The sequence below is a fragment of the Thalassospira sp. A40-3 genome (genome assembly GCF_015871485.1).
Lineage (GTDB): Bacteria > Pseudomonadota > Alphaproteobacteria > Rhodospirillales > Thalassospiraceae > Thalassospira > Thalassospira tepidiphila.
Genome location: NZ_CP065428.1, coordinates 3,677,228 through 3,792,570 on the forward strand (window position 1 = coordinate 3,677,228; position 115,343 = coordinate 3,792,570).

Sequence of the window (115,343 nt, forward strand, 5' to 3'; positions counted from 1 at the left end):
GATATCGGCAATCGGCGTTCCGGCACGCGCAGAGATCACCAGTTCTTCGGGCTGATAAAACAAGATCCCCGACAGTTTGGAGCAATCAAGCACTGCATTGGTCCGAACAGAATGGCCAAAGGCGCGCTTGCTGCCCGATCCGATGATTTCAAGCGGGGTTTCTGATCCAAGCGCCCAACCAACCGCGTCACGCAGCTGATCTGGCGTGGTGGGGGAAAGTACGTCCACCATAACTCTCTCTTTTCCTCTCCTGAGCCTAATCAATCGGATTTGCGGGAGCCGATTGACCGACCTTTGTTTTATCGTGTTTGTTTGTTGTTTCGTTTGATCACGCCTTAAGGGGCAGGACCCTAGAAGCGCGGGATGTCCGGGAACTTGTCGGCCACCGCCTTGGCATGCAGGGTTTTGAGCTCCCCACAGCCATGCAAGGTCGGGAATACCTTGCCGGGGTTGAGCAACTGGTCCTCGTCAAAGGCCATCTTGATGCGTTCCTGATGCTTCATGTCATCGATTGAGAACATCTCGCCCATCAGGTCGCGCTTTTCGACACCGATGCCATGTTCACCCGACAGCACCCCGCCAACCGCGACACAAAGTCTAAGGATGTCAGCCCCGAATGCCTCGGCCTTTTCAAGGTCGCCCGCCTTGTTGGCATCAAACATGATCAGCGGATGCAAATTGCCATCGCCAGCATGGAAGACGTTGGCAACGCCCAGCCCGTGCTTTTTCGACAGGTCCTGCATGCCGGTCAGGACCTCGGACAGGCGACCGCGCGGGATGGTGCCATCCATGCACATATAATCGGGTGAAATACGGCCAATCGCCGGGAAGGCGTTTTTGCGACCCGACCAGAACAGCAGGCGTTCTTCCTCGTTTTCAGAAATGCGGGAATAGACCGCACCGCAATCCTTGGCGATTTTGCCAACCCGGTCGATCAGGTAATCGACTTCGACCTGCGGGCCATCAAGTTCGACCAGAAGAAGGGCTTCGACATCGAGCGGATAGCCGGCCTGAACAAATTCCTCGGTCGCCTTGATCGCCGGGGCATCCATCATTTCAAGACCGCCCGGAATGATCCCGGCGGCAATGATGGCGGCAACGCAATTGCCGCCTTCTTCGGATGAATTAAAGCCCAGCAATAGCGCGCGTGCGGTTTCGGGTTTGCGCAGGATACGCACCGTTACCTCGGTCACGATGCCAAGAAGGCCTTCCGACCCGGTGATGATGCCAAGCAAATCATAGCCCGCCTGATCAAGGCCCTTACCACCGACGCGCAGGATTTCACCTTCGATGGTGACCATTTCAACCCCCAACACATTGTTGGTGGTAAGCCCGTATTTCAGGCAATGCACCCCGCCGGAATTTTCGGCGATGTTGCCACCGATTGAGCACGCAATCTGGCTGCTTGGGTCCGGGGCGTAATAGAATCCCTTGTGTTCGACCGCGCGCGTGATGCCAAGGTTGGTGACACCGGGCTGCACGACGGCGGCCCGGTTGTCCCAGTCAATCTCAAGCACGCGATTGAATTTCATCATACTAATGGTAATCGCATCGGCCATCGGAAGTGCGCCACCGGACAAGCCGGTACCGGCACCGCGCGGAACGACACGGATTTTATTGGTATGACAATATTTCAGGATGGCTGCGACCTGGGCGGTATTTTCCGGCAGGACCACGATCATCGGCAATTGCCGATAGGCCATCAACCCATCGCATTCATAGGGCCTGAGCTGATCATCATCGACAATAACCCCGCCCGGTGACGGGATGATATCGCGCATGGCGGCGATAATGTCCTTGCGACGTGCAAGTGTGTGTTGATCAGGCTCAGGCATCCTAAGCATCGGTGGGTTACTCCGTTAATTCGACCAGCAGGTCCTTGGCTTCGACCTGTGTCCCGGCCGGGGCGTGGATTTTGGCCACGGTTCCATCCTTTTCGGCGTGAACCGCGGTTTCCATTTTCATGGCTTCGAGCGAGCACATCACATCACCCGACTTGATCTTCTGGCCTTCGGACACGTGGACTTCGACCACCAGACCCGGCATCGGTGCTGCGACATGCAGCTTGTTGCCATCTTCGGCCTTTGGTTTTGTCTTGCCCGTGCCCGCCAGTGTCTTGTCGGCGACCTTGACGGTGCGGGGCTGACCGTTGAGTTCAAAGAACACAGTACGGTTGCCCTCCTCGTCACCGGCCTCGGACGTGGTCAGATAGCGGATGACAAGGGTTTTGCCCTTTTCAAGATCGACCGAGATTTCATCGTTCTGGTTCATCCCGTAGAAGAAGACCGGGGTGGGCAGAACCGAAACATCGGCGTTGTGGCTGCGGTGTTCGGCGTAATCAAGGAACACCTTGGGATACATCACATAAGATGCAACCTCTGCGTCGGTGATATTGCTGCGATGGGTTTTCTTTTCGATTTCCTTGCGGGTCGCTTCGAAATCAATCGGCGGCAATGATTTGCCCGGACGATCCGTTAGCGCCTCGGCCCCCTTAAGCACCTTGCGTTGCAGGGCGGGCGGGAAGCCACCGACCGGCTGACCGATTTCGCCGCGGAAGAAGGAAATGACGCTGTCGGGGAAGGTAATGTCCTTTTTAGGATCAAGAACGTCTTCCTCAGACAAACCGGATGTCACCATCATGAGCGCCATATCGCCGACAACCTTGGAGCTTGGCGTTACCTTGACGACATCGCCAAACATCTTGTTGACCGCGGCATAGGCCTTGGACACTTCGGGCCAGCGATCCTCGATCCCGAGTGCGCGGGCCTGCTGGCGCAGGTTGGTGTACTGGCCACCCGGCATTTCGTGGACATAGACGTCCGAGGTGCCACTGCGGATATCGCTTTCGAAACCAGCGTAATAGCGACGGATTTGTTCCCAATAGGTCGAGATTTCCTTGAGCGCCTCGGTCTTGAGGCCCGGATCGCGCGGCTGGCCGATATAGTTATTGGCGATTGAGCCGAGGTTCGGCTGGGACGTCAGGCCCGACATCGAATCCATAGCCGCATCGACCGCATCAACACCGGCATCAATGGCGGCAATCACGGTGGCGGCCGAAATACCGCTGGTGTCGTGGGTATGGAAGTGGATCGGGATATTGACGGTGTCCTTCAACGCCGTGATCAGCTCGGTCGCAGCGGCCGGACGCAGGACACCCGCCATATCCTTGAGACCGAGAATATGGGCACCGGCGGATTCAAGTTCGCGGGCCATATTCACATAGTAATCAAGGTTATATTTCGGGCGGTCCTTGTCATAGATATCGCCGGTGTAACAGATGGTCGCTTCGCAAAGCTTATCGGTTTTAAGAACCGATTCCATCGCGACCTTCATGTTTTCAACCCAGTTGAGGCTATCAAACACCCGGAAGACATCCATGCCGTGTTCGGCCGCCTGCTTGACGAAGTAATCGACCGCATTATCGGGATAGTTGGTATAGCCAACCGCGTTTGAGGCCCGCAGCAACATCTGGGTCAGGATATTTGGCACGCGTTCGCGCAGTTTGACCAGACGATCCCACGGGTCTTCTTTCAAAAAGCGCATGGCAACGTCAAACGTCGCCCCGCCCCAGCATTCGATTGAAAACAGTTCCGGCAGGCCGTGCGCGTAATAAGGCGCAATTTCGAGCATGTCATAGGTGCGCATGCGGGTCGCCAGAAGCGATTGATGGGCATCACGCATGGTGGTGTCTGTCATCAGGACGCGTTCCTGATCCTTCATCCAGCGCGAGAAACCTTCCGGCCCCAACTGATCAAGCTTTTGCTTGGTCCCGGGGCGGATTTCGCCAAGATCAATTGATTTTGGCATCACCGGATCATGCAGATTGGTCGGGACAACACGGCCTTCGACTTCGGGGTTGCCATTGACCGCAACCTCGCCGATGAAGCGCAGCAGACGGGTGGCACGGTCGCGCCGGCGCACGAACTTGAACAGATCGGGCGTTTCATCAATAAACCGCGTGGTGTATTCCCCGGCGCGGAATTTCGGGTGATTGATCAGGTTTTCAAGGAAGGCCAGGTTGGTGGCAACCCCGCGAATACGGAATTCGCGAAGTGCGCGGTCCATGCGGTCCACCGCTTCACGCGGGGTGCTGCCCCATGCGGTGACCTTTTCAAGCATACTGTCATAAAACGGCGTGATCACCGCCCCGGAATAGGCCGTACCGCCATCCAGACGAATGCCAAAGCCGTTGGCCCCGCGATACACCTTGATGATCCCGTAATCGGGGACAAAGTTGTTTTCCGGGTTTTCGGTGGTGATGCGGCACTGAAGCGCATGATCGCGCAGCTTGATCTTGTCCTGCCAGGGGATACCGGTTTCGGACGGGAAACCGATGCGGCCACCCTGGGCGATCAGGATCTGTGCCTTGACCAGATCAAAGCCGGTGACACATTCGGTGACGGTGTGTTCGACCTGAATGCGCGGGTTGACCTCGATGAAATAGAACTTGGAGGTGTCGACATCCATGAGGAATTCGACCGTACCGGCATTGACGTAATTAGCCGCCTTGCCAAGGCGGATCGCCGCATCACAAATCTCGGCACGCTGATCATCATCGAGATAGGGTGCAGGTGCGCGTTCAACCACCTTCTGGTTGCGGCGCTGAACCGAACAGTCACGTTCATAAAGATGCACAAGGGTGCCGTGATTATCGCCAAGCAGCTGCACCTCGACATGGCGGGCGCGACGGATCAGTTTTTCAAAATAAACCTCGCCATTGCCAAAGGCGGCCTCGGCTTCGCGGCGTGCGGCCAGCACCTGACCCGACAGGTCCTTGCCATTTTCGATGACGCGCATGCCACGGCCACCGCCGCCCCAGCTGGCTTTGAGCATCAGCGGATAGCCGATTTTCTCGGCGATGCGGGTGACTTCTGCCATGTCTTCGGGAAGCGCGCTTGAGGCGGGCATGACCGGCACACCAGCACTTTCGGCCAGATTACGCGCAGAAACCTTGTTGCCCAAGGTGCGCATGACTTCTGAATCCGGGCCGATGAACTGAATGCCGGCCTCGGCACAGGCATCGGCGAATTCGGGATTTTCCGACAGGAAGCCATAACCGGGATGGATCGCATCGACATCGGCATCACGTGCCACACGCAGGATGTCTTCGATATCAAGATAGGCGCGAATGGGCTTGTTGCCCTTCCCCACCGTGTAGCTTTCATCCGCCTTGAAACGGTGAAGGGCGAAGCGGTCCTCGTCAGAGAAGATCGCAACTGTGCGAATGCCAAGTTCGTTGGCGGCTCGCAGAACACGAATCGCAATCTCGCCACGGTTGGCGACCAGAAGTTTACGGATACGCTTTGGTGCTGAACGCGTCATGGACACCGGGCTCCTACCACAATTTCCTGGCAGGAACGTGCCTGTGCGCGCCTGCCAAAACCAAGTGAAACGCCACGATATGGTCCCGGAATGCGTTGCGGTGCGGGATGCCTGCAACGCCATATCCATTGTGGCGATACGGGATGCCAGCACGCTGAGATCTTGTGCAATGCATCCAGAGCTTTTGGCGCCCGGTGGGCAGGCGACGGTTCTGGTATATGCGCATTGCCCTCTCCCTGTCAAAGCATGATCTCGTAAATTGGTATTACCAATTATTGGAAATCCCGACCAGTTTCTTTTCACCATGCGGAACAGCTCAGCCTGGCTTTCTCAATCAGGGCGATGGGAAAACCGCGATCTTTCAGCGACTTTTGGCGCGGATATGCTATTGTCCGCGATCAGAAAAACGGAAATTCCCGAAACGGTTACGCCCATGCCGAAGCTCAATCTTCGACTAAAGTTTTTGCTGCTCTCGATCCTGCCGCTGGTTCTGGCGGCGTCTGCGATCTCCTGGCTGGTGTTTGCCCAGGCCGAACGCCTTGCCGAGGCCGAGATCAGAACCTTTGAACGCAACATCCTTCAGGCCAGAAAGGACGAGCTGAAAAGCTATCTTGAACTGGCGATGAAATCGATCGACCACATCTATTCGGTGGCAAGCCCGCTGGATGCGGTGTCAAAAGAACGCGTCAAGGCCATCATCGAAGATCTGTCTTATGGCGAGGATGGATACTTCTTTATCTATGACCGCGATGGCACCGCCCTTGTCGATCCGCCGCAACCCTGGCGCCTTGGTCGGACCTATTGGAACCTGCGCGATATCAATGGCAACACAGTCATTCAGGGCCTGATTTTCAATGCGGAAAAGGGTGGCGATTTCATGCGCCACGTCTGGGAAAAGCCATCGACCGGGGAGCCGACCGAAAAGATCACCTATTCCCTGATGCTGGATAAATGGGACTGGATGATCGGTACGGGCATTTATATCGACGATATCGCCGAACAGGTCACCGAGATCGAGGCCGAGGTTTCCACCCATATCCGCGAAACCACGATGTCGATCATCGGGGTGACGATCCTTGCGGTGTTGCTGGTGGGCATATCGGGAACGGTTGTCACATTGTCCGAACGCAAACTTGCCGACTCAAAGCTTAAGGAACTGACACATAGGGTGGTTGATGTGCAGGAACAGGAACGCCTGCGCGTGTCGCGCGAACTGCATGACGGGATCAGTCAGATACTGGTTTCGGTCAAATATGCGGTTGAAACCGCGATTGCGCGCATCACCCAGAAACGCGACAACGCAATCGAACCCATGGAAAAGGCGGCCAATCGATTGCAGGACGCCATCCATGAAGTGCGGCGGATTTCGCGCGATTTGCGCCCGGCCGTGCTTGATGACCTTGGCCTGAAACCGGCCATCGAAAGCATGTGTGCCGAACTTCAGGACCGATCCGGTATCCTGATTGAGGTGAAATGCGACAATGTCGACGGGCAGCTTGATATCGACAAGAAGACAACGCTTTATCGCGTTTTGCAGGAGACGCTGACTAATATCGAACGCCATGCCGATGCGACGGTGGTGAAAATTTCGATCAAACGCGAAGGCAACAGCATCATCATGCGCATTGCCGATAACGGGGTCGGGTTTGAAACCAACCGCTATATCCGCAACCGCGATCCGCGGGCGGGCATTGGTTTGCGCAACATGCGCGAACGCATGGAATTCCATGGCGGCGGGCTTTCGGTGCGCTCCGAACCGGACGACGGGACAAAAATCACTGCATTTATTCCCGCCAACAGCCAGAATGCCCTACCCCATGACGCTATCAGCGGTTAATCTGATGACGCACAACCCGACAGTCACGCGACAGGAACTCGTTTGATCCATGACCAATGCCACCATTGCCAACGAAGTTTATTCCACCCATCGGCCATTGCGGATTTTGCTTTGCGACGATCACGCACTTGTCATGGATGGCATCCGATCGCGACTGGAATGCTTTGAACATATCAATATCGTTGGCGAGGCCGGCAACGGGGCCGAGGCATTGACCATGGCCGGTGACCTGCATCCTGATATCGTCCTGATGGACATTTCGATGCCGGTGATGAACGGGTTGGAAGCAGCCGAGAAATTCCGTGAAACCCTGCCCGATACCAAGGTTGTCATCCTGTCGATGCATGAAAACCCGGAATATCTGCGCACCGCCCAGCAGGCGGGTGCAAAGGGCTTTATCCTGAAAGATGTGTCATCCAATGACATGGTGCGTGCGATTGAAACCATTGCCAATGGCGGTGAGGCGTATAGTTCCACATTCGATCGCATCAGTGATGGCGAAGATAACAACAGCGATGGCGTGCCGCTGACATCGCGTGAACGCACGGTCTTGCGCCTGTTGGCCAAGGGGGCGAGCAACAAGCATGTTGCCCGTGAACTGGATATCAGTGTCCGCACCGTTGAAACCCACCGCCGCAACATCAAGCGCAAACTTGGTATCGACAGTTCGGCCGGTCTGGTGCGCTATGCCATTGAAAAGGGTCTGGTCACCCTTGATTCCAATAGCTGAAATCACGATCTGGATCACAGTTGTGCGCCGACCAGCATGACTTTGCTTTGATTTCACATTCTGGTACGGTACATTAGGTTCAGGATTGGATTGATTAAACTTTTCAATTCCGGCCGTATCCGGGTTTGATCGACCACCCTGATCAGCCCGACGTCATGGGTAGAGAGCGTGAACCATACAGCAAGCTACACATTCCGACCCGAACTTGCGCGGTGCCGCGAATGCGGTGTGCGGAAATTTGCCCTGTTCAACAACCTGACGGACGAGGATTTCAAACTTGTCCATATGCCGGTTGAAGACATCACCCTGCCCAAACGCAATACGCTTTATAATGCCGGTGATCAGGCGCAATCGATCTATACCCTCCGCTCTGGCCTGATCAAACTTGTCCATTACCTGCCAGATGGCAATCAGCGGGTGGTGCGCCTTGTCAAACCCGGCGGCACCATCGGGCTTGAGTCGCTGGTCAGCGAGTGTTTCACCCATCATGCCGAGGCCCTTCAGGACAGCAAGCTGTGCCGCATTCCGATTGCGGTGATTGAAAGGCTTGATAATGAAAGCCCGCGCTTGCACAAGCAGGTGCTTAATCGCTGGCATCAGGCGGTGATGGAATCCGATAACTGGCTGACCCAGATGTCGACCGGTACGGCGCGCGAACGGGTTGCCCGGCTTTGCCTGTTTTTACATGATGACGTGACCGAGACCTGCACCGTTCCGGGCCGCGAAGATATTGGCGCGATGCTTGGCATTACCACCGAAACGGCCAGCCGGATCATCGCCGATTTCAGACGTCACGACCTGCTGGAATTCAAATCACGCAATGTCTTCAAACTTGATCTTGTGGGACTGCGCGACGTTGCGGGAATGGACGCCGCGGATGACGGCAATTACGCCGACTGATCCCCGATAACCCTATCTGGCGGCATCCTGCAAGACAGTCTGAAAGGCCGAGTTTGGCCCACAGGCCAGTGACAGCTTTTCATATTCCTGCGGCGTATCGATCCGTTTGTGTTTTTCCGCACTCCGCCTGCGAATATCGTTCAGCCGTCTTTTGAAATCCCGGCCATATTCCGAAATCAGCCGCCGCATGGCGCGTTGTGCATTGTCCGCTGGCATCGGAAACATGGCACCAACCTGTCTGACCACATCATTGACCAGATCATCGAGGGCGGCACGAATGTCGGCCTCCATGCCCTGATTGATCTTCACATGTTCGCCTTCGTGGGCATAAACCACATCATATTCGCAAGTGCCGCGTTCAAGCTCGGACGCGATATAGACCAAGTGTTTGACGACATCGACCTTGGGATTGACCCGCACCGGATCAAGGCAATAACGGCCAAAGCCGACTTGGCGCGGTTCAAAACGCATATCGAACGATGCCTGAACTTCATATTCAGTCAATCCGGTTACCAGAAAACGCGGACTGCCGCCGGCACGGCTGTTAAGCCAGCGCACCGAGCGGTGCCGATCAAGCATCGGGTCCATGTGATTAAATTCAAGGAAGGCTTCGGGCGCGCTGATTGGCGCGCAGGTGCCTTGGGCACGGGCCAAATTGGGAAGAAACACCAGCGCAGCCAGAACGATCAAAAGCGCGCACAAGATGCGGCCTTTTCCGATCTGATCATTGCGTTGCCCGAAAGCTGGCAAACCGTTTCTCCTGAATTTAAAGAAAACGCTGCGCACAGAAACACCCGCACGCAGCGTTTGCGATATTCCCTTTACGCGCAACGATCAGACATGGCTCACATGATCAGCGCAATCGACGCAAAGCGGTGTGGTCGGATCGAATTCGAGGCGCTTGGCGGCAATCGGTTCACCGCAATTGTGGCAGTGACCGTATTGGTCGTCATCCATGCGCTTGAGGGTTTTTTCGATCTGCTCCAGCTCGACCACGCGGCGGCGTTCCTGTTCAAGATGCATTTCCTGATTTTGCAGGGCATCCATCCGCGACAGACGACCGACCGCCTGCTGATCCAGTTCGACCGGCTTGCGGTAGTCTTCCGAGTGGGTTGAATGTGCCAGAATCTCGGCGCGTCTTTCCTCCAGCCGGGAGCGCAATTTCGCAAGATCAATGTCTGTTCGATCCGTCATCCGAAACCTCATTATACGTTGTTGTTCTTAGCTATTAATATGGGTGCAGTGATCCCTCTTTCGCCAATGCATAGATCAAATTATTCAAAGATTTTGCCGATCACGTGCAATTGCCGCAGGCATCGACGAGTTTTTCAAGCGCTGCCTTGGCTTCATCATCATCGAGGCCTTCGGATTTGATCTTTTTCTGGATTTTGCAGCAAAGGGCGGGCCCATTTGCGAACGGCTTGTCGGTCCAGAAGGGCGCGGTTGTGCCGAAATATCCCGCCTGATCCAGGAACGAGACGCCGTAATAATAGGCGGCCCCGACCGAGTTATAGAAGGTCGGGTCATCGATAAAACCACCATCGGGCGTCATGGATTTGGTCAGGCACCAATCAAGCACCAAGGCGATGTCTTTGGATGCCGCATCTTGTGTCGCACCATCAACCTTTGACCAGCCAAGATCGAAAATCTTGGTGACGTCATAATTGTTGTGATTGTTGAAATCACCATTGTGCTTCCAGCCGAACGGATAGGCATCATCGCGGATCGCAAGGGTGGTGTTGAAAATCTGCGTCCACAAATCGACCTTGCCATGCTGGTAGGAGATATTATGGAACGTCAGGCTGAGATCGCAGCTTTTAAGAACGCCCTGATCGGTGGTGTCAAACCAACCGCCCCAATAGCCACTTTCACCATCCTGCCAGTCATCAAGCCATGATTTGTAGGCCGTGATGTAATCATCGGTCAGATCAAAGCCCTTTACGTTGGTTTTGAAATAATCGCGGATTTCGCTTTTAAAGCACATCTGTGAAAGTGCCGCCGTTACGGCCCCAAGGGCATCACGGCGGTCAAGACCATCGGCAAAAATCCGCGATGTCTTTTGATCATCAAGCCAGGCCGTCATCTTGTCTGGTGTTGAAATCGGTTCCAGAAAACTGAGCGGGTATTCCGGCGCCTTGCCTTCATCGGCCAGCGTATTGACCGCATCAATCATCGCATCGACTTTGAGGAACCATTGATCGTAACACGGCCCCCAGGAACCGTCGCTTGCGACCTGCTTTTCGGCCCAGGCCTGATCGGGATTGTTCAGCGAACTGGCAAAGCCAGCCAGCTTTTGATCAAGCGTTTTCCAGTCGGCGGTGTATTGCAGCAGCCATTTGCATTCGATCATCTGCTGATCGGAGGCCGCCATGCTGTTGCCGGTTTTCTGGGCGGCGATCAGTTTATCCTGAAGCGGGGCCAGCTTTGCGGCATATGTTTTTTGCTGCGCGACATAGTCGGGATCAAAAACGCAGAACTGCGCCGTGATCAGTTTACTAAAATCCGTCAAACCCCTGCCCCCGATGTTTCAAAAGATATCTATCATGTAAAACCATGACAAATACCCTTGCAGATCCAAAGCATTATCGACAAACGGCGTCAAACAGCCGAAGGGATGGCACGGGATGTTGTGGTGGAAACTAGTTGCCCAGCAGCCAGTTGCGGATCACGCGCAATGCCTGTTCGGGGTCGGTATCGACGATCCTGGCGGCCACATTGGCCTTTTTGCGATCAATCATGCCGTCAATGCCGGCCAGATTGAACCGGTCCTGATCGTCGGATCCGGAAACATGCGATACGCCCGCCGTTGTTGCACGCAATCTTTCACGCAACCGCGAATCCGAACCCGATTCGTAACGGGGGATCGGTGCCGCAGGCTTTGGACCGGGTAAAAATGACGGTCCATCCCCTGTTTTATCGCTGTTATCTGATTGCGTCATTGGCACAACTTTCGGTTCGCATTGTGACACAGTCATCATATTGGGCTGCCCCGACAGAGTGCAAATCCAATCGCAGCTTGCAAGGCGGTCTCAGCCACTTCAGATCGTTATATTAGTTTAAAAGAAACTTTGATTTCCGGGCGTTTCGGATGCTAGGGTCGAATTAAAATAAGAAGAAAAAAGATGGGTGCGACGCTGAATTTTTCCCAATCGAGCGGACGGTTTGATCATTTGATCACCGATGAAAATGCGTTTGAAAACCGAAACGCATTTCACATATAGCAATTTCGCCGCGCAATGAATCGATACAAAAAAACGCGCGATTGCAAATTTTGTACTTCCACAACTCGATCACTCTATCTAGTTTGGGAGGATCAACATACCACCACTTTAGGGTAGTTGTCGCAATACTTTAGACCAGAGCACACAAATCCAAAAGGGGGGCCAGGTTTTTGTGAGGCACCATACTCTTATCCTGATTGTTGCACTGACCACAATGCTGACTGGCGTTGCCAAAACGCATGCCGTTGAATTTGGTGAAGCGCCCGAACTTGCCAAACTGGTTGAGGACGGAAATCTGCCGCCGATCAAGGATCGCCTGCCGACCGCACCGATGATCGTCACCCCCAATGAACGGGTCGGAACCTATGGCGGCACCTGGAAAATGGCGCAGCGTAACAGCCGCGACCATGCCCTGCTGATCAGGACGATTGGATATGAGCCCCTTCTGCGCTGGACCCCGCAATGGTCTTCGACCATCCCCAATGTCGCGTTGTCATTCCAGCCCAGCAGCGATGCAACCGAGTTCTTTTTCCGTCTGCGACAAGGCATGCGTTGGTCGGATGGCGCCCCGTTTACCGCCGATGACATCGTTTTCTGGTACGAAGATATCCTGAACAATCCGGCCTTTGCCGATGCGGTGCCGGAATGGCTGACATCGGGCGGTAATACCGTGCAAGTCGACGAGATCGATCCCTATACCGTCGCGTTTCGTTTCAGCAAGCCATACGGACTTTTCCCGACCGCCCTCGCCCGCCCCGAAGGTGTTGAACCGGTGAGCTATCCGGCGCATTTTCTGAAGCCGCTTTTGCCGAAATATAATGCCAATGCCGATGCCGACGCCCAGAAGATGGGTTATTCCGGCTGGAAAGAGCGTTTTATCGACGTATTTGGGCAGCCCGGTACGATTGATGACCCGACGCGCTGGAACAATCCCGATGTGCCGACCCTGAATGCCTGGGTGCTTACCGGGGTATATGGCAAGGACGATCCGCTGATCGCCAAGCGCAATCCCTATTACTGGAAAATTGATCCGACAGGTCGTCAACTTCCCTATATCGACACGGTATCCATGACACTGGTGCCGTCAAAAAGTGCGGCTGGTGATGCGGCCATTGCCGGCAAGGTCAATATGCAGGAACGCCATATCGGCACGCGCGCCAACGAAGTTCTGGCCCAAAACAAGGATCTTCAGGCCTTCACGCTGATTGAGAGCGATATGAATATCATGACCTTGTCGCTTAATCTCAATGACAAGGACCCGGTGCTGCGCGACATCTTCCAGAACAAGGATTTTCGCGTTGCCCTGTCATATGCGATTGATCGTGAAACCATCATTGATCGCTTTGTTCCCGGTGCCTTGCCCCATCAGGCGGCACCAAGACCGGAAAGCCCGCAATATCACACGGTGCTGGCGCGACAGTTCATGGCATATAATGTCGAACTGGCGCGGAGCTATATTGCCAAGGCGGGACTGACCACCATCAATGATGACGGCATCCTGTTGCGTCCGGATGGCAAGCCGCTTTCATTCACGATTGATACCGAGGGTGCGGAACGCTTTCAGATGCTGGATGCGGTCATGGGGTATTGGCGTGAACTTGGCATCGATGTCAGGGCCCGGAACCTTGCGCGCGACGAATTTGTCGCTTTGCGCGAACGCAATGAACACAATGCCAGTGCGTGGGGCGGCGATGGCGGCCTTGATGCAATGCTTATCCCGATCAATTACCTGCCGATGTCTTCTGAATCGTCCTGGTTTGCAACCGGATGGGCCAACTGGTACCTGAACCCCGAAAGCCCCGATGCCATCACCCCACCCAAAGATGTTCAGGATCAGCTTGCGCTTTATGACCAGCTCAAAGCGACAGCAAATGCGGAAAAACAAAATCAACTGATGCGCGATATTCTCGACATCAGTGCAAATCAGTTTTACCTTATGGGAATTGCATTACCGCCAAACAGAAAAGGCGTGGTGGCACGGGACTTCCACAACGTTCCCAAGGTCATGCCTGCCGCCTGGAGTTATGCGACACCTGCACCGACCAATCCAAGTCAGTATTTTATTCAGCCCGAGTAAAATCCACGACAAACACGCATCATTCTGAATGGGGGCAGAATTAACTTGAGGACGCTGTTTGACCGACTGATCGGCAGTCTGGTTTTCAAGATCGCATTTGCGATCATTGTCGTGGAAACCATCCTTTTTGGTCTGTTTGGCGGTTATTATGTGAACTATTTCGGGGCCGAAATTGACCGCAGGATTGCGGAACAGATCAGCACACCCGGACGGCTTATTCAGCAGGAACAACTCAAGGTCTCTATTCTGAGCGACCCCGAGCAGATGGAACTTCTGCTTGGACGGCATTTGCAGCAAGCACTCGCTGTCGGTTTTGACGGCACCATCTATCATTCAACCGACCCGTTGATGATCGGTGCGTCGATCAGCTCGTTACCGGACTTCCCGACCGAACAGCTTCGCGCCGACATGAGAGAGCAGACCCTGTTCACGGTTGATGACGATAGCGGGTCAAGCATGGTCAGCATCACGCCGATCTTTGCCCTGAATGCCAATCAGCCCTTCATGTATGTCTATCTCAAGGTGTCGACCAAGGGCCTTGAAGAAAGCCAACGCCAGATGCAGTCGGTGCTTGTGATCGGCTCCATCCTTTGTGTGTTGCTGACTTCCGCACTGATTTTCCTGTTTACCCAGCACACGGTGCTTAAGCGCCTGATCACAGCCGCACAGTTTGTTAACAAGATCCAGGTCGGCAAGCTGAGTTCGCGGCTGACACCGATGGGACGTGACGAAATCGGCATTCTGGAGCGTGGCCTGAACGCCATGGCCGAAAGTCTGGAACGCCGCACCCAGCAACATCAGGCTGCCCAGAATGCCTTGCGCGACAGTGAAGAACGTTTCCGCGACTTTACCCTGTCTTCCGCCGACTGGTACTGGGAGATGGGCAGCGATTTCAAAATCGCCTTTGCATCCTATAAGTTTTATCAGCTGATCGAGGAAATCAATGGCTCCCCGCAGGGGCAGTCGTTTGACAAACTTGGGCTGCACCCGGAACACCCGGAGGGGTGGCAATATCTGCAACGCCATCTTGATGAACATACCGCGTTCTATAACGTCGAATTTTCCTGGACATCGCGGGATGGTGAAAAGCAGTTCGGGCGGATCAATGGCGTTCCGGTCTTTGCGCTGGATGGCAGTTTCAACGGCTATCGCGGGACGGGCAGCAACATTACCGAACAGCATCGCGCCGCCGAGGAACAACAAGCCTTGCAGCGCCAGCTTGCCACATCGCAAAAGCTTGAGGCGGTAGGCCAGATGGCCGGTGGCGTTGCGCATGAATTCAACAATTGCCTTGCCGGTATCCTGAGTTTCGCCGAAGTGGCACGTGCCAAGATTGATGATCCCGAACGGGTCAAGGAATATATCGATCACGTCATCTCGCTTGGCGAACGCGCGACCGGTGTTGCCGATCAGCTTTTGATGTTCTCGCGCCGCAGGATCGATCAGCCGAAAAATGTCCGGGTTGAAAGCATCTTTGCGGAGATGGAAAAACTGCTGGTGACCTTGCTGGAGCACCGGATTGATCTGCAAATCTGGGCCGACGAGGCCGACCTTCATACAAGGGTGGATCCGACGCAATTGTCGGCCTGTATCCTCAACCTTGCGATCAATGCGCGCGATGCGATGCCCGATGGCGGTACGCTTCAGATTTCTTGCAGCAGTGCCGATATTCCGCCGCTGGCACAGCGCGATGCCGATGAAGACGAGGATATCTATCCGCCAGAGGTCGAAGGCCAGTTTGTTGTCATCACCGTGCAGGATACCGGCACCGGGATTCCCGAAGATGTGATCGATCACATTTTCGAGCCCTTCTTCTCGACCAAGGAGCCGGGCAAGGGGACCGGTCTTGGGCTTTCGATTGTTCATAGCTGGGTCGAAGAGGCCCACGGTTTTATCAATCTTGAAAGTGTCGAGGGCGAAGGCACGACGTTTTCGATCTATCTGCCGCGTTCGGAACCCGGCGCAGAGCCGGAGGACGAAGTTGACGAGATCGGCGTCTTCCCCGGCAATGGCGAACGTGTTCTGATTGTCGATGATGAACAGGCCCTGCGCACCACCGCCCAAATCATCCTCGAAGATGCCGGTTATCGCACCGAGATCGCGAAAAGCACCGAAGAAGCGTTGGTGATCCTGCAAACGAGCACGGGTGATGCGGCATTTGATGTAATTGTGACCGATGTCGTCTTGCCCGGTCGAAGCGGCCCGCAACTGATCATCGAGGCATTGCGCCAAAACCCGCGCTATGGCGTGGTGTTCATGTCGGGTTACCCTGCACGATCGCGCAAGGAACTGGATAATCTTTTGGGCAATTACGTGTTTGTCAAAAAGCCGTTCCGCCCCGGCAAGTTGCAGAAAGCGGTTCATGATGCGCTCAAACTCGCATCCGAGCGGGCGCAGTCGAACTGACATCGCTGCTCAACTGGTCGAGTCCCCAACCCTGACCATCGCGAAATCGCGGAAATTTCGCCGAATGGTTAAAAAAATCTTACCCGCCTATATTAGTTAAAATGCTTGCAAACCAAGCAATTGGCGGGGTTTGGATTGCGACAGCACTGGATAGTGTGACAACCATCACTTATATGAACCTAACAAGCCCATACCGTGAACTTCAGACAGATTTGAAGAACCCGGTAAAGAGTGATGGGCATCGCCCACCCGGACAGATAAAGAGGTCAGGATGATCGGCTCAGTTCAAGGTTCAGGACTTGGTTCAGCGGCACAGGCCGTGAATGATGCAATTACGCCCAAAGGTGGTGCAGACCCGTCTTTGCCTTTCGCAGCCGCAGAAGGCGCGATCAATAAGGCAACCGGTCTTGCCAAGGTGATCGGCTCTATCGTCACCGAACACCAGCCGCTTGAAACCAGCGGCAATCGTGGCACCAAGGTTAATATCCTAACGTGATTTTTCCCTCTCGTTAGCTTCCTCCGGGGTGGTCTTGTATGGCCACCCTTCTTTCTGTCTGGATCACGGATTGCGCTTTGATGCGGCCCGTCACGCGATCATGACAAACGTCTGACCACGTGCTAGGGTAAGCCCAACATCAATCGTGGACGATCAGATGACCACCAACAGAATTGGCACAGGCTCCTCCCAGACAGGCCTTCAGGATGCGCGCGCGCGTCCGCAGGGCGGTATGGTTTCGCGGGGTCGGGTTGGTGCCAATTCCGATCAGCCGTCATCGGACAGTTTCATCGCATCCCAGCTTGCCCGCCTGCGCAACCTGATCGCAACCGATCAGATTGACCATAATGCCCGGCGCGGGACTTATCTGAACATCGTGCTTTAACCAGCAATACCGCGCATCATTGCGTCGAGACGTTCCCGTCAGGAACGCACGCATTTGACGTGCCTTTGCCGGTTCAAGCAAGGCAACTCCCCCAAAAGAAAAAAGCCCCGTACCGAAGTACGGGGCGAGTTCGTTTGTCCAGGTGTGTTGGACAAGGGAGCTTGCGCAAAAGCGTGAGGGATCACGCAGTTGCCTGGTTTTCGCTCTCGGAGCGAATGGGGTGTTCCAGCTTGTCGACGATTTCCTTTGGCACGATCTGCCAGAAGTTGCCGCGTTCACGGTCCCAGTTATCGAGGATGGTGCGGGCGAAACCACTTTCGGTTTCGGCCACATGCTCTTCGATCAGAGAACGGCAATGTTCGTCCCAATGCTGGGTTTCAATGCGTTGATACAGGATGGAGCCATCATTAACGACATCGGCAAAGGTATTGTCGCGGTCATAGATGAAGGCCATGCCACCGGTCATGCCGGCACCGAAGTTTTCACCAACGGAGCCAAGAATGACAGCCGTGCCACCGGTCATATATTCACAACCGTTCGAACCACAGCCTTCGACCACAACGGTCGCGCCGGAGTTACGCACACAGAAACGTTCACCGGCCTGACCGGCGGCAAACAGCTTGCCGGCGGTCGCACCATACAAAATGGTGTTGCCGATGATGGTGTTTTCGTTGGTTTTCAGCGAGCTGCTTGGGCGCGGACGCAGAACAATCGTTCCACCCGAAAGGCCCTTGCCGACATAGTCGTTGGCATCGCCCTGGACTTCGATCTTAAGCCCCTGCACGGCAAAGGCACCAAGCGACTGACCAGCCGAGCCACGCAGACGAACATGGAGATGGCCCGGTTTCAGGCCGGTCATGCCGTATTTCTGCGTGATCAGTGACGACATCCGGGTCCCAATCGCACGCTGGGTGTTCTGGATGTTGTACTGAAGCTGCATCTTTTCGCCGTCTTCCAGAAGCGGACGGGCATCCTTGATCATCTGGGCATCAAGGGTGTCTGGCACTTCGTTACGGCCTTCGATGGTGCAGAAGCGGGCATGATCGCCAGCATCTGCCTGTGCCAGAAGCGGGTTAAGGTCAAGGTCAACAAGGTCCTTGGCACCACGGTGAACCTGCTGAAGCAGGTCTGATCGGCCAATAACTTCTTCGAGACGGGTGTAGCCAAGTTCGGCCAGAACGTCTTTGACTTCCTCGGCCATGAAGGTGAACAGGTTGACCAGCTTGTCTGCCGTACCGACGAACTTGGCACGCAGTGCCGGATCCTGGGTACAGACACCCACCGGGCAGGTGTTCGAATGGCACTGACGGACCATGATGCACCCAAGTGCGATCAGGGATGCGGTGCCGATACCGAATTCCTCGGCACCGAGCATGGCACCGATCACCACGTCGCGGCCGGTTTTGAAACCACCGTCAACGCGCAGCTTGACCTTGTCACGCAGGTTGTTGAGCGTGAGCACCTGGTTCACTTCCGACAGGCCCATTTCCCACGGAACGCCGGCATATTTGATTGAGGTCTGCGGGCTTGCACCCGTACCACCGTCATAACCGGAAATCAGGATCACGTCGGCTTTTGCCTTGGCAACGCCGGCAGCAATCGTCCCGACCCCCGAACGCGACACCAGCTTGACGCAGACGCGGCAGCGCGGGTTGATCTGTTTGAGGTCATAGATCAGCTGTGCCAGATCTTCGATCGAGTAGATGTCATGGTGCGGCGGCGGCGAAATCAGGGTTACACCCGGCGTTGCATGACGCAACTGGGCGATTTCCACCGTGACCTTGAAGCCCGGCAGCTGACCACCTTCGCCCGGTTTTGCACCCTGGGCGACCTTGATCTGGATTTCTTCGCAGTTGTTGAGGTATTCGGCCGTGACACCGAAGCGACCCGATGCGACCTGCTTGATCGAGGAACGCGCATTGTCACCGTTCGCACGCGGACGGAAACGTTCACGCGATTCACCACCTTCACCGGAGTTCGATTTCGCACCGATGCGGTTCATGGCAATCGCCAGAGCTTCGTGCGCCTCGGTCGAGAGTGCGCCGTGGGACATGCCCGGGGTTACGAAACGCTTGCGGATTTCGGTGATGCTTTCGACCTTGTCCTGATGAACAGGGCTATGGTCACTGCGGAAATCAAGAAGATCGCGCAGATGAAGCGGTTCACGCGACCGCAGGCCTTCGGAGAATTTGCGGAAGGTGTTGTAGCTGCCAGACGTCACAGCAGACTGCAAGGTATGGATCAGCGGACCGGTCCAGACGTGACGTTCGCCACTGCGACGGTATTTATACAGACCACCCACCGGAAGCGTCACGACATTGCCGTTAAAGGCTTCCTTGTGCTGGGCGATGGTGCGGCGCTGGATCCCCTGAAGGCCGATCCCCGAAATGCGCGACGGCATGCCCGGGAAGAATTCAGCCACCAGTGAACGCGAGAGACCGATGCTTTCGAAGTTGTAGCCACCACGATAGGAGCTGATGATCGAGATGCCCATTTTCGACATGATCTTGAGCAGACCGGCATCAATTGCGGCCTTGAAGCGCTGCATGACTTCGGCGGTGCTGTTCACATTCGGGAACAGGCCGCGCGCATAACGATCCAGCAGACCTTCCTGTGCGAGATAGGCGTTGACCGTTGTTGCACCGACACCGATCAGAACGGCGAAGTAATGCACGTCCATGCATTCGGCCGAGCGAACGTTGAGCGAGATATAGGTGCGCAGCGACGTCTTAACCAAGTAACTGTGCACGCCACCGGTCGCAAGGATCATCGGGATCGCGGCACGGGTTTCGGAAATGCCTTCGTCGGTCAGGATGATGTGCAGGGCACCGCCACGCACAGCTTCCTCGGCTTCGCGCTGGATGCGGGTGATCGCATCACGCAGGGCCGTCTGCCCACCACTGATGTCAAAGGTGGTGTCGATTTCAACAGCACTTTCGCCCATATAGCCACGCATGGCGTCATATTCGGCGTTGGTCAGAACCGGGCTTTCGAGCTGCAGCAAGTCACACTGGCTTTCATCCTCGTCCAGGATGTTGCCAAGGTTGCCCAGACGGGTTTTCAGGCTCATGACGCGCGCTTCACGAAGACTGTCGATCGGCGGGTTGGTGACCTGAGAGAAGTTCTGACGGAAGAAGTGATGCAAGCCGCGATAACGATCCGACAGGATCGCAAGCGGGGTGTCATCCCCCATCGAGCCGATAGCTTCCTTGCCGTCCTCACCCATCGGATGAAGGATCAGTTCAAGGTCTTCGTGGGACAGGCCCATCGCCTTTTGCATACGCAGCAGGCGTTCTTTTTCGAAATGTGCCGGTTCGGCATGTTCCGGTGAAATCAGATCGTCGAGCACCTTGGTGCGGCCAACCCATTTCGACCAGTCGCGACGTGCGGCCAGCTGATCTTTAAGCTCGGCATCGTGCAGCAGTTTGCCTTCTGCGAGGTTGACGGCAATCATCTGGCCCGGGCCGAGGCGGCCTTTTTCAACGCAGGCTTCCTCGTCGATATGAACCATACCGGCCTCGGAACCAGCGATCAGAAGACCGTTGCCGGTTACTGCATAACGCAGCGGACGCAGACCGTTACGGTCAGTGCCACCCATCAGCCATTTGCCGCCATAGGCCGCAAGGGCGGCCGGGCCGTCCCACGGTTCCATCACAGCGTTGCAATAGGCATAGAGGTTTTTATAGCTGTCTGGCGTAGAGGCCTTTTTCGACCAGGCTTCTGGCACCATCATGGTTTTGACCATCGGAAGGTCACGACCCGAACGCACCATCAGTTCGAACACGGCATCAAGGGCGGCCGAGTCAGATGAGCCCGGCTGGATCACCGGTTTGAGGTCATCGATGCTGTCGGCATAGGCATCATGTGCCATGCGTGCTTCGTGGCTTTTCATCCAGTTGACGTTGCCGCGCAGCGTGTTGATTTCGCCGTTATGGGCGAGAACACGGAACGGCTGTGCCAACGGCCAGCTCGGGAAGGTGTTGGTCGAGTAGCGCTGGTGATAGACGCAGAAGTTCGAAATGAAGCGATCATCGCGCAGGTCCGGATAGAAGGTATCGACGTCTTCGGCCAGGAACATGCCCTTGTAGATCACCGAACGGCACGACATCGAGCAGATGTAGAAATCCTTGATCGCCTCGGAAAGCACGGCCTTCTCGATACGGCGACGGATGGCATAAAGGTCGATCTCGAACTTTTCTTCGTCGACGTCATCACGGACACCGATCAGAACCTGTTCGATTTCCGGGCGGGTCTGGTTGGCTTTTTCACCGATGACCGATACATCAACCGGGACCTGACGCCAGCCGAGAATGCCGTAACCCTGTTTGAGGATTTCGGTTTCAACAATCGCACGGCAACGTTCCTGTGCGGCCATGTCGATACGCGGCAGGAAGACCTGACCAACAGCGATCAGGCTGTCCGGGGCTTCCTGGTTGATGACTTTCAAGTAAGCCTTGAAGAAATCCTGCGGGATCTGAAGGTGGATACCCGCGCCATCACCGGTCTTGCCGTCGGCATCAACAGCACCACGGTGCCAGATGGCTTTCAGCGCCTCGATACCGGCTTCGACAACTTCGCGACGCGGTTTGCCGTCAATGGCACCGACCAGACCCACACCACAGTTGGCGTGTTCTTCGGCCGGGTCATACATGCCACTGGCTTCAAGATGTGCTGCGTTCTTTTCAAAACGGGCGATGTCAGCAGCGCCACGGTTCTGATCCATTTTATCCTGAACGATCTTGTTCATATCGTCTCTCTCCTAATGCGGCAGCGGGCTTAAGCAGCAGCTTCTTTGCGCGCCAGCAAATACTCATCAATCCGGTCAGCCGCATCACGGCCATCGCGAATTGCCCAGACCACAAGCGAGGCACCGCGGGCAATATCACCCGCAGCAAACACGCCATCGAGATTGGTCATCATGGTGCGGAAGTCGATCTTGACCGTGCCCCAGCGCGACACACCCAGTTCCGGTGCATCAAACAGGGTCGGCAGGTCTTCGGGTTCGAAACCAAGCGCCAGGATGACCATGTCGGCATCCATGGTGTAGCTTGAACCTTCGATAATTTCCGGGCTCTGACGGCCACCGGCATCCGGGGCACCAAGTCGCATCTTGACCGCACGCACACCGGTTACCTTGTCATCGCCGACAAAGGCTTCGGGGTTGGTCAGCCAGACAAACTCGACACCTTCTTCCTCGGCATTGGCCACTTCGCGCTGCGAGCCCGGCATGTTTGCACGGTCACGGCGATAGAGACACTTGACCGATTTGGCACCCTGACGGATCGCGGTACGGACACAGTCCATGGCGGTATCACCACCACCGATCACGACAACATTCTTGTCCTTGGCATTCAGCGTTCCGTCTTCGTAAGCAGGAACCGTGTCACCCAGGCCGTGGCGGTTGGACGTGGTCAGATATTCAAGTGCCGGATAGACGTTGCCAAGACCGGCACCGGGCAGCTTCAGTTCGCGGGCCTTGTAAACGCCGGTCGCGATCAGAACGCTGTCATGTTTCTTGCGCAGGTCATCAAGGGTCGCATCACGGCCAACCTCGAATTCGGTGTGCATGACAACACCACCTTCTTCGAGAAGCTTCACACGACGTTCGACGACATCCTTTTCAAGCTTGAAGCCCGGAATACCATAAACCAGCAGCCCGCCCATGCGGTCATAACGGTCATAGATATGGACTTCATATCCTTTGAGGCGCAGCTGTTCGGCCGCGGCCATACCACCCGGACCACCGCCGATGATGCCAACCGACATGCCATTTTCCTTGGCCGGTTTCGGCGGCTTCACCCAGCCATTCGCAAAGGCGGTGTCGGTGATGTATTTTTCAACAGAACCGATGGTAACAGCGCCGTGGGTCGACTGTTCGATCACACAATTGCCTTCACACAGGCGATCCTGCGGGCAGATGCGACCGGTGACTTCGGGCATGTTGTTGGTTGCAGCCGAGATGGCATAAGCCTCTTCAAGGCGACCTTCGGTGGTCAGGCGCAGCCAATCGGGGATGTTATTATAAAGCGGGCAATGCGCCTGGCAGAATGGCACACCACACTGCGAGCAGCGCGATGACTGATCGGCGGCACTATTGTCATCAAACGGTGCATAAATTTCGTTGAAATCCGTGCGGCGCTCGGACGCTTCTCTTTTGTGCGGATATTTTTGTTCAAGATGAACAAATGTCAGCATCTTTTCTGTCATGACGGCCCTCTGGAAGGGTTTTATGTTGCGGGTTTTGCTCTGTATACGTGTCGAACAGGCAAGAATCCAGCACAAAATATCATTTAGGTCAATATTGCTGACTTAAATATCCGGACAAATTTTCCGGTTTTTCAGAGAGGGCCTCGGAAAATGACCGCAACATTGTTTCAATAGTACCATGATGGTACTATTTATGCGTTTCGCCAAAATGGGCTAAACTGCTATAAGCGATCAGTTTTTGCAGCGAACAGCCACAGAGGCGGGCGTGACCCTACAGCACATTATTCTTCTGGCGATCGTTCAAGGGATCACCGAATTTCTCCCGATCAGTTCATCTGGCCACCTTGTCCTGGCCCCTGCCCTCACCGGCAGCGCGGATCAGGGTTTGTTGGTAGACGTTGCGGTGCATGTCGGTACTTTGGCTGCTGTTTTGATCTATTTCTGGCGTGATGTGTTTGCCATGCTTGGCGGATTTGTCCGGCTGTTTACCGGGCGAATCAACCCCGGTGCCCGTCTTGCCCTTCATATCGTGCTTGCCACCATCCCGGTGATTGCCGTCGGATTCTATTTCAAGGTTTCCGGGATCGAGGAACAGCTGCGCTCTATTGAAATCATTGCCTGGACCACGCTTGGCTTTGGCATTTTGCTTTGGCTTGCCGACAAGGTCGGCATGACGATCAACCGTCTTGAACATATGCGCTGGGGCGGTGCCCTGTTTATCGGGCTTGCACAGGTTCTGGCCCTTGTGCCGGGCACAAGCCGGTCGGGCATCACCATGACGGCTGCGCGCTTCATGGGGTATGAACGATCGGACGCAGCACAGTTTTCGATGCTGATGTCGATCCCGGTCATTCTCGGTGCCGGGTTGCTGGCAGGGATCGATTTGCATCAGGCAGGCGACATCAACCTGACCGAAGACGTTCTTCTTGCAGCAGGCCTGTCGTTTATCACCGCCCTGATCGCCATCGCCCTTCTGATGAGCTGGCTGAAACGATCCAGCTTCACGCCGTTTGCCATCTATCGCATTTTGCTGGGCGGCGGACTTCTGGTGTGGATTTACGTCTATGGCGGTGCGCCCCTTCCGTTCCTGAGCTGACCAACCACCACCGTCCAACGCACACCCAAGAGCCCCACATGTTTTTACGTCCCCTTGACCCGGCGGCAGATGGCGCAGCATTGCACCGCATTTTTGGTGATCCGGATTGTTGTACCTGGCTTCCTGACCCGGCCTTTGCCGATCTTGATGCGACGATTACCAAGTTGCGCGAATGGACAACCGGGTTCGAGGCGACATCATGGGTGATCTGCGAGACACCCGATGGACCGGCCCTTGGACGTATTGCGCTTTATAATGTCGGACGCGACGAGGATGTTTGGGAAGCGGCCTGCATGGTGACCCCGCCCGCGCGGGGACGGAATTACGCCGCACGTGGTCTTTATGCCGCGATCCGGTATCTGTTTGAAAATACCACTGCGCGCCGGGTGTTTGCCGATATCGATCCGGACAATCACGCGTCAATCAGAACATTTGAAAAGCTGGGCTTCACCCGCGAGGGTGTTCTGCGCGGCGAGTGGCAAACCCATATCGGCATTCGTGATTCGGTGATTTTCGGGCTACTGCGCACCGACAGCCTGAGCGATATTGCCAACCCGCCTGAATTAATCACCGTCTAGGCTGGTGTTTTGCCGGGCCGGGGTCAGTCCTGCCAGATCGGGCCGCCGGACAAAACGATCTGGGCGCGCGCCGGATCTTCGGGGACGTAATCCGACTCCTCGACAAAGCGCATCAGAAACGGTTCGTGTGACAGCAGGAATTCAAGCGCACCACACTGCACCTCGTTCGAGGCGATCCCGGCTTTGAGATCATCAAGCCCCATGCCGGTTTGCGCGATCAAGCCCTGAAGCAATTCGTCGTCGCCGGCGATATGGGCGATGGCGCGAATGGCAAGAGTTTCGGCTGCTTCCTTGTTCATATGTGCGAATGCCTGCGTGATAGAACCGTTATTTGAACCATTTTGCCTTGGACAAGGCGCGCCAGACAACAAGACCGGCAATCACAATGACGCCTGCGGCAATTGCGCCCAAGCCATTGCCCGCCACCAGCACCAGCCCCCAGAAGCCGACCGTACCAAAGCCAATTGCCAGACTGAGGAAGGCGGATTTGGTCAGGGTGTCCTGATTTTTCTGGGCCATTTCGGCGCGCTTGATTTCATCGACGATCTCATACCAGGCCAGTTGCTGCCAACGGGAATATTTCAGCCCCTTGCTCGGCCCCTTGCGGAGGAATTCATCAAGCTGTTTGACGATATTGGCTGCGCGCTCTTCGGGGGCGACATATTTGCCAATCCGCTCCTTCTTGCGCGGGCCTTCGTCTTCTTGGTCTGGTAACGGCATAGGGCAGCCTGACACGTGATTGCGGCGATGCGTTATGGATAGGCGGCATCTGCTTTACATCCGGTAAACATTACCCTGTCTTGCGTTTCTGCCAGTGTCGCAGGCAAGCCTTTTCAATCTCGACCAGCACAAAGACGCTGAACCCGACACCAACGGCCATCGCCCAGCCAAGTGGCGTGATGGCGACACTTTCAAACAGATACTGCATCGGCGGGGCATAGGTGTAGATCAGCTGGAAAAGCACGACCAGTGCGATCGCGATCAACACCGCCCGACTGCCCAAAAGCCCTTGTCTGGTGAATGCCGATGCGGTCAGGAAGCGGGCGTTAAACAGATAGAACAGTTCAAACATCACAAGCGTGTTGACCGCGACCGTGCGCGACACTTCAAGGTCCGCCCCGCGGTTCTGGGACCAGACAAACACGCCGTACACACCGGCCACGAGAATGAGCGAAACAAAAATTGTCCGCCAGATCAGAAAGCCCGATAGCAACGGCGCATCGCGCCTGCGCGGTTGGCGTTTCATGACGTTATCTTCAGCCGGCTCAAAGGCAAGCGCGAGGGCGAGCGTCACCGCGGTGATCATATTGACCCACAGGATTTGTGGCGCGGTGATCGGTAACAACTGGCCCAGGGCCAGCGCCATGACAATGGTCAGGGCCTCCCCGCCGCTGCTGGGCAGGATGAACAGGATCGATTTGACCAGATTGTCGTAAACCGTTCGGCCTTCTTCGACCGCGGCGGCGATCGAGGCAAAATTGTCATCGACCAGAACCATTTCGGCGGCTTCCTTGGCGGCCTCGTTGCCCTTTTGGCCCATGGCAACGCCGACATCGGCGCGCTTGAGCGCCGGGGCGTCATTCACCCCGTCGCCGGTCATGGCAACGACATGGCCCTCTGCCTGAAGGGCCTTGACCAGACGCAGCTTATGTTCGGGACTGGTGCGGGCAAAAACGTGGGATTTCCGGGCGACGGCGCGCAATGCGTCGTCATCAAGCCCGTCAAGCTCATGGCCGCTGACAACAGGTTCCCCATCGCCAAGGCCGAGTTGGCGGGCTATGGCACCGGCCGTGATCGCATGGTCGCCCGTGATCATTTTAACCGCAATCCCGGCTGCACGGCATTTGGCAACGGCGGCGATGGCTTCGTCGCGCGGCGGATCGACCAGCCCGTAAAGGCCGATCAACACCAGATCCTGTTTGACGTCATCAAAGACCAGCTGGTGGTGGCCGTTATGGGTCGGGCGGAAGGCGAGTGCGAGTACCCGTTGACCATTTTCGGCCATTTCCTGCATGCGGGCTTCCCAATAGGGACGATCAAGGACTTCCTGATAATCTGGTCCGCCCTGAGAGTTGCACATGGCAAGAATACGTTCCGGCGCGCCTTTGACATAGATGAAGCCATGGCCTTCGGCATGGTGATGCAGGGTCGCCATGAAACGATGTTCGGATTCAAACGGGATGACGTCATGACGCGGCAGTTGACGGTTTTCGGCACCGGGTTCCAGTTCCGCCTTCATGGCAAGGGCCACCAGTGCGCCTTCGGTCGGATCGCCATCGACCGACCATTGACCATCACTTTCATGCAGACCGGCGTCACTGCACAAAAGTGCCCCGCGCGCCATTCCGGTCAGGCCGGGATGGTCATCCGGTTTGACCGGCTTGCCGTCCAGTTCAAAGCCACCCACCGGCCTATAGCCGGTGCCTGTCACGGCATAAAGATGCTTGCCGGTGGCGAGCGACTGCACCGTCATTTCGTTGCGTGTCAGCGTGCCGGTCTTGTCCGAGCAGATGACGCTGACCGATCCCAATGCCTCCACCACAGGCAGGCGACGAATGATCGCGCGCCGTGCGGCCATGCGTTGCACGCCGGTGGCAAGGGCGATGGTCATGATCGCAGGCAGACCTTCGGGGATGGCGGCGACGGCGAGCGCGACCGCACCGACAAACATGTCAGCCGCCCCGCGCCCATGCACCCAGACACCAATGGCAAAGGTAACAAAGGCGACCGCCATGATGGCTGCACTGAGCTTCCGCCCGAAGGTCGACATTTGCCGCAGAAGCGGCGTGGTAAGGGTGGTGACTTCGGACAGAAGCGCGCTGATACGGCCGATTTCGGTTTTTGACCCGGTGGCAACAACCACGCCGCAGCCCTGCCCGTGGGTGACCATGGTACCGGAATAGGCCATGGAAAAACGATCACCAAGCGCCGCGTCCGCGGCCACGGGGGACACGGCCTTATCGACGGGGATAGATTCGCCCGTCAGGATGGCTTCCTGAATTTGCAGGCCCTTGACCCGGATCAGACGCACATCAGCCGGGACCTTGTCACCCGATTGCAGATGGATGATATCGCCGGGCACGACGTCTTCGGCGGGGATTTCGATTTTACGCCCGGCCCGCTCGACGATGGCGGCAAGCGACAGCATATTTCGGATTGCCTCAAGCGCGCTTTCGGCCCGGCCTTCCTGAACAAAGCCGATGATGGCATTGATCACCACCACCGCCAGAATGACCGACGTGTCGACCCAATGCGCCAGTGCCGCCGTGACGACAGCCGCCAGCAGCAGGACATAAATCAGCACATTGTTGAATTGGGCCAGAAACCGGATCAGCGGCCCACGCCGACGCGGCGGATCAAGCCGGTTGGGACCATATTGCGCCAGACGTTCTGATGCTTGGTCTGCATCAAGGCCTTGCGGGCTTGTTTGGAAAGCCTCAAGGGCCTGATCGGCGGGTAGTGCGTGCCATGCGCCGTCCTGCTGGATCGGTACGCCCGAAAGTTCTGTGGATTTGGCAGCGACTTTGTTCATGGCGATGCTGGCCTGTTGATGGCGTGAATACGCACATCACAGATCCTATCGCACTGCAGCATCTCATACAAGAAGTCACCGGTTGATCATCACGTTACGACCAGTGCGGCGGCGGCAATGACACCAATGGCAATCAAGTGAACCATCTTCATTCTCCTGCATTGGGGATAAAACAACATCCACAGCAAACCTGTGCCGGGATGCTCACAGGATGAAATACAAAGCAGAGGATTTGATGACAGGAATTCGGCAATTTGATGCCGGGACCTTAAACAGGGTCCGTTTGCCGATGCGCTGGTGCGGGCGGCCGGACTTGAACCGGCAAAGCCTTAGGGCTGACGGATTTTAAGTCCGCTGCGTTTACCAATTTCGCCACGCCCGCGACGCGCGTTGGAACCGGCCAAAGCCGGTGCAAAGCGTTCTAGCGCGGCTTGGTTTTTGACGCAACATTCTATTGGCGCTAATCGGCACCTTTGCGCAGCTAAACAGCAATGGGGCAGAACTGCCCGTGTTTCTCCATATTCCGTGCATTTTCGTCTGTCATGCTGGACCACTGACCCAAACAGTCACGTTTAAAGTCAGATGCACAGGCGTTTTCAAGCTGCCGTGATTGCCACGGTCTGTCTGGCGGCCGTTACCTATATCCTTCGACGGGAGATAAGCCAGCCGCCCATAATACCGCAGGCCTTTGCCCGCGATGATGCCGCACGGCCTGATGCACCGGTATTGCGCAACAAGACAACCACCCGGACCGCAAATCAGCAGCGCCACATGAACCGCCTGTATGACAAGATGGACGAAGATCTTTATGACAGTCGGGTCGCACCGTTGTTGTTTGATGGCTTCCTATCCCCGCCGCAACAGGCCACCGAACATCTGCAATTTGGCATGGGCACCCCAACGCCCAGCGAAATTCTGGCCGGGCGCAATGCGCTTTCATCGCTTGCGCGCAAGCTTGACCTTGATAGTGCGGCGGGGACGTTCCCGACCCAATCGCGCAGCGTGCATGCACCGATCAGTATCTGGCTTGCGGGCAACCATTCAGAACTTGAAAACCGTATCACCGGGTCGGGATATGATCCGGGCCTCAGTGGCGACACCATCTCGATTGATAGCGGTGTGGATTATCTGATTGATGACGGGCTTGTGCTTGGCATCGGGGTTGGCTGGGGCAGCACGGTTGGCGAATCCGGTACTCGGCAATTGGGCTATCGCGAGAACAATCTGGCCCTGTCGCCATACTTTGTGTCGCGGGTGACAGACTGGTTTAACTTGCGCGGCAGCATCAGCCTTGGCCAAAGCACCATCCGCCAATCCCCGATTGGCCCGGTGCCCGATAATCTGCGCTACGCGGAACGGCTTGATAGTACCAGCATTTCAAACAGCATCGGTTTTGGCACCGACTATGAGTTTGGCGCGGTGCCGCTGCGCATCCAGCTTGATGGCGACATCACCACCGCGCGCGAATATGTCGATGCGGCGCGCGCCACCAGTGGCGGACTTGTGCCCGGGAGCATCGCAACCACACAGCTTTTTGATGCCTCGGTCGAGGCGCGCTATCGCCTTGGCTTTGGCAATCATGAAATCATTCCGTTTGCCGGGCAGGACGAAACCATATCGCTTCTGAACCAGAATTACGGGCGCAGTGGATCGACGCGCTATTATGCCGGGGCGGATTATGCCTATGACCCGCTGAGTTTTGATCTCAGCATTCAGGGGTTTCGCGACATCGCCACCGGGTCTGAGGACATTACCGGCATTCGATCGGAGTTTTCCCTGATCCATGATGTGGCACAGTCCTCCATGACGCTTGAGCCGTTTGTCAGCATTGAAAGCACCAATCTTTATCTTGATACCGGGGGTGGTATTACCCAGCAATGGGGCAGTTTCCCGGCCAGTGTCAGTTTCGAGTTGCGGCGAAAACTGAGTTATGAAGTGTCGCACGGCAACTATACCGGTTTTCTGACCATAGATGTGCCGTTCTAGGTTTACCTCAGCGCATGGTGCGCAAAAATGGGCTGTGATGGATCGATGAGATCATCTTGCTATTGGCGACAGCGACGCTGACAGGTAGGGTGCAAAACAATTGAAATTTACCTCGCATTTCATCAGGCCCGCGCCATGACCAAACCAGATCAGATTGCCACAAATAGCGCCCCGGAAACGGACCTGACGCCGCCGGTTTTTGACCAGGCCTTTCAGAAGCAGTTCATCAATCTTTTGCTCTGGCGGCGCGATGTCCGGCGTTTTCGCACCGACCCGATCCCGCAAGAGGACATTGATGATCTGATCAAGGAAGCTTGTCTGGCGCCGTCTGTCGGCAATTGCCAGCCATGGCGTTTTGTGAAGGTCAATGACCCGAAACGTCGCAAATCAATCCGCGACAGTTTCGAGCGCGCCAATAACGAAGCCCTTAATGACTATCACGGTGAACGCGCCAAGCTTTATGCGTCACTGAAGCTTCAGGGTATGGATCAGGCCCCGGTACAGTTGGCCGTGTTTGCCGATGAAGAAACCGAAGCCGGCATGGGCCTTGGGCGCAAGACCATGCCAGAGATGCTTGATTATTCTGCGGTCGCCGCCGTTCAGTTGCTGTGGCTGGCCGCGCGTGTGAAGGGCATCGGGGTTGGCTGGGTTTCGATCCTTGAGCCCGATGTGGTTGGCAAAACGCTTGATGTGCCAGACCACTGGCGGCTGATTGCCTATCTGTGCATCGGATATCCGGAAGAAGATCACGTCGTGCCCGAACTTGTGCGCGAAGGCTGGCAGGATCGCATTGATCCCGATGCGCTGACACTTGAACGCTGATTGCCAAAACATATTTCAGAACGCAAGGAATACTGAATGTCTGGCGAACCAAGCCAACCAAACAATCCCGAACAGCCGACGCAAAAAAAGGGGCTGTCGAACGGGGTCTATTTCAAGATCATGGGTTATCTTCTGACCGCGGGTTGGGTCGGGATCATTCTGGCGGCGTCGGGTGGGGATTCAAGCCACCCGTTGTTTGACTACATTTTCATCGTGCCGCTGGCGGGCTGGATCATCGGGATGCTGGTTGCCCGCGTAATCGCCAAGAAGTCCGGTGCGGACCGGCCATAAGACAGGTTTTCATAATCCCAGAAAGGCGCCCTTGATCGGCGCCTTTTTTATTTTCTGTCATCTGAATTGCGGTTACGCGTCCGTTCATCGCGATAGCGGTCATCATCGGAAAAGCCGCCAAGCGTCATGATCCCGATGCCCAGACTGATGCTGCCAAAGGTCACAAACAGGCCGAAAAACAGCAGGAATATAAAGATCGGCGCGTCACGCGATGACGTCGCAAGGCTGTAAATCCCGCCAATATCGAAATACAGAACCAATGCCCCGAACACCAGCGCGCCAAACCCGCCGTAAGCTGTGTGTTCGATCATGAATTTCACAATCGACCGGGCTTCGCGCGCGGCCTGACTGTTGCGCGCGTCATTATGCGGGTCGCGATGCAAGTCTGGGTTCTGATCGGTCATGTTGTCTTCCCGTAAAAGGTCAGAACAATTCTAGACACAGCCCGAAGACATTACCTTGATCAAACGCAATTCAAGGCCACTGGCCAAGGCAATCAAACAGCACCGGTATCCTCGATCACATCCTTGCCGCCTTCGATGATGGCAAGGCGAATGCGATCAGATGCCTGATTGACGTCATCGGCACTCTCGCCGCGCACCACCAATGTAGTGCCAAGCTTGCCTTCACGCAGGAAGGGGTAGGACCCGATATCGGTTTCGGGGAAATCAGCCTGAATTTCGCCAAGCACCTTGGCGATCGTGCCTTCGGCGATATAGCCGCCGACAGAACGCGATACCATCGGCTTGCCGCCGATCAACTGATGTTTGATGCCCTGGAACATGGCCTGCATGATCATCGGCACCCCGGCCATGACGTAGACATTTTCCATGCGGAAACCCGGCGCCTTGGAAATCGGGTTCTGGATCAGCTCCGCCCCGACCGGAATGCGTGCCATACGCAGGCGCGCTTCGTTGAGGTCTTCGGGGTTTTCATAATGGCTCTTAAGCAAGTCATGCGCGTCTGCATTTAGTTCGATCGCCACCCCGAATGCCTTGGCGACGCATTCCGATGTGATGTCATCGTGGGTCGGGCCAATGCCACCGGTGGTGAAGACATAATCGAATTTAGCCCGGCATTCATTAACCGTATCGATGATGGTGGCTTCGATATCGGGAATGACGCGGGTCTCGGCCAGGCGGACACCAAGCGCATTCAGTTCCTCTGCCAGATAAGGCAGGTTCTTGTCATGGGTGCGGCCAGACAGGATTTCATTGCCGATAATAATCAGACAGGCACGGACCGGATCAGACATCATATCCCCACAACATCATTCAAACTTCAATGCGCGATCTCATACGCCACAAACGCGCAGATGGCTCACAGAAAATCGCGCAGCATCGCCACAAGCGGCACATCGGCCGGCGGCATCGGATAATCCCCCAGACGGACCGGGCGCACCCATTTCACCTGCTGACCTTCCATCGGGGTGATTTCACCCTTCCAGACGCGACAGAGATAAAGCGGCATCATCAGATGGAAATCATCATAGGTGAAAGATGCAAAGGTAAAGGGTGCCAGACAGCTTTCAGTGATATCAATGCCAAGCTCTTCCTTGAGCTCACGCACCAGCGCCATTTCGGGGGTTTCACCCGCCTCGACCTTGCCGCCCGGGAACTCCCACAGGCCAGCCATGGATTTGCCTTCCGGGCGCTGAGCGATCAGTACACGATGATCGATATCGACCAGCGCGACCGCACTGACGAACACGGTTTTTTCCGGGATTTTGCCCTGGCGCAGGTCAACCGACATGCAGCCTTTATCTGGTTGTTGTATTGTCATGGCACTGTTTTATCGCGCCATCAAACCTTCGCCAAGTGCAGAAAGCATAGATGATTACTTTGATCGGGTCAGATCAATGTCATCCGGTGCAAGGCCCTTCAGGTATCGGTTATATGCGGCTTCGAATGCAGCTTCGATGTCTCGTGTGTAGGTAACCGTGTCAAACAGCGGACAGGTCTTGATCTGTTCCTGTAATTTCTGCTTCAAGGCTGCGGTCTTTTCGGGATGAAGCGCCAGATCCAGTGCAATGGCTTCATAGTCCGCTTCATCCTTGGCAATCAGCTCAGACAGATTGGCTGCCGTCAAAATGCTGGCCGCCACACGAGCGGCAAATTGCTCTCCGGGCAAGGTCACAAGTGGCAAGCCTGCCCAAAGCGCATCACTCGCCGTCGTGTGCGCGTTGACATTAAAGGTATCAAGCAACAGGTCTGCATGCTTGTGCCGTGCGAGATGTTCCGGTTCCGGCATCTTGTCGGCAAAGACCAAACGATCGGGATCAATGCCGCGCTTTTGCGCTTCCTTGCGCAGGTTTTCGGCGGCGTAATCGTTGCCCTTGAACAACCAAAGAACCGAGCCCTCAACCTTACTCAGAAGCCGCATCCAGATATCAAATTCCCGCGGGGTTATCTTGTAGGTGTTGTTGAAACTACAGAATACAAAGCCGGTTTCTGGAAGGCCGAAATCCTTGCGCGTTGTGTTCGTCTCCGGGATGCGGCGTTGGTCATCATTGGGCTGATAGCAATTTGGCAGATAGATCGGCTTTTCAGACAAATACTTTTTGTGCGTTTCAGGCACTGTGACCTTATCAATAATCATATATTCGATGAAGTCAGCCCCGATGGAGCCCGGATTGCCAAGATAATTGATCTGAACCGGGGCGATGCGCCGGGCAAAGATACCAATCCGCCCCATCCGCGTGTGGCCCTTAAGGTCGATGGCAATATCGATATTCTTTTCACGCGCGAGCTGCACAATCGCCTCGTCCGAGGAACCCGAGACATCTGAGAAACTATCAAAATAGTTTATCGCCTCATCAAGGCTCCGGCTTTCCTTCACCACCCCATATGAGAAGCCATGAATTTCGAATTTGTCGTGATCATGATTTCGGAGAAGCCCCATCATCAGCGATAGTGTCGCATGGTCATGGAAGTCGGCTGAAAAATAGCCGATACGCAACTTCGCCGGGCGCGCTGATGGAACGCCGCCTTGCCACGTCGCCCCTTGCCCGAATTTGGCCGAGACAAATTTTTGACATCGGGCCAATTGCCTTTCCGGCGCGTCTTCAAGGGGTAGCAGCGAAAATGGTGTTACTTCTTCGCCCTCGATTCCCAGTGTCTTGGCGACACGCGAAAAGGCATCAAGCCAGGACCAATCGCACATCATCGCCAAACTATAGAACCGGTTTGCCACGGCACTTTTCAGATCCGGGTTCAGAGCATTGGCCTTGGCGTAGCTTTGGGCTGCTGCGGGTAATTGTCCCTTGCTAAAAAACACATTGGCCAAGTTGCTATAGGCGTCGGCGAATTGCGGGTCGAGCTGAAGCGCCTTGGCAAAATACTGCTGGGCAGTATCAAGCTGCCCAACTGTCATCAGGACAATGCCGGCTCCATTATAGGCCGGGGCATAGTTGGCGTCGCAACTTGCCGCGCGCTGATAGCATTGAAGTGCTTCGTTGAACTTGCCGATGCTTTGATAAAACACGCCAAGATTTTGATGAGACTTGGGGTTTTGCGGCGCAAGTTCGACAACCTTCTCGAAACATATTGCTGCCTGCCCATTATCCTTTTTGAGGAAATGGGCGTTTGCCAAAACATCCCAGAGCACAACTGCGTCGGGTTCGGTTTGCAGATGTTCTGTGCACATGGAAATGGCCAGATCCGACTGATTATTCGCCATCGCCTTTTTTGCAAGTGACACCACCTGTTCCACCGCAATGCTCAAAGCTTCTTCCTCATTCCCGGTGCAAAATTTGCCATCACGTTATTGGCTAACAAGCTCAATGTCCCCCGGCGCCTGTTGGCAGAGATAGCGCTCATAAGCTGCGTCATAGCCTCGTTCCAGATCACGGGTATATGACTTGGTATCAAACAGCGGACAGGCTTTGACGTTATCTTTGACCTTTGCCTTCATTGAAGCGGTCTTTTCCGGGTGCAAAGCCAGGTCAAGGGCAATTGCTTCATACTCTTCTTCGGATTTGGCAATCAGTTCGGGCAGATTTGCCGCCTTTAGAACACTTGCGGCGACCCGGGCGGCAAATTGTTTTCCGGGAAGAGTTACAAGCGGCAACCCGGTCCAAAGCGCGTCACTTGCCGTGGTATGAGCATTCACATTAAAGGTATCCAGGAACAGGTCGGCATGTTTGTGACGGGCGAGGTGTTGTTCCTCGGGCAGATAGCCTGCAAAGACAAGGCGGGCTGGGTCTACGCCGCGATTTCCGGCTTCCTTGCGAAGGTTGAGCATCGCGTCCTCGCTGCCTTCGAACAGCCACAGGACAGAACCATCTACCTTCTTAAGCAAGCGCATCCAGATATCGAACTCACGCGGCGAAATCTTGTAATTGGCATTGAACGAACAGAACACGAAGCCATTTTCCGGCAAGCCCAACTGCGTGCGTGCTTGGGTGTTTTCCGGGAACTCTCGACCGCCGTCATTGGGCTGATAGCAATGCGGCATGTAGATGATTTTTTCGCTATAGGCATTCTTGTATTCGTCGGGGATGATGGTGTGATCTGCGATCAGATAGTCGATGTAGTCGGCCCCCAAAGTCCCCGGATAACCAACATAGTTGATCTGGATCGGCGCCATCCGATAGGCAAATAGCTGCGGCCGCCCTGATTGGGTGTAGCCCTTTAGATCAATCGCAATATCGATCCCTTGGTCACGCGCATGCTGAACGATTTCCCGGTCCGAAAAACTACGGACATCCCAGTTTTTATCGACCAGTTTTTGCAGCTGAGCGCGACGCCAGCCATCTGTGACGCCGCCATAACTGTAGGTGTGGATTTCAAAGCGGCTTTTATCGTGGTCCCCGAAAAGCCCCATCATCAGGGAAAGCGTCGCATGATTGTGAAAGTCCGCCGAAAAATAACCGATTTTCAGTTTCTGCGGACGGGACCCCGGTCGCCGGAATTGCGGGAAACTATCGCGTACGGCCAGCTCCCCAGCTCTGTTCTCTGAACGCTTTTTCTGCGCGTATGGGTCGTCTTCAAAATGCAATAAGGAAAACGGCGAAACACAGTTCCCCGGATTGCCGATCGCCTTTACGTTTTGAAATTCGGGCGCAAGAAGAGACCAGTCACAAATTTGCGCACGTGCATACAAAAAGTCAGACAGTGCCGACATACTATTTGGATGAAGTTTAGCAACTTTTTCAAATGCTTGTTTAGCAGCAGCACGTTTTTTGTTTCGATATAGAATGACGGCAAGATTATGGTATGCATCCGCTAAATTTGGGTCGTTGGTAATCGCCTGCACGCAGAATCTTTCGGCTTCGTCAAAACGCTGCATTTCCATCAGAACGGTCGCGCAGCTGTTCAAGATGTTGGCGTTTTTGGCCTGAAGATAGCTGGCGTTTTGATAGGCTTGCAGTGCTAGGCCTAATTTCTTCTGGGATGAAAACAGGTTTCCAATATTAACCCAAGCGGTCGCAAAGTTTTTGTCGAGCTCAATTGCCTTACGCAGGCATTTTTCTGCTTCTACCGGCTTTTGATCCCGAGCGTAGGCAAACCCCAGCAGGTTCCACACCTGAGCATTTTCCGGAGCACTTTCGACAAGTTGCTTTGCCAGTTCAATCGCCCTTGCAAACGCGCCCTGCTCAATCAGCTGCGAGGCTTTCATGAAAGCCTGTTGCGCGGAAATACCATTTCCGGATGCGGAATCACGCAACTTCTCAAGAGCGGCTTTCGCGCGTGTGTTTTTCGGGTAGTCCTGAAGAAACTGTTCGTACAGCTTGATCGCTTCGTCAATCTGGCCCTGATTTTCGAGCTTTTTTGCGCGTTTGGACAGTTGATCGAATGAGGACACTTTGACGGGATCTCCGAATTTGAACTTTGCCCGGAAAGTCTAGGGAGCAGGCAATTAAGGACTCATAAATACATCCCAACAATACACATGCGACGTGCTGCTTTACAGGTCTGGATTGTCAAAATCCGAGGACATAACGGGTGTGGTCAGCGCAAACATCCATTTGATTGTTTTAAACGGAATTCAGTGCGCTAACGTATTGACTATATAAACGATAATTTTTGCATAGATCGGCACCCCGAATGTTTCCCAAAAAGTTTCTGAGCATGACGACCAATTCCATTGTCGCAATGGTGCTTCTGGCCGGATGTGACAAGCTTGGTGCTTATAATCACTGGCAGGCTGGCGATTTAGAACCTGATATCGCGGCACTTTCCTATGGCCCGGATGAGCGGCAGGTTCTGGATCTTTATTTGCCCGATCCCTCCCTTCAGCCGGCCCCACTTGTGATCTGGTTTTATGGTGGTTCCTGGGATTCTGGTGATCGCGGCAAGTACGCCTTTATTGCCAAACGTTTTACCGAATTTGGCTATGCGGTTGCCATTCATGATTACCGATTGGTGCCCGATGTTCGTTTTCCGGACTTTATCGAGGACGGGGCGTCTGCGATCGCCTTTATGAAAAACTATGCCGGGCAAAACCCAGGTCAGATCAAGGATGTCCCGATTATGTTGGCCGGTCATTCCGCCGGGGCCTATAACGCCGTTCAGCTGGTTGCAGACCAGCAATATCTGCAAGCTGTCGGGCTTGATGCCGATGACATTGCCGGCATCATCGGGCTTTCGGGCCCGTATGATTTTTACCCCTATGATGTTGCGGCCACCCGAAATGCGTTTGGCGAGACACCGGCCGATCAGAGCCAGCCGGTCGCGATGGATCTTACGCATATGCCGCCGCTTTTGTTGATTACGGGCACCCGTGATCACACAGTCTTTCCGCGCAATTCGCGCAAACTCGCCGAACTGGCCCCGAGCGCGGAACTTGTCGAAGTCCCCGAAACGGGCCATGCCGGAACCCTGATTGCGCTGGGGTTCTATCTGACAACCGATGATGCAGTGCTGAATCCGGTCAAACAGTTCCTGCAAAGCCACCTGCCAACCAAGGCCCTGGCAGCAAGCAACTGACAAAGAAAAAGCGCGCATCCCGAAGGAGCGCGCTTTTTCTTTAATTCATGGCCAAAGTGATCAGTTCAACTGACCGTGGCAATGCTTGTATTTCTTGCCAGATCCGCAAGGGCAGGCCTGGTTGCGGGCAACGCGGCCCCAAGTAGAGGGATCGTTGGGATCGAAATTGCCCGGCTGACGCGACTGAACGGTTGCGGTATCGACACCCTGCTCGGTTGCTTCGAGTTCGTCGCGGTTTTCGCGCATTTCCTGTTGCGGACGGCGCGGTGCTTCGAGGTCTTCGGGGCGCGGGGTCGATTGCAGTTCGACATGCGACAGCATCTGGGTCACGCGTTCGCGCAAGGATACCAGCATGGCTTCAAACATGTTGAAGGCTTCGCGCTTGAACTCATTGAGCGGGTCGCGCTGGCCATAGGCGCGCAGGCCAATGCCCTGACGCAGGTGATCAAGGGCAAGAAGATGCTCTTTCCATGACTGGTCAAGGAGCTGCAGCACGAGGCTTTTTTCAACCTGGCGCATGATGTCAGCACCATAGTTGGCAACCTTGGCCGCCATTTTCGCATCCGCTGCCTTTTCAATGCGTTCGCGCATGACTTCCTGATCGATGCCTTCTTCCTTGACCCAATCAGAAATCGGCAGATCAAGACCCAGAAGACGGGTAACTTCTTCGTGCAGGCTGGCGGCTTCCCACTGCTCGGGATAGACCTTGGCCGGGCAGTATTTGTCGACCATGTCTTCGATGACTTCGGCGCGCATGTCAGCAACGTCTTCGGCAACGTTCTTGGCCTGCATCAGATCGCGGCGCTGTTCATAGACGACCTTACGCTGGTCATTCATGACATCGTCAAATTTCAGAACGTTCTTACGAATGTCGAAGTTGCGTGCCTCGACCTTCTGCTGGGCTTTCTCAAGCGCCTTGTTGATCCACGGATGGTAAATTGCTTCACCTTCCTGCAGACCCAGTTTCTGCAGCATGCCGTCCATGCGCTCTGACCCGAAAATACGCATCAGGTCATCTTCAAGCGACAGATAGAATTTCGATCCACCCGGGTCACCCTGACGGCCGGAACGACCACGCAGCTGGTTATCCACACGCCGTGATTCATGGCGTTCGGTACCGATCACAAACAGGCCACCAGCGGCGAGAACCTTTTCCTGATCAGCCTTGACCTCGGCTTTGATCTTTTCAATCGCGGCCGCACGTTTGGCTTCGTCGGTGACATTAGCCAGCTCGTGTTCAACGCGCATTTCAACGTTGCCACCAAGTTTGATGTCGGTACCACGACCGGCCATATTGGTGGCAATCGTGATCGCACCCGGCGCACCGGCCTGGGCCACGATCAAGGCTTCGCGTTCATGCTGCTTGGCGTTGAGAACTTCGTGCGGGATTTTCTTCTTTTTCAGAAGATCGGACAGAATTTCCGATTTCTCGATCGAGACCGTCCCGACAAGGGCCGGCTGGCCGCGCTTGTGGCAATCTTCGAGCTGTTCGGAGATCGCAATCCACTTTTCATTGGCGGTGCGATAGATCTCGTCATCGGCATCTTTACGGGCAATCGGTCGATGGGTCGGTATTTCGACAACCTGAAGGTTGTAGATTTCCTCGAATTCTTCAGCCTCGGTCATTGCCGTACCGGTCATCCCGGCAAGGGTCGGATAGAGACGGAAATAGTTCTGGAAGGTTATCGATGCCAGAGTCTGGTTTTCGTTCTGGATCTTGACCTTTTCCTTGGCTTCGAGTGCCTGATGCAGGCCATCGGAATAACGGCGGCCTTCCATCATACGACCGGTAAATTCGTCAATGATGACGACCTTGTCGTCCTTGACGATATAGTCGGTGTCTTTCTGGAACAGCTTGTGCGCACGCAGCGCCTGATTGACGTGATGGACCAGATGAACGTTGGCAACGTCGTAAAGCGTGCCTTCGGTCAGGATGCCCATTTCCATCAGAAGCTGTTCGGCGTGTTCGGTGCCTTCTTCGGTCAGGGTAACCGCACGCGCCTTTTCGTCCTTTTCGAAGTCTTCTTCGATCAGTTTCGGGATCAGCGCATCAATCGAGCGGTAAAGTTCGGAGCTGTCTTCGGCAGGGCCCGAAATGATCAGCGGGGTACGGGCTTCGTCAATCAGGATCGAGTCGACTTCATCGACGATCGCAAAGTTGAACGGGCGCTGCACCATGTCTTCGAGACGGAACTTCATGTTATCGCGCAGATAATCAAAGCCGAGCTCGTTATTGGTCGCATAGGTGATGTCACAGGCATAAGCCGCACGGCGCTGATCATCGGTCATGCCATGCATGATCACGCCCACGGTCAGGCCAAGGAAGCCATAGACCTCGCCCATCCATTCCGCGTCACGACTTGCCAGATAATCGTTGACCGTCACCACATGAACGCCCTTGCCCTCAAGCGCGTTCAAATAAACCGGCAGGGTCGAAACCAGGGTTTTACCTTCACCGGTTTTCATCTCGGCGATTTTGCCAGATGTCAGAACCATGCCACCCAGAAGCTGCACATCATAATGACGTTCGCCACGGACGCGTTTGGATGCCTCGCGGATGGTGGCAAAGGTATCAGGAAGGATGTCGGTCAGAGTCTCGCCGTTCTTGAGACGTTCGCGCAGCCAATCGGTCCTGGCGCGCAGTTCGTCATCAGTAAGCTTTTCGACTTCGGGTTCCAGGGCATTGATTTGCTCGACCGTGGCCCGCAGGGCTTTGACTTCACGATCGTTAGCTGAACCGAAAATTTTCCGGGCAATAGCGCCGAGCATTAATACGTTCCTGAACAAATAAATTAAGACACAATGAGGCCCGACAGAAAGCGGAGCCCGATCACAGATAGAACCCTGCCTGCCATCTGTCAACGGAACGAGCCAATATCGCTAATGTTGGGCTGAAAATTACCGGTTTTCGCCGCGGTCCCCGGACACATCCGGACGGTTTCACGTTTTCGTTTTTGGCGGTTGATCCCTTCTTGCTTGAGAAATGCGAGAAATCGGCGTACCATTCGCCTAATAGTTTTAAACCCTAACAGAGCATGTAGCTCGTTTTGGCACGCAGGGTTGCCCCGAAAGCGCTGCCAAATCACGTCCTCAGGAGGAGGATTATGGTCGATTTCTCAGCGCTTAATCCATTTCGTCAGGGCCAATCCGCCCTTCAGGATGCGCGTCAGCCCATTTCAAAAAGTAATCCCGATGCCGGTAACAGTGCTGCACAGGCGCGAACTGATGCGCGCGATCAGGTTGATCCGGTTGCGTTGTCAGACGATGCGCTTGCCGCACATAATGACAGCCAAAAGCTTGCCCCGGCGGCTGGAAAATCGCTGTCGAACAAGTCCCTGACAACCGAAGAACTGTTTGAACGCGCACTTGATGCGTCGCTTGAGATGATTCGCGGCAGTGTGCAGGAAATGTTCGCGCTTTCGGGCATGTCCGAAGAAGATGCGATTGCTGCAACGGATGCCATGTTCAATGGTATTCGCGATGCTGCCAGCGGGCAGGACCAATTCGAGTTTTCCTTTGATCAGGCGATCGCCAGCCACAGCAAAACCGCCATTTCATATGCCGGGGCCAATGGTGCCGCGGTTGGCGTATCGGAATCCGCCATGATGGCGGTCCAGTCGCTTGATATCAGCATCAACAACGAAACCGGCGAGTTCTCGTTTAATTACGAGGCTGCCAAGATCGAAGTTGTAAAGACCCAAGCCATCGCAATTGGCAACAGTGCCGGTGCCGCCCTTGGCGCACTTGGCGCGGTTATGGATGGACTGGGTGGCGGGTCGCTTGTGGATATGCTGGGCAACCCGGCCAGTGCCGAGAATGGCGGACTTCTGTTTGATATCAATGACAACGGAGTCGCTGAATTTATTCGTGAACTGATGAACGCAACAGTCGGTTCTGATGATACGTCCGAAGAGGGCGACTCAGCCGGTGCTGCGCAGACCAATGGTCAGGCGCTTGCGGCTGAACGGATGGCGGCCCTGAATGCCCAGATCACTGAACAGTTCATGGAACAGGCAACCCTGATCGTACGCAGCATCAATCAGCCGGTTGACGGTACTGGCGAGGGTGCCGGTCCGCTTCAGCTGACCGTTGATATGATGATGCCGATGGGCCTCTTTGGTCAGGATGATGGCAAGGCCACCTTCACGTTCCCGAATGGTGAAACCGTGCCCGTCACTGACCCGACACAGGAACAGGATGTTCTGATTTAACTGCGACGGGATGTCGTGACCGGCATCCCGCAGCCCTTCAGGAAGGAGGTGCTGTATGTTTGATTCCTCAACACTATCCAATCCGACCGCCGCCCAGAATGCCGCGGCCCTTGCCGCGTCACGTGCCGCGGCAAATGGTGCCGTCAATTCGGATGCCGATGGAAATCAAGATGGCGAACTGTCCCAGCAACGCGCCATCATCGACCAGATTGATCTCAGCATCGAGGCCAACCAGCGCATCGAACAAGCAATGGGGTCGTTCCAGCATCCCGTTCTGGAATTCGAGACCAATGTGCTTGAAATCTATAAGGGGCTAAAACCCGCATTAGATGATGCACAGACGCGCCTGAACCGCGAGGCTTTCATCGTTCTTGCCATGATGGGCATTCCGCCAGCCAAGGCGCGCGCGATGGCCAATGCCATGACGGGTGGTGATCCGGGTGATCTGAAACTTGCCAATACCAGTGGCAACGGCGGCGCTGACTCCGTTCATGATCTGGCGGTCAGCATGTCGCACGGCAAGGCCAAGGTTAATCTTGGGCAGGTGTCGGTTAGTTCCCGCCAGGTACAGATCGATTTCTCATCGATTGAAACCCGGTTTGCCAAGACCGCCGGGAAAATCGATATTTCCGTCTCCGAGTTCAAGGCCCATATCGAAATGATCCGGGTTGAAATCGCCCAAGCGTTTCAGAAGGATCCACTGATCCTTGATCTGGATGGCAATGGCATCGACATCACCAGTCTTGAAGATGGCGCAAAGTTTGACATTGATGGTGATGGATCGCTTGATCAAACCGCCTGGGTCAGCGGCGGGGATGCGCTGTTGGCACTTGATCGCAATGGTGATGGTGAAATCAACGATGGCACCGAACTGTTTGGCGATCAAAACGGTGCCAAAGACGGCTTTGCCGAACTGGCCAAATATGACGACAACCAGGATGGCGTGATTGACGAAAGTGATGCGGTGTTCAGCTCGCTCGTTTTGCTACGTGCCGATGGAAGCCAGAGCAGCTTGGCAAGCGAGGGGATCAAATCGATCTCGCTGACCCTGATCACACCATTGGATGAACGGCTGATCGGCGGGGATCTGGTGGCCAAATCGGGTTTCACCCGCACAGACGGGTCACAAGGCATGGTCGGTGAAGTGCTGTTTGACGTTCGGGCCTGAACAGTCCCAACCGTGTCAAAATTTCACATAATTGTCGTCCGAGCATTGCCCGCCTTGCGGGTGATGCGCGCGTCAGCGCAAAGATACACATCACAACATGCTGACACGCAAATTTAGCTTCTTCACATTTTAGACAGAAAGCTTTGCCAAAAGGTGCGACATCCACGGCGAAGCCTTGTGCAGGCACAACTTATGTGTTTTACCCGTGGGCAGAGGCATTGGGCATAAGCCCATCTGAAATCAAAGTCTGGAGAAACTATGCTGCGCAAATCCCTTCTTGCTGCTTCCCTGGCAACCGTCATTTTCGCATCCCCTGCCATGGCACAGGACGCTGCACCGGCAGAAGACCCGGTGCTGGCGACGGTCAATGGTGAGGACATTCTTGAATCAGAAGTCCGCGCAACCCAGCAGGGCCTGCCGCAACAGTATCGCCAGCTCCCGTTTGACATGCTTAAGGCCGACCTTCTGACCCGCGAAATCAATCAGCGCCTGCTGATGGATGCCGGTAGCGAAGCCGGTCTGGCTGATGACGAGGAAGTCAAAGCACAGATCGCAGCCCTTGAGCGCCGCCTGATCGCGGAAACCTATCTGGATCGTGCGCTCAGTGATGCGATCACCGATGATGCGATCGAAGCAAAATACGAAGAATTCATTAAAACCAACGAGCCGGAGCCGCAGGTCCACGCCCGCCACATCCTGCTTGAAAGCGAAGAAGACGCAAAAGCCATCATCGCAGAACTTGACGATGGTGCCGACTTCGTCGAACTCGCCAAAGAAAAATCGACCGGCCCGTCCGGCCCGAACGGTGGTGATCTTGGCTTCTTTAACCGTGGCGACATGGTTGCACCGTTTGCCGAGGCAGCCTTTGCCATGGAACCGGGCACCTATTCGAGCGAGCCGGTTCAGACCCAGTTCGGCTGGCACGTGATCAAGGTTGAAGAGAAAAAAGAAGGCACCCAGCCGTCACTTGACGAAGTCCGTCAGCAGCTGGTGGCCGAAATCAGCCGCGATGCGTTTAACGCACTTGTCGAAGACCTGCGTTCTGATGCCGAAATCGTCAACTATGTCGAAATCGAAGCCGCGAAGGCAGCAGAAGATGCCGCCAAGGAAAAGCCGGCGGAATAATCCCGCAGACTTCGCGGTCAGTATCAATTGATCGCGTCTGGCCTTAGAGAATTCGAAAACGGGGTGCAGCCATTGGCTTCGCCCCGTTTTTTACACATCATTTGATCGCGTAAATTCATTCTGCCGCTTGCTTTTCGTCGCCATTGCGGCAGGATGGACCGACTTATCCAATAAAGGAAACTGCACTGATGGTTGCGACTGCCATTTCACCGCTTGCCCCCGCGGCATTCCCAGACCTTCCGGCGATTGCTGGCGTTAAACTGCATACCGCAACCCTTGGCATTCGCTATAAGGGGCGCCCGGATGTGCTGTTGGCCGAACTCGAGCCAGGCACGCAGGTTGCCGGTGTCTTCACCACGTCGACCACTGCATCAGCGGCGGTCCGCTGGGGACGTGAGGCACTTAAGGGTGGTACGGCACGTGCCTTTTTTGTCAATGCGGGCAACTCGGTCGCCTTTACCGGCAAGGCGGGCGAAAAGTTCGTTGCTGACAAGGTCGAAGCCGCGTCCAAGGCACTTGGCTGTGCAAAGACCGAAATCTTTACCGCATCGACCGGCGTGATTGGCGAGCCAACCACCGCCAACCGTATCACTGATGCACTGGGTGATCTTCTGGCCAATGAAGCGGGCTGGCTTGATGCCGCCAAGGCCATCATGACCACCGATACCTTCCCCAAGGGCGCGTCAGCCACCGCGACCATCAATGGCAAGACCGTGACCATTGCCGGTATCGCCAAGGGATCGGGCATGATCGAGCCAAACATGGCAACCATGTTAAGCTTTGTGTTTACCGATGCCGCCCTGCCGCACAATGTGCTGCAGGCCATTCTGGCCGATTGCAACAATCGCAGCTTCAACGCGATCACGGTTGATAGCGATACGTCGACCTCGGACACGCTCCTTGTCGCTGCCACCGGCAAGGCGGGCAATGATGCGATTAGTGACGTCAACGATCCGGAACTTGCCGCGTTCAAGGCGGCATTTGAAGACGTACTGCGTGATCTTGCCCATCAGATCGTTCGCGATGGCGAAGGTGCTTCGAAATTCATCACCGTCAAGGTCACCGGTGCCGTGAACGAAAAAGAAGCCAAGACTGCCGCCAAGGCCATTGCCAACTCCCCGCTTGTCAAAACCGCGATTGCCGGTGAAGACGCCAACTGGGGCCGTATCGTCATGGCGGTTGGCAAATGCGGTGTGACGGCCGATCCAAACAAGCTGAGCGTTGCAATCGGTGGCATTACGTTGGCCAAGAACGGTGAACGTGTTGCCGATTATGACGAAGGCCCGGTCGAAGCCCACATCAAGGGTCAGTATATCGACATTGATGCCGATCTTGGCTTTGGCGATGGTGCGGCCACGGTTTGGACCTGTGACCTGACGCATGGCTATATCTCGATCAATGCGGATTACCGCAGCTAAGCGATCATAGTCCTGCGCACTAAAAAACGCCGCCTTCACTGAGGGCGGCGTTTTGCGTTTTCGGGCCGTGATCGGCAGAGGTTATCTCTTGCCGGGAATATAGCCATTTAGGATCAGGCCGACATTGGCACCTTCAAGCTCGGTTTCGCTCAGATCCGTGGCGCCAAAGGCGACGCCGGCAACGTTTGCCTTGGTCAGATTGGCGCCCTTCATCTTGGCTTCGTCAAATACCGAGTTGCGCAAATCGGCCTGTTCGAAATTGACATCCGAAAGATCCGCATTCCAGACGACGCCGGTCTTCTCGCCCTTCTTGTCGCGCTGATCTACACCGCCAAAGTGAACGCCCTGAAACACACCCTCGCTACAGTCTGATCCCGCCATGCGCACACCATCCAGCACCGCACCATTCATGCGGATTTTATGCATGTCGGCTTCGCGCATCGAACACATGGCAAGAATGGTATCGACAAAAAGCGTGCCGCGCAGGATGCATTTGTCAAAGACGGCCCCCGACAGGTCCATGCCCGAAAAGTCCATGCCCGACAAATCGCGACCGGCAGCAATCATTGGCATGCCGGTTTTGCCGCCGGTTGCCAGCCAGGTGCTATGGCCGTTTACAAGTTCGCGAATATCATCAACCAGCGGGGCCGTCGGCGTACCGCCACCGATTGAGTAGGATGTATTGGCCTGTGACAAATCGACATCCTGCAAGTCGACATTGCGCAGGTTCGCACCGCTCAGATCCGCCCCGACAAGTTCCGTCCCGGCAAGCTTCGCCCCCTTGAGGTTGGCATTGCGAAGCTTTGCGCCGTTCATCTTGCACCCGGTCAGATCAGCACCTTCGAGGTTGACGGCAAACATGTTGGCGTCACTCATATCGGTATGCGCAAGGCGCGATCCGGACATGTTGGCACCGGCCATATTGGCCCCCCACATCATCGCACCTTCGAGGTCGGTATTTGACATGTCGGTTTCGCGTTTGACCGTGCGTTCACGAGCCCCTTCAAGGACCACCATGATGCCTGCGCGCAGATCAATGCCGTTCAGGTTGGCATTGCGCAAACTGGACCGTGCCATATTGGCCCCACGCAGATCGGCGCGTTCAAAGGTCGAATTTTCGAGGTCGGCCTCAACAAAGTTTGCGCCAAACAGGTCACAGAAATCGAAACAAACGTCGCGCGCCGATGCCTGAATGAAGTTTGCACCGGGTAATACCGCCTCTTTAAGGCTGATCTTGCTCATTTTGATGCGGGAAAGATTGCAGTTGCGCTTTTGCATGCGCACGCCGCCCGGCTTTTGATTGAGATAAAGTTGATGCTTCTTGATTGAATCAATCAATTCCGAACGCGATGACATTCAGTAGAAAACCCCCAGAAATTCTAAATTAGATTCTTATTATTCTGGATTATAGAATGACGCAGTTTCCCCGCAACGCAATTTGTTTAAGACATTGCGCGGCATTGGAACGGTTTAAGTCTTTAAAAAGTGGGAAAAACTATCCGAACGCTTAGTTAACCTGCACCCTGACAGGGTTGGATCTTAAACCTTACCGGGGATGATTCCGGTCAGAATCGAGCCGGTGTTGGTACCGTCAAGATCGACGTCGCTTAGGTCCGTTTCACCAAAGGCAACACCGGAAATATTGGCCTTGCAAAGCTTGGCCCCCTTCATGTGGGGCTCATCGAAAACCGAGTTTCGAAGGTCAGCGTGTGAAAAGTCCGTTGCATGAAGGTCTGCGCGCCAGACCTCGCCCGTTTTTTGTCCCTTGGCATCACGTTGTTCGACGCCACCGAACTTGACGCCCTGAAGCACGGCCTTGGTGCAGTTGGCATAGGACATCCGTACACCGTTCATGATCGACCCGCTCAGTCGGGCGCGGGACAAATCGGCATTGCGCATCGATGCCATGACCAGAATGGTATCGACCAGCAAAACACCGCGCAGGATGCAATCATCAAAACATGCCGCCGAAAGATCAAACCCGGTGAAATCAAGTTCGGTCAGATCACGACCGGTCACATCAAGGCGTGCGCCCGATATGCCGCCACTTGTCAGCCACTCGGTATGGGCATTGAGCAAGATGCGAATATCATCGGGCAACAGCGTTGCCGCCTTGCTGCCAATCGAGTTTGACGTATTGGCCTGCGACAGATCAACATTCGCCAGATCAACATTGCGCAGATTGGCACCCGACAAGTCCGTGCCAAGCAAAAGCGTATCCTTGAGCTTTGCACCCTTGAGGTTCGCGTTCTTGAGCTTTGCGCCCGACAGGTTGCAGCCCGAAAGATCCGCGCCGGCAAGGTTAACGGCAAACATGTTGGCGTCGCTCAGATCCGCATCGGCAAGCCTGGCACCCGACATGTTGCTTTCGGCCAGGTTGGCTCCGGACATCACCGATCCCTGAAGGTCTGCGTTGGTCAGATCTGTTTGTCGTTTGACCTTTTTTTCGCGTCCGGCATCGACAATCACCATCACACCGGATCGAAGATCGGCCCCCGTCAGGTTGGCATTGCGCAGTTTGGCACGCGCCATGTTGGCGCCGCGCAAGTCGGCGCGCATGAAGCTTGAACCTTCGAGATTGGCCTCGACAAAGTTGGTTCCGAACAGATCACAGAAATCAAATTTGACATCCTGAATCTGGGCCTGGATGAAATTGGCACCGGGAAGCACCGCATCTTCAAGACTGATCTTGCTCATCTTGATGCGCGACAGGTTGCCATTGCGGAGCTGCAATCGCCGACCGCCGGGCTGCTTCATGACAAAGAGCTGATGCTTTTTGATTGCATCAACCAGTTCGGTGCGTGTTGTCATCTGGTGGGTGGTACCCCCGATCAATCGGAAACAGCGCATGGACGCCGCGGTTCCAAGAATTCTTATAAAGTATACCCGTCAATGACAGTGAACATTCTGACAAAACATGACAATTCAGCCCCTGGTTCACTGGCATAAATATATGATTACACAATACTTATCGCGTTGCATGGTTTTCTTGCGCCCTGTTGCGGATCTGACAATCGTGCGATCAATATTGCGGGGCAATGTGTTTGCAACGGCAGCGCCATATATGGGCCGGACCACGCAGGGAACCGGCCTGTGATATTGCGATCTTGTATGGGGTTCCGCCCACCCCCATCTGCAAAATGTATTTAAGAAGAAGCGGGTAAAATGCACCACATTCTGTTTGTTGATGATGATGCCAACATCCTGAACGGATTGCGCCGACGTCTGCGCAGCACCCGTCCCGAGTGGAACCTTTATTTCGCCAATAGCGGATCTGAGGCCATCGAACTTGCCGAAAACAAGGATCTCGACGTCATCGTTTCAGACATCCAGATGCCTGGCATGGACGGTGTGACCTTGCTTGAAACCTTGCAGAAAACCCATCCCGATGCCGTACGTATCATTCTGACCGGTCATGCCGACAACGCATCTTATCTGCGCACCATCGGCCCGGCACACCAGTTTCTGAGCAAACCCTGCGATCATGAAACCCTGGTCGACAGTATTGAAAACGCACTGGGTCTGCGTCAGTTATTGCGAAGCCCCGAACTTAGAACCCTTGTCGCTGGTTCCAAGAGCCTCGCCTCGCCACCCGACACCTATATGCGTCTGGAAACGGCCTTTTCGAACCCGAATTACGCGCTTGATACCATCAGCAAAATTGTTGAGTCCGATATCGCGCTGACCACCGAAGTTTTGAAACTGACCAACTCGTCCTATTTCGCAGTGACGCAGAATGTTTCGTCGGTCGCGCATGCGGTCAGGATGCTGGGGATGGAAACGCTTAAGGCGCTTGCCCTTTTTGTCGGGCTGTATCGCGGCTTTGACGGCCCGGCCAGTCAGGCAGCCAATCTTAAACGCCTGTGCCACCGCTCCCAGCAGATTGGCGTTACCGCGGCCCTGATTGCCGAATATGAACGGCTTCCGCGTGAAATTTGCCATGCTGTGCCATCCATCGGGATGCTTAGTCACATTGGGACGTTGATCCTTTATACCAAGCGCCCTGATGAGATGCAGGCGGTCATTGACCGTGTTGAAAAAGAAGGGATTTCAATTGATCAGGCGGAGGCCGAACAATTCGGGGCCGGACATGCCGAAATCGGTGCCTATTTGTTGGGACTGTGGGGTTTCCCGGCACCTGTCATTCAGGCGGTTGCCTATCATCATCGGCCAATGGATTTACCGCACCGGGAAATGACCGCCTTGACCGCGATCTATGTTGCGCAACATCTGACACGTGAAATTGCCGATCGTGATGCCGGAAGGACGGTCGAAAGCACGATCGATCAGGAATATCTCGCCCAGATCGGCAAGCAGAGCCACATCGAAGAATGGACCAATATTGCGGCTGTTGTGTCCGGCAAATACCGCGAACTGACCAACAACTAGATCACGTGTCCTGATGTGCTCCGTCTTCAGGAAAAAGGGGCAAAAAGGACACGACCCTCCACATATGCGGACTATCAAAGATCCTTTGCAGGCCCCATGTATAGACCATGGAGCACACGCATGAGGTGAAAATGAGCGTCATCCTTTTTGTCGATGATGACAAAAATATTCTGGATGGTTTGCGTCGCCGGTTACGCTCGGTCCGGTCCGGCTGGGAGCTGCATTTCGCGCATGACGCGGAAAGCGCCTTGGCGAAGGCTGCCGAAATGGAACCGGATGTCGTCGTTTCCGACATGCGCATGCCCGGAACCGATGGCGCAGAACTTTTGACCATGATGCAGGAAAAACACCCGCATAGCGCGCGTATCATTCTGTCGGGTTTTGCCGAGGAAGAGGCAATCCTGCGCACGGTTGGCCCGGCGCATCAGTATCTGGCCAAACCGTGTGATGATCAGATGCTGGTCGAAACCATCGAGAATGCGCTTGATCTCCGTAACCTTCTGACCAATCCGGACCTGCGTGCACTTGTTGGCGGGATTGATGCACTTGCCTCCCCGCCGATAACCTATACCAACCTTGTCAAGGCACTGGAAAATCCGCTGACCAGCAACGAGCAGCTTACGGCCATCGTGGCCTCGGACATTGCGTTAACCGCCGAGATCCTGAAGCTGACCAACTCGGCCTATTTTGCGGTTAGCCAGAAAATCACATCTGTCTCGCAAGCCATCCGCATGATTGGCGTCGATACACTTAAGGCGCTTGCCCTGTTTATCGGTCTGTTTCGCAGTTTTGACGGCCCCAAGCCGGCGGTCACGCGGATGATGCAACTGTGCAAACGCAGCCAGCAACTTGGCGTTGTCGCCACCTTGATCGCCGAGCAGGAAAAGCTTTCGAAGGAAGTGATCAGTGTCATGGCCGCTGTAGGCATGCTGAGCCATACGGGTAGTTTGATCCTTTATGCCTATCGCGCCAATGAAATGGCCGAGGTCATCAAGCGTGTCGAAACCGAAGATATTCCGATTAACGTTGCCGAACGTGATCAGTTTGGCGCAGCCCACCCGGAAATTGGTGCGTACCTTTTGGGTCTGTGGGGTTTTCCAAGCGCCATGGTGCAAACGGTTGCCTATCACCATCGCCCGCAAGACACGCGGCATACCGAAATGAACGCGCTTAGCGCAATCTATATCGCCCAGCACCTGGCACGCGAAGTCGCCATTGAAAGCCGCACCGGCCAGGCCTCCGAAAGCCGCATTGACCTTGAATACCTTGAACGTCTGGGAAAAGCCGACCGGTTGCCGGTCTGGCGCGAAATTGCCCGCGTGGTCGAAGAAAAATACCGCGAAATGGACATGTAAGGGAGAGAGATGATGACACAGAATCCCCCTGTACTCTTCGTTGATGACGATGAAAACCTGTTGATGGGACTTAAGCGCAAGCTGCGCGGCAAGTTCGATTTCGACACGGCGGTCGGCCCGCTTCAGGCGCTTGAGAAAATCAAGGCGGGCAACAAATATGCGGTTTGTGTTGCCGACATGCGCATGCCCGACATGGACGGTGTGAAGCTACTGGCCGAGGTTGCCACACTCAGCCCCGACACGGTCAACATGATGCTGACCGGCAATGCCGACCAGCATACCGCGGTCGAAGCAATCAACCGGGGGCATATTTTCCGCTTTTTCAACAAGCCGTGCGAGGACGAGGACCTGATTGCCGGTGTTAAGGCGGGCTTGCGCCAATATCAGTTGATCACTGCAGAAAAGGCGCTGATCGAACAGACCCTGGCAGGCAGTGTGAAGGTCCTGACCGAAGTGCTGGCACAGCTAAATCCAGCGATTTTTGGCAAGGCCATGCGCGCCAAGCTTTGGTGCGATACCATTGCCAAACAGATCGGCTACCCGCATCCGTGGGAGTTGGGGTTGGCCGCGTTGCTGGCGCCCATTGGCTATGTCTCCCTGCCGCCGGAAATCCTTGCCCGTCTTGGCGATGAAAAGCCGCTTCAGCCGCTTGAACGAGATGTGGTCCGTCGCACGCCCGAGGTGGCACGCAAACTGATTTCCAATATCCCGCGGCTGGAACAAGTTGCCGGTATTGTCTATCTGCAAAACCGCAATTTTGACGGATCGGGCTTCCCGGCCGAAGGCCCGCTTGGCACGGAAATTCCGTTGGGTGCGCGGGTCCTTCGAATTTTCAACGACCTTGGCAAAATTGTCGAAAGTGATCTTGTCGTCAAACAGCACTTTGACGAGTTGCGCCACAAGCCTGAACGCTATGACCCGGAACTGCTAAACCAGATCGAGGCGATCCTTGCCCAGGAAGACCCGTCCTACGACAAAGTTGCCTATCCGACCGGCACGGAGCATGACATTTACCTCAAGAACCTGCGGATCGGGGATTTCCTGCTGACCGATATCGAAACGCGCGACGGGCATATCTTGCTGACCCATGGCAATTACGTTTCCGAAATTCAGATCCAGCGGCTGCGCGTTTTTCAGGAACTTCACCAGTTTCATGAACCCATTCGTGTCCGGCGCGGCGGGCATGACCAGGTTGCCGGGGGCGGAGGGGCCTGATGTCTGAAAAGATTGAAAACCTGCACGACACCAAGATCCTGAGTGGCACATCCGATCTGACATCTGGGGCGGATCTGCTTGAGGCAGCCAAGGAAATTGATGCGCCAGAAGACGTTCGCGCCCACTTCCTGGCACTGATGGGGGAACAGAAGCGCCGCAAGCTCGAAACCATGCAGCGGCTCAAGACCATTCTTGATAGCGTTGTCGAGGGGATCCTGATCATTGATGCCACCGGCATGATCCAGGACTTCAACAAATCAGCCGCCGAAATCCTGCGCGCAACCGGCGATGAGCTGTTGGGCACTTCGGTCGATGTGATGTTCATTGATCGCAAGGCAACCGTGCGCCACAAGCTTTTGAACCGCTGCATCAATATCAGCAGTGGTGTGCTGAAATATGACTATACCGAAACCATGGCGCAGCGCCTTGATGGCGACAGCTTTCCGATGGAAATCATCGTAAGTCCGGCCAATTTCGCCTCCGAGATGAGTTATCTTTACATTTTCCGCGACATCACCCGACGCAAGAACGCGGAAGTCGCGCAAAAGAAGCTTGAAGAAGACCTGCGCGAGGCCCTTAAGCTTGAGGCGATTGGCCATCTTGCTGGCGGCATTGCCCATGAAATTAATACGCCCAGCCAGTATATCCGCGATAACCTGAAGTTCCTTAATGACAGTTACGGGGCGCTGTCACGCATGCTTGGTCTCGCCTTGCAGACCCTGTGGAAAAACCGCGCAAATTTGCCGCCCAATACGTTTGAGGATTTCGCCCGACAAATGCGTGATTCCGATCTTGAATTCCTGCTTGAGGAAATCCCGCATGCCACCCAACAATCCCTTGATGGCATTAATCAGGTGGCGCGAATTGTCCTGTCGATGAAGGAATTCTCCCACCCCGGCGGGACGGAAAAAACCACCACCGACATCAACCGGGTCCTGTCGAACGTGATTGTGATTTCACGCAATGAATGGAAACACAATGCCGACATCACCGAAGAATTCGATCCGGAAATCCCGCATATTCCCTGCCACATCAACGAGGTCAATCAGGTCTTCCTCAACCTGATCGTCAACGCGGCACAGGCCATTCAGGCGGCCGGGCGCAAACCCGATGAAGGTCACATCACGGTCAAGACCACGTCGCTTGATGACAGCATCCTGATTTCGATTTCCGACAACGGAACTGGCATTGCCAAGGAAAACAGGTCAAAGGTGTTCAACCCGTTCTTTACCACCAAGGAAGTTGGCAAGGGCACAGGACAGGGACTTTCGATCACCCATGACATCGTCACGGTGCGTCACGGCGGGCGCATCTGGTTTGAAACCGACATGGGAAAGGGAACGACTTTCCGCGTACTTCTGCCCGCCGAAGACCGCACCGGCAAAAAGTCCGACGCAAAATCCGAAAAAACCAAGACCTAACGCGGGGCAAACAGGATGATCCCGGCCCCCAAAAGGCAAACCAGCAATCCGGTTACATCCCAGCGGTCGGGGGTGGTGCGTTCAACCACCCACATCCAGAAGATTGATGCCGTGATGTAAACCCCGCCATAGGCCGCATAGGCCCGCCCGGCAAAGTCGGCCTCAACCCGGGTCAGAAGCCAGGCAAAGACAATCAGGGATGCCACACCCGGCACGACCCAAAGGATCGATTTCCCGGACCGAAGCCAGGCCCAGAAGGCAAAACACCCGGCAATTTCGGCAATCGCCGCAAAGATATAGGCCGCAATGCTTTGCATCTATTCCCCGTTTTGATCAGAAGGCCGGGCGCAAGTCCCCGGCATATTTGCCCGCCCAGTTGGTCAGAACCGGGGTCAGGTATTTTTTAAGGACCTCTGCCTTGGCGTCATCAATCACGCCATGTTTGCGCAGGATCGCGCCCATCGCAACCTCTGCCCCGCGCTGGGTGCCATCATCGATCTTAAGCGCCACACCAAGCCCCTGTTTGGGGAAGGCCGCGCAATAGACCCCCTCTGCGCCGACCTTGACCAGTGCATCTTCACCGCATTCTTCCATGATACCGGTGCAAAAACGCCCGGTTCCGGCAACCATGAAGGGCGCATTTGCACAGCCCTTGCGGATGCGCTTGATCGCATCAATACGTTTGGCATCAAGGCCCACCGGATCTGCCATCCGCGCCATGGCAAGGCCCAGATCACGCAACCGCATGCCAATCACCGGAATGCCACATCCATCAATACCGCGCGGGGTCGAAGACAGATCGCAATCCCCCATTTCTTCCAACACCTTGATCAGGCGTTGCTGAACCGGATGGGATTCTTCGATATAGCCGCTCGGATCTTCGCCCAACTGCTGCGCGGTCGACAGGAACCCGGAATGCTTGCCAGAGCAATTGTTGTGCGCCTTCGTCAGGCTCACATGATCAGACGCCTGTTTAATCGCTGCATTCAGGCTGAGTGAATAATGCGGGGCGCATTCCAGCGTATCGACCGAAAGACCGATCTTCTCCAACCACGCCTTTACGGTTTGGGCGTGTTCTTCCTCGCCATTATGCGATGAACAGGCAAGGGCAATGTGTTTGTCCTCAAGCCCGAAGGCCTCTACCGCGCCGCTTTCAACAAACGGAATGGCCAGAAGCGGTTTGATCGCCGATCGCGGATACATCAGCGCATCAATATCGCCCCCCTGATCAACCACTGTCCCGTCAGACGTCATCACGACGTAGCGCCCGCGATGGAAACTTTCGACCATATCGCCGCGTGTGGCTTCTGCAAGGATCGGGTTGGCGGCAAGGGGCACTGGGGACTGAGGCATTTCGCGAAGCTCCGGGGCTGGATGGACTTGGGGTCGACCGAGGTATGAACCCTGATCATGCTATGCCCGAAATATGGGCGTGAAGGCAAGCAAGACCAGCCTTCGCAGATATAAAAAACACCCTGTCAGGGCAGAGCGTTGATTGTCGCAAGATCACGATGAATAGAGGTAGCGTCATGCTTGCGGCCAGGCGCAAAGTGCCTGATCGGCAATACGTTCGAGGCGTTCGCGGCTGAAGCCTGCCTTGGCCTGCACGGCCATGCCATGCAGGACGGTGAGAACGAATGACGCAAGCGCCGCAGCATCAGTAGATGCTGGCAAGTCACCCTCGGTCTTTGCCTTTTCGAATCGCTTGCGAAGCATTGCCTCGCCCTCTGCGCGGGCATCAATCAGTGCTTTTCGCACAGCCTCAGCATCGTCTGATCCGGCAAGAACACCATTGATGCCAAGACAGCCCGTATGGTCGGCATAGCGCGTATGCAGCTCAGCGGCCTGATAAAGAATGTGGGCGGCAACTTCCCGCGCCGTCGGGCGGTCGAGCGCAACCGGAATGAAATCAAGATAGTGCTCGTAGTAGCGGTCCAGCGCCTTACGAAACAGGGCTTCTTTATTACCAAACGCGGAATAAAGGGCCGGGCGTTCCACACCGGTCGCTTCTGTCAGATCGGCATAAGACGCGCCCTCGTAGCCTTTACGCCAGAAAACGCGCAGTGCAGCGTCAAGTACCTTTTCCACATCAAATTCGCGATGACGTCCCATCAAACCGATCCTTCTTTTTCGTAACGACCGTTACTAAACCACTTGACAGGTCATGTCCAGTTTTCATAACTAGCATTATCGTAATGATCGTTATGAAATATTGGTCGCCGAATTCTGCGACCAGTTTCCTCACACAGAAAGGTTTTATCATGACCGCAGTTCTCAGCGGAAAAGTTGCTCTTGTCACGGGTGGTTCTCGTGGCCTCGGCGCGGCAACAGCTGAAAAGCTTGCCGATCTTGGCGCAGATGTTGCCATCAGCTATGCGTCCTCTGACGAAAAGGCCAAGGCCGTCGTCAATAGGCTCGGATCAAAAGGCGTTCGCGCGATCGCCATCAAAAGCGATCAATCCGATCTGGCCTCTGCCAAGCCGTTGATTGACGCCGTGATTGCCGAATTCGGCAAACTCGACATTCTTGTGAATAATGCAGGCATCGCCATACAGGGACAGTCGGTGGATGATCCCGAACTTGATGGCGAAAATTATAACCGTCAGTGGCAGGTCAATGTCATGGGAACGATCGCCAATACCCGTGCGGCCGCACCCAGGCTTTCCAACGGTGGCCGCATCATCTTTATCGGCTCATTGCTTGGTAGTTACGTTCCATTTGCCGGCGCTGCTGATTATGCTGGAACCAAAGCTGCCCTTGTCGGCTATGCCAAGGGTGTTGCCCGCGATCTCGGTGGACGCAACATCACGGTGAATGTCATTCAGCCCGGTGTGATGCCAACAGAGATGGCAACTGAAGTCCTTGGGGATGACATCCCGGATGCGCTTCTCGATATGCATCCGATCCGACGTATTGCTACGTTGGAGGAAGTTTCTGAAACCATCGCCTTTTTTGCTGGTCCGCATGCCGGGTACATCACTGGCGAGACCATCAATATCGCGGGTGGTCTCGGCACCTGATTGCGACTGCCACCAAAGACTGGGCCGGGTGCATTTGCACCCGGCCCCGCATACGTCTTTCCGATACCTTTAACCGCCTTTCGGCAACGGTATGGCTGTCAGGTTCTTGTATTCCTTTAAAACCAGACTGGATTGCACATCGCGCACATTGGGCATTGAAAGCAACTGATGGGTAACAAAATCGCCAAAGCTTTCGATATCGCGTGCCACAGACACCAGCAGAAAATCCTGCCGTCCCGTCATCGCCCAGCAGGACAGGATTTCCGGAAGATCATTCATCGCGCGGGCGAAATCCTCCGCCCCTTGTTCGGTATGGCTTTGCAAGCGGACCTGAATGGTCGCCAGCACCCCAAAGCCGAGTTTCTTGCGATCCAGAAGGGCGACCTGACGTTTGATCACCCCGGATGCCTCAAGCTGTTTGACCCGACGCAAACACGGCGATGGCGACATGCCGACCATTTCAGCCAGTTGAACATTGCTGATGGCGGCGTCCTTTTGCAGGGCCTGCAGGATGCGGATATCGGTCGCACTTAGCGTCACGTCGGTCATTTTAAACCCCAAATCAAACACACAAGGTCACAATATGCACATCATAGCCGATTTCGATGCCCTATTGGCCAGAAAATGACATTAGAGTTGATGTAAAATGATCCTTGTAAATCGGCAATAGAACCCGAAAGAGGACGGCCATGAATCAGGGAAACGATCTGCGTGGTGATTACAGCCACATCAATGACGACTACACCATCGATCAGGACTGGAGCACATATACCGAGGCCGAGCACGAACTTTGGCGCAAACTTTATGACCGCCAGTCGCGCATTTTGGCCGGTTATGCCGCCGAGGATTACATTCGCAATCTGATGAAACTTGATGCGGCGGATCAGATTCCGCATTTCGGCCGGGTTAGCGAGAAGCTCCATGCGGCGACCGGCTGGCATCTTGTGGCTGTTCCGGGGCTGGTGCCTGATGATGTGTTTTTTGACCATCTTGCCAATCGGCGGTTCCCGGTCACGGTGTGGCTGCGCAAGCCCGAGGAAATGGATTATCTGGTCGAACCCGACATCTTCCATGACTTTTTTGGTCATGTGCCGATGCTCTATGACCCGACCTTTGCCGACTATCTGGCAGCCTATGGCGCCAAGGGCCCAGAGGCCATTGCGATGGGCGGCCTGAAACAGCTGGCGCGGATGTATTGGTACATGGTGGAGTTTGGCCTGATCATGACCCCGCATGGATTGCGCGCCTATGGGGCTGGCATGTTGTCATCGCAAACCGAAACCATCTATTCGGTGACCGATCCCACACCAAACCGGGTAGCGTTCGAGCTTGAACGCGTCATGGGCACGGATTATGCGATTGATGATTTCCAGAAAACCTATTTCGTTCTGGAAAGTTACGATCAGTTGTTTGACGCGATGAATGTGCCGCTCGCCCCGATCTATGATCGGCTCGCCAAGAAGCCTGCGATTGATCCGGCAACCACCTTGCCGACAGACCGGCTTTATCATGTGCATGGTGCTGCAGACAGCATCATTTCCCTGGGCGAGGAGACCCACAGGACCCACAGACAACAACGCCCTGCGTAAGGCAGGGCGTGGCGATCCGTTCAGGATTGATCAAGGCAGGGCTGGTCTGGCAGCACCGCTAGCAGGCACTGATGGAATGACCCAGCACCCGATTGAGTTGCTCAAGCACCACTTTCGGGCTGGCGTCCTTGCTGATGAAATCGGCCGCCCCAAGCGCATCGGCTTGTGCGCGGGTGTCGGCATCATAATGGGCCGAGAAGAAGAAAACCGGCACGTTTTGGCTGTTGGGATAGCGGCGGCGAATTTCGCAGAACGCTTCAAAGCCGCTCATACCCGGCATTTCGATATCAAGGATGATGGCACGGGGATAAAGCCCGTCCAGCTGATCAATCAGATCATCGGCACAATCAAAACCGGCCACGTCATATCCTGCCCGACGCAACACTGTTTCAAGGGCTGCTTTGGCGCTGGGACTGTCGTCGGCGAACGCAACCAGTCCATCAGGACAGAATTGCGACGGCATGGCGCTGAGCGCGTTCATGGATGGCGATACTCCGAGTTTTGGGACAAGTCCAAACTGACAGACGAAAATGTCAAATTGGTTAAACCCGCCAAATTTTTGCCACGCAATGTTCCGGCTTCACCCTGATCTTGCACCCGTGCCGCGAAAGTATAAGGCCGCAAGGATCGGAACCATGCGGCGCGCAAACCACGAACAGACGTGCAAAACCCCAATGTTTCCGCCGACATAACGTTACGGAAACCTGATTTGTCGGGGTCGATATCCGTCTAAATAGGCATTTCCATGCCTATTTACGGAATTAAGGACAGGTGCTATAAACCGCCATGTCGCGAATGTGACCGGAAAATAGGATCGGGAATCCGGTGCGGCCGTGCTTTAGCGCACTTTGGCCAAGCCCGGAACTGCCCCCGCAACTGTAAGCGTGACGGCCTTTTTGCAGGCTTTCTCGCGAGTCAGAATACCGATGGTGTTTTCTTGGCATGAAATGGGCCGGGCGGGGTGTACCGGGTACTGGGAATCCGTAGTAGAATAGAATTTGGCAACGTTCCGTGCCCGACGCCATATGAAGACCCCATATGGAGTCGCATCAAGGACGGGACACACCAAGCCGGGAGAAACCATGTCCGACCCGCTAAAGCTCGCATCCGAATTTCCATCTGCTGATTACGCAAGTTGGCGCAAGCTTGCCGAGGAGGCCCTTAAAGGGGCACCGTTCGAAAAGAAGCTTGTCACCAATACGCTTGATGGGTTTTCCGTTCAGCCGATCTATACAAATGATGATCAGGATGACGCGACCCGGCTGATCCACGAAGTTCTTAATGCCACGGTCGAGCCGCGCGAAACCGTCACCGGCTGGGACATCCGTCAACTTCATACCCATCCCGACCCCAAGGCCACCAATGCCGCGATCCTCGAGGACCTTGAAAATGGGGCGACCTCAATCACGCTAAGGCTTGATGCCGCCGCCCGTGCGGGGCGCGAAATCAGTTCTGCAGAGGTCGGTGTTGATGGGATTGCCATTCATTGTCTGGCGGACCTTGATGCCGCGCTTGAGGATGTTTACACCAACCTTGCCACCGTCGGACTTGATGCCGGGGCGGCTGGTGTTCCGGCCGCAGCACTTCTGGCTGCCCATATCGCAAATACCGACGGTGCCGACGAAGCCGCACCGGCCTTTAACATCGACCCGATCGGAACCCTGGCATCTACCGGCACCCTGCCCTGTGGCGCACAGGAGGCGGTTGATCATGCGGCAAGTGTTGCGGTTGAGCTGATTGATCTGTTCCCGCTGGCGACCGCAATTTCGGTGAATGGCGCACCTTATTACAATGCCGGGGCCACCGATGCTCAGGAACTGGCCTGTTTGCTGGTAAGCGGGGTGACCTATTTGCGTGCCCTGACCGATGCCGGGATGGCGGTTGATCAGGCCGCGGGTGCGATGGTGTTTAACGTCGCCATCGGCACGGACTTCTTTGCCGGGATCGCCAAGCTGCGTGCGCTTCGCATGATGTGGAGCCGCGTTCTTTCGGCATCGGGTGCCGAGGATGCAACGATTACGATCAATGCGGTTTCGGCCGAAATGGCCCTGACCAAGGTTGATCCGTGGGTCAATATGCTGCGCACCACGGTGACAAGCTTTGCCGCCGGTCTTGGCGGTGCGGATAGTGTGACCTGCCTGCCTTATGATCATCTGATTGGCCTGCCCGATGGCTTTGCGCGCCGCATTGCGCGCAACACCCAACTGATTTTGCAGGAAGAAAGCAACGTGCACCGGGTCATCGATCCGGCGGGTGGTTCGTGGTTTATTGAAAACCTGACCAAGGAACTGGCGAAGGCAGCTTGGTCCAAGTTCCAGTCGCTTGAATCATCGGGTGGCATTTTAAGTGCCCTTGCCAATGGCAGTCTGAAGACCGAGATCGAGACCGTCTGGAACGCCCGTGAAAAACGCCTGTCGACCCGTCGGGATCCGCTGACCGGTGTGTCGGAATTCCCCAACATCACAGAAGCAAAAGTAACCTGCGAAAAGCCGGACCTTGAGGCGATCGTTGCAGATGCCAAGGCCCGTCAGACCAAATTTGATGGCACGGTCGGCAAAAGCCTGAGCGCCATGATTGAGGCCGCGCGCGCCGGTGCCACCATCGGGCATATGTTTACCGATCTTTATGGCACCAGCGCCGCGACATGTATCGGTGCCCTGCCCGCCCATCGACTTGCCGAACGTTATGAGGCGCTTCGCAAACGTTCTGATGCGCATAAGGCAAAGACCGGATCCTTCCCGCAGGTCTTCCTGGCCAATCTTGGCAAGGTTGCCCAGCACACGGCACGCGCGACCTTTGCGCGCAACTTCTTTGAAGCCGGCGGGATCGAGGCGATCACCAATAACGGCTTTGCCACTGCCGATGACGTTGCAACCGCCTTTGGCGAAAGCGGGGCGAAAATCGCCATCATTTGCGGATCAGACCCGCAATATGCTGACATGGCAGCGGATGTTGCCAAGGCGCTGAAATCCAAAGGGGCCAGCATGGTTTATCTTGCTGGCCAGCCGGGCGATGCGAGGTCGACTTACGAAGCCGCCGGCATTAACGAGTTTGTTTTTGTCGGGGCCGATGTCCTTGCCATTTGCGGTACCGCACTTGATCATCTTCTTGGCAAACAGGGGGAGAAATAACCATGACCCGCATTCCTGATTTCTCCGACCTTCCGCTGTTTGATGGCGCGTCCGCAGGTGCCAAGGACCCGTTTGAAAGCACGCCCTGGACCACGCCAGAAGGCATTGATGTCAAATCATCTTATGGCCCCAAGGATCTGGACGGCATTGATCACCTGAACACCATGCCGGGCATGCCGCCGTTTTTGCGTGGCCCCTACCCGACCATGTATGTGCAACGTCCCTGGACAATCCGCCAATATGCCGGTTTCTCGACAGCCGAGGAATCGAACGCGTTTTATCGCCGTAACCTTGCCGCCGGGCAAAAAGGGCTTTCGATTGCCTTCGATCTGGCAACCCACCGTGGCTATGACAGTGATCATCCGCGCGTCGCAGGTGACGTTGGCATGGCCGGTGTGGCGATTGACAGCATCTATGACATGCGCACGCTTTTTGATGGCATCCCGCTTGATGAGATGTCGGTTTCCATGACCATGAACGGTGCGGTTCTGCCGGTGATGGCGCTTTATATTGCGGCCGCCGAAGAACAGGGTGTGAAGCACGAACAGCTTTCGGGCACCATCCAGAATGACATTCTGAAAGAGTTCATGGTGCGCAACACCTATATCTATCCGCCGAAACCATCGATGCGGATCATTTCGGATATCTTTGCCTTTACCTCGCAAAACATGCCGAAATTCAACTCGATCTCGATTTCCGGCTATCACATGCAGGAAGCCGGTGCGACGGCCGATCTTGAACTCGCCTATACACTGGCGGATGGCATCGAGTATGCCCGTGCCGGTCAGGCGGCGGGCCTTCCGATTGATAAATTCGCGCCGCGTCTGTCGTTCTTCTGGGCGATTGGCATGAACTTCTTCATGGAAATCGCCAAGATGCGCGCAGCCCGCATGATCTGGGCCAAGCTGATCAAACAGTTTGATCCGCAAAACCCCAAATCGCTGTCGCTGCGCACCCACAGCCAGACGTCGGGTTGGTCATTGACCGCCCAAGACGTATTTAACAACGTCGTCCGCACCTGTGTTGAGGCGATGGCCTCAACACAGGGCCATACCCAGTCGCTGCATACCAATGCACTGGACGAGGCATTGGCCCTGCCGACCGATTTCTCGGCCCGGATTGCGCGTAACACCCAGCTGTTCCTGCAACAGGAAAGCGGCACCACCAATGTTATCGATCCGTGGGGTGGTTCATACTATGTCGAACGCCTGACCCGCGATCTGGCGGAAAAGGCATGGGCGCATATCGCCGAGGTCGAAGAACAAGGCGGTATGGCCAAGGCAATTGAAGCCGGCATTCCGAAAATGCGCATCGAAGAAGCAGCGGCCCGCACGCAGGCCCGCATTGATAGCGGCCGTCAAACCTTGGTCGGTGTGAACAAATACCGCGTCACCGATGATCGCCCGGTCGATGTGCTTCAGGTCGATAACGCCGAAGTCCGCCGTCAGCAGATCGCAAAACTCGAACGTCTGCGCGCCGAACGTGACAACGCAGCAGTTGAAAGTGCCCTGACCGCGCTGACCAATGCCGCCGATGCCGGCAATGGCAACCTGCTTGAACTCGCTGTCGAGGCGGCCCGTGCCAAATGTACGGTTGGCGAGATTTCCGATGCGCTTGAAAAGGTCTATGGCCGTCATCAGGCGGTTATTCGCTCCATCTCGGGCGTTTATAAAACCGAAGTCGGCGCCGATAACGAGGCGCTGGCCAAGGTTGATCGCCTGATCAGGCAGTTTGAGGCCAATGAAGGCCGTCGCCCACGTATCCTGATCGCCAAGATGGGGCAGGATGGTCATGACCGTGGGCAAAAGGTGATCGCAACGGCCTTTGCCGATCTGGGCTTTGATGTTGATATCGGCCCGCTGTTCCAGACCCCGGAAGAAGCCGCCAAACAGGCGGTCGAAAACGATGTTCATATCGTAGGGGCAAGCTCGCTTGCCGCTGGTCACCTGACCCTTGTGCCGCAGCTTCGGGCCGAGCTTGATAAGCTTGGCCGTGAAGACATCATGATTGTTGCCGGGGGCGTGATCCCGCCGCAGGACTTCGACAAACTGTTCGAAGCCGGGGCCGAGGCGATCTTCCCGCCCGGAACGGTCATTGCCGAAGCAGCTGGCGACCTGCTAGAAAAGCTTAATCAGTCTGGCGAGGAAGCGGCCTGATCGCCGCTTCCTTCCAGCTCGACGTAACGCTTTGCTAGCGTGAAACGCGCCAAATTCAAGGAACGCCTGGTGAAAGAAACACTGCGCACCATACCTGCAGGCTCGGGCGGCACGGTCAGCCCGCGCAAGGCCGTGCGCAGACGTGTGCTTTCGACCGATGAAATCGTCGAAGGAGTTCTGGCAGGCGACCGCACCATTTTGTCGCGCGCGATCACGCTGGTTGAAAGCCGCAACCCCAAACATTTCGAACAGGCGCAAGCGGTTCTGGCCGAACTCATGCCCAACACAGGCGGATCGCAGCGCATAGGTATCACTGGGGTACCCGGTGTTGGCAAATCGACCTTTATCGAGGCGTTTGGCAAGAACCTGACCAAGGCGGGTAAAAAGGTCGCCGTGCTTGCCGTTGATCCGACCAGCGCGCGGTCGGGCGGATCCATTCTGGGTGACAAGACCCGGATGAACGAGCTTTCGATTGATCCCAATGCCTATATCCGCCCATCGCCCAGCAGTGGCTATCTGGGCGGGGTCAATCGCATGACGCGCGAAACCATCCTTCTGTGCGAGGCCGCCGGGTTTGATGTGGTCCTGGTCGAAACCGTGGGCGCGGGACAAAGCGAAACCATGGTCGCGCAGATGACCGACTTCTTCCTTGTCCTGATGTTGCCCGGTGCGGGTGATGAGCTTCAGGGAATCAAGAAGGGCGTTCTTGAAATTGCCGATCTGATTGCGGTGAACAAGGCCGATGCCGATCCGGCCAAGGCCCGCGAAGCAAAACGTGAGTATTCCTCAGCTTTGCGAATTATGCAGCCCACCAGCAAACATTGGCGCCCGCAATCGGTGATGGTTTCAGCACTCATCAATGACGGGCTTGATAACATCTGGGATCTGATCAACCAGCACCGCGCCGTGATGGAAAAAGAAGGCGAGTTCACCGCCAAGCGCGCCCGCCAGCAACATGACTGGATGTGGACGATGCTGCGCGACCGGTTGCTTGAAACCTTTACCGCGCGTAATGACGTGGCAAGCCGAATTCAGGCGCTTGAGGCTGACGTTTTATCGGGCACCACCAACCCGACCGCCGCGGTCGAGGAATTGCTCGGCCTGATCAAGATCGCCGCGAAATAGGCAAAACAAAAGGCCGCACAAAACGCGCGGCCTCTTAAACCATTTCGCTGTGGCTGGCTTACTTGTTTTCAGCGGCTTTCAGCTTTTCCTTCAGGATTTTAAGCTTCTCGACCGCATCGTTGATTTCCTGATCAAGATGCTTGAGGCCTTCGCGCTTTTCGGTCGGTACGGATTCGAGCTCATCCAGGGCTTTTTCTACGATATACAGCATCCTGCAATCCTCCTTGTTTTGGTATCGCGGCGTTACTTTGGCACCGTGGGCACCGGCGACATTCACGCTGGTTAACATAACACCCAGCATGGACCAACCGATGTGTCGTTTCAAAGACATGGATCAAGAATGATCCGAAACTATCAACCGGCTGTCTGTTCAAGACGTTCCTGAAGGACCCGGATGCTTTCGGAGGTTGATTGCAAAACCTGTTCAAGGCCGGAGAGTTTTTCACGGGCTTCGCGCGAGACCGCTTCGACTTCATCAAGCGCGCTTTCAAAGATATAGAGCATGTTTATGCCCTTTCATTGTTGTTTTTGATGTTTCAAAGCTAGCCCTCAATTTCGCTGAAACCGTGTCAGCAATGCGCTATTTCTGCCGCATTTCACCAAGGGTACGCGCAGGACGGCAAGGCTGATCTGTGATTTTTCACCGGCAGGTTTGGACGGTTTGTGGTAAAAGCCGCCAACTGATTTTCTGAAACTGGGTAAACCCGATGACGCACTTGGTGCTGGCACCGATGGAAGGACTTGTTGACTGGCGCGTTCGGCAATTGCTGAGTGCGACCGGCGGGTTCGACCTGTGCGTGACCGAGTTTATCCGCGTGTCGCAGAACCTGTTTCCCGCGCACGTGTTTCATCGTTATTGCCCGGAACTTTTGAACGGCGGCAAGACACTTTCGGGTGTGCCGGTTCTGGTTCAGCTGATGGGCCATGACCCGGAACTGATGGGCGAAAACGCGGTTGTCGCGGTAGAGCTTGGCGCGCCCGGCATTGATATCAATTTCGGCTGCCCGTCCAAGACCGTGAACAAGCGTGAAGCCGGAGCGTCGCTTTTGAAATGCCCGGAAAATCTGTATGAAATCGTCGCCGCTGTGCGCCGTGCGGTTCCGGATCACATCCCGGTCAGTGCCAAGGTCCGGCTTGGCTATTCCGACAAGGAAATGTTCCTTGATATTGCGCGTGCGGTTGAGGCCGGTGGCGCGCAGCACCTGACTGTGCATGCGCGTACCAAGATGGAAGGTTACAAACCGCCAGCGCATTGGGAATACCTTGCACGCATTCGCGAAGCCATTTCCATTGGCATGACCGGCAATGGCGAGATTTGGGATGTCGCGGATTATCAGAAATGCCGCGATATATCGGGCTGCGACAGCTTTATGATCGGCAGGGGCGCCATTGCCGCCCCGGACCTTGCCAACCGGATCAAGGCATTTGAAGGCGGATCACACCTGTCCAAGGAAAGCTGGGCGGATGTTCTGTCCATGTTGCTGGCCTATTGCGATCTGATGGCGTCAGATGGTGCGTCGGAAAATCATCAGGCCGGGCGCATCAAACAATGGATGGCCCTGATCCGCAAAAGCCACACCCAGGGTGAAGCCTGTTTTGACGAGATCAAACGTATCCGTTCTATTGACGAACTTCGCGCCAAGCTGCGGCACGATATGGCCTTGCCGGAAAATCAACGGACAAGTGACCTTATTGCGGCAGAGTAACAGGTCTATCTAGTCAAATATCCAAAAATAAAACGGGCGGTCATCACGACCGCCCGTTTTTATTCAATCAGACTTCTGATCCTTGATCAGTTGCCAAAGCCGAAGTCATCAGCATCCAGATCATCCGGATCATTGACCCCCATCAGCGTGACAGAGGCATCATTGCCCAGTTCAATGACGACATTGCCATCGGTATCGAGATGCATGTCATTGAGGACCTGGTTGAAGTTGTTGTAGTTCCACTCCGACAGATCGATGATGTCTTCGCCCGGCGTGAAGTCGGTAATGATGTCATGCCCATCGGCTTTGCCGATCTGGAAGGTATCCCAGCCTGTGCCACCGGTCAGGGTGTCATCACCGGCACTGCCATAAAGATGGTCATCGCCCGAGCCACCCAGCAACAGATCATCCCCGGCATTGCCCCAAAGCGTATCGTTCCCGGCACCGCCATCAAGGGTGACATCGCCATAGCTTTCGGTGTCGCTGGTCAAATCAATGATGTCGTTGCCGTCACCGGCCTCGATCACTTCGATTCCGCTGATGCGGACATTGGCATCACCGTCACTGACGTCATCATCGAGGAACAGGGCGTCATTGCCGCTGGTCATTTTCAGGGTATCGATACCCTCACCACCGGTGAAGACATCGTTCGACTGGTTATAGCCACCCAGATTGACCGTCTCGCCAGTACCAGTGTCGCCACCCTCATTATGGCCCCAGCCATTGCCATGGAAATGGTGATGACCCCAGCCACTGTCGTTCTGATGACCATCTTCGCCAGGTGATCCATTGTTGACGGCGTACCAGTTGTTATCCCAAACGCCATCGGCGTTGTATTGCAGGACATCATCACCGGCACCGCCATTGAGAACATCCTGACCGGCACCGCCCGTGATGGTATCAGCGCCCGAACCACCCCAAAGGGTATCGTTGCCAGCACCGCCATCGATCACGTCATCGCCGGCGTTGCTCCAGACGATGTCATCGCCAGTGCCACCAAGGATGGTTACATCACCATAAGACAGCGTATCACTGGTCAGATCGATGATGTCATCGCCGTTACCGGCATCAATGACTTCGATGTTGGAGATGCGCGGGCTGGTGCCCGGATCGGTCAGGCGATCTTCAAGGAACAGGGCGTCGTTGCCGCTGGTCATTGCCAGGGTATCGGTGCCCGAACCGCCATCAATGATGTCTTCGGAACGGTTATAGCCCGAAAGATTGATCTGTTCGTTGGTGCCATCCATCCCCGGATCGCCAACGTTTTTCGCAGCATAACTGCCAGTCCAGCTCGCATCCTTCTGGTATTCGATGTAATCGTCGCCAGCACCGGCATCGATCAGGTCCGAACCGCGGCCACCATTGATGCTGTCATTGCCATCGCCACCCCAGATGGTGTCATCCCCGTCGTCACCGCCAAGGATGTCATTGCCATCAAGACCCGACAGCAGGTTCGCGCCATCGTCACCAAACAGGTAATCGTTGAAGTTCGAACCAATCAGGTCTTCGATCGAGCTTAGCTTGTCATTCCCAACGCTGCTGCTTGCGGTGCCGCTTTCAAGATTTGCGGCAACTGCTGTGGTCGAGTTGGCATAGCTTGCGGTATCGCGACCGGCACCCCCGACAAGGCTGTCATGACCGGCACCACCCATCAGGGTGTCATTGCCGGCATCACCGTAAAGCTTGTCGTCGCCATTGCCGCCTTCGATGGTGTCATCGCCATCGCCGCCATAGAGACGGTCGTTGTTTTCGCCGCCATCAATCACGTCGTTGCCGGCACCACCCAGAATGCTGTCATCGCCGGTACCGCCATTGATGGTGTCATTGCCGGCTTCGCCATACAGCTTGTCCTGACCCTGACCACCGGTGATGGTATCAGCACCGTCGCCACCCCAGACGCGGTCATCACCCGATCCGCCATCAAGGGTATCGTCGCCGGTGCCGCCGGTAATGCTGTCCTGACCACTGCCACCTTCGATCAGGTCGTTGCCATCATCACCCGAAAGCGTGTCATCGCCGTCACCACCATACAGGCTGTCATTACCTTCCATGCCACTGATGGTGTCCTGACCATTCAGGCCATAGACAGTGTCATCGCCGGCAAGGGCGGCAATCGTGTCATTGTTACTCGTGCCATAGAGCAGATCATCATACGGCGTCGGGCCAGACGCCTGTTCGACACCGACAAACATGTCCGCCTTAAGCTGGCTCATTGAGATGCCAACAAGTGTGAGCGTCCCCTGACCATTGAGATTGATCACGGTGTCGTTGCCGACCTGGGTCATCTGGCCTTGCAGATCACCCCAGTCATCAATGTCGAGCGACGTCAGATTGATTTTGTCTTCGTTGGTGTTGAAGTCGGTAACGACCTTATTGCCGGAATTGTTCGATACGATGATTTCGTCCGCACCCGCACCGCCGGTGTAGGTGTCATCACCCGCACCGCCATCAAGCGTATCATTGCCCGAACCACCCAGCAGGGTATCGGTGCCATCGGTTCCGGTCAGGGTGTCGTTGCCGGTACCCCCATCGAGAAGGTCATTGCCATTGCCACCCGACAGAACGTCATCGCCGTCACCACCGAGAAGCGTATCGTCACCATCACCGCCAAGCAGGGTATCGTTGCCGATGCCACCATCAAGGGTGTCATTGCCAGCATCCCCCGACAGCAGGTCATTGCCTGCGCCACCGGCGATGCTGTCATTGTCATCACCGCCATACAGAACGTCGTCGCCGCCTTCGCCATCAAGCGAATCATTACCGGCAGATCCGTAAATGGTGTCGGTTTCGTCGCCACCGGTGATGGTGTCGTCACCTTCCATACCGTCGATGTAATCATCGCCGCCGCCGCCATCCATGACGTCGTTCCCGGCATGACCGATCAGGGTATCGTCACCGGCATTGCCTTCGATGACGTCGTCGCCTTCGTTGCCTTCGAGGCTGTCATTACCCGACCCGCCGGAAATCACATCATTGCCGCTGCCGCCGGTGATGGTGTCATTCCCATCGCCACCCGAAAGCGTGTCGTTGCCTTCCATGCCATTCAGCGTGTCATTGCCAGCACCGCCATCGACGGTGTCATCACCGGCAAGCGCATCGATATAATCATCCTCGCTGGTGCCCAGCAGGACATCATCAAACTGGGTCGGGCCACCATCATTTTCGATACCGACAAACATGTCGGATGAAACGTCATTCAGGCGGACACCACGCAGCGTGACAGAGCCCTGATCGCCAAGATCAATGACCGTGTTGCCATTCACTTCGGACAGAAGCGGGGCCAGGTCAGACCAGGTGCTGATATCAAGCGCATCGAGCGAGATTTGATCAACGCTGGTGTTGAAGTCCATGACGACCTTGTCACCGATCAGGCTGGTGACCTGAACAACGTCGGCACCCGAACCGGTATGGATGACGTCATCACCGGCGCCACCATCGATGGTATCGTTGCCCTGATCGCCATAAAGCGTGTCGTTGCCCGCACCACCGTCAAGGTAGTCGTCGCCACGTTCGCCATGCAGCGTATCGTTGCCTTCGCCACCGATCAGGGTATCGGCACCATCGCCGGTCCAGATGACGTCGTTGCCCGCACCACCATCGACGGTGTCTTCGCTGATGTCGGCTTCGACATTGTCAAACGTGTCATTGCCCGCACCCAGATCAACTTCGTTGTTCTGGCTGTTGCCGTAGACATAGTCGTCATGAGCGGATGCGATGACTTTTTCGAAGTTTGCAAGGATGTCACCAACCGCATCGCCGCCAAAGGCACGCCCGCCCTCACCCGGATTATGGGTATGGGCATCGGTGTCACCGAGGAAGATTTCAACGCCTTCGCCGGATCCTTCGTAACTGATGGTGTCGCGGCCATCACCACCATCAAGATAGTCGCCACCAGCACCACCTTCGATGGTGTCATCACCGGCACCACCGAGCAGCGTGTTGGCACCACTTGATCCGGTCAGGACATCTTCGCCGTCCGAACCGATGACGTTTTCGATGTTGCTGATCGCATCCGTCCCGGTTTCAGCCGACGTCGCAGTACCAGCCGACAGATCCACCGTCGCACCGTTGGCAGCCGACATATCAAGCGTATCTTCGCCGGCGCCACCATCAAGGGTGTCGTCGCCTGCCGCTGCCATCAGGGTATCGTCACCGGCACCGGCATCGACCACGTCGTTGCCCGCGCCATCATCAATGACGTCTGCACCATTACCAGCAGCAATCGTGTTGTTGGCCGCATCACCGGTAATGGTGTCTGCCGCGGCACTGCCGATCACATTTTCAAAGCCGGAAATGGTGTCATTGCCGGTTTCAGCACTGCTTGCCGTACCGGCCGCAAGATCAACCGTCGCACCGCTGGTGGCATCACTGAGGTCAAGGGTGTCGTCACCTTCGCCACCGGCAAGGGTGTCATCACCTGCACCTGCCATGACGGTATCGTTGCCCGCACCACCATCGACGATATCGGCACCTGCACCGGCAGTGATCACGTCGCTGCCTTCACCGCCACTAATGGTGTCATTGCCTTCACCGCCATCAAGGATGTCGTTACCGGCACCACCTTCAAGCAGGTCATCACCCGCACGACCCGAAAGGGTATCGTTGCCCAGCCCGCCGGTCAGGGTGTTGTTATCGTCCGAACCGGAAAGCCTGTCATTGCCGTTCGAACCAATGAGGTTTTCGATGCTGGAAAGCTTGTCGGTTTCGGTTGTGCCGACCTTGGCCGTACCGGTCGCAAGATCGGCATTTACCGGGTTGCTTGCGTTGCTGTAATCGGCGGTATCATTGCCGTCGCCACCAACAAGGGTGTCGTTGCCAGCACCGCCCGAAAGCGTATCGTCACCGGCACCACCATCAAGAATGTTGGATTTCGCATCACCAGCGATTGTGTCGTCATGATCCGAGCCGACGACGTTTTCGACATGATAGATCGCGTCATTGCCGGCACCACCGGTTGCGGTGTAGTTCGCCAGATCAACATCAACAGCCGACGTCGCATCGTCATACATGACGACGTCTTCATCCGCACCACCGACAATGATGTCATTGCCCGCACCACCGCGCAGGGTATCGTCGCCGATACCACCCTGCAGCGTGTCATCGCCAACACCACCATCGATGATGTCGTCGCCATAGCTGCCATCAAGGTAATCGTTACCCGCACCGCCATCCAGATTGTCATGGCCAAGTTCGCCATTGATGGTGTCGTCACCCACATTGCCCCAAAGGGTATCGTTACCCGCACCACCATTGATGGTGACATCGCCGTACGAAATGGTGTCGCTGGTCAGATCGACCACGTCATCGCCAGAACCGGCAATGATGACCTCAACCCCGTCAAGGCGTGCGCCATCGGTCGTGGTTTCATCAACGGTCGTCTCAAAACTGATCGAACGAACAAAGAAGTCACTGCTGTCCGAACCTGTTGAGCCATTGGCGTAGGGCTCGCTTTCAAACGCGATATAGCGGAATTCGACCGCATTGCCGCTGCCATCGGTGGCGTTGATGGTTGCCGTGCCGACACCATTGCTGGTGTAATCGATCGTGCTGTCATCAAGCGTGCCCGAAGCGACAAGGTTGCCGTCAGCATCAAAAGCCTTCCATGACCCGATCTCGCCGCCGCCTTCACCGGCCATCAGGTTGGAAACCTGAACCGTGGCGGTCGAGGCATCTGCACCAAGATCGACAACGATGGCTTCGCTTTCGCCGGACTGGGCATCGTGGTTGATCTGACCACCAGCGATACCGCCGCCGTCATTACCGATGCCATTGCCATCAAAGTTGACCGCGTCATCCGCCGCCGCAAGGTTCAGTTTGCCATCGCCATCGACATAGGAAGTACCAAAGTCAAAGGCATAGAGATTGGCATCAGACCAAGCCGCCTCGACATCCGCAGAGCTCGCCGATTCTGTCAGGCCAAGGGTGCGGGTTTCGGTCGTCGACGTGGTGGTCTGACCATCACCCAGTTTGGAACCATCAAGCACCAGTGCATCACTGCCATCGGTCATATCAAGGGTGTCATTACCCTCGCCACCAATGAAGGTATCATCAGAGATATTCTTGCCGCTGATATCGGCAATATCGCCGGTGCCATCAACACCCGGGCTGCCGGTGTTTTCGGTGGTATCACCGCTGGTGGCTGTTCCGTCGGCTTCGAAGTTCAGAACGTCGTCACCAGCCCCGCCGTCAAGGGTATCGTCACCAGCGCCGCCGCTGAGTTCGTCGTTATCGGCACTACCAGTTAAGGCGTCGTCGCCTTCACCACCGGTCAGGGTATCGTTGCCAGCACCACCATCGAGGCTGTCATTGCCTGTGCCACCGTCCAGGGTGTCGGCACCGTCATTGCCAAGCAAGGTGTCATCACCCGCACCACCCGTAACCGTATCGTCACCGGCAAGGGCATCGATGGTGTCATCATCATCGGTCCCTTGCAGGGTATCATCGTACGGGGTCGCGCCATCAGTGATGTTGTTGAAATCATCAGCACTCAGGTCGCTGAGAGCAACATTGACGAAGGTCACCGTACCGCCAGCCGGCAGGTTCAGGACTGCGTTACCGTCGCCGTTCTCACTTAGCAGCGGAACCAGATCACCCCAGCTTTCGAGGCCAAGATCATCAATCGAGATTTTGTCTTCGCCAGGAGTGAAGTCGCTTACGACATCATCATCGGTGCCATCGGCAAAGATGAAGGTATCCGCACCGGCACCACCGGCAACCGTGTCATCACCAGCACCGCCATCAATGGTGTCGTCACCGGCACCTGCATTGATGACGTTATCTCCGTTCGATCCGGTAATCTGGTCGTCGCCAGCACCGGTCGTGACATTTTCGAAGTTCGAGAACTGATCATTGCCGGTTTCAGCCGAGCTCGCCGTACCCGCACCAAGATCAACAACAGCACCACCCGTTGCGTTCGACATATTCAGGGTGTCAGTGCCGTCGCCACCATCAAGGCTGTCATTGCCTGCACCGGCGATGACCGTATCATCACCGGAACCGGCCAGAACAAGGTCGCTGCCCGCGCCATCGGAAATGACGTCGTTGCCCGCACCACCATCAATCAGATCGATGCCATCGCCACCATCAATGGTATCGGCACCGGCACCAGACGAAATGGTGTCGTCGGCGCTACTTCCCGTGATGGTGTCATCACCGGCACCCGTAACGACATTTTCAAAGCCGGAAATAACATCAGCACCGGTTTCGCTGCCGTTGGCTGTGCCATCCTGCAGATTGACCGCGACATCCGCGTCGACATCGGACATATCGAGCGTGTCAAAGCCGTCACCCCCCGAAAGGGTATCGTTGCCAGCACTGCCGACCACTGTGTCATTGCCCGCACCGGCATCAACGATGTCATTTCCTGCACCGGCATTGATGTGGTCATTGCCATCACCGGCGCTGATGCTGTCATTGCCTTCGTTGGTCCAGACGGTGTCGTCACCCGTTCCGGCATCAACCGATACATCGCCATAGGATTCCGTCTGGCTGGTCAGATCGACAACATCGTCGCCGGCTCCTGTGTCGATGACTTCGACGCCAGAAATCGACGGTGCGTTCGATCCATCGGCATGATCATTATCAAGAATGATGGCATCACCGGCCGACGTGCCGACAAGGGTATCAACACCTTCGCCTCCATCGAACTGATCATCGCTCAGACCAAGGCCTTCAAGGTCGGCAACATCGCCGGTGCCATCAACACCCGGGCTACCGGCATGGTCGGTTTCATCGCCGGCCTGACCGATACGGTCGGCTTCGAACTGAAGAACGTCGTTACCGTCGCCACCATCAAGGGTGTCGGTTCCTTCGCCACCGCCAAGCGTATCGTTGCCACCACCGCCAATGACGGTGTCATCGCCCGAACCACCACCGACAGTGTCATCACCATCGCCGCCGTCAACGGTATCGTTCCCATCGCCACCATCGACTGTGTCATTCCCGGCACCGCCGCCGACAGAGTCATTACCACTGCCACCGCCAACGGAGTCATTGCCGTCGCCACCATCAACGGTATCGTCGCCGTCACCACCATCGACCGTGTCATCACCGCCGCCGCCGCCAACAGAATCATTGCCGCTACCGCCACCGACGGAGTCATCACCGTCACCACCGTCAACGGTATCGTTGCCATCGCCACCATCGACGCTGTCATTGCCGCCGCCGCCATCAACCGAATCATCGCCGTCGCCACCGCCAAGGGTGTCTTCACCCGGCGTGCCGACATTGTCGATACCCGTGAAGTGATCCGGGGTCAGATCGCCCACAGCCACACCGGACAGGGTCACCGTACCGCCAGCTGGCAGGGTAATAACCGCACCGTCAGGGCCGTCAGACAGCAAGGGTTGCAGATCGGTCCAAGCCGAAATGCCCAGATCCGGCAGCGAAATCGTATCCGACGTCAGATCGAAATCAGTGACAAGGTCGGTGTCCGTGCCGTCTTCGAAGACAAACGTATCCGCACCGTCACCACCCGAAAGCGTGTCGTCACCAGCACTACCATCAAGGGTGTCGTTGCCAGCACCACCGTCAATCACGTTGGCATCGTCCGAACCGGTAATGACGTCAGCGCTATCCGAGCCGGTGACATTTTCGAAGTTCGCAATGGTGTCCGATCCGGTGTTGGCACCACTTGCCGTACCGGCCGCCAGATCAACCGTCACACCACCCGTGGTGCCAGACAGATCAAGGGTATCAATACCGTCGCCGCCATCGATGTCGTCATTGCCGCCATCAAGGGAAACGGTGTCATTGCCCGCACCGGCATCAATCGTGTTGTTGCCAGACGATCCGGTAATGGTGTCATCACCATCGGTCGCGATGACATTTTCGAAGCCCGAAATGCTGTCGCTGCCGGTTTCACCGCTGCTTGCGGTGCCTGCGCCAAGATCAATGGTCGCGCCATTGGCATCCGACAAATCAAGGGTATCGTCGCCGTCGCCGCCCAGCAGGACGTCATCGCCAGCACCGGCTTTAATGGTGTCATTACCAACACCACCGTCAATGGTGTCAGAACCTTCGCCGCCATCCAGGACGTCGTCACCCGCACCACCATCAAGGGTGTCGTTGCCGGCACCGCCATTGATGTTATCAGCACCCTCGCCGCCCAACAGGACGTCATTACCATCATTTGCCCAGATGGTGTCATCGCCCGCACCGCCATCGACCGTGACATCGCCATAGGAATGAGTGTTGCTGGTCAGATCGACAACGTCATTGCCTTCGCCAGCATCGATGTTTTCGATATCAACGATGGACGGGTTGGCCGCACCGTTCTCATGATCGCGATCAAGGATGATCGCATCATCACCGGAACCGGCAACCAGCGTGTCATTGCCTTCGCCACCAACGAAGCTGTCATCAGACAGGTTCTTGCCAGAGATATCGGCAACTTCACCAGTCCCATCGGTGGTCGGGCTCCCGACATGGTCGGTGGTGTCGCCTTCTGCGGCAACATTGTCACCTTCAAACGACAGGACGTCATCACCGGCACCGCCATCAATCAGGTCGGCACCTTCGCCACCGGCAAGCGTATCATTGCCCGCATCGCCCGAAAGCGTGTCGTTACCAGCACCACCGGCAAGCATGTTGTCGCCCGTCGAACCGGTCAGGGTGTCATCACCCGCGCCACCGGTCGCACCTTCGATACCATCGAGGGTATCGGTGCCATCGGTCGTCGTGCCCGTGCCGTTTTCAAGATCGACAACCACATCATCGGTCTGGTCGGAATAATCGACGATATCGTCGCCGTCGCCGCCGATCAGGGTGTCGTTACCCGCACCGCCCGAAAGCGTGTCATTGCCTGCGCCACCATCAATGACGTTGTCGAACTCGTTACCCGCCAACGTGTCATCATGGTCGGAGCCAATTAGAGTCTCGAAACCATCAATCGTGTCATTGCCTGCACCACCGGTTGCAGTACCGGCACCAAGGTCGACATTCACGCCACTGTCTGCGTCTTCGTAGGACAGGACATCTTCGCCCTCGCCGCCGATCAGCGTGTCATCTCCGCCCTTGCCAAAGACCGTGTCATTGCCTGCGCCACCGTCCAGAATGTTGGCGTTTTCATCACCGATCAGAACATCATCGCCATTACCGCCGGTGACGTTTTCGATGCTTTCAAGGGTATCGTTGCCAGCCTCACCCGTCGCTGTGCCTGCACCCAGGTCAACGGTGACGCCTTCGGTCGTGTCGGAATAATCGGCGGTATCACTGCCATCGCCACCACGCAGGGTATCGTCACCTGCGCCACCGATCAGCGTGTCATTGCCTTCGTCACCATAGATATCATCGTCACCGGCCTGACCGTCGACGATGTCATCGCTTTCAAGGGCATGGATTTCGTCACTGATCTGGCTGCCGGTGATGTCATCTTCGAACTCGGTGCCAAAGATGGCGTCATAGCCAAAGAAGTTTTTCTGACCAAGATCATCGACCGAGACACCTTCAAGCGTGATGCTGTCGCCATCACCAAGGGTGATGACGGCATTGCCGTTTTCATCATCGGACATCTGGTCACGAAGGGTGGCATAATCCTCGATGCCGTAAGCCGACAGATCAATGATGTCTTTTTCGACGTCAAAGTCGGTCACGGTGTCATTGCCGCTGCCCGGCTCGAGCACGATCAGGTCTTCGCCTTCGCCGGTGATCAGGACGTCATCACCCGCACCGCCAACAAGGGTATCGTCGCCCGAACCACCATCAAGGGTGTTGACCCCGTCGCTGCCGATCAGGGTATCGGTGTAATCGGTCCCGATGACGCGTTCGAAATTCCGAACGATATCGTCCCCGCCGCCACCGGTCGCATATTCCTTGATCAGATCGACTGTGACACCCGCATCGACATTGGAATAGTCAACGGTGTCGATATCATTTTCGCCGTTGCCACCATCAAGGATGTCATCCCCGGCATCGCCATAGACCCAGTCGCTGCCAGCGCCGCCTTCGACAATATCGTCGCCTTCGCCACCGCTGATGGTGTCGTTGCCAGCTTCACCCAGAAGGATGTCGCCACCGGTGCCACCGTTGATGATGTCGTCGCCGGAACCGCCGCTGATTTCGTCGATGCCTTCGCCGCCATCAATAACGTCGTTCCCGGCGCCAGCATTAATCGCGTCGCCACCGGCACCGCCGGAAATGGTGTTGTTGCTCTCGTCACCGGCAATCTTGTCGTTAAAGTCGGAGCCAACGACATCTTCGATATCGATCAGCGTATCATTGCCCTGACCGGTTGCGGTGCCCGCGGCCAGATCAACATCAACGCCCTGATCGGCACTGCTGTAATCGGCGGTATCGGAACCTTCGCCACCGTCAAGCACGTCATCACCAGCACCTCCGACAAAGGTGTCATCCCCGGCAAGGCCGGTCAGGGTATTGTTTTCATCATTACCGGACAAAGTATCGTCAAACAGGGTACCGGTGACGTTTTCGATGCCTTCAAGGACGTCATCACCATCACCACCGGTAACGGTTCCCGCCTCAAGGTCGGCATTGATACCTGCGCCTTCGGTCGAGTAATCGGCGGTATCATTACCGTCACCACCACGCAGCACATCCGATCCGGCATTGCCGACCAGCGTATCATCACCGATACCACCATCGACGGTATCGTTGCCTTCGCCACCGATCAGGCGGTCATTCCCGGCACCACCATCAATCGTGTCGTCGCCTTCAAGGGCGTTGATGATGTCATCGCCACTGCCGCCGATCATTTCATCGGCGTTTTCTGAACCAAGCTGAACTTCAACACCGATGAAGTTATCGGCAGTCAGCTCTGACGGGGTGACGCCTTGCAGGGTGATGGTATCGCCGCTGTCAAACGTGATGGTCAGATCACCATTGGCGTCCGTGCCAAACATTTTCTCAAGCGCACCATAACCGGCAATATTGAAGCTGGTCAGGTCAATAGTATCGACGAGCGGATTGAAATCGGTAACAGTATCCTGTCCGTCGCCCGGATTGAAGATCACCTGATCCGAACCGCTTCCAAGTGTCAGCGTGTCATCACCCGCACCGGCATCAAAGATGTCATCCCCTGCACCACCGATAAAGGTATCGCTCTGTGCGCCACCGATGAAGGTGTCGCTGAACTCGGAACCACGGATTGCCTCGATGCCTTCAAGGGTATCGGTACCGGTTGCTGTGCCGGATACGGTATTGTTGCTGGTATCAACTGTGACGGCAGCCTCGGAGTCGACATAGCTTGCAGTATCAAAGCCTTCGCCACCAATCAGGCGGTCATCACCGGCACCCGACAGCAATGTGTCGTTGCCTGCGCCACCATCAAGCGTATCGCTGCCAGCACCACCTGAAATGATGTCATTGCCCGCGCCACCTTCGACAAGGTCATCGCCGCCGCCAGACGAAATAACATCGTTACCTTCGCCGCCAGAAATAGTATCAGCGCCGTCGCCGGTATTGATGGTGTCATTACCCGCACCGCCATCGACGACATCAGCGCCCTCGCCGGTGGTGATGACGTCACTACCATCGCCGGCATTGACAGTGTTGTCGCCGTCACCTGCATTGATAACGTTGCCATTGTCGTCGCCAGTGATCAGGTCATCGCCGTCGCCGGTCGTGACATTTTCAATATTGGTAAAGGTGTCGGTATCAATGCCATTGGTGGCTGTGCCGTCGGTGAAATCAACGGTCTGGTCGCCGGAGAGATCACTCAGATCAAGTGTATCGTTCCCTGCACCACCGTCGATGGTGTCGCTACCAACACCGCCGCGCAGCGCATCATTGCCAGCACCGCCCAGAAGGACGTCATCGCCTGCACGACCATCAAGGATGTCATTGCCCGCTTCACCAGACAGTGTGTTTCGTTCCCCATCCCCACGAAGGGTATCCGCGCCAACGCTACCAGTGATGTTTTCAAAGTTCGAAATCGTATCACTGGTGCTGGTTGCGCCCGTCTGAAGATCAACTGAAACACCTGACTCACCGGTAAACGAGAGGGTATCTTCGCCCTCGCCTCCGTCAAGCGTATCGTTACCCGCACCGCCGGAAATAGTATCGTTGCCAGCGCCACCTTCGACAACGTCATTCCCGGCACCACCGGTGATGCTGTCATCGCCGTCGCCGGCAAGAATGGTGTCGTTGTTGCCACCACCGGTGATGACGTCATCATGGTCAGATGCAATGATCTGTTCGATGCCACCAAAGGTGTCGGTACCGGTATCTTCACCGGTTGCCGTGTTGGTGCCCAGATTGATATTCAGGCCGGACGCAGCATCCGAGTAATCAAGCGTATCGGCACCCGAACCACCAATATAAGTGTCATCGCCAAGTTCACCGACGAAGCTGTCATCGCCTGCGCCGCCATCAAGGATGTCGTCTCCAGCACCGCCGATCAGCATGTCGTTACCGGCACCGCCATTGATCACGTTATCGGCTTCGTCGCCCGTGATGGTGTCATTAAATTCTGTACCGGTGACGTTTTCGAAACCGGAAATCGTGTCATTGCCATCTGCGCCGGTCGCAGTTCCAGCAGACAGATCAATGTTCTGCGCCCCGGTTGCCTCGGAATAATCAAGGGTATCGGTCCCTTCACCACCCGACAGGGTGTCATCACCCGAGCCACCGGAAATCACGTCATTGCCAGCGCGACCTTCAATCGTGTCATTACCCGCCCCACCCGACAGGGTGTTTGCCGCATCCGAACCACCGATGCTGTCATTGGCATCCGAGCCAATCACGTCTTCGATGTTGCTCAGCAGATCGGTACCGTCAGATTTGGCGGCCGAACCGGCTTCAAGGTCAACATCAACGCCGGTTTCGCTGTTGCTGTAATCAATTACGTCCTGACCGGCGCCACCATCGATCACGTCATCACCGGCACTGCCGTTGATAATGTCGTTCCCGCCGCCAGTCAAAATGGTGTTATCACTATCCGAACCGGTAATAACGTCGTTCCGGTTCGAACCGATTACATTTTCAACATTAAGAACCGTATCACCAGTGTCTTCGTCGGTTTTACCCGTCGCAAGGTCGAGGGTTATCCCCTGCTCTGCACCGGAGTAATCAACCGTATCAATCCCGTCACCACCATCAATCAGGTCTTTGCCAAGGCCACCGATCAGGGTGTCGTCACCGACACCACCAAGAAGGGTGTCGTTACCTTTGCCACCTGACAGAATGTCATCACCCCCCTCACCGGACAGGACGTTGTTCCCCTGATCACCCGTGATGGTGTCATCAAAATCAGAGCCGCTGAGATTTTCGATACCCGAAAGCGTATCATTGCCAAGCCCGGTTACAGTGCCCGCGCCCAGATCGGCCGTAATACCGCCGGTCGCATTACCGTAATCAACGCCATCAACCCCGGTACCACCGCGCAGCACATCATCGCCGCCACTTGCGATCAGGGAGTCATTGCCTGCGCCAGCATCAATCGTGTTGGCACCAGCATCGCCAATCAGAATATCGTCGTGGGCCGAACCGGTGACGTTTTCGATGCTTTCAAGCGTGTCTTCACCCGCCGCACCACTTGCCGTTTGTGCAGCAAGGTCAACAGTAACCCCGCCCTCGGCATTGGTGTAACTTGCGGTATCTTTGCCCGCACCGCCCGACAGGGTGTCATCCCCGCCCAGTCCTTCAAGGATGTCGTCACCTTCGCCGCCTGCGAGGATGTTATCGACATCAGAACCAATCAGGACATCATTGCCCGCACCGGCAACGATGTTTTCGACATTCCGAATCTGATCATTGCCACTTTGTGCCGTGGCCGTCCCGGCGTTGAGATTGACATTGATACCAGCAGTTTCGTCGGAATAATCAACTGTATCGACGCCTGTGCCACCATCCAGGATATCATCACCTTGACCGCCAATCAGGGTGTCGTCGCCAGCACCGCCAAAGATGCTGTCATCGCCTTGAACACCATCAATGATGTCGTTGCCATCAAGACCCGACATCGTGTCCCGACCATCGGTCCCCGACATGGTGTCATCACCAGACGTTCCGACAATGTCACGCACCCCGATGAAGTTGTCTGCGGTGATATCTTCAAGGCTGACACCTTCAAGCACCATCGATGTGCCTTCGCCGAAATCGATGACAAGGTCACCGTTTTCGTTTTCGGACATCATCTCGTAAAGCGCGCCGTAGGTATCAACACCAAGAGCACGAATATCAATCTGGTCCTCGCCAACGGCAAAGTCGGTGATGGTATCGGTTCCGGCATCCGGACCAACAACGTAAACATCCGCCCCCGTCCCACCGGTCAGGGTGTCATCACCCGCACCACCGGTGATGGTATCAGCACCGGCCCCGGCATTGATAACGTTGTTACCGTCATCGCCGGTGATGATATCGGCCTGGCCAGAACCGATGACATTTTCAACGCCACTAATGCTGTCAGTACCGCCGGCATTGCTCGCCGTTCCTGCCGACAGATCAACGTTGACCGCACCGCCATCCGCATAGGTTACAGTGTCGTCGCCATCGCCACCTTCGATGGTGTCACTGCCTGCGCCACCGATCAGAAGGTCGTCGCCGGCACCACCATCAAGGATGTCGTCACCAGAACCACCGGAAAGGATGTTGTTGGCATCGTCACCAATCAGGGTGTCGTCGTGATCTGAACCCAGAACACTCTCAATACTTTCAAGGGTATCGTCGCCAGCGGCACCACTTGCAGTCCCCTCGGAAAGATCAACGGTTACAGAGCCGTCGGCATCGCTGTAGTCAGCTGTATCTGTACCATTACCGCCGACAAGGGTGTCGTTGCCTAGGCCGCCGACGAGTAAGTCGTTGCCCGAACCGCCCAATACGGTGTCATTGCCTTCACCGCCTGAAAGCCTGTCATTGCCTGTCCCACCAAGCAATGCGTCATCACCGGCACCGCCGGAAATGGTGTCATTACCAGCACCGCCGGACAATGTGTTGGCACCATCATTTCCGATGATCGTGTCGTTCTGGTTTGAACCAAGAACATTTTCGATATCAATCAGTGTGTCTTCGTTCCCGAAACCGCCGATGCCAGCTTCGAGATTGACTGAAACGCCACCGCCGGCCGAATAGTCAACAGTATCTTCGCCGTCACCACCGTCGATGACATCCCGACCCAAGCCGCCGGAAATGGTGTCATCACCGCTGTTACCGAAAATTGTGTCGTCACCTGCACCGCCGGCAATCGTATCATTGCCCGCAAGGCCATCAATCACCTCGGCCGCCAAGGATCCTTGCAAAACATCATTGCCCTCGGTCGCGCCCAGGGTTTCAATGTCAATAAAGTTTTCCGCAGTCAGGTTTTCGGGTGAAACACCATTCAGGACGATAGTGCTGTCATTTATAGTAATGACTGCATTACCCGCATTGTCCGTACCGAGCATTTTCTTGAGTGCTTCAAAGTTCGGAACATTGAAGCCAGCAAGATCAATCTTGTCTTCTGCCGGATTGAAATCTGTGATGACGGACCGGCCAGTCTCGGCACCAAAGACAAAGGTATCAGCACCTTCACCGCCGGAAACAACATCGTTGCCGCCACCTGCAGTGATGGTGTCATCGCCAGCGCCACCTTCGATGACGTTACTAAACTGATCGCCAGTCAGCACATCATCGAAATCCGAGCCGACAATATTTTCGACAGAGCTTAGCGTGTCGTTGCCATCCGCACCCGATGCCGTGCCCACAGCAAGATCGACATTTACGCCACCGGATGCATCGGCATAGGTAACGGTATCGGAGCCAAGACCACCCGAAATCCGGTCATTGCCGGCGCCACCCGCAATTGTGTCGTTACCGGCACCGCCATTGAGCACATCATCGCCAGCACGACCATCAAGAACATCGTTACCTGCGCCCCCATCAAGCACGTTCGCAGAGTCATCGCCGGCCAGAGTGTCGTTAAAGGACGAGCCCGTGACATTTTCAAAGTTGGCAATTGTATCAGTGCCGTCAGACACAGTTGCCTGTCCGGTCGCAAGGTCGACAACAACACCACCGTCAGTACCCTGATAGCTCAGGGTATCGTTACCATCGCCACCATCAAGATCATCATTGCCGGCACCGCCATTGATCGCATCGTCACCCGTACCGCCGGTAATGGTGTCAGTGCCGGTTCCACCGGTTATGAAATCATTGCCAGCACCACCATCAATCGTATCGTTTCCGGCACCGCCGGAAACCACATCGTTGCCGTCTTTGGCGCTAATCACATCACTTCGGTCAGTACCAATCAGAACGTCCCTGTCCTCGGTACCTTCCAGCGAACGGATGCCCTTGAAGTTGGCATAGGTCAGGCTATCGGGATTAACACCTTCAAGGGTAATGACAGCATCGCCAACCGAAATCGTCGCATTGCCCGCCGCGTCTTCGCCGATAAAGTCGGCGACATCGGAGAACAGCTCAAGACCGTCAATACCCTGAATATCAATGACGTCGTTCACAGGATCGAAATCGGTGACGAGATCATTACCGCTGTCCGCGCGGACAACGAAGGTATCGGCACCCGATCCACCGGTCAGCGTATCGTCACCGCCGCGACCATCAATGGTATCGCTGCCCGCACCACCGAGGAAGATATCGTCACCACCGCTGCCCAGCATGGTGTCGCTGGCCGATGAACCCTCGATCTTCTCAAAACCGGAGATAACGTCGGTAAAGTCGTTTCCGGAAACCGTTCCAGCCTCGAGGTCAACCGTCACGGCCGACCCAGGACCTGTCACACCAGCGTTATAGCTTAGGGTATCGTTGCCATCGCCACCAATCAGGGTGTCATCACCGGCACTGCCAAAGACAGTATCGTCGCCAGCACCGGTATTAATGATGTTGTCGACAGCGTTGCCATAAACGATGTCGTTACCAGAACCTGACACAACGTTTTCAAAGCCCGAAAGGGTGTCATTGCCGTCACCGGTTGCCGTGCCGGTCGAGAGGTCAACCGTCACACCGCCATCAACGTCGGTATAATCAACAGTATCGTTCCCAGCACCACCAGACAGCACGTCATCACCGCCGCCACCGGAAATGGTGTCATCACCAGCCATACCCGAAAGCGTATTCGCGCCATCGTCACCGGAAATGACATCGTTGTTTGCAGACCCGGTAATATTTTCAATGTTGGAAAGCTGCGCTGTCCCGGAACCCATCGTGGCGGTGCCGTTCGCAAGATCGACATTCAGCCCGGACTCATTGCCAAAGGAAACCGTATCATTGCCATCGCCACCATCGATGGTGTCGTTACCGCCAACGCCGCGAATGACGTCATCCCCCGCGCCGGTCGAAATGACATTGGCGTCACTGGACGCAATGACAGTGTCATCGCCAGCACCAGTAATTACGTTCTCAACACTAACCAGTGTATCAGTTTCGCCGGTTTGGCCGTCACGCGCGGATCCATCCTCGAGATTAACTTCCTGACCGCTTTCGCGCGCACTCAGATCAAGTGTGTCACTGCCTTCACCGCCAATGAGGGTATCGTTGCCTTCTTCGCCAACGAACAGGTCGTCGCCGTCGCCGCCATCAAGGGTGTCATTGCCACCACGACCAACAAGCGTGTCATTACCCGCACCACCGCGCAAAACGTTGGCACCGTTATCGCCGTAAAGTTCGTCATCATAGGCTGAACCGGTCGCATTCTCGATACGATCAAGAATATCGTTGCCATCGGCACCCGTCGCCGTTCCTGCACCAAGGTCAACCTGAACACCGCCATTGGCGCCGGAATAGTCGACAGTATCAATACCTTCCTGACCGCGCAGGGTATCGTTGCCCGCACCGCCCGAAACCGTATCATCGCCATAACCGCCGGAAATGACATCGTCACCACCCCCACCGCTGAGCGTATCGTCGCCGCCATAACCATAAAGCGCGTCGTTGCCATCAGTGCCAGCACCGACGTCATTGTCTTCGGTTTCAAAAATACGACCGAAACCGCGGAAATCATCCGCACTTAGGCTGTCGCTGCTGACACCTTCAAGGGTGAGCGTGCCCTGATCCCCGAAATCGATAACGGTGTTGCCGTTGCCATCATCGGACATCATGGTTTGCAGGGTTGCAAAGTCCTGAATGCCGAGTTTGGAAAGATCTATAATGTCTTCCGAATCGGCAAAATCAGTGATCGTGTCATTGCCGAAATTCTCGGTCAGCTCAAAGTCGTCAGCACCCGAACCACCAGTCAGGGTGTCGTCCCCCGCACCACCAGTCAGCGTATCGATACCGGCACCGCCCTCAAGGATGTTGTCGGCATCATCCCCCGCAATGTGATCGTCAAAGTCGGAACCGACGACGTTTTCCACCATCTGAACGACGTCATTGCCCGCACCGCCCGTCGCGGTTTCGTTGGCAAGGTCAACCGTGACGGCACTGTCGGCATCGCTATAGCTTACAGTATCGACACCACTGCCACCCTGGATGTGATCATCGCCTTGGCCCCCACGCAGGAAGTCGTCACCGGATCCACCCGCCATAACATCATTGCCGGAGCCACCCACCAGAAGGTCGTTGCCAGCCCCACCCTGCAGTACGTCGTCGTCATCGCCACCAAACAGGCTGTCGCTGCCATCACCGCCTTGCAGGATGTCGTTGCCGCTTTCACCGCGCAGGACATCATTGCCCCCACCACCCTGCAAAAGGTCATTGCCAGCGCCGCCTTCAAGCGTGTCATCGCCGTCATTGCCCTGAAGGGTGTCATTTCCGCTATCCCCCCCGAGGGTATCTGGCTCGTCGTCGCCCTGAACGATGTCGGCCGCACCTGACGGATTATTGTCAAAGGCGTTGGAGTCGCCATCATCAGCATCGGTTACGTCGCCATCCGCTTCAGCGTCGGTGCCGCCGGTTGTTTCACCACCCGTTGCGTCCGCGCCCGAGGTTGCATCGCCAGAGGTTTCTTGTCCGGCGTCACCTTCGGGTGCTGCGCCTGCTTCGACGCCTTCGGTGGTATCACCCGATGTGGTTTCTTGGCCTAGGGTCTCATCGGAAGTTGAACCTGCATCAGACGCCTGATCGCCATCAGCGGCAACATCACCTGATCCTGCCTCGCCGGAGCCTTCTGCCGGTGTTTCGTCGCTGCCTTCGCCAGTGGTTTCAGAACCAGCTTGTGGCTCAGTCGTCTCAGCGCCGGATGTTTCACCGGTTGCTTCGTCTACCGGCTGCTCAGTACCTTCGCCCGCAGCATCACCGGAATCCGCACTGCCAGTATCGGTTGCACCACCTTCGGTATCGCCGGAACCCAGCGTATCTTCACCGCTGCCAGCAGAAGCACTGTCGGAACTAGTTTCTCCGCTGGTTTCGCCGCCAGATGTGTCTTCACCAGAGGTTTCGGTGCCCGCACCAGCTTCTGAACCTGCACCAGAACCCGTATCAGAACCGTCGACGACTTCACCGCCGTCAGAGCCTGAAGCTTCTTCTCCGCCGGTTGCGTCACCAGAATCGGAACCACCCGTGGAAGGTTCCGTCTCACCTGATGCGGTTTCGCCTGTCGTGCTTCCACCGTCCGTCGATCCGGAAGTTTCGCCCGAAGACGCACCGGTTTCGTTACCGGTCGCTTCGGAACCGGATGCAGCACCTGAACCGCCATCGGTTGGTGTTTCCGACGCGCTATCGCCGGTGCTGCCCGTTTCGTCTGTGCTTTCTGAACCGCCAGATGTGGCTTCGCCCGAGGTGGTATCTTCCTGTGCTTCAGAACTGCCCGTTGAACCGGTTTCCGTTACCGCATCGCCAGTCGTGGTTTCACCGGAACCGCTGGAATCACTGTCGGTCCCGCCATCACTCTGGGTGGTTTCTTCACTGCCGGATGCATCGGTCGCGCCATCACCGGAAGCCTCATTAGAAGCCCCGCCAGAGGTTTCACCAGAATCTGTCGAACCCGCTTCCCCGGTGCTGCCGGAACCAGTTTCCGTACCACCGGCTTCCGTACCGCCTGTGCCACTATCGCCTGTCGCATCACCGCTTGCGGCACCATCGGCTGCGGTACCGGTATCGCTTTGCGACGGCGTATCTTGCGCGTCATTTGTGCGACCAGCGCCGGACTCCAGATTGACTTCAACACCCTTATCAGACTGGCTGTAATCAAGGGTATTTTCGCCCGCGCCACCGTCAACAACGTCCGCACCGTCGCTTGCGGCAAAGGTGTCGTCACCATCACCACCCGACAGGCTGTTATTGCCGGAATCACCCGTCAGAACATCATTGCCCGATGTCCCACGGAGATTTTCAATATTTTCAAAGGACGTCCGATTGGCACCAGTGGCATCGGTCGAGGAACCTTGCGAAAGATCGGCGCGCACGCCGTCAGAAGCCCCGTCAAATGACAGGGTATCTTCGCCAGCACCGCCATCAATGCTATCAACGCCGCCGCCCGGCAAAATCACATCATCGCCATCCGAACCGATGATGATATCGTCGCCTGACCCACCTTCAATCACATTGGCTTCGCCATCGGTGGAGGCAGCATCCCCGCCCTCCGTCGCGACAGAAACTTCGTTGATCTGCGGGACATCCACCAGCGTCACATTGGCAAGATCTGCCTTCGACACGCCCTCGAAAATCACCTTGTCGCCGGTGGCAAACACGATGAAGGCATTGCCAGACGCATCTTCGCTGGCCAGCGCCATGAGCTCGCTGACACTGTCGACGCCAAGGTCGCCAAGTGCCAACACATCTTTGTCAATGTTGAAGTCGGTGATGGTGGTTTGCTCGAAACCACTTTGGAGCACGAAGGTATCGCGTCCTTCGCCGCCGGTAACAACATCCTCACCCTCGCCCGATTCGAAAATGTCGTCGCCTTCGCCGCCAATCAGGGTGTTGTCACCACCATCGCCCACCAGAACATCATCATAGGCAGTGCCGATCACGTTCTGGATGTTGGTGAAAACCTGCGTTGCAGCGGATTGTGAGTTGCCCTCGCCCGAAGAGCCTGCCCCAGAATCATTTTTGACCGCAGCAGAATCCCCTTCTGCGCGGTCATCAAGAACCTGATCAATATCGGTGTCGGTAATTCCAACACCGTCGTCTTGGTTGGCGGGCGAGACCAAAACACATACTCCCTACATGGGAATTATTTTTACCAGTACTGCGGCGAACAATCGGCCACAGAATCGACTTATACCGTAGTATAAATTAGATTTATGCGAATCATCAATAGAAAATGACTCGCCCGGGGATGGTTGATGCGTTTTTTCTCATATTTTCCGGCGTTTTGGAAGGAAAAAGCCCGGTCTGTCAGAATCTGTCAGGTTGTATAGATTCTGCCATCATGACCTATACGTTATTTACCAAATCATTGTTCGCGGAATGCGCGATCAAAGCTGGTGGTGATCGGTGAAAACAGGTAAGCAAGAATCGTTCTGGCACCCGTTACGATCTCCAACTGGGCGGGCATGCCGGGCGACAAAATCATGCCTTCATGCTCTGCCAGGCTCTCGGCATCGATCTCGACCATGGCCTGGAAATAGGATCGGCCTTCGGAGTCTGTCAGCCGGTCCGGCGAGACATCGGTTACAGTGCCCTTGACCGGCGCAAACCAGCGCTGACTGAACGATGTCACCCGGATATTGACCGGAAGCCCGGCCGAAACGACGTCAATATCGTTCGGGGAAACGCGGGCCTCGATCACAAGCCGATCATCCGCCGGCACGATTTCAAGCACCTGTGCACCGGGCGGAATGACCCCGCCGATCGTGGTGAACTGCATGTTGGTCACCGTGCCATTGCGCGGCGCCTTGATGTCGGAACGCACCAGGATATCCTCGGCCGAGCGCAGGCGTTCGTTCAGATCGGAAATCTCGCTTTGGATATCGCGCAATTCTGTGTTGATCGATTGCAGGTGGTCACGCATCAGTTGTGACTGGCTGGCCTTGACCTGCTGGATTTGCTGTTCGATCCGGGCAATATCTGCGGAAAACCGCCCGATATTACCAAGGGTTTCAACCAACCGGCTTTCGAGTTGCAGCAACCGGGTCCGCCGCGCATAGCCAAGATCAACCATCGGTTTGACCATGGCGAGCTCTTCCTTGACGATCCCGACCTGCTGTTCGGCAGCGGTCTTTTGCTCGCGCGTGCCAACAATCTCGCGACGCAATTCCTTGATGCGCTCGTCATAGAGCGCAAGCTCACCGGCAAACGCACTGCGGCGACTGTCAAACAGGGTGCGTTGTGCATCGGTGATCGAAAAATAGCGCGGATCTTCAAGCGGCGGCGGGAATGACAAATAATCATCCTGTGCCCGTTCGGCAATCAGCCGCGTCTGGGTCGCCAGCGCGTTGAGATAACGGTTATTGAGCAGATCATAACTTGCCCGTGAACGTGTATCGTCAAGCCTAATCAGGACATCGCCCGCCTGGACCCGCGTACCATTGCGCACAAGAATGTCGCGAATGATGCCGCCTTCAAGATGCTGAACGCTTTGTCGGCCCGAAAATGGGGCAACCACACCACTGGCCGTGGCAGCCGAATTGACCTCGGCCGTACCAGCCCAAAGCAGCACGGAACCAAAGCCCAAGAACAGGATCAAAAAGCCGATACGCACCAACGGCTTAACATCGGTACTAAGCTCACGCGCGGTCGGAAGTTGCACTCCACCAGACATCAGGCACCACCCTGGCGACGTTCAGCCGATCCTTCAACCACACGCAATTGCGGACGACCGCGACGGGTATTTTGTGCACTTGGTTGTGCGCGATCCATCGGGCGGTCTTCTGCCTCGGCCGGTTTGCGGCGCGGTGCGCGCGCAGCAGCGGCGCGTTCGGCGTCCTCACGCACTTTGCGCATGCGCATCGCAGCTTCTTCGCGGGCCTTGGCGATGGCTTCGGCTTCACTCATTTTGCGCTGTGGCGCAGGCTTGCGGGCCGGTTGTGCGGTGCGTTCCGGCTGGGCCTTTGGTTTGGTCGCGGCGCGCTTGGGCGCAAGGTCGGCGGCACTTGCCGGACGGGCTTCACGCGATGCGCGGGCTGGCGGGTCCTTGCGGGCTGCGTCCCTTGTCGCCGCTTGCTCCTTGCTGACCGGGCGCATGGTCATCATCGTGCCACCAGGGGTCGGCTGCGGTTTCATTTCTGTTTTGGCGATACCTGCCGCCTGCTTTGCGGCCTGCGCACGACCAGAACCAGCTTCACCGGTGGCACCGAAATCCGCGATCTCTGGTTTTTCCACGATCTCGATTTCAGGTTCCGGCGCGCTCATGGCTGCTGCCGGATGGGTATTGGGGGCCGTGCTTTTCTCAACAATCGGGCGCGGTGCATCAGGGTTGGGCACGGCAATCTGTTTGGGGGTGATGCGCATTTGCCCATCAGATGGAAACGCGTCGGCCATTGGTTCGGCCGGGCGGGACATTGGTGGCAGGCCACGCGCAATTTGACCACTTTCCGGAACCGGTTTTGATACTGCTGATTTCGCACCACCCTTGACCGGGACAACCTGAATTTGGCCGTCGGCCAGGGCCAGAATGGCATCGGCGCGTGCCAGAATTTCGCGTTCATGACTGACGATAAAGGTCGTAATGCCGTTGCGGCGCAAAACATCGATCAGTTCGCTGATATGGGTAACGCCGTTGTCATCAAGGGCGGTTGTCGGCTCATCGAGCAACAACAAACGCGGACGCGAAAACAGGGCGGCGGCCAGTGCAATTAATTGCCGCTGCCCGCCCGAAAGATTGCGACCACCACGATCAACCCGCGTGTCATAACCATCGGGCAAATCCAGGATGAACTGATGCGCACCAGCCAATTCAGCAGCCTGAATGATGTCGCGCATTTCCGCATTGCCAAGACGAGCAATGTTTTCGGCAATTGTGCCTGGGAACAGGAACGGGTTTTGCGCCAGATACCCGATCTGAGCACCCATTTCGGTACGATCTGCACGCGAAGCTTCAACGTCGTCAAGCTTCACCGAGCCAGACCCCGGCAACCAGATACCCATGATCAGCTTCAAAAGCGCGGTCTTGCCAACGCCGTTAAACCCTGCGATTGCAATGATCTGCCCCGGCCCGGCCTTGAACGAGAATCCCTTGAAAAGCACATTGCGGCTGTTGGGCGGCGCAAAGACAAGACGATCGACACTGACCGACATACCCCGCCCGCGCGGCATGGGTGCCGGGACCGTCTGACGTTTTTCAAGCAGGATATTATTAAGACGTTCAAACGAACTGCGTGCCGCATTCCAGCTGCGCCATGCGGTCACTGCGCCATCAAATGGCGCCAGACCGCGCATGCCAAGGATCATGGACGCCACCATGATGCCGATCGTGATGCTTTCGGACAGAACCAGATAGGCCCCAACCCCGATAAAGCAGACCTGCATGGCAAGACGGACAAAATGCGATAACGTGGTCGATGTGCCAACCCGCCTGCTGGCCTGACCTTCCCAATAAAGCGAATCTGATTGGTCCGCCTGCCAGCGTTGGCGGGCGGACTGGGTCATGCCCATGGCTTCCATCGCCTCGGCATTGCGGACATAGGTTTCTTCCTGCGCAATACCGCGGTTCTGGCTTTCTTCGGATCGGTCGACGGAAATCTTGGCGGCAGCTTCGTTGGCAATCGCAATCACGATCAACAACAATGCCCCGCCACATGCCACCATGCCAAGACGGGTGTCGAAGATGAACACAACCCCGATATAGACCGGCGCCCACATAAAATCGATCAGGGCAAACGGGCCACTGCCGGTCAGGAACCCGCGCAATCCATATAGATCGCGCAAAGGTCGCTGGCGCATCTGGCTGCCGCGTGCCGATTGCTGCACGACATGGGCAAACAGCTCCCCGCCCAGACGCAGATCAAGTGCCGTCCCGACCCGGATCAAAACCCGTGACCGCAGCTGTTCCATTGAGGCGATGAAGACCAGAACAAGACCGATACCAAGGGTAAGGAGGGCCAGCGTATCCACCGACCGGCTGGAAAGAACGCGGTCAAACACCTGCATGGAATATATCGGAATCACCATGTTCAGCAGGTTGATCACCATCGAGAATCCGCCGACAAGCGCAATCGACCGCCAGAACAACCGTTCCAGCGGGGTACGATCCCCTTCGCGTCCCGCATCCGATTTGCGGGTGGGTCGGATTCTATCCAACAGGCCCATCAAGTCCTTCCACTACCACCGCCCATGAAACAAGGGCAGATCTCTTATATCTGTTGCCGTTGACCATTTGGCAATTGCGCATGACGAACCACCCGCGCGACAAAGCCACAACGGGTATCCTAGCCAATGGCATACTCCCACTATTCTAGTCGAATATATAAGGATGTGTTAAGATTTCGCCGCAAAGCCCTTTATTTCATTGCCTTACCGCGTCATCACATCGCGCAATTCTTCCCAAATTCCGGCCCCTAAACCCAACCACGTCTTGCTGGCAAAAACCTGTGCTGGATCAATGCAAACAACCGATTGTTTGACATAAATTTATCCGACCGTGCCAAAGGTTGCATTTGCGTATCTGCAGTGATCATCCCTATCTTTGGATAAGGCCCCCAACCCGAACCCTGACAGGCAAAACGCGAATGGCTGACAATACGCCGCAGCTTCCCGACTTCATTCAACGCTTTCTCGCCATTCAGCCCGGTGGAGTCTCCCACGCGGGCGGGCTGATGGCGTGCATGATCGGTGTGCTTGCCGCCTGTGCATGGATGCTGGGCGGGATATCGATGATGATTTCGGCCGGTATTGCGGTTGCCCTGATGCTGGTACTTTCACCGATGATCTCACCAGAAATCCTGATGAAGATGCTGCGCGCCAGTCCGCTGTCGGGGAAAGATTATCCCGCCATCCATGAAATGAGCCGCCTGCTTTCCGAACGCGCGGAACTTGGTCACAAACCAAAATTGTTCCTGCTGCCCGGCAAGGGGGTCAATGCCATCACGACCGGAACGGACGACAATACCACGATTGCGATTTCAAGCGATGCGGTTCATGGCCTTTCCCCGCGCCAGATGCGCGCGATTTTGGCCCATGAAGTGGCGCATGCCTGGCATGGCGATACGCGTATCTTGCTGATTACCGATGTGCTTTATCGCGCAACATGGACCATCGCGCTGTTTGGTCTTGCGATCTTTATCTTTGGCAATTTCAATCCCCCAGCCTGGATGATTATCCTGTTTGGTGCGGTGCCGACCATCAGCTTCCTGTTCCAGCGCGCGGTCATTCGCGACCGCGAATTTGCCGCCGATCATGGGGCAAGTGATTTGCTCAATGGCCCGGAGGACATGATTGATGCCCTTCTGCATATCGATCAGATCAACCGCAAACGTCTGGGTCTTGTGCCTTATCGCAGCACCCAGCCGCCAAGCCTGCTTGACACCCATCCATCGGTTGGGGCGCGGATCAAGGCGCTCCGCGCACTCAAACCCGGCACATGGCAGAAATTCTTTGAAAACCGGCGGATGCCGCCGCAATAATCGACCATGGCAATACCGGGTAATTCTGATCGTTCTGATCTTGGAAAGTGCACGATCTGCGGACGTGTGATGGTCGCAGGCCCCAGTGTTGATCGGCATCACTGGCACCCGAAATCACAGGGCGGGACTGAAACCGAATGGCTGCATCGCGTTTGCCATCGCATGATCCATCGCCTGTTTGATGAAGCCACCCTTGCACGCGACTATAACAGCCCCGACAAGCTGCTTGCCCATCCCGATATCATCAAATTCGTCAAATGGGTGCGCAAGAAACCGGTTGATTATGTCGACTGGCCGGAAAGTGCCGGGCGTTACGGGCGCAATCGCGGCAAACGGCGATAAGGCCCTGCATTGCTAACCCACCCAAAAGAACTGCCCATTTAACCATTTACCTGCGAAGATGGGCGCAATATACGCATCCATCGTGCAATCGCCGAAAGCAGGAAGAACCGATGCCAAGCCTTGATATGCTCAACGAATTGATCCCGGTCTTTGTCACGCTGTTTGTGATTATTGACCCGTTGGGTCTGGTGCCGGTCTTCATCGTCCTGACGCAAGGCACCAGTGCCGCCCACCGCCGGCGCATGGCGATCCGTGCCTGCTTGACCAGCTTCTTTATCCTGGCGGCCTTTGCCCTGATTGGCGAAGGATTGCTGGGCGTGTTTGGCATTCACATGCCGGCTTTCCGGATTGCCGGGGGCACGTTGCTGTTTTTGATCGCGCTTGAAATGCTGTTTGAAAAGCGCAGCCAGAAACGTAACCAGCGCGCCGAACAGGTCCATCAGGAACTCGAAGAAGATCACGACACCGACAAGGCCGGAAAGACTACAAAAGCCAAGTCCAAGCCCGCTGCTACCAAAACGGCGGACGGGCCGACCATCCCGGATGACGAGGCCGATGATGTCTCGATCTTCCCGATGTCGATCCCGTTCCTGTCCGGCCCCGGTGCCATCGCGTCCGTGATGCTTCTGATGGGCAAGTTCGAAGACAATATCGCCATGCAGGCCAGCGTCATTGGCGTGGTCGCCGTGGTGATGGTGATCGCCTTTGTCTTTTTCCTGCTGGCAAACGTGGTTGCCAAACGCCTCAGCCCGACCGTCGCCACCGTGGTATCACGCCTGCTTGGCATGATCCTGGCGGCCCTTGCGGTTCAGTTCATTATTGACGGCATAAAGCAGGCGTTTTTCTAGGACCCCCAGAAAAGAAGCCTGCCCTACGCTGACTGCCCTTACTGGGCCGCCCAGACGTAACCGGCATACAGCACCAGCATGATGATGCCGGGTATCCGGCCAATCTGTGGACGGCGAAGCATCAGCGTCAGGCCAATCGAAACTGCAATCATCACCGGAAGATCGAACATCAGGAACCGGTCTGCTACCGGAATCGGCGATACGACCGCCGTCAGGCCAAGAATCCCCAGGATGTTGAAAATGTTTGACCCGATAATATTACCAATCGCGATTTCGGATTGCTTCTTCAATGCAGCAATCAGCGATGTTGCGAGCTCTGGCAGGGACGTACCAACCGCAACAATCGTAAGCCCGATAAAGGCTTCGGACACACCAAAGGTGCGCGCGATGGTCACCGCCCCTTCGACAAGGTAATGGGCGCCAACCATCAGCATGGCCAGCCCCGCGACAACCCAGACAATTGACAGCCAAACATTTGAAACCGCTTCGGGCAGATCCGTCGATGACGCGGGTTCCGAACGCGACTGGCGATAGGCAAACACCAGATAACCAATCAATGCCGCAAACATAAGCCCACCAGCCACACGGCCAAGGTCACCAAGCGCAAAGAAAGGCACCAGCACGACAGCAGCAGCAAGCATCACAGCGGTATCGCGACCAAGCGTGCCGCCAGATACGGCAATTGGCCACACCACGGCAGAAACACCAACGATCAACAAGATATTGGCAATGTTGGACCCGATGACGTTGCCAAGCGCGATATCCGGCACACCACGCAATGCCGCATCCATGGAGACAAGAAGTTCCGGCGTCGATGTCCCGAAACCGACCACGGTCAAACCGATCAGAAGCGATGACATGGAAAGTTTGCGGGCGATCCCGACGCTACCGCGCACCAGAGATTCCCCCCCAAAGAAAAGCCCGGCCAAACCGCCGAGCAACATCAGATATTCCATGACCAACGCCCTTCCAGCTCACGTTGCATCAAATCACGCTTTTGGATGCATGCTGCGTGAGTTGTACGACAATTGGGGACATTGCAAGCCCATCACGGCGTACCCCTTGAAAAAAGATTGGGTCATAAAATCTGATCCAAGCATAACGCCCTGTATTATTGTTGCTCCGTCAAGGCCAACAGCTCGTCATGCAGGGTCTTGGGGATCGTCACCCCGTTTTCATGACTGCGTTCGCGGGCTTCAAACCGGCGTTGTGATGGCAGGCGCGCGCCCTGTTTGACGATCTCCTCGAAAAAGTCTTCGGCGTGATCAAGATGCTTTTGCGCATCAGCACCAAGGAATGTTTCCGGACAAAAGGCGATGATGATTTCCCCATGATGCGGCTTACCCGGCGCATCTTCGGATGCAGCATGGGTTTCATGTCCCAGCACATCACCGATCAACGGCCCCGCCATCAAACCGATCATGGTCGAAAGTGCTGATCCCTTGTGCCCGCCAAATGTCAGCATCGCCCCTTCGAGCGCCTTGGTCGGATCGGTGGTGGGATCACCGTTTTTATCAATCGCCCAGCCTTCGGGAATCGGCCTGCCCGCGCGACGGTGCAGTTCGATTTCGCCGCGCGCGATCATGCTGGTGGCAAAATCAAACGTGTAGGGCGTTTTGCCCGGACGCGGCCATGAAAAGGCAATCGGGTTGGTGCCCAGGAGCGGCTTGGCTCCGCCTGCTGGCGCGACAAAGGCATGGGTCGGTGTCATCGCCATCCCGACCAGACCGTGGGCAGAAATCTGCTCGACTTCCGGCCACAACGCTGAAAAATGGAAACAGTTATTGATCGCCAGAACCGAAATCCCACAGTGTCGCGCCTTTTCAACAAGCTGCGGCAAGCCCATTTCAAAACCCAGAAGCGAGCATCCCTTGTGCGCATTGACCCGCGTAATGGCCGGCGCCTGATCGATAATTTCCGGCAGAACATGGGTATCAAGCCCGCCATTCCGCGCGGTCTGCACACAACCCATCAGACGATAAAGTCCATGCGAATGGCACTCATCAATCTGGGCGGCAACCACGCTGCGCATGATGGCACCTGCATGTTCTTCGCCAAAGCCATTGTCCTCCAGCACGGCAAGGCTTAGCTTTTCAGCCTCTTCGATTGTCAGTGTAACAGTCTCAGTCATCGGGCTTTTCCAGTTTTGTGGGCAACTCAATCGGCAGTAATGCTTGCATGGGCCATGGCGGCGATCAAATCAGTTCGGGTCACAATGCCAATGATTTTTCCATAATCAAGAACAGGAACGGCATCACATGCGCCATCCGCCATCAGCGGTAGCAACGCCGCAATTGGTGTATCAGGCGTGGCACGTGGTTCCGTGACAGACATGATTTCCATCGCCCGGACAGGCGCTTCACGCTTGCGATCAACCAGACGCGACATCGCCGATAACAACCCACGATCCAGACGCAATGCATCCTCTCGTGCGCGGCGGATCAGATGAATTTGAAAGATCACACCAATGAACTGGCCGTCCGCGCCAATCACTGGCAGGGAGGTAAAGCCATGCTTGCGAAAAAGGTCGGCCACCTCGCCAAGGGGTGTTTCCGCCTCAACAGTCACAAGATCGCGCGACATGATATCGCGTGCGGTCATTGGCCCGGCACGGTGGGATGCCGCCTGTAATTCGGCCGCGCCAATCAACCGCGCCAGGTCTTCAATACCAAGGTTAAGCGACTGGCTATATTGCTGAAGGATCGCGTTTAGCTCATCCTCATCAAGGCCAAGCCGTTCGATTGGTGCACGATCTGCTGTCCGATGCAAACCTTTGTCATCGAAATGGCGGAATGGATATGTGCGCCCGGTCAAGCGGGCATAGGCAATTGCAACCAGAACCAGAATGGCTGTCACAACAGCAACCGGCGTCACGGCGAAGCGAAAGCCGAGATCGGCGACCATATCCGGGTTCAGGGCGGCGACCATCGCAACCGCACCACCAGGCGGATGAACCGCCCGTGCGACAATCATCGCAGAAATACCCAGTCCAACCGCCAACGCAACGCGAAGCACAGGATCATCAACCATCAGGCACACAGCCACCCCGGCAAGTGCGGCAACACTATTGCCAACAATCGCGGACCATGGTTGCGCAAGCGGACTGTTGGGTACTGCGAACAACAAGACGGATGTCGCACCGAATGGCGCAATCAGATAAAGACCTGCGCCTTGCAACTCGGGTAGTGACAGCAAAAAACCCGCCAGCCCCAGTCCAATCAGGGCCCCGCCGCCGGCGCGCGTGGCCTCAATCGGTGTGCCAAACGGCATCGCCGGATAAAGCCCTTTAAGACTTCTGTTTTTCATAAGAACGTTTCACTGCCCGGCTCGGGGTTACACACACTGAACCGATTTTAATTTTTATAAATTGCGAACAGTTCTCGTACTTACAATCCGACATTGCGTCAACTGCCGGACCACTCCAAGTGGTCGACCCAGACATGAAAAAAGGGAGGGCAAAGCACCCTCCCTTTCGAACCTCAAGCATGCCCTATCAGTCCCAGCGTTTCGCCGCACGCAGGATCGCATCCGTGCCGATCTGATAGTGATCATAAAGCGCGATGCTGTCCCCGCACTGGCCAAAGGCATTCACACCCAGCGGCGCAACCGCGTGACCGCGTACACCACCCAGCCATGCAAGGGCGGCCGGATGACCGTCGATCACCGTGACAAGGCGGGCATCCGATGCCAGCGGTTTGAGCAAGTTTTCGACATGGGCCATCTTGCCATCAGCCTTGCCTTCAAGGCGGGCGCGCTCAAGATCCTGCCATTCGTTATACAGGCGATCGGTCGACGTCACGGCAAGCAGACCAAGGCCCGGATGATCTTCAGACAGCTTTTCCCAGGCCGCGATTGCTTCGGGCGCCATGGCACCGCAATAGGCAATCGCCATTTTGCAATCGTCGCCCGGCTGACGCAACCAATAGCCACCCGAAATAATTTCGGTTTTTTCTGATTCTGACAGGTCACGTTCCGGCTGTGACAGCGGTTTGGTCGACAAACGCAGGTAGATCGATCCACCATCCGGGTCTTGCATATGTTCAAACGACCAGCCCATGATCGCGGCCAATTCATCACCAAAGCTTGGCTCGAAACTGGTCAGGCCCGGCTGCCCCATCCCGATCATTGGCGTTGATATCGACTGGTGCGCCCCACCTTCGGGGGCCAGCGTGATGCCGCTTGGTGTTGCCACCACCATGAAACGCGCATCCTGATAGCAGGCGTAATTCAGCGCATCGAGGCCACGCGCAATGAACGGATCATAAAGCGTTCCAATCGGGAACAGGCGTTCACCAAACAGGTTGTGCGACAGACCGAGTGCGGCCAGGTTGAGGAACAGGTTGTTTTCGGCAATGCCGAGCTCAACATGCTGTCCGCTTGGTGATCTGATCCATTTCTGGGCCGAGGGGACCTTGCGTTCCTTGAACTCATCGGCCAGTTCTTCGCGGCCAAACAGACCGCGCTGGTTTACAAACCCGCCAAGATTGGTCGAGACCGTCACATCGGGCGAGGTGGTCACGATCCGGTCCGACAGGTCGCTGTTTTTCATCTTGGCCAGTTCATTCAATATCTTGCCAAAGACTTCCTGCGTGCTGGACGTTTCGGCACGTGCATAGGGCATTTCGGGGATGGTTATGTGCTTGGCCGACTTGTTGCGCGGGGCATCATCGTTAAACGGTGCCCTGGCGATGTAGTCGCGAAGGGCATCGGCACTGATATCAAGGCCGGCTGCGACATCCCATTCCTGCCCGTCGGCGATCTTGTTTTGCAGCTTGAAGGCATCCATTTGCGGCACGTTCATCAGGCCCGCATGGTTGTCCTTGTGCCCCTGAAGCGGCGTGCCATAGCCCTTGACGGTATAAGCAATAAAGACGGTCGGCTTGTCATTGGGAACCGCGTCAAAGGCGCTTAGAACCGCTTCCATGCAGTGGCCGCCCAGATTGGTCATCAGGTCATGAAGCTGATCATCGTCATAGTCGCCCAGAAGGCTTGCCAGCGCATTGTCGCCTTCCATGTCCGATGTAATCTGTTTGCGCCATGCCGCCCCACCCTGGAAGGTCAGCGCCGAATAGATGTCGTTGGGAACGTCATTCAGCCACTTCTTAAGCGATTTCCCGCCCGGCTTGGCAAAGGCATCATGCAGCTTGCGGCCATATTTGATGGTAATCACGTTCCAGCCAACCGCGCGGAAGAACCGACCAATCACGCGGAACAAATGGGCATCAATCATGCCATCAAGGCTTTGGCGGTTATAGTCGATCACCCACCAGACATTGCGAATGTCATGCTTCCAGGTATCAAGCAACGCCTCATAGATGTTGCCTTCATCAAGTTCGGCATCACCCACAAGGGCAACCATGCGACCTGGCGTTTCATCCTTGGGCAGCATGTCCTTGTAGCGCAGGTAATCCTGCGTCAGGGCTGCAAAGTTCGTTACCGCCGCACCAAGGCCGACAGAGCCTGTCGAGAAATCGACCTGATCACCATCCTTGGTCCGTGACGGATAGGATTGCGCACCACCGAACGAGCGGAATGCTTCGAGCTTTTCCTTGGTCTGACGGCCAAACAGATAGTTGATCGCATGAAATACCGGGCTTGCATGCGGCTTGACCGCAACCCGGTCCTGCGGGCGCAGAACATTGAAATAAAGTGCTGTCATAAGGGTCGTCATCGACGCACAGCTGGCCTGATGGCCGCCAACCTTGATGCCATCGCGCTTGGGGCGCAGATGGTTGGCATTATGGATTGTCCAGCTTGACAGCCAGCGCACTTTCTTTTCAAGCAGACCCAGCATCTCAAGGTCCTTGGCATTGATATCGGCCGTGCTGCTTGCTTCGATGATTTCACCGATTTCCGGTGCGCTTTCCTGTACTGACATTTCCTGATTGCTTTCTTTTTTATCCGATATTGCGGGTTTCATGCTATGTCGTCTGGCGTCTCAATAATTCGGCACCACAATGCCGATTTTTAGGGGCACGTCGCGGAAATCAAGATGGCGGTCCGGCAATTCACACAAGATTCGGCAATTTCACTGAAATGTTGGAATCAGCTGCGACGATCACAGGGAAACTCTCGAATTTCCGTTCCAGAAAAAAGTCCGGAAAATCACTGCCACGCCCCTATTCCCGTGCGAGTCGATCAAACCCCTAAGACCACCAAATTCGACCGGCGCCGGGTGGAAGATTGCGGTCTGGGTGCAACCCCGGCTCAAACTCTTTGCACAGAAATATCTTATACTGATATATAGATACTGCCTCTCCTAAAGTTCGCTTCCGGTGACGTCGAAATTGCCAAACTTTCTCTCGTTAAGATCTCTTTCCCTGACCGAAGTTATTCTGTTCCGATGACAGTCCGGATCGGAGCAATTCGAGGCGTATTATCCTCTGTGATCAACCGGTTCACAGCCATCAAAGATGTTGCCCGACAATTTCTTTGCCTGATGATCTTCACTGCGCACCTGTTTGGTAACATCCCCGCCCATGCGCAGTCGGCATCCACCAATGATCCACGCGTCGTGCGCATCCCCATGGATACGCCATCGGAATTTTGCCGCGGCGAGATCACCTGGGAAGCACACCGGGAATATCACATCGATTTGTTGCGGCTGGCCCTGAGACTGAGCGGGCACAACGCCACCCTTGTGCCGGTATGCATGGATTACCCGACCGAAGACCGGCGCATTCCCATGCTCGAAGCTGCCGACCAGTTTGACACGGTTTTCTTTGGCACCAATGCAGAGCGCGAAGAAAGGCTGCTTGCCGTCTATATCCCGATCTATCTTGGCACCACCGGCTTGCGGCTTTTCATGCTGCATAAAGATCTCAAAGAACCGTTCAGTCAGATTGAGACGATTGAGGACCTCAGGAAACTTTCCATGGGTCAGGGACTTGGATGGCCAGACAACGAGATTTTGACTGATAACGGCTTTGACGTCGTTAGCGGACGATATCGAACGCTTCATCGTATGCTCGATGCAAGGCGATTTGATCTTTATCCGCGTGCCTATTGGCAGATTGTCGGCGAATGGAACTGGATGAAGTGGGAAGCACCCAGCATCGAAATCGGCCATAAAACAGCACTTTATTACCCGCAACCGATCTATTTCTTTGTCAGCCCCAAAAATTCGGAACTGCGCGACATCATCGAAACCGGACTTAAGCGCGCCTTTTCAAACGGCATGATGCTGGATCTTTTGAAAACCCATCGCGATACCGCACCGTCATTCTCGCAAATTGATTTACACGATCTGAAAGTCATGCGGATCGACAATAAACACCTGTCAGACCGATCGCGCAAAGCAATGGCTCAATACAGTCTGTTTGACTAGTGGCGGGTGAGAACAGCAGGTCGGGATGGCACTCGGCCATCCCGACCCGCAGTTGATTTGCCGTTACTCGGCGGCAATCGCCATCTGATCGCCATCCAGCGCGTTTGACAGATCGGCCAGAATATCATCGATGCTTTCAAGCCCGGCCGACAGGCGGATCAGACCATCGGTGATCTGATATTCGGCGCGTTCTTCGGCAGTGTAGGTCGAATGGGTCATCGATGCCGGATGCTGGATCAGGGTTTCGGCATCGCCCAGACTGACCGCACGGGTGATCATGTTAAGGCCGTTCATCAGTTTACGGCCTTCCTCGATCCCGCCTTTAAGCTCAAACGCGATCATGCCGCCAAACCGGTCCATCTGTTTTTTCGCCAGTTTATGATGCGGGTCGCTTTCAAGCCCCGGGTAGAAGACCTTCTCGACCTTCGGGTGTTTGGCCAGAAAATCGGCGATTTTTTCGGCATTGTCGCAATGGCGCTCCATGCGAAGCTCAAGCGTTTTAAGGCCACGCATCACAAGGTTGGCATCCTGTGCGGACAGAACCGCACCGGTCATGTCCTTGAGCCCGACCAGACGCACCTGCGTCATGTCTTCAAGTGTTCCGATCACCGCGCCAGCCATCAGATCGCCATGGCCACCCAGATATTTGGTCGCGGAATGCACAACGATATCGGCACCGAGTTCAATCGGACGCTGCAGATACGGCGTGCAATAGGTGTTGTCGACAACGACCTTGGCACCATGCTTGTGCGCGATGTCCGAAACCGCTTCGATATCGACCAGACGCATGTTCGGGTTGGCCGGTGTTTCGAAATAGACAATCTTGGTTTTGTCCGAGATCGCCTTTTCCAGCTCTGCCGGATCGGTCAGATCGACATGGGTATGTTTGATGCCGAATTTTTCCAAACCGTGGCGGAAATAGGCAAACGTGCAGCCATAAAGCGTGCGATCGACAATGATCTCGTCGCCCGGCGCGATAAAGGTCCAGAAAACAGATGTGATCGCGCCCATGCCCGATGCGGTCGCAACGGCGGCTTCACCGCCCTCAAGCACCGCAAGCCGCTTTTCGAGAAGATCAAGCGTCGGATTGGCAATACGGGAATAGATAAAGCCCTGCTCGTCGCCAGCAAAGAACCGCCCGCCCTGCTCGGCTGTTTCGAACGCAAAGGTCGAAGACATGTAAACCGGCTGGTTCAGCGCACCATTGTGGCTTTGCGGATCGTAACCGTGATGGATCGCACGGGTAGCAAAACCGGTTTTGGCGCTGTTGTGTTTGTCATTGGCAGACATCGGAAGGCTCCTTGAAATGCGTTTATTCTGCCCTGACAATCGCAATCACCATGCCAGATTTAAAAACCGCTTGTTTTCAAAGACTTACGGAAAAGGTCGCTCTTTTGTGTGTAAAAATTAGTTTACACACCGACGTTCATCATCACCGAAATGCGCAAAGACGCTGGATTTCAGTCGCTTAAGACTGTACATTTAGCGATACAATGTAAACTTATCGGTACGGATATGCGGTTCGAAATTCGCGGTGAAAACAGGCTCGGCATTACGCGCGACGTCATCAATGTCCTGACCGATCAGGGCCTGGACATCCGCACGTTTGAAGTCACCACCCATCATATCTATGCCGACATCCCGGCCATCCGCCCGGAACGCTTTCCGGCACTGGCAAGCGCATTGAAGAAAATCCCCGGCATTTTCGACATCACCGAAATCGACCGTCTGCCAACCGAACGCCGTCGCGCACAGCTGCATGCAACGCTTGCCGCCCTTGGCGATCCGGTAATCGCGGTGGATGCCAACGGCCTGATTGCACAGGCCAACCCGGCGGCACAGGCAATTTCAGCCACTCCTGAAAAACCCCTGCGTGATCAGGATATATCGAGCATACTTGGCGAACCATCTATTGAAGATTTACGCCAAGGTGGTTTTCGCCTGCCGGAACGCGAAGTGGTTTTGGGTGGTCAGACCTATCTTTTGCAGGTCGAACCGATCGGTCATGTTGATGATGGGTCGGACGCCAGTGATGACACGCCCTGGGGCGGGGTGATGGTCTTTCACCGTCCGGCACGACTGGGCCGCGTGATAACCGCCCTTCAGGATCGCAGCCACACTGGCTTTGACGACATTATCGGCACCAGCAGGGCCATGCTGCGCGTTAAATCACAGGCAGAACGGCTTGCGGCCATCGATGCCCCGATCCTGATCCTTGGCGAAACCGGTACCGGCAAGGAACTGTTTGCCCGTGCCTGCCACCGCGCAAGTTCGCGTGCTGATCAGCCGTTTCTGGCCCTTAACTGTGCGGCGATGCCCGAAGGCCTGGCCGAAAGCGAACTGTTTGGTTATGCCGCGGGTGCCTTTACCAGTGCGCGGCGCGGCGGCAAGCCGGGGCTTCTGGAACTGGCCGATGGCGGCACCTTGTTTCTTGATGAAATCGGCGAACTGACCCCCTATTTGCAGGCAAAGCTTTTGCGCGTGCTGCAGGATGGACGGTTCCGGCGCGTCGGCGGGACGGACGAAATCACCGTCGATGTCCGGGTTATCAGCGCAACCAACCGCGACCTCGAGGCGATGTCCCATGACGGCACGTTTCGCGAAGACCTTTATTTCCGCCTCAATGTTCTTGGCATCACCCTGCCGCCCTTGCGCGACCGGGTCGAAGACATTGCCGATCTGGCTGCCGTTTTTATCGACCGCACCGCCCAGCAGACCGAACGAACACCACCGCGCCTCGCCCGCGATGGGCTTGACTGGCTTTGCCGTCACGACTGGCCGGGCAATGTGCGCGAACTTGAAAACACCCTGTTTCGCGCCGTCGCACTCCTTGATGGCAATGTCCTTGGCGCACGTGACCTTGCCGATGCCGCCACCGGCACGGCCATGACACCCGAACGAGACACCCAACAGGCTCATGGCGCGCCGGATAGCGGCGAGGCTTCTCCTTCGGGCGAGAGCGAACAGGCCGATCTGATCGCCAACGCCTTGGCACAAAGTGATTTCAATAGCGGCATGGAATTGCTTGAACGGGAAATGCTGGCCCGCCTCTACCCGGATTATCCAAGCTCGCGCAAACTTGCCAAACGGCTTGGCGTTTCGCATACCTCAATCGCCAACAAGCTGCGCAAATACGGTATCGGCACCTAAAAAGCCAACCGCCCGACCACAGCATTTCTTGCCACTTACATTGCACTGCGGCATGATCTTCCTAAATCAAAGGGCAGAAAGCCCATTTCACAGGGAGAAGACAAAATGCTGACAGGTAAACGCGCACTCGTCACCGGCTCGACCAGCGGGATCGGCCTTGCCATGGCCAAGGCCCTTGCGGGCGCTGGTGCGGATGTGATGCTCAATGGCTTTGGCGACGCCGATGAAATCGAGGCGACCCGCAAAGCTCTTGAAACCGAACATGGCGTAACCGCCCACTATAACGGTGCCGACCTGTCCAAACCCGATCAGATCGAAGCGATGATGAAAGACGCAGAGGCCAAGTTTGGCGGCGTCGACATCCTGATCAACAATGCCGGCATCCAATACACCGCCAATGTCGAAGACTTCCCGCCAGAAAAGTGGGACGCAGTGATTGCGATCAACCTGTCATCGGTCTTCCACACCACCCGCCTTGCCGTGCCCTATATGCGCAAGAAGAACTGGGGTCGCATCATCAACACGGCGTCTGCCCACGGCCTTGTCGCATCGGTCCAGAAGGCCGCCTATGTCGCGGCTAAGCATGGCGTGATCGGATTGACCAAAGTCACCGCGCTTGAAACCGCCGAAACCGGCATCACGGCAAATGCGATCTGCCCGGGCTGGGTGCGCACCGAACTGGTCGAACGCCAGATCGAGGCACGTGCCAAGGAAAACAACATCTCGGTCGAAGAATCCGCAACCCGACTTGTCTCGGACAAACACCCGTCCAAACAGTTCGTCAGCCCCGAACAGATAGGCCAGACCGCCCTGTTCCTGTGCTCGGACGCAGCCTCGCAAATGACCGGCACGCATCTTTCCGTCGACGGCGGCTGGACGGCGCAATAGCGCAATAGCGCAAACGCATCCCAGAACATCAAAGCCCCGCTGGCACAAGACTGCGGGGCTTTTTGTTTGCGCCGGATGACCTCGACCTAGCTCAGATCACAATCACACGCCGGACGTTTGGCATTGGCGATGCAATCAGACTTCTTCGAATAGCCTTGCGTCGACGCACCAACAATCTCGCCATTCTTGGCCGTACGCCGCCAACGCCAGCCGTCCTTTGCCTCATAAACTTCCCAAAGATCGCCGTTCGACCCTGTGCATTGTGACATCCGTTTTCTCCTTCAAACCGAAATGCTTTGCACGGTTTGACGCTGGAGAACCCCAGTTGTGACAGATCATCAGGATGCGGATCCCAGATACCTTCCCAAATGCTCCACCAGCATCCGGATCTTCGGACTCAGATGCCGGTTCGTCGGGTAGATTGCCCAGATGCCTTCATCGGATGGCTGGTATTTGGTGAGCACCGGGACGAGGTCGCCGCTGGCAATCCACGGATCGACGTAATAGTCGGGCAATTGCACGATGCCGATGCCCTTGCGTGCTGCATCGAGAAGCGCCTGGCCGCTATTGGCATGGATGGAGCCATGAATGCGCACGGTGCGTTCGCGACCATCCTCTTCAAACCGCCAGTAATCGAGTGTGCCAACCAGACAATTATGGTGGTGCAATTCCGAAAGTGAATAGGGCTCCCCGCGCTTGGCGATGTAGCTGGGCGCAGCACAGGCATACAGGCGGCGCGTTGATAGTTGCTGGGTCATCAGACTGCCCGTGGTGCCTTCCAACCGGCCCAGACGGATCGCCATGTCGTAGCCTTCCAGCACCAGATCGAGCTTCTGGTTGGTAAAGCGGCATTGCACTTCCAGATCGGGGTAGCGGGTGACGAAATCATTGACCAGCGGCGCAATCACGGTTTCGCCGTAAGTCGTCGGCGCGGTGAGTTTCAGTTTGCCGCGCGGAACTTCCGTCAGGTTGCCAATCGCGCGCTCTGCTTCATCCAAACCGTCCAGCAATTGTCGGCAATGCTGATAGTAAATCTGCCCGGCCTCGGTCACACTGACCTTGCGCGTGGTGCGGTAAAACAATTGCGTGCCGAGCTTTTCTTCAAGCGCTGTGACCTGTCGGCTGACCTGGGCGACGGAAATGCCAAGTTGCCTGGCGGCATGGGTAAAGTTTTGCCGTTCGGCCACGGCGATGAATTCGCTGATCCCGTCCCAGGCATTCATGACCCGACCCCGCCTTGATTATTACACATACGTAAAAGTGAATTACCAAAATAGCGGATTATCACATCAAGGGAAATAAATAGACTGTTGGCATCCACATCAAACCATCGGAGTAGCGTCATGAGCGCCGAGACCATTACCTGTAAAGCCGCCATCGCCTGGGAAGCAGGCAAACCGCTGTCGATCGAAGAAGTTCAGGTCGCCCCGCCGAAAGCTGGCGAAGTGCGCGTCAAGATCGTTGCGACCGGCGTTTGCCACACCGATGCCTTCACCCTGTCGGGCGACGATCCCGAGGGCATCTTCCCGGCGATCCTTGGCCATGAGGGCGGCGGCATTGTTGAGTCGATCGGCGAGGGTGTCACCAGCGTTTCGGTTGGCGATCACGTGATCCCGCTTTACACCCCGGAATGCGGCGAGTGCAAATTCTGCAAATCGGGCAAAACCAACCTGTGCCAGAAAATCCGCGAAACCCAGGGCAAGGGCCTGATGCCGGACGGCACCACGCGTTTCTCGCAGAATGGCAAGCCGATCTATCACTACATGGGGTGCTCGACCTTCTCGGAATACACGGTGCTTCCGGAAATCTCGCTTGCGAAGATCAACAAATCTGCCCCGCTTGAAGAAGTTTGCCTGCTTGGTTGCGGGGTCACCACAGGCATGGGGGCCACGGTTAACGCGGCCAAGGTGCAAAAGGGTGACTCTGTGGCCGTCTTTGGCCTTGGCGGTATCGGTCTTTCGGCCATCATCGGCGCACAGATGGCCGGTGCCGGTCGCATCGTTGCCATCGATCTCAACGAAAAGAAATTCGATCTTGCCAAGAAACTGGGCGCAACCGATTGCATCAACCCGAAAAGCTATGACAAACCGATCCAGGAAGTCATTGTCGAGCTGACCGACGGTGGCGTTGACTGGTCGTTCGAGTGCATCGGCAATGTCAATGTCATGCGTTCAGCCCTTGAGTGCTGCCACAAGGGTTGGGGTGAGTCGGTCATCATCGGTGTTGCCGGTGCAGGTCAGGAAATCTCCACCCGTCCGTTCCAGCTGGTCACCGGTCGCGTCTGGCGCGGCACGGCGTTTGGTGGCGTTAAAGGCCGCTCGCAGCTGCCCGATTATGTTGAACGTTACCTTGCCGGTGAGTTCAAGCTTTCGGACTTCATCACCCATACCATGAAGCTTGAAGACATCAACGAAGCGTTCGACCTGATGCATGAAGGCGAAAGCATCCGTTCGGTTATCCATTACTGATCGAAATATAAACGTTTGAATAATTGCGCCACTGTCGGAAACCGTCCGGCGGTGGCCGATCAGAAGGAGGCCCCAAAATGGGTATCGAAAATTCTTCAAGCAACAAGGTCTTTGGCGGCTGGCAAAAGCAATATACCCATCCGTCAACCACCCTTGGCTGTGACATGCGCTTTGCGATCTTTCTGCCGCCGCAGGCCAGCAATGGCACCAAGGTGCCGGTCATGTACTGGCTGTCGGGCCTGACCTGCACGGATGAAAACTTCATGCAGAAGGCCGGTGCATTTCGCATTGCCGCCGAACTGGGCATCGCCATCGTCGCCCCGGACACCAGCCCGCGCGGCGATCATGTCCCCGATGACGAGAACGAGGCGTATGATTTCGGCAAGGGGGCAGGCTTTTACGTCAACGCCACGCAGGAGCCGTGGGCGCGCAATTATCGCATGTATGATTACGTGACCAAGGAACTGCCCGCACTCATCAAGGATCACTTCCCGGTCAATGATGATGCCGTAATTTCCGGCCATTCCATGGGCGGTCATGGCGCACTGATGATTGCACTGCGCAATCCGGGCACGTTCAAGTCTGTCACCGCCTTTGCACCGATTTCCAATCCGATCAATTGCCCGTGGGGCCAGAGGGCGCTTGGCAATTATCTCGGTGATGACAAATCAGCCTGGAAAGACTGGGACAGCTCGGAACTGATGAAGGCGGCAAGTGCGCCCGATGTTCAGACCCCTGCCCTTGTCGATCAGGGTGGTGCAGATGGCTTTTTGGCCGAGCAGCTTAAACCCGAAGTGCTTGAAGCCGCCACCAAAACATCAAACTACCCGGTCACCATCCGCATTCAGGATGGCTATGACCACAGCTACTATTTCATCTCGACCTTTATCGAAGATCATATCCGCTTCCACGCCAAGCATCTTGGACTGAGCTGATTGCACCACGATCTTCGACTCCCCCGGCACGCCGCCCACTGACTTCCCCCCTCTGGCGTGTCGGGGCTTTTCTTTTCGGGGAAATCTGAAAACCTGGCGATGGTGCCTAGTCAAAGCTGCGCGCATCAATCGCATCGGCGACGTCATCGGCCATTTTAAGCGTGCGGATAATCAGCGGCACCACCATCGCAATGATGGATCGATCAAGGCCGCGCGCGCGTTGGGCATCACGGATTTCCGATGCCACGGTGGAGATCACCGGAATAAAGCGCAGCACCATCGAAATCGCCAGACTGACCTTTTCCGGATTGACGCCAATCGGGCGCAGCGGCTGCATGGCACGTTCCAGCGATGCCAGCAGGTCTGATGTTTTGGTGGTCAGTGTCACAAGCGATGCAAACATCACAATTGCCGCAATCCGGGTGACGACCAGCATCCCGGCCTGCCAGTCATTCAGCCAAAGCTGAACGGCAAAAAAGATCACCAGCAACCAAAGGATCGGCTTGATCTGCGCCAACATAATGCCCGGGCCAAAGCCAGATGCGGGATACAGCAACAAAACAGTCGCCAGAACAAACGCCACCACCGGCCAATCGGGGATCAGGAACACACCCGTACCAAGCGCGACCATGGCAAGGATCTTGGCCCCGGCCGCGGCCCGGTGAAGGGCAGATTGCCCATCGATATAAAGCCCCGCGATCACGCCATCATCTCCCGATATTTCGGAAGAACCTCGGATGGCGGGCCATCAAGCACGACACGGCCATCCTCAAACGCCAGCACACGGTCGTAATCGGCAATCAGATCAAGGTCATGCGAAACCGTAATCACCGTCTGATCCAGCTCGGCTATGGCGCGCTGCACCCGGTTGCGATTGCGCAGGTCCAAAAGCGTGGTTGGCTCATCAAAGATGATATAACGCGGTTCCATCACCAGCACGCCCGAGATGGCCAGCAACTGCTTTTGCCCGCCGCTCAGCAAATGACTGGGATGAGCTTTGAAATCCTGAAGATCATAGCGCGCCAGCACGTCATCAATCCGCCGGTTGACCTCTTCCTTGGAAAGTTTCAAAGGCTTCAGGCCAAAGGCAATGTCTTCCTCTACCACCGGATAGACGATCTGATTGTCCGGGTTCTGAAACACAAACCCGACATGACGACGCAGCTTTCGGCCATCCTTTGCTGCATCAAAATCATCGACCAGGACCCGGCCCGCGCTTGCCGTTTGCAGGCCATTCAGCAACCTGACAAAAGTGCTTTTGCCCGACCCGTTCGCGCCGACAATCCCGATCCGCTTTTCGCCAAGCGTCAGGTCAATATCAGCAAGCGCACGTCGCTGTTCAAACTGCACAGAGACATTTTCAATTCGGATCATGGAAAGACGTCCGGCTTTATCAGGGAAATTGGTACGGGCTCAAAAACAGGCTTAAAACGGGCGCAAGTACATCACTTGCGCCCATAAGATGTTAGCTCGCCTTGGAAATCAAGGGATAGGCGCGCCGGACTGCGAGGCATGCCGCGGTCGCAATCGCAACCTTGATGGCATCGCCGATCAGGAACGGAGCCGCCCCCACGGTTGCCTGCCAATAGCTGATTTCGGCCACCACCGCGACCCAGGCATTACCAATGGCATACAGGACGACAATCCCGCCAAAAGCGATGGACAGTGCGGCATTGAAAACATTCAGACGGTTCCAGAACTTCTCGATCAGAAGCCCGATGACAAAGGCCGAAATGGCCCAGCCAAACATGAACCCGCCGGTCACCCCGATCATCACGCCAAAGCCACCGCGCCCGCCGGACAAAAGCGGCAAGCCAACAGCAACCAGAACAAGGAACAGAACAATCGAAAGCCCGCCACGACGGGCACCCAAAATGGCCCCGGCCAACATCGGGCCAAGTGACTGTGCTGTGACCGGCACACCGGTGACTGGAAGGGTGATTGGCGGAAACAGCCCAAGAACGGCGGTCAGGGCTGCAAACAGGGCGACATAGACAATATCTTTGGTCTTCATGTAACGGTTTCCCATTCCCGTTATAAGGCCGTTCTGCAATCAACCCCTTGCGCAGAATGGCCTCCGTTAACCGGTCCGCCCGACCGGCTCAACGCGATATGGGATAACCGCAAATATCATCGACGCCAAGCAAAATGACACCGGATACTGCGTAGCTCATTTAAGAGGAACGCAATATCCGATACTTTTCAAAACCTTAGGCCTCGTCATCTTCGACAAAGGACTTAAGCCGCATCAGGGCAGATTCCCAACGTCCCGCCACCTGATCAAGATAGGCGCGCGCCTCGGCCAGTTGTTCCGGGCAAAAGGCATACTGGCTTTCGCGCCCGACCCGATGGTTCTGCACAAGACCTGCCGCCTCAAGCACGCGCAGATGCTTGGTCACGGCCTGCCTGGTCATATCGGCATCATCAGATAACACCGAGATCGAGCGCGGCTTGCCATCGGCCAGACGATCAAAGATCGCCAACCGTGTGGGATCGCCCAAAGCGGCAAACATGGCGGAGAAATCCTTGTCATGCTTGCCATTGTCCGAATTATTTTTAGCTTTCTGCATATTTCTTGATGTTTTCAAGCTGGAAGCCCCAGCCGTTTGTATTGGCCCGCAACGCATCAGCAATGCGATGGGGTGGTAGATTATCAAATCCGGTTTCGCGCACCTTTACCGATGTCGTGCCGGACGTTTCTTCAAGCCAGAATTCGACAAGGGTTTCGGGTTCCCCACTGTAATCGACTTCGGGGTCAACCGCATAGGGGTGCCATGTATAGGCGAAGTAGGCAGGTTCCTCCATCGCCTTGATCGTTGAATTCCATGGCACATGGGTGAAACCATCAATGGTGAACATGCCCTTGGACACCTCACCCACCGCAAACGGGCCTTCGATATTGATCCCGAACCAGATGCCGAATTCCTTTGAATCGGTCAGGGCCTTCCACACGCGGGAACGGGATGCTTTGATTTCAATCGACTTCTCTATGGTATTTGACATAACGCAACCTCCTGATTGCATTTAAGTTGCCAGAAGATTTCCTGTTATGCAACTAAAAAGTTGCATATTTGATTTGGACCCAACAAACACAAACGCCCGGCTGTTGCCAGCCGGGCGGTGCGTGCTCCCGTCATCCTTGGGTCAGTGCCGCGTTAATGTAACCGGCAAAGCCCGTGCAGCTATCCTTATATCCCCATATCAGGATGCTGCGGATTGGCGGAGCCCCCCTGTCTCGATGATGAAGTTTTTGACGTCTTCAAGGCCATCCATCGCCTTGAGATTGGTGAACAGGAACGGACGATCGCCACGCATCTTCTTGGCATCGCGGTCCATCACGCCCAGATCAGCGCCCACCAGCGGCGCCAGATCGGTTTTGTTGATCACCAGCAAATCGGATCGGGTAATGCCCGGGCCACCCTTGCGCGGGATTTTGTCGCCTGCCGAAACGTCGATGACGTAAATCGTGATGTCGGCCAGCTCCGGCGAGAAGGTGGCTGACAGGTTGTCGCCGCCCGATTCAATAAAGATCGCCTCAAGACCGGCATGCTTGGCCGCCATGTCTTCGACCGCCGCCAGATTGATCGACGCATCTTCGCGAATGGCCGTATGCGGGCAGCCACCGGTTTCAACACCGGCAATGCGGTCTGCGGCCAGTGCGCCCGAACGGGTCATGAATTCGGCATCTTCGCGGGTGTAGATATCGTTTGTGATCGCAGCGATGTTGAACTCATCGCGCATCGCCTTGCATAGGCGTTCCAAAAGGGCGGTCTTGCCCGAACCAACCGGGCCACCAATTCCGATACGAAGGGGAGAGCTCATGATCTAAATAGCCTCGTATATTGGGTTTCGTGTTTCATCGACGTCCAGTCGACCATCGGTGCCGCGGCACCAAGATCGGAAAGTTCAGCCTGCATGGCGTGATCAACGGCAACCGATACCGCGCCATCAAGCGATGATAGGGATCTGACACCATCGGTCTGACCAAGCGGCACCAGACGCACCGCACTGGACACAAGATTTGCCGCCATCGCATGCAAATACGCCGTCAGCGCATCACGCAGCGGCACATCGGATTGGGCTGCGGCAATGCCCACCGCCACCGGATAGGATGGCAAACGATCATCTTCACGCATGCCATTGGCCCAGCGGGTAATGACACCATCGCCCCAGACCTTTTGCATGGTCGAGACAAAGGCGCGTCCCTGT

Annotated in this window: 79 protein-coding genes, 1 tRNA gene and 1 riboswitch (2 of these 81 running past the window's edge); of the genes, 35 read left to right on the forward strand and 45 right to left on the reverse strand. The window is 55.8% G+C overall.

What is annotated here, in order from left to right; all coding sequences use genetic code 11:
* The 3 genes from glcE to IT893_RS16890 form a co-directional block, all read right to left on the reverse strand.
* Positions 1 to 231, reverse strand: the beginning of a protein-coding gene (gene glcE, locus IT893_RS16880; protein ID WP_197146069.1) for a glycolate oxidase subunit GlcE. It extends 1,038 nt beyond the left edge of the window; only the first 231 of its 1,269 coding nucleotides appear in the window; it begins with the start codon at positions 229 to 231; the stop codon falls past the left edge of the window.
* A gap of 119 nt (positions 232 to 350) precedes the next feature.
* Positions 351 to 1,835 carry an FAD-linked oxidase C-terminal domain-containing protein gene (locus IT893_RS16885; protein ID WP_197147729.1) on the reverse strand — a complete coding sequence of 495 codons (1,485 nt, stop codon included), beginning with the start codon at positions 1,833 to 1,835 and terminating at the stop codon, positions 351 to 353.
* Positions 1,836 to 1,851: 16 nt separating this feature from the next.
* Complete coding sequence (locus tag IT893_RS16890) at positions 1,852 to 5,322, reverse strand: pyruvate carboxylase (RefSeq protein ID WP_197146070.1); 3,471 nt, start codon at positions 5,320 to 5,322, stop codon at positions 1,852 to 1,854.
* A 433-nt stretch (positions 5,323 to 5,755) separates the two neighbouring features.
* On the opposite strand from IT893_RS16890, the gene IT893_RS16895 reads away from it, so the two are divergent.
* The 3 genes from IT893_RS16895 (at position 5,756) to IT893_RS16905 (ending at position 8,789) form a co-directional block, all read left to right on the forward strand.
* A complete protein-coding gene (locus IT893_RS16895; protein ID WP_063088513.1) occupies positions 5,756 to 7,159 on the forward strand; it encodes a cache domain-containing protein in 1,404 nt (467 codons plus the stop codon).
* Between the two features lie 49 nt (positions 7,160 to 7,208).
* Entirely contained in the window at positions 7,209 to 7,889 is a 681-nt protein-coding gene (locus IT893_RS16900) for a response regulator transcription factor (RefSeq protein WP_008888344.1), read from the forward strand.
* Positions 7,890 to 8,057: 168 nt separating this feature from the next.
* On the forward strand, positions 8,058 to 8,789 hold the full coding sequence (locus IT893_RS16905) for a Crp/Fnr family transcriptional regulator (RefSeq protein ID WP_063088512.1): 732 nt from the start codon (positions 8,058 to 8,060) through the stop codon (positions 8,787 to 8,789).
* A 12-nt stretch (positions 8,790 to 8,801) separates the two neighbouring features.
* On the opposite strand, the gene IT893_RS16910 is transcribed toward IT893_RS16905, so the two are convergent.
* The 4 genes from IT893_RS16910 to IT893_RS20190 form a co-directional block, all read right to left on the reverse strand.
* Complete coding sequence (locus IT893_RS16910) at positions 8,802 to 9,539, reverse strand: hypothetical protein (RefSeq protein ID WP_063088511.1); 738 nt, start codon at positions 9,537 to 9,539, stop codon at positions 8,802 to 8,804.
* An 84-nt stretch (positions 9,540 to 9,623) separates the two neighbouring features.
* Positions 9,624 to 9,983: a TraR/DksA family transcriptional regulator gene (locus IT893_RS16915; RefSeq protein WP_063088510.1), complete on the reverse strand. Its 360-nt coding sequence runs from the start codon at positions 9,981 to 9,983 to the stop codon at positions 9,624 to 9,626.
* A gap of 100 nt (positions 9,984 to 10,083) precedes the next feature.
* On the reverse strand, positions 10,084 to 11,298 hold the full coding sequence (locus IT893_RS16920) for a hypothetical protein (RefSeq protein ID WP_063088509.1): 1,215 nt from the start codon (positions 11,296 to 11,298) through the stop codon (positions 10,084 to 10,086).
* A gap of 130 nt (positions 11,299 to 11,428) precedes the next feature.
* Positions 11,429 to 11,620, reverse strand: a complete 192-nt coding sequence (locus IT893_RS20190; RefSeq protein ID WP_231959624.1) for a hypothetical protein — start codon at positions 11,618 to 11,620, stop codon at positions 11,429 to 11,431.
* Between the two features lie 562 nt (positions 11,621 to 12,182).
* Between IT893_RS20190 and IT893_RS16930 the strand changes: the two genes are divergently transcribed.
* The 4 genes from IT893_RS16930 to IT893_RS16945 all read left to right on the forward strand — a co-directional run bounded on the left by IT893_RS16930 (position 12,183) and on the right by IT893_RS16945 (position 17,374).
* Positions 12,183 to 14,087, forward strand: a complete 1,905-nt coding sequence (locus IT893_RS16930; RefSeq protein WP_197146071.1) for an ABC transporter substrate-binding protein — start codon at positions 12,183 to 12,185, stop codon at positions 14,085 to 14,087.
* Between the two features lie 45 nt (positions 14,088 to 14,132).
* The gene (locus IT893_RS16935) at positions 14,133 to 16,493 is read left to right on the forward strand and encodes an ATP-binding protein (RefSeq protein WP_197146072.1); all 2,361 of its coding nucleotides are present in this window, start codon (positions 14,133 to 14,135) and stop codon (positions 16,491 to 16,493) included.
* A gap of 271 nt (positions 16,494 to 16,764) precedes the next feature.
* Positions 16,765 to 16,989 carry a hypothetical protein gene (locus tag IT893_RS16940; RefSeq protein ID WP_062956730.1) on the forward strand — a complete coding sequence of 75 codons (225 nt, stop codon included), beginning with the start codon at positions 16,765 to 16,767 and terminating at the stop codon, positions 16,987 to 16,989.
* 157 nt (positions 16,990 to 17,146) lie between these two features.
* The gene (locus IT893_RS16945; RefSeq protein ID WP_008888353.1) at positions 17,147 to 17,374 is read left to right on the forward strand and encodes a hypothetical protein; all 228 of its coding nucleotides are present in this window, start codon (positions 17,147 to 17,149) and stop codon (positions 17,372 to 17,374) included.
* 181 nt (positions 17,375 to 17,555) lie between these two features.
* Here IT893_RS16945 and gltB read toward each other — a convergent pair whose 3' ends face one another.
* Both gltB and IT893_RS16955 read right to left on the reverse strand, forming a co-directional pair.
* On the reverse strand, positions 17,556 to 22,121 hold the full coding sequence (gltB, locus tag IT893_RS16950; RefSeq protein ID WP_120224164.1) for a glutamate synthase large subunit: 4,566 nt from the start codon (positions 22,119 to 22,121) through the stop codon (positions 17,556 to 17,558).
* Positions 22,122 to 22,150: 29 nt separating this feature from the next.
* On the reverse strand, positions 22,151 to 23,581 hold the full coding sequence (locus IT893_RS16955; RefSeq protein WP_008888355.1) for an NAD(P)-dependent oxidoreductase: 1,431 nt from the start codon (positions 23,579 to 23,581) through the stop codon (positions 22,151 to 22,153).
* Positions 23,582 to 23,846: 265 nt separating this feature from the next.
* Here IT893_RS16955 and IT893_RS16960 point away from each other — a divergent pair, with 265 nt between their 5' ends.
* Both IT893_RS16960 and IT893_RS16965 read left to right on the forward strand, forming a co-directional pair.
* Positions 23,847 to 24,677: an undecaprenyl-diphosphate phosphatase gene (locus tag IT893_RS16960; RefSeq protein ID WP_197146073.1), complete on the forward strand. Its 831-nt coding sequence runs from the start codon at positions 23,847 to 23,849 to the stop codon at positions 24,675 to 24,677.
* A gap of 38 nt (positions 24,678 to 24,715) precedes the next feature.
* Positions 24,716 to 25,255: a GNAT family N-acetyltransferase gene (locus tag IT893_RS16965; RefSeq protein WP_197146074.1), complete on the forward strand. Its 540-nt coding sequence runs from the start codon at positions 24,716 to 24,718 to the stop codon at positions 25,253 to 25,255.
* A 23-nt stretch (positions 25,256 to 25,278) separates the two neighbouring features.
* Here IT893_RS16965 and IT893_RS16970 read toward each other — a convergent pair whose 3' ends face one another.
* From IT893_RS16970 to IT893_RS16985, 4 genes are all read right to left on the reverse strand, one after another.
* On the reverse strand, positions 25,279 to 25,554 hold the full coding sequence (locus tag IT893_RS16970; protein ID WP_197146075.1) for a DUF3572 domain-containing protein: 276 nt from the start codon (positions 25,552 to 25,554) through the stop codon (positions 25,279 to 25,281).
* Positions 25,555 to 25,582: 28 nt separating this feature from the next.
* Positions 25,583 to 25,975 carry a hypothetical protein gene (locus IT893_RS16975; protein WP_008888359.1) on the reverse strand — a complete coding sequence of 131 codons (393 nt, stop codon included), beginning with the start codon at positions 25,973 to 25,975 and terminating at the stop codon, positions 25,583 to 25,585.
* Between the two features lie 70 nt (positions 25,976 to 26,045).
* Positions 26,046 to 28,787, reverse strand: a complete 2,742-nt coding sequence (locus tag IT893_RS16980; protein WP_197146076.1) for a cation-transporting P-type ATPase — start codon at positions 28,785 to 28,787, stop codon at positions 26,046 to 26,048.
* Between the two features lie 295 nt (positions 28,788 to 29,082).
* Positions 29,083 to 29,169, reverse strand: a tRNA-Leu gene (locus tag IT893_RS16985).
* A gap of 200 nt (positions 29,170 to 29,369) precedes the next feature.
* Here IT893_RS16985 and IT893_RS16990 point away from each other — a divergent pair.
* The 3 genes from IT893_RS16990 (at position 29,370) to IT893_RS17000 (ending at position 31,886) form a co-directional block, all read left to right on the forward strand.
* Complete coding sequence (locus IT893_RS16990; RefSeq protein WP_143588674.1) at positions 29,370 to 30,773, forward strand: autotransporter domain-containing protein; 1,404 nt, start codon at positions 29,370 to 29,372, stop codon at positions 30,771 to 30,773.
* Between the two features lie 135 nt (positions 30,774 to 30,908).
* A complete protein-coding gene (gene bluB, locus IT893_RS16995; RefSeq protein ID WP_197146077.1) occupies positions 30,909 to 31,595 on the forward strand; it encodes a 5,6-dimethylbenzimidazole synthase in 687 nt (228 codons plus the stop codon).
* Positions 31,596 to 31,631: 36 nt separating this feature from the next.
* Positions 31,632 to 31,886 (forward strand): hypothetical protein, encoded by a 255-nt coding sequence (locus tag IT893_RS17000; protein ID WP_197146078.1) that lies wholly within the window; start codon positions 31,632 to 31,634, stop codon positions 31,884 to 31,886.
* A 47-nt stretch (positions 31,887 to 31,933) separates the two neighbouring features.
* Here IT893_RS17000 and IT893_RS17005 read toward each other — a convergent pair whose 3' ends face one another.
* The 5 genes from IT893_RS17005 to IT893_RS17025 all read right to left on the reverse strand — a co-directional run bounded on the left by IT893_RS17005 (position 31,934) and on the right by IT893_RS17025 (position 37,691).
* The gene (locus IT893_RS17005; protein WP_197146079.1) at positions 31,934 to 32,290 is read right to left on the reverse strand and encodes a hypothetical protein; all 357 of its coding nucleotides are present in this window, start codon (positions 32,288 to 32,290) and stop codon (positions 31,934 to 31,936) included.
* 92 nt (positions 32,291 to 32,382) lie between these two features.
* The gene (locus IT893_RS17010) at positions 32,383 to 33,144 is read right to left on the reverse strand and encodes a molybdopterin-binding protein (protein ID WP_197146080.1); all 762 of its coding nucleotides are present in this window, start codon (positions 33,142 to 33,144) and stop codon (positions 32,383 to 32,385) included.
* A 62-nt stretch (positions 33,145 to 33,206) separates the two neighbouring features.
* Positions 33,207 to 33,638, reverse strand: coding sequence for an 8-oxo-dGTP diphosphatase MutT (gene mutT / locus IT893_RS17015; RefSeq protein WP_063088498.1), 432 nt, complete (start codon positions 33,636 to 33,638; stop codon positions 33,207 to 33,209).
* Positions 33,639 to 33,722: 84 nt separating this feature from the next.
* A complete protein-coding gene (locus tag IT893_RS17020) occupies positions 33,723 to 35,609 on the reverse strand; it encodes a tetratricopeptide repeat protein (RefSeq protein WP_197146081.1) in 1,887 nt (628 codons plus the stop codon).
* 39 nt (positions 35,610 to 35,648) lie between these two features.
* On the reverse strand, positions 35,649 to 37,691 hold the full coding sequence (locus IT893_RS17025; protein ID WP_197146082.1) for a tetratricopeptide repeat protein: 2,043 nt from the start codon (positions 37,689 to 37,691) through the stop codon (positions 35,649 to 35,651).
* 266 nt (positions 37,692 to 37,957) lie between these two features.
* Between IT893_RS17025 and IT893_RS17030 the strand changes: the two genes are divergently transcribed.
* Positions 37,958 to 38,815: an alpha/beta hydrolase gene (locus tag IT893_RS17030; RefSeq protein ID WP_197146083.1), complete on the forward strand. Its 858-nt coding sequence runs from the start codon at positions 37,958 to 37,960 to the stop codon at positions 38,813 to 38,815.
* Between the two features lie 60 nt (positions 38,816 to 38,875).
* On the opposite strand, the gene secA is transcribed toward IT893_RS17030, so the two are convergent.
* Positions 38,876 to 41,584, reverse strand: a complete 2,709-nt coding sequence (secA, locus tag IT893_RS17035; RefSeq protein ID WP_008888371.1) for a preprotein translocase subunit SecA — start codon at positions 41,582 to 41,584, stop codon at positions 38,876 to 38,878.
* 335 nt (positions 41,585 to 41,919) lie between these two features.
* Here secA and IT893_RS17040 point away from each other — a divergent pair, with 335 nt between their 5' ends.
* The 4 genes from IT893_RS17040 (at position 41,920) to argJ (ending at position 46,737) form a co-directional block, all read left to right on the forward strand.
* Entirely contained in the window at positions 41,920 to 43,026 is a 1,107-nt protein-coding gene (locus tag IT893_RS17040; protein WP_197146084.1) for a hypothetical protein, read from the forward strand.
* 55 nt (positions 43,027 to 43,081) lie between these two features.
* Entirely contained in the window at positions 43,082 to 44,194 is a 1,113-nt protein-coding gene (locus tag IT893_RS17045; RefSeq protein WP_197146085.1) for a hypothetical protein, read from the forward strand.
* 258 nt (positions 44,195 to 44,452) lie between these two features.
* Positions 44,453 to 45,319, forward strand: coding sequence for a peptidylprolyl isomerase (locus tag IT893_RS17050; RefSeq protein WP_197146086.1), 867 nt, complete (start codon positions 44,453 to 44,455; stop codon positions 45,317 to 45,319).
* 188 nt (positions 45,320 to 45,507) lie between these two features.
* A complete protein-coding gene (gene argJ / locus IT893_RS17055; protein ID WP_197146087.1) occupies positions 45,508 to 46,737 on the forward strand; it encodes a bifunctional glutamate N-acetyltransferase/amino-acid acetyltransferase ArgJ in 1,230 nt (409 codons plus the stop codon).
* Positions 46,738 to 46,818: 81 nt separating this feature from the next.
* Here the strand turns inward: argJ and IT893_RS17060 are convergent, their stop codons facing one another.
* Entirely contained in the window at positions 46,819 to 48,093 is a 1,275-nt protein-coding gene (locus IT893_RS17060) for a pentapeptide repeat-containing protein (RefSeq protein WP_008888376.1), read from the reverse strand.
* Positions 48,094 to 48,276: 183 nt separating this feature from the next.
* Positions 48,277 to 49,548, reverse strand: coding sequence for a pentapeptide repeat-containing protein (locus tag IT893_RS17065; RefSeq protein WP_252723988.1), 1,272 nt, complete (start codon positions 49,546 to 49,548; stop codon positions 48,277 to 48,279).
* 354 nt (positions 49,549 to 49,902) lie between these two features.
* Between IT893_RS17065 and IT893_RS17070 the strand changes: the two genes are divergently transcribed.
* From IT893_RS17070 to IT893_RS17085, 4 genes are all read left to right on the forward strand, one after another.
* Complete coding sequence (locus tag IT893_RS17070; protein WP_064779906.1) at positions 49,903 to 51,126, forward strand: response regulator; 1,224 nt, start codon at positions 49,903 to 49,905, stop codon at positions 51,124 to 51,126.
* Positions 51,127 to 51,257: 131 nt separating this feature from the next.
* Positions 51,258 to 52,481, forward strand: coding sequence for a response regulator (locus IT893_RS17075; RefSeq protein WP_197146089.1), 1,224 nt, complete (start codon positions 51,258 to 51,260; stop codon positions 52,479 to 52,481).
* A 12-nt stretch (positions 52,482 to 52,493) separates the two neighbouring features.
* Entirely contained in the window at positions 52,494 to 53,696 is a 1,203-nt protein-coding gene (locus tag IT893_RS17080; protein ID WP_197146090.1) for an HD domain-containing phosphohydrolase, read from the forward strand.
* On the forward strand, positions 53,696 to 55,117 hold the full coding sequence (locus tag IT893_RS17085) for a nitrogen regulation protein NR(II) (protein WP_197146091.1): 1,422 nt from the start codon (positions 53,696 to 53,698) through the stop codon (positions 55,115 to 55,117). The genes IT893_RS17080 and IT893_RS17085 overlap by 1 nt, the downstream gene beginning before the upstream one ends.
* Here IT893_RS17085 and IT893_RS17090 read toward each other — a convergent pair.
* The 3 genes from IT893_RS17090 to IT893_RS17100 all read right to left on the reverse strand — a co-directional run bounded on the left by IT893_RS17090 (position 55,114) and on the right by IT893_RS17100 (position 57,229).
* Complete coding sequence (locus tag IT893_RS17090) at positions 55,114 to 55,434, reverse strand: YnfA family protein (protein ID WP_120224147.1); 321 nt, start codon at positions 55,432 to 55,434, stop codon at positions 55,114 to 55,116. The two genes, IT893_RS17085 and IT893_RS17090, sit on opposite strands and share 4 nt — an antisense overlap.
* 16 nt (positions 55,435 to 55,450) lie before the next feature.
* Positions 55,451 to 56,470 carry an asparaginase gene (locus IT893_RS17095; RefSeq protein WP_197146092.1) on the reverse strand — a complete coding sequence of 340 codons (1,020 nt, stop codon included), beginning with the start codon at positions 56,468 to 56,470 and terminating at the stop codon, positions 55,451 to 55,453.
* Positions 56,471 to 56,644: 174 nt separating this feature from the next.
* Positions 56,645 to 57,229, reverse strand: coding sequence for a TetR/AcrR family transcriptional regulator (locus IT893_RS17100; protein WP_197146093.1), 585 nt, complete (start codon positions 57,227 to 57,229; stop codon positions 56,645 to 56,647).
* A 149-nt stretch (positions 57,230 to 57,378) separates the two neighbouring features.
* Between IT893_RS17100 and IT893_RS17105 the strand changes: the two genes are divergently transcribed.
* Positions 57,379 to 58,137, forward strand: coding sequence for an SDR family NAD(P)-dependent oxidoreductase (locus IT893_RS17105; RefSeq protein WP_197146094.1), 759 nt, complete (start codon positions 57,379 to 57,381; stop codon positions 58,135 to 58,137).
* Positions 58,138 to 58,206: 69 nt separating this feature from the next.
* Here the strand turns inward: IT893_RS17105 and IT893_RS17110 are convergent, their stop codons facing one another.
* Complete coding sequence (locus IT893_RS17110) at positions 58,207 to 58,686, reverse strand: Lrp/AsnC family transcriptional regulator (RefSeq protein WP_197146095.1); 480 nt, start codon at positions 58,684 to 58,686, stop codon at positions 58,207 to 58,209.
* A 140-nt stretch (positions 58,687 to 58,826) separates the two neighbouring features.
* On the opposite strand from IT893_RS17110, the gene phhA reads away from it, so the two are divergent.
* Entirely contained in the window at positions 58,827 to 59,726 is a 900-nt protein-coding gene (gene phhA / locus IT893_RS17115; protein WP_197146096.1) for a phenylalanine 4-monooxygenase, read from the forward strand.
* Positions 59,727 to 59,784: 58 nt separating this feature from the next.
* Here phhA and IT893_RS17120 read toward each other — a convergent pair whose 3' ends face one another.
* The gene (locus IT893_RS17120) at positions 59,785 to 60,207 is read right to left on the reverse strand and encodes a response regulator (RefSeq protein ID WP_008888386.1); all 423 of its coding nucleotides are present in this window, start codon (positions 60,205 to 60,207) and stop codon (positions 59,785 to 59,787) included.
* Between the two features lie 286 nt (positions 60,208 to 60,493).
* Positions 60,494 to 60,673: riboswitch (cobalamin riboswitch) on the forward strand.
* Positions 60,674 to 60,808: 135 nt separating this feature from the next.
* On the opposite strand from IT893_RS17120, the gene IT893_RS17125 reads away from it, so the two are divergent.
* The 3 genes from IT893_RS17125 to meaB all read left to right on the forward strand — a co-directional run bounded on the left by IT893_RS17125 (position 60,809) and on the right by meaB (position 66,138).
* Positions 60,809 to 62,857, forward strand: coding sequence for a methylmalonyl-CoA mutase family protein (locus IT893_RS17125; protein WP_197146097.1), 2,049 nt, complete (start codon positions 60,809 to 60,811; stop codon positions 62,855 to 62,857).
* 2 nt (positions 62,858 to 62,859) lie between these two features.
* Positions 62,860 to 65,013: a methylmalonyl-CoA mutase gene (scpA, locus tag IT893_RS17130; protein ID WP_197146098.1), complete on the forward strand. Its 2,154-nt coding sequence runs from the start codon at positions 62,860 to 62,862 to the stop codon at positions 65,011 to 65,013.
* 69 nt (positions 65,014 to 65,082) lie between these two features.
* Positions 65,083 to 66,138, forward strand: a complete 1,056-nt coding sequence (gene meaB / locus IT893_RS17135; RefSeq protein WP_197146099.1) for a methylmalonyl Co-A mutase-associated GTPase MeaB — start codon at positions 65,083 to 65,085, stop codon at positions 66,136 to 66,138.
* A 58-nt stretch (positions 66,139 to 66,196) separates the two neighbouring features.
* Here the strand turns inward: meaB and IT893_RS17140 are convergent, their stop codons facing one another.
* Together IT893_RS17140 and IT893_RS17145 are read right to left on the reverse strand one after the other, a co-directional pair.
* Complete coding sequence (locus IT893_RS17140) at positions 66,197 to 66,349, reverse strand: hypothetical protein (RefSeq protein WP_157097701.1); 153 nt, start codon at positions 66,347 to 66,349, stop codon at positions 66,197 to 66,199.
* Between the two features lie 143 nt (positions 66,350 to 66,492).
* Positions 66,493 to 66,642 carry a hypothetical protein gene (locus tag IT893_RS17145; protein WP_157097702.1) on the reverse strand — a complete coding sequence of 50 codons (150 nt, stop codon included), beginning with the start codon at positions 66,640 to 66,642 and terminating at the stop codon, positions 66,493 to 66,495.
* A 203-nt stretch (positions 66,643 to 66,845) separates the two neighbouring features.
* Between IT893_RS17145 and IT893_RS17150 the strand changes: the two genes are divergently transcribed.
* Entirely contained in the window at positions 66,846 to 67,844 is a 999-nt protein-coding gene (locus IT893_RS17150; protein WP_197146100.1) for a tRNA-dihydrouridine synthase, read from the forward strand.
* 86 nt (positions 67,845 to 67,930) lie between these two features.
* Here IT893_RS17150 and IT893_RS20205 read toward each other — a convergent pair whose 3' ends face one another.
* From IT893_RS20205 to IT893_RS17385, 3 genes are all read right to left on the reverse strand, one after another.
* Positions 67,931 to 89,824, reverse strand: coding sequence for a M10 family metallopeptidase C-terminal domain-containing protein (locus IT893_RS20205; RefSeq protein ID WP_305791406.1), 21,894 nt, complete (start codon positions 89,822 to 89,824; stop codon positions 67,931 to 67,933).
* A gap of 245 nt (positions 89,825 to 90,069) precedes the next feature.
* On the reverse strand, positions 90,070 to 91,377 hold the full coding sequence (locus IT893_RS17380) for an HlyD family type I secretion periplasmic adaptor subunit (RefSeq protein WP_197146101.1): 1,308 nt from the start codon (positions 91,375 to 91,377) through the stop codon (positions 90,070 to 90,072).
* The gene (locus IT893_RS17385; RefSeq protein WP_197146102.1) at positions 91,377 to 93,863 is read right to left on the reverse strand and encodes a type I secretion system permease/ATPase; all 2,487 of its coding nucleotides are present in this window, start codon (positions 93,861 to 93,863) and stop codon (positions 91,377 to 91,379) included. Before IT893_RS17385 ends, IT893_RS17380 begins: the two co-directional genes overlap by 1 nt.
* A 419-nt stretch (positions 93,864 to 94,282) precedes the next feature.
* Between IT893_RS17385 and IT893_RS17390 the strand changes: the two genes are divergently transcribed.
* The 3 genes from IT893_RS17390 (at position 94,283) to IT893_RS17400 (ending at position 96,366) form a co-directional block, all read left to right on the forward strand.
* Complete coding sequence (locus IT893_RS17390; RefSeq protein WP_197146103.1) at positions 94,283 to 95,176, forward strand: M48 family metalloprotease; 894 nt, start codon at positions 94,283 to 94,285, stop codon at positions 95,174 to 95,176.
* 69 nt (positions 95,177 to 95,245) lie between these two features.
* Positions 95,246 to 95,518, forward strand: coding sequence for an HNH endonuclease (locus IT893_RS17395; protein ID WP_197146104.1), 273 nt, complete (start codon positions 95,246 to 95,248; stop codon positions 95,516 to 95,518).
* A 110-nt stretch (positions 95,519 to 95,628) separates the two neighbouring features.
* Positions 95,629 to 96,366, forward strand: coding sequence for a MarC family protein (locus tag IT893_RS17400; RefSeq protein WP_197146105.1), 738 nt, complete (start codon positions 95,629 to 95,631; stop codon positions 96,364 to 96,366).
* 38 nt (positions 96,367 to 96,404) lie between these two features.
* Here the strand turns inward: IT893_RS17400 and IT893_RS17405 are convergent, their stop codons facing one another.
* The 4 genes from IT893_RS17405 to IT893_RS17420 form a co-directional block, all read right to left on the reverse strand.
* Complete coding sequence (locus tag IT893_RS17405) at positions 96,405 to 97,322, reverse strand: calcium/sodium antiporter (RefSeq protein WP_197146106.1); 918 nt, start codon at positions 97,320 to 97,322, stop codon at positions 96,405 to 96,407.
* 155 nt (positions 97,323 to 97,477) lie between these two features.
* Entirely contained in the window at positions 97,478 to 98,497 is a 1,020-nt protein-coding gene (locus IT893_RS17410) for an Ldh family oxidoreductase (RefSeq protein ID WP_197146107.1), read from the reverse strand.
* Between the two features lie 26 nt (positions 98,498 to 98,523).
* Entirely contained in the window at positions 98,524 to 99,672 is a 1,149-nt protein-coding gene (locus tag IT893_RS17415; protein ID WP_063086784.1) for an HPP family protein, read from the reverse strand.
* A gap of 187 nt (positions 99,673 to 99,859) precedes the next feature.
* Positions 99,860 to 102,244, reverse strand: a complete 2,385-nt coding sequence (locus IT893_RS17420; RefSeq protein WP_252723989.1) for a transketolase — start codon at positions 102,242 to 102,244, stop codon at positions 99,860 to 99,862.
* Between the two features lie 561 nt (positions 102,245 to 102,805).
* Here IT893_RS17420 and IT893_RS17425 point away from each other — a divergent pair.
* Positions 102,806 to 103,693, forward strand: a complete 888-nt coding sequence (locus IT893_RS17425; protein ID WP_197146109.1) for a hypothetical protein — start codon at positions 102,806 to 102,808, stop codon at positions 103,691 to 103,693.
* Positions 103,694 to 103,756: 63 nt separating this feature from the next.
* Here the strand turns inward: IT893_RS17425 and IT893_RS17430 are convergent, their stop codons facing one another.
* On the reverse strand, positions 103,757 to 104,983 hold the full coding sequence (locus IT893_RS17430) for a methionine gamma-lyase (RefSeq protein WP_197146110.1): 1,227 nt from the start codon (positions 104,981 to 104,983) through the stop codon (positions 103,757 to 103,759).
* Between the two features lie 225 nt (positions 104,984 to 105,208).
* Between IT893_RS17430 and IT893_RS17435 the strand changes: the two genes are divergently transcribed.
* Complete coding sequence (locus tag IT893_RS17435) at positions 105,209 to 106,843, forward strand: sigma-54-dependent transcriptional regulator (RefSeq protein ID WP_197146111.1); 1,635 nt, start codon at positions 105,209 to 105,211, stop codon at positions 106,841 to 106,843.
* Positions 106,844 to 106,948: 105 nt separating this feature from the next.
* A complete protein-coding gene (locus IT893_RS17440) occupies positions 106,949 to 107,731 on the forward strand; it encodes a 3-hydroxybutyrate dehydrogenase (protein WP_008888403.1) in 783 nt (260 codons plus the stop codon).
* 86 nt (positions 107,732 to 107,817) lie between these two features.
* Here IT893_RS17440 and IT893_RS17445 read toward each other — a convergent pair whose 3' ends face one another.
* Positions 107,818 to 108,000 carry a DUF1508 domain-containing protein gene (locus tag IT893_RS17445; protein WP_008888404.1) on the reverse strand — a complete coding sequence of 61 codons (183 nt, stop codon included), beginning with the start codon at positions 107,998 to 108,000 and terminating at the stop codon, positions 107,818 to 107,820.
* A gap of 69 nt (positions 108,001 to 108,069) precedes the next feature.
* A complete protein-coding gene (locus tag IT893_RS17450; protein ID WP_197146112.1) occupies positions 108,070 to 108,954 on the reverse strand; it encodes a LysR substrate-binding domain-containing protein in 885 nt (294 codons plus the stop codon).
* Positions 108,955 to 109,074: 120 nt separating this feature from the next.
* On the opposite strand from IT893_RS17450, the gene IT893_RS17455 reads away from it, so the two are divergent.
* Entirely contained in the window at positions 109,075 to 110,199 is a 1,125-nt protein-coding gene (locus tag IT893_RS17455) for an S-(hydroxymethyl)glutathione dehydrogenase/class III alcohol dehydrogenase (RefSeq protein ID WP_064787616.1), read from the forward strand.
* Positions 110,200 to 110,276: 77 nt separating this feature from the next.
* Entirely contained in the window at positions 110,277 to 111,134 is an 858-nt protein-coding gene (gene fghA / locus IT893_RS17460) for an S-formylglutathione hydrolase (protein ID WP_197146113.1), read from the forward strand.
* Between the two features lie 106 nt (positions 111,135 to 111,240).
* Here the strand turns inward: fghA and IT893_RS17465 are convergent, their stop codons facing one another.
* From IT893_RS17465 to IT893_RS17495, 7 genes are all read right to left on the reverse strand, one after another.
* Positions 111,241 to 111,837 carry an energy-coupling factor transporter transmembrane protein EcfT gene (locus IT893_RS17465; protein ID WP_197146114.1) on the reverse strand — a complete coding sequence of 199 codons (597 nt, stop codon included), beginning with the start codon at positions 111,835 to 111,837 and terminating at the stop codon, positions 111,241 to 111,243.
* Positions 111,834 to 112,508, reverse strand: a complete 675-nt coding sequence (locus IT893_RS17470; protein WP_197146115.1) for an energy-coupling factor ABC transporter ATP-binding protein — start codon at positions 112,506 to 112,508, stop codon at positions 111,834 to 111,836. The genes IT893_RS17465 and IT893_RS17470 overlap by 4 nt, the downstream gene beginning before the upstream one ends.
* Positions 112,509 to 112,599: 91 nt before the next feature.
* Positions 112,600 to 113,148: a biotin transporter BioY gene (locus tag IT893_RS17475; RefSeq protein WP_197146116.1), complete on the reverse strand. Its 549-nt coding sequence runs from the start codon at positions 113,146 to 113,148 to the stop codon at positions 112,600 to 112,602.
* Between the two features lie 196 nt (positions 113,149 to 113,344).
* Positions 113,345 to 113,704 (reverse strand): helix-turn-helix transcriptional regulator, encoded by a 360-nt coding sequence (locus IT893_RS17480; RefSeq protein WP_197146117.1) that lies wholly within the window; start codon positions 113,702 to 113,704, stop codon positions 113,345 to 113,347.
* Positions 113,691 to 114,137, reverse strand: coding sequence for an SRPBCC family protein (locus tag IT893_RS17485; RefSeq protein WP_197146118.1), 447 nt, complete (start codon positions 114,135 to 114,137; stop codon positions 113,691 to 113,693). The genes IT893_RS17480 and IT893_RS17485 overlap by 14 nt, the downstream gene beginning before the upstream one ends.
* Positions 114,138 to 114,335: 198 nt before the next feature.
* Positions 114,336 to 114,956, reverse strand: a complete 621-nt coding sequence (gene ureG / locus IT893_RS17490; protein ID WP_008888415.1) for an urease accessory protein UreG — start codon at positions 114,954 to 114,956, stop codon at positions 114,336 to 114,338.
* Positions 114,953 to 115,343, reverse strand: partial view of an urease accessory protein UreF gene (locus tag IT893_RS17495; protein ID WP_371810680.1) — the end only. It continues 392 nt past the right edge of the window; 391 of the gene's 783 nt are visible here — the last part of the coding sequence; the start codon falls outside the window, past its right edge; its stop codon occupies positions 114,953 to 114,955. The genes ureG and IT893_RS17495 overlap by 4 nt, the downstream gene beginning before the upstream one ends.

Excerpts from the sequence above, each read along its gene's own strand:
- IT893_RS17090 (WP_120224147.1), bottom strand. The coding sequence starts at position 55,434 with ATGCAAAGCATTGCGGCCTATATCTTTGCGGCGATTGCCGAAATTGCC.
- mutT (WP_063088498.1), bottom strand. The coding sequence starts at position 33,638 with ATGTCGGTTGACCTGCGCCAGGGCAAAATCCCGGAAAAAACCGTGTTC.
- fghA (WP_197146113.1), top strand. The coding sequence starts at position 110,277 with ATGGGTATCGAAAATTCTTCAAGCAACAAGGTCTTTGGCGGCTGGCAA.
- secA (WP_008888371.1), bottom strand. The coding sequence starts at position 41,584 with ATGCTCGGCGCTATTGCCCGGAAAATTTTCGGTTCAGCTAACGATCGT.
- IT893_RS17435 (WP_197146111.1), top strand. The coding sequence starts at position 105,209 with ATGCGGTTCGAAATTCGCGGTGAAAACAGGCTCGGCATTACGCGCGAC.
- IT893_RS17040 (WP_197146084.1), top strand. The coding sequence starts at position 41,920 with ATGGTCGATTTCTCAGCGCTTAATCCATTTCGTCAGGGCCAATCCGCC.
- IT893_RS16885 (WP_197147729.1), bottom strand. The coding sequence starts at position 1,835 with ATGCCTGAGCCTGATCAACACACACTTGCACGTCGCAAGGACATTATC.
- IT893_RS17420 (WP_252723989.1), bottom strand. The coding sequence starts at position 102,244 with ATGTCAGTACAGGAAAGCGCACCGGAAATCGGTGAAATCATCGAAGCA.
- IT893_RS17480 (WP_197146117.1), bottom strand. The coding sequence starts at position 113,704 with ATGCAGAAAGCTAAAAATAATTCGGACAATGGCAAGCATGACAAGGAT.
- gltB (WP_120224164.1), bottom strand. The coding sequence starts at position 22,121 with ATGAACAAGATCGTTCAGGATAAAATGGATCAGAACCGTGGCGCTGCT.
- IT893_RS17010 (WP_197146080.1), bottom strand. The coding sequence starts at position 33,144 with ATGATGTCTGATCCGGTCCGTGCCTGTCTGATTATTATCGGCAATGAA.
- IT893_RS17415 (WP_063086784.1), bottom strand. The coding sequence starts at position 99,672 with ATGAAAAACAGAAGTCTTAAAGGGCTTTATCCGGCGATGCCGTTTGGC.
- IT893_RS17475 (WP_197146116.1), bottom strand. The coding sequence starts at position 113,148 with ATGAAGACCAAAGATATTGTCTATGTCGCCCTGTTTGCAGCCCTGACC.
- IT893_RS17445 (WP_008888404.1), bottom strand. The coding sequence starts at position 108,000 with ATGTCACAATGCACAGGGTCGAACGGCGATCTTTGGGAAGTTTATGAG.
- IT893_RS16975 (WP_008888359.1), bottom strand. The coding sequence starts at position 25,975 with ATGCCGTTACCAGACCAAGAAGACGAAGGCCCGCGCAAGAAGGAGCGG.
- IT893_RS17065 (WP_252723988.1), bottom strand. The coding sequence starts at position 49,548 with ATGACAACACGCACCGAACTGGTTGATGCAATCAAAAAGCATCAGCTC.
- argJ (WP_197146087.1), top strand. The coding sequence starts at position 45,508 with ATGGTTGCGACTGCCATTTCACCGCTTGCCCCCGCGGCATTCCCAGAC.
- IT893_RS17030 (WP_197146083.1), top strand. The coding sequence starts at position 37,958 with ATGACGACCAATTCCATTGTCGCAATGGTGCTTCTGGCCGGATGTGAC.
- IT893_RS16890 (WP_197146070.1), bottom strand. The coding sequence starts at position 5,322 with ATGACGCGTTCAGCACCAAAGCGTATCCGTAAACTTCTGGTCGCCAAC.
- IT893_RS17395 (WP_197146104.1), top strand. The coding sequence starts at position 95,246 with ATGGTCGCAGGCCCCAGTGTTGATCGGCATCACTGGCACCCGAAATCA.
- IT893_RS17470 (WP_197146115.1), bottom strand. The coding sequence starts at position 112,508 with ATGATCCGAATTGAAAATGTCTCTGTGCAGTTTGAACAGCGACGTGCG.
- IT893_RS17105 (WP_197146094.1), top strand. The coding sequence starts at position 57,379 with ATGACCGCAGTTCTCAGCGGAAAAGTTGCTCTTGTCACGGGTGGTTCT.
- IT893_RS17400 (WP_197146105.1), top strand. The coding sequence starts at position 95,629 with ATGCCAAGCCTTGATATGCTCAACGAATTGATCCCGGTCTTTGTCACG.
- IT893_RS17485 (WP_197146118.1), bottom strand. The coding sequence starts at position 114,137 with ATGTCAAATACCATAGAGAAGTCGATTGAAATCAAAGCATCCCGTTCC.
- IT893_RS16945 (WP_008888353.1), top strand. The coding sequence starts at position 17,147 with ATGACCACCAACAGAATTGGCACAGGCTCCTCCCAGACAGGCCTTCAG.
- IT893_RS17060 (WP_008888376.1), bottom strand. The coding sequence starts at position 48,093 with ATGTCATCGCGTTCGGAATTGATTGATTCAATCAAGAAGCATCAACTT.
- IT893_RS17070 (WP_064779906.1), top strand. The coding sequence starts at position 49,903 with ATGCACCACATTCTGTTTGTTGATGATGATGCCAACATCCTGAACGGA.
- IT893_RS17385 (WP_197146102.1), bottom strand. The coding sequence starts at position 93,863 with ATGGGCCTGTTGGATAGAATCCGACCCACCCGCAAATCGGATGCGGGA.
- IT893_RS17425 (WP_197146109.1), top strand. The coding sequence starts at position 102,806 with ATGATCTTCACTGCGCACCTGTTTGGTAACATCCCCGCCCATGCGCAG.
- IT893_RS17150 (WP_197146100.1), top strand. The coding sequence starts at position 66,846 with ATGACGCACTTGGTGCTGGCACCGATGGAAGGACTTGTTGACTGGCGC.
- IT893_RS17095 (WP_197146092.1), bottom strand. The coding sequence starts at position 56,470 with ATGCCTCAGTCCCCAGTGCCCCTTGCCGCCAACCCGATCCTTGCAGAA.
- IT893_RS17000 (WP_197146078.1), top strand. The coding sequence starts at position 31,632 with ATGTCTGGCGAACCAAGCCAACCAAACAATCCCGAACAGCCGACGCAA.
- IT893_RS16955 (WP_008888355.1), bottom strand. The coding sequence starts at position 23,581 with ATGACAGAAAAGATGCTGACATTTGTTCATCTTGAACAAAAATATCCG.
- IT893_RS16970 (WP_197146075.1), bottom strand. The coding sequence starts at position 25,554 with ATGAACAAGGAAGCAGCCGAAACTCTTGCCATTCGCGCCATCGCCCAT.
- IT893_RS16900 (WP_008888344.1), top strand. The coding sequence starts at position 7,209 with ATGACCAATGCCACCATTGCCAACGAAGTTTATTCCACCCATCGGCCA.
- IT893_RS17140 (WP_157097701.1), bottom strand. The coding sequence starts at position 66,349 with ATGCTGTATATCGTAGAAAAAGCCCTGGATGAGCTCGAATCCGTACCG.
- bluB (WP_197146077.1), top strand. The coding sequence starts at position 30,909 with ATGACCAAACCAGATCAGATTGCCACAAATAGCGCCCCGGAAACGGAC.
- IT893_RS16980 (WP_197146076.1), bottom strand. The coding sequence starts at position 28,787 with ATGAACAAAGTCGCTGCCAAATCCACAGAACTTTCGGGCGTACCGATC.
- IT893_RS17045 (WP_197146085.1), top strand. The coding sequence starts at position 43,082 with ATGTTTGATTCCTCAACACTATCCAATCCGACCGCCGCCCAGAATGCC.
- IT893_RS17125 (WP_197146097.1), top strand. The coding sequence starts at position 60,809 with ATGTCCGACCCGCTAAAGCTCGCATCCGAATTTCCATCTGCTGATTAC.
- IT893_RS17100 (WP_197146093.1), bottom strand. The coding sequence starts at position 57,229 with ATGGGACGTCATCGCGAATTTGATGTGGAAAAGGTACTTGACGCTGCA.
- IT893_RS17120 (WP_008888386.1), bottom strand. The coding sequence starts at position 60,207 with ATGAACGCGCTCAGCGCCATGCCGTCGCAATTCTGTCCTGATGGACTG.
- scpA (WP_197146098.1), top strand. The coding sequence starts at position 62,860 with ATGACCCGCATTCCTGATTTCTCCGACCTTCCGCTGTTTGATGGCGCG.
- IT893_RS17380 (WP_197146101.1), bottom strand. The coding sequence starts at position 91,377 with ATGTCTGGTGGAGTGCAACTTCCGACCGCGCGTGAGCTTAGTACCGAT.
- IT893_RS17085 (WP_197146091.1), top strand. The coding sequence starts at position 53,696 with ATGTCTGAAAAGATTGAAAACCTGCACGACACCAAGATCCTGAGTGGC.
- IT893_RS16915 (WP_063088510.1), bottom strand. The coding sequence starts at position 9,983 with ATGACGGATCGAACAGACATTGATCTTGCGAAATTGCGCTCCCGGCTG.
- IT893_RS17390 (WP_197146103.1), top strand. The coding sequence starts at position 94,283 with ATGGCTGACAATACGCCGCAGCTTCCCGACTTCATTCAACGCTTTCTC.
- ureG (WP_008888415.1), bottom strand. The coding sequence starts at position 114,956 with ATGAGCTCTCCCCTTCGTATCGGAATTGGTGGCCCGGTTGGTTCGGGC.
- IT893_RS17405 (WP_197146106.1), bottom strand. The coding sequence starts at position 97,322 with ATGGAATATCTGATGTTGCTCGGCGGTTTGGCCGGGCTTTTCTTTGGG.
- IT893_RS17005 (WP_197146079.1), bottom strand. The coding sequence starts at position 32,290 with ATGACCGATCAGAACCCAGACTTGCATCGCGACCCGCATAATGACGCG.
- IT893_RS16965 (WP_197146074.1), top strand. The coding sequence starts at position 24,716 with ATGTTTTTACGTCCCCTTGACCCGGCGGCAGATGGCGCAGCATTGCAC.
- IT893_RS16990 (WP_143588674.1), top strand. The coding sequence starts at position 29,370 with ATGCACAGGCGTTTTCAAGCTGCCGTGATTGCCACGGTCTGTCTGGCG.
- IT893_RS17110 (WP_197146095.1), bottom strand. The coding sequence starts at position 58,686 with ATGACCGACGTGACGCTAAGTGCGACCGATATCCGCATCCTGCAGGCC.
- IT893_RS17440 (WP_008888403.1), top strand. The coding sequence starts at position 106,949 with ATGCTGACAGGTAAACGCGCACTCGTCACCGGCTCGACCAGCGGGATC.
- IT893_RS16940 (WP_062956730.1), top strand. The coding sequence starts at position 16,765 with ATGATCGGCTCAGTTCAAGGTTCAGGACTTGGTTCAGCGGCACAGGCC.
- IT893_RS17450 (WP_197146112.1), bottom strand. The coding sequence starts at position 108,954 with ATGAATGCCTGGGACGGGATCAGCGAATTCATCGCCGTGGCCGAACGG.
- IT893_RS17080 (WP_197146090.1), top strand. The coding sequence starts at position 52,494 with ATGACACAGAATCCCCCTGTACTCTTCGTTGATGACGATGAAAACCTG.
- phhA (WP_197146096.1), top strand. The coding sequence starts at position 58,827 with ATGAATCAGGGAAACGATCTGCGTGGTGATTACAGCCACATCAATGAC.
- IT893_RS17430 (WP_197146110.1), bottom strand. The coding sequence starts at position 104,983 with ATGTCTGCCAATGACAAACACAACAGCGCCAAAACCGGTTTTGCTACC.
- IT893_RS16895 (WP_063088513.1), top strand. The coding sequence starts at position 5,756 with ATGCCGAAGCTCAATCTTCGACTAAAGTTTTTGCTGCTCTCGATCCTG.
- IT893_RS17075 (WP_197146089.1), top strand. The coding sequence starts at position 51,258 with ATGAGCGTCATCCTTTTTGTCGATGATGACAAAAATATTCTGGATGGT.
- IT893_RS17050 (WP_197146086.1), top strand. The coding sequence starts at position 44,453 with ATGCTGCGCAAATCCCTTCTTGCTGCTTCCCTGGCAACCGTCATTTTC.
- IT893_RS17145 (WP_157097702.1), bottom strand. The coding sequence starts at position 66,642 with ATGCTCTATATCTTTGAAAGCGCGCTTGATGAAGTCGAAGCGGTCTCG.
- IT893_RS17455 (WP_064787616.1), top strand. The coding sequence starts at position 109,075 with ATGAGCGCCGAGACCATTACCTGTAAAGCCGCCATCGCCTGGGAAGCA.
- IT893_RS17410 (WP_197146107.1), bottom strand. The coding sequence starts at position 98,497 with ATGACTGAGACTGTTACACTGACAATCGAAGAGGCTGAAAAGCTAAGC.